The organism is Lacrimispora struthionigena (assembly GCF_048627165.1).
Classification (GTDB): domain Bacteria; phylum Bacillota; class Clostridia; order Lachnospirales; family Lachnospiraceae; genus Lacrimispora.
Genome location: NZ_JBMBWP010000002.1, coordinates 2,291,200 through 2,406,542 on the forward strand (window position 1 = coordinate 2,291,200; position 115,343 = coordinate 2,406,542).

The 115,343-nt window shown below is 42.9% G+C and carries 108 protein-coding genes, 3 tRNA genes and 2 riboswitches (1 of these 113 running past the window's edge); of the genes, 21 read left to right on the plus strand and 90 right to left on the minus strand.

The features are described 5' to 3' along the window. From ACOAOT_RS19680 to ACOAOT_RS19715, 8 genes are all read right to left on the minus strand, one after another. Nucleotides 1-1,540, minus strand: partial view of a BglG family transcription antiterminator gene (locus ACOAOT_RS19680; RefSeq protein ID WP_420218531.1) — the 5' portion only. It extends 566 nt beyond the left edge of the window; the window shows 1,540 of its 2,106 coding nt (coding positions 1-1,540); its start codon is at nucleotides 1,538-1,540; its stop codon lies beyond the left edge, outside the window. A gap of 1 nt (nucleotide 1,541) precedes the next feature. Further along, nucleotides 1,542-2,870, minus strand: a complete 1,329-nt coding sequence (locus tag ACOAOT_RS19685) for a PTS sugar transporter subunit IIBC family protein (RefSeq protein ID WP_420218532.1) — start codon at nucleotides 2,868-2,870, stop codon at nucleotides 1,542-1,544. 92 nt (nucleotides 2,871-2,962) lie between these two features. Then, a complete protein-coding gene (locus ACOAOT_RS19690) occupies nucleotides 2,963-4,348 on the minus strand; it encodes a PTS mannitol transporter subunit IIBC (protein WP_420218533.1) in 1,386 nt (461 codons plus the stop codon). Nucleotides 4,349-4,601: 253 nt separating this feature from the next. Then, the gene (gene metK, locus ACOAOT_RS19695; RefSeq protein WP_420218534.1) at nucleotides 4,602-5,789 is read right to left on the minus strand and encodes a methionine adenosyltransferase; all 1,188 of its coding nucleotides are present in this window, start codon (nucleotides 5,787-5,789) and stop codon (nucleotides 4,602-4,604) included. 89 nt (nucleotides 5,790-5,878) lie between these two features. Further along, nucleotides 5,879-6,006: riboswitch (SAM riboswitch) on the minus strand. Nucleotides 6,007-6,116: 110 nt separating this feature from the next. Beyond that, on the minus strand, nucleotides 6,117-7,040 hold the full coding sequence (locus tag ACOAOT_RS19700) for a nucleotidyltransferase family protein (RefSeq protein WP_420219456.1): 924 nt from the start codon (nucleotides 7,038-7,040) through the stop codon (nucleotides 6,117-6,119). A 49-nt stretch (nucleotides 7,041-7,089) separates the two neighbouring features. Continuing rightward, nucleotides 7,090-8,382, minus strand: coding sequence for a UDP-N-acetylglucosamine 1-carboxyvinyltransferase (murA, locus tag ACOAOT_RS19705; RefSeq protein WP_420218535.1), 1,293 nt, complete (start codon nucleotides 8,380-8,382; stop codon nucleotides 7,090-7,092). A 107-nt stretch (nucleotides 8,383-8,489) separates the two neighbouring features. Then, nucleotides 8,490-10,964 (minus strand): hypothetical protein, encoded by a 2,475-nt coding sequence (locus ACOAOT_RS19710; RefSeq protein ID WP_420218536.1) that lies wholly within the window; start codon nucleotides 10,962-10,964, stop codon nucleotides 8,490-8,492. Nucleotides 10,965-11,105: 141 nt separating this feature from the next. Further along, nucleotides 11,106-11,681, minus strand: a complete 576-nt coding sequence (locus tag ACOAOT_RS19715) for a TetR/AcrR family transcriptional regulator (RefSeq protein WP_420218537.1) — start codon at nucleotides 11,679-11,681, stop codon at nucleotides 11,106-11,108. Between the two features lie 188 nt (nucleotides 11,682-11,869). On the opposite strand from ACOAOT_RS19715, the gene ACOAOT_RS19720 reads away from it, so the two are divergent. Beyond that, nucleotides 11,870-13,867, plus strand: a complete 1,998-nt coding sequence (locus tag ACOAOT_RS19720) for an oxidoreductase (protein ID WP_420218538.1) — start codon at nucleotides 11,870-11,872, stop codon at nucleotides 13,865-13,867. Nucleotides 13,868-13,972: 105 nt separating this feature from the next. Here ACOAOT_RS19720 and ACOAOT_RS19725 read toward each other — a convergent pair whose 3' ends face one another. The 7 genes from ACOAOT_RS19725 to ACOAOT_RS19755 form a co-directional block, all read right to left on the minus strand. Beyond that, nucleotides 13,973-14,746 carry a hypothetical protein gene (locus tag ACOAOT_RS19725; protein WP_420218539.1) on the minus strand — a complete coding sequence of 258 codons (774 nt, stop codon included), beginning with the start codon at nucleotides 14,744-14,746 and terminating at the stop codon, nucleotides 13,973-13,975. Between the two features lie 78 nt (nucleotides 14,747-14,824). Further along, nucleotides 14,825-15,745, minus strand: a complete 921-nt coding sequence (locus tag ACOAOT_RS19730) for a sugar phosphate nucleotidyltransferase (RefSeq protein WP_420218540.1) — start codon at nucleotides 15,743-15,745, stop codon at nucleotides 14,825-14,827. Nucleotides 15,746-15,880: 135 nt separating this feature from the next. Beyond that, on the minus strand, nucleotides 15,881-18,091 hold the full coding sequence (gene bglX, locus ACOAOT_RS19735; protein ID WP_420218541.1) for a beta-glucosidase BglX: 2,211 nt from the start codon (nucleotides 18,089-18,091) through the stop codon (nucleotides 15,881-15,883). A gap of 11 nt (nucleotides 18,092-18,102) precedes the next feature. Further along, entirely contained in the window at nucleotides 18,103-19,134 is a 1,032-nt protein-coding gene (locus ACOAOT_RS19740) for a LacI family DNA-binding transcriptional regulator (RefSeq protein WP_420218543.1), read from the minus strand. An 82-nt stretch (nucleotides 19,135-19,216) separates the two neighbouring features. Further along, nucleotides 19,217-20,746, minus strand: coding sequence for an extracellular solute-binding protein (locus ACOAOT_RS19745; RefSeq protein ID WP_420218545.1), 1,530 nt, complete (start codon nucleotides 20,744-20,746; stop codon nucleotides 19,217-19,219). Between the two features lie 39 nt (nucleotides 20,747-20,785). Continuing rightward, entirely contained in the window at nucleotides 20,786-21,679 is an 894-nt protein-coding gene (locus tag ACOAOT_RS19750; protein WP_420218546.1) for a carbohydrate ABC transporter permease, read from the minus strand. Between the two features lie 23 nt (nucleotides 21,680-21,702). Beyond that, the gene (locus ACOAOT_RS19755; RefSeq protein ID WP_420218547.1) at nucleotides 21,703-22,638 is read right to left on the minus strand and encodes an ABC transporter permease; all 936 of its coding nucleotides are present in this window, start codon (nucleotides 22,636-22,638) and stop codon (nucleotides 21,703-21,705) included. Between the two features lie 340 nt (nucleotides 22,639-22,978). On the opposite strand from ACOAOT_RS19755, the gene ACOAOT_RS19760 reads away from it, so the two are divergent. Further along, on the plus strand, nucleotides 22,979-26,299 hold the full coding sequence (locus ACOAOT_RS19760; protein ID WP_420218548.1) for a GH36-type glycosyl hydrolase domain-containing protein: 3,321 nt from the start codon (nucleotides 22,979-22,981) through the stop codon (nucleotides 26,297-26,299). Between the two features lie 55 nt (nucleotides 26,300-26,354). Here the strand turns inward: ACOAOT_RS19760 and atpC are convergent, their stop codons facing one another. The 37 genes from atpC to ACOAOT_RS19945 form a co-directional block, all read right to left on the minus strand. Further along, nucleotides 26,355-26,753, minus strand: a complete 399-nt coding sequence (atpC, locus tag ACOAOT_RS19765) for an ATP synthase F1 subunit epsilon (protein ID WP_420218549.1) — start codon at nucleotides 26,751-26,753, stop codon at nucleotides 26,355-26,357. 11 nt (nucleotides 26,754-26,764) lie between these two features. After that, nucleotides 26,765-28,159 (minus strand): F0F1 ATP synthase subunit beta, encoded by a 1,395-nt coding sequence (gene atpD / locus ACOAOT_RS19770; protein ID WP_420218550.1) that lies wholly within the window; start codon nucleotides 28,157-28,159, stop codon nucleotides 26,765-26,767. A gap of 68 nt (nucleotides 28,160-28,227) precedes the next feature. Further along, nucleotides 28,228-29,082 carry an ATP synthase F1 subunit gamma gene (gene atpG, locus ACOAOT_RS19775; protein ID WP_349668017.1) on the minus strand — a complete coding sequence of 285 codons (855 nt, stop codon included), beginning with the start codon at nucleotides 29,080-29,082 and terminating at the stop codon, nucleotides 28,228-28,230. Between the two features lie 15 nt (nucleotides 29,083-29,097). After that, nucleotides 29,098-30,600 carry a F0F1 ATP synthase subunit alpha gene (gene atpA / locus ACOAOT_RS19780; RefSeq protein WP_349671955.1) on the minus strand — a complete coding sequence of 501 codons (1,503 nt, stop codon included), beginning with the start codon at nucleotides 30,598-30,600 and terminating at the stop codon, nucleotides 29,098-29,100. 33 nt (nucleotides 30,601-30,633) lie between these two features. Next, nucleotides 30,634-31,182 carry an ATP synthase F1 subunit delta gene (gene atpH, locus ACOAOT_RS19785; RefSeq protein ID WP_420218551.1) on the minus strand — a complete coding sequence of 183 codons (549 nt, stop codon included), beginning with the start codon at nucleotides 31,180-31,182 and terminating at the stop codon, nucleotides 30,634-30,636. Then, complete coding sequence (atpF, locus tag ACOAOT_RS19790; RefSeq protein WP_420218552.1) at nucleotides 31,170-31,685, minus strand: F0F1 ATP synthase subunit B; 516 nt, start codon at nucleotides 31,683-31,685, stop codon at nucleotides 31,170-31,172. The genes atpH and atpF overlap by 13 nt, the downstream gene beginning before the upstream one ends. Before the next feature lie 48 nt (nucleotides 31,686-31,733). Beyond that, a complete protein-coding gene (gene atpE / locus ACOAOT_RS19795; RefSeq protein ID WP_104433759.1) occupies nucleotides 31,734-31,991 on the minus strand; it encodes an ATP synthase F0 subunit C in 258 nt (85 codons plus the stop codon). Between the two features lie 43 nt (nucleotides 31,992-32,034). After that, the gene (gene atpB, locus ACOAOT_RS19800; protein ID WP_420218553.1) at nucleotides 32,035-32,736 is read right to left on the minus strand and encodes a F0F1 ATP synthase subunit A; all 702 of its coding nucleotides are present in this window, start codon (nucleotides 32,734-32,736) and stop codon (nucleotides 32,035-32,037) included. A 47-nt stretch (nucleotides 32,737-32,783) separates the two neighbouring features. After that, nucleotides 32,784-33,185, minus strand: a complete 402-nt coding sequence (locus ACOAOT_RS19805) for an ATP synthase subunit I (RefSeq protein ID WP_420218554.1) — start codon at nucleotides 33,183-33,185, stop codon at nucleotides 32,784-32,786. Between the two features lie 15 nt (nucleotides 33,186-33,200). Continuing rightward, nucleotides 33,201-33,536 (minus strand): AtpZ/AtpI family protein, encoded by a 336-nt coding sequence (locus ACOAOT_RS19810; protein ID WP_420218555.1) that lies wholly within the window; start codon nucleotides 33,534-33,536, stop codon nucleotides 33,201-33,203. 269 nt (nucleotides 33,537-33,805) lie between these two features. After that, nucleotides 33,806-34,090 carry an ethanolamine utilization microcompartment protein EutM gene (gene eutM / locus ACOAOT_RS19815; protein ID WP_097003140.1) on the minus strand — a complete coding sequence of 95 codons (285 nt, stop codon included), beginning with the start codon at nucleotides 34,088-34,090 and terminating at the stop codon, nucleotides 33,806-33,808. 44 nt (nucleotides 34,091-34,134) lie between these two features. Continuing rightward, nucleotides 34,135-34,770: a phosphate propanoyltransferase gene (locus ACOAOT_RS19820; RefSeq protein WP_349668022.1), complete on the minus strand. Its 636-nt coding sequence runs from the start codon at nucleotides 34,768-34,770 to the stop codon at nucleotides 34,135-34,137. A gap of 25 nt (nucleotides 34,771-34,795) precedes the next feature. Beyond that, nucleotides 34,796-36,346, minus strand: coding sequence for an acetaldehyde dehydrogenase (acetylating) (locus ACOAOT_RS19825; RefSeq protein ID WP_420218556.1), 1,551 nt, complete (start codon nucleotides 36,344-36,346; stop codon nucleotides 34,796-34,798). A 26-nt stretch (nucleotides 36,347-36,372) separates the two neighbouring features. After that, nucleotides 36,373-36,999 (minus strand): BMC domain-containing protein, encoded by a 627-nt coding sequence (locus ACOAOT_RS19830; RefSeq protein ID WP_420218557.1) that lies wholly within the window; start codon nucleotides 36,997-36,999, stop codon nucleotides 36,373-36,375. 8 nt (nucleotides 37,000-37,007) lie between these two features. Beyond that, entirely contained in the window at nucleotides 37,008-37,637 is a 630-nt protein-coding gene (locus tag ACOAOT_RS19835) for a cupin domain-containing protein (protein ID WP_420218558.1), read from the minus strand. A 15-nt stretch (nucleotides 37,638-37,652) separates the two neighbouring features. Further along, entirely contained in the window at nucleotides 37,653-37,916 is a 264-nt protein-coding gene (locus ACOAOT_RS19840; RefSeq protein ID WP_097003135.1) for a EutN/CcmL family microcompartment protein, read from the minus strand. Next, nucleotides 37,910-38,215 carry a BMC domain-containing protein gene (locus tag ACOAOT_RS19845; RefSeq protein WP_097003134.1) on the minus strand — a complete coding sequence of 102 codons (306 nt, stop codon included), beginning with the start codon at nucleotides 38,213-38,215 and terminating at the stop codon, nucleotides 37,910-37,912. Before ACOAOT_RS19845 ends, ACOAOT_RS19840 begins: the two co-directional genes overlap by 7 nt. A gap of 14 nt (nucleotides 38,216-38,229) precedes the next feature. Continuing rightward, on the minus strand, nucleotides 38,230-39,075 hold the full coding sequence (gene eutJ, locus ACOAOT_RS19850; RefSeq protein ID WP_277409521.1) for an ethanolamine utilization protein EutJ: 846 nt from the start codon (nucleotides 39,073-39,075) through the stop codon (nucleotides 38,230-38,232). Then, nucleotides 39,057-39,686 (minus strand): hypothetical protein, encoded by a 630-nt coding sequence (locus ACOAOT_RS19855; protein ID WP_420218559.1) that lies wholly within the window; start codon nucleotides 39,684-39,686, stop codon nucleotides 39,057-39,059. Before ACOAOT_RS19855 ends, eutJ begins: the two co-directional genes overlap by 19 nt. Continuing rightward, nucleotides 39,686-40,822 (minus strand): 1-propanol dehydrogenase PduQ, encoded by a 1,137-nt coding sequence (locus ACOAOT_RS19860; RefSeq protein WP_420218560.1) that lies wholly within the window; start codon nucleotides 40,820-40,822, stop codon nucleotides 39,686-39,688. Before ACOAOT_RS19860 ends, ACOAOT_RS19855 begins: the two co-directional genes overlap by 1 nt. Nucleotide 40,823: 1 nt before the next feature. Further along, nucleotides 40,824-41,297, minus strand: coding sequence for a EutP/PduV family microcompartment system protein (locus ACOAOT_RS19865; RefSeq protein ID WP_420218561.1), 474 nt, complete (start codon nucleotides 41,295-41,297; stop codon nucleotides 40,824-40,826). After that, on the minus strand, nucleotides 41,294-41,632 hold the full coding sequence (locus ACOAOT_RS19870; RefSeq protein ID WP_104433731.1) for a BMC domain-containing protein: 339 nt from the start codon (nucleotides 41,630-41,632) through the stop codon (nucleotides 41,294-41,296). Before ACOAOT_RS19870 ends, ACOAOT_RS19865 begins: the two co-directional genes overlap by 4 nt. Nucleotides 41,633-41,647: 15 nt before the next feature. Then, nucleotides 41,648-42,601, minus strand: a complete 954-nt coding sequence (gene cutD, locus ACOAOT_RS19875; RefSeq protein ID WP_349671969.1) for a choline TMA-lyase-activating enzyme — start codon at nucleotides 42,599-42,601, stop codon at nucleotides 41,648-41,650. Nucleotides 42,602-42,623: 22 nt separating this feature from the next. Next, a complete protein-coding gene (gene cutC, locus ACOAOT_RS19880) occupies nucleotides 42,624-45,170 on the minus strand; it encodes a choline trimethylamine-lyase (protein WP_420218562.1) in 2,547 nt (848 codons plus the stop codon). A gap of 30 nt (nucleotides 45,171-45,200) precedes the next feature. After that, nucleotides 45,201-46,685, minus strand: coding sequence for an aldehyde dehydrogenase family protein (locus tag ACOAOT_RS19885; protein ID WP_420218563.1), 1,485 nt, complete (start codon nucleotides 46,683-46,685; stop codon nucleotides 45,201-45,203). Nucleotides 46,686-46,716: 31 nt separating this feature from the next. Beyond that, nucleotides 46,717-47,022, minus strand: a complete 306-nt coding sequence (locus ACOAOT_RS19890) for a BMC domain-containing protein (RefSeq protein WP_420218564.1) — start codon at nucleotides 47,020-47,022, stop codon at nucleotides 46,717-46,719. A gap of 17 nt (nucleotides 47,023-47,039) precedes the next feature. Continuing rightward, complete coding sequence (locus tag ACOAOT_RS19895; RefSeq protein WP_349668033.1) at nucleotides 47,040-47,336, minus strand: BMC domain-containing protein; 297 nt, start codon at nucleotides 47,334-47,336, stop codon at nucleotides 47,040-47,042. A gap of 20 nt (nucleotides 47,337-47,356) precedes the next feature. Next, nucleotides 47,357-47,638 (minus strand): hypothetical protein, encoded by a 282-nt coding sequence (locus ACOAOT_RS19900; RefSeq protein ID WP_349668034.1) that lies wholly within the window; start codon nucleotides 47,636-47,638, stop codon nucleotides 47,357-47,359. Nucleotides 47,639-47,642: 4 nt separating this feature from the next. Continuing rightward, nucleotides 47,643-48,641 (minus strand): DMT family transporter, encoded by a 999-nt coding sequence (locus ACOAOT_RS19905; RefSeq protein WP_420218565.1) that lies wholly within the window; start codon nucleotides 48,639-48,641, stop codon nucleotides 47,643-47,645. Beyond that, entirely contained in the window at nucleotides 48,641-48,931 is a 291-nt protein-coding gene (gene eutM / locus ACOAOT_RS19910; RefSeq protein ID WP_097003123.1) for an ethanolamine utilization microcompartment protein EutM, read from the minus strand. Before eutM (ACOAOT_RS19910) ends, ACOAOT_RS19905 begins: the two co-directional genes overlap by 1 nt. 3 nt (nucleotides 48,932-48,934) lie before the next feature. Beyond that, entirely contained in the window at nucleotides 48,935-49,894 is a 960-nt protein-coding gene (locus ACOAOT_RS19915) for a DMT family transporter (RefSeq protein WP_420218566.1), read from the minus strand. A gap of 344 nt (nucleotides 49,895-50,238) precedes the next feature. Further along, on the minus strand, nucleotides 50,239-51,072 hold the full coding sequence (locus ACOAOT_RS19920; protein ID WP_420218567.1) for a MerR family transcriptional regulator: 834 nt from the start codon (nucleotides 51,070-51,072) through the stop codon (nucleotides 50,239-50,241). Nucleotides 51,073-51,273: 201 nt separating this feature from the next. Further along, nucleotides 51,274-51,594: a thioredoxin gene (gene trxA / locus ACOAOT_RS19925; protein WP_097003120.1), complete on the minus strand. Its 321-nt coding sequence runs from the start codon at nucleotides 51,592-51,594 to the stop codon at nucleotides 51,274-51,276. Nucleotides 51,595-51,779: 185 nt separating this feature from the next. Next, a complete protein-coding gene (locus ACOAOT_RS19930; protein ID WP_420218568.1) occupies nucleotides 51,780-52,937 on the minus strand; it encodes a hypothetical protein in 1,158 nt (385 codons plus the stop codon). Next, nucleotides 52,894-55,092 (minus strand): YhgE/Pip domain-containing protein, encoded by a 2,199-nt coding sequence (locus tag ACOAOT_RS19935; protein ID WP_420218569.1) that lies wholly within the window; start codon nucleotides 55,090-55,092, stop codon nucleotides 52,894-52,896. The genes ACOAOT_RS19930 and ACOAOT_RS19935 overlap by 44 nt, the downstream gene beginning before the upstream one ends. A gap of 207 nt (nucleotides 55,093-55,299) precedes the next feature. Then, nucleotides 55,300-56,076 carry a class I SAM-dependent methyltransferase gene (locus ACOAOT_RS19940; protein ID WP_420218570.1) on the minus strand — a complete coding sequence of 259 codons (777 nt, stop codon included), beginning with the start codon at nucleotides 56,074-56,076 and terminating at the stop codon, nucleotides 55,300-55,302. 17 nt (nucleotides 56,077-56,093) lie between these two features. Continuing rightward, nucleotides 56,094-56,696, minus strand: coding sequence for a type 1 glutamine amidotransferase family protein (locus ACOAOT_RS19945; RefSeq protein ID WP_420219457.1), 603 nt, complete (start codon nucleotides 56,694-56,696; stop codon nucleotides 56,094-56,096). A gap of 428 nt (nucleotides 56,697-57,124) precedes the next feature. On the opposite strand from ACOAOT_RS19945, the gene ACOAOT_RS19950 reads away from it, so the two are divergent. Beyond that, nucleotides 57,125-57,520 (plus strand): hypothetical protein, encoded by a 396-nt coding sequence (locus ACOAOT_RS19950; RefSeq protein ID WP_420218571.1) that lies wholly within the window; start codon nucleotides 57,125-57,127, stop codon nucleotides 57,518-57,520. Nucleotides 57,521-57,633: 113 nt separating this feature from the next. Here the strand turns inward: ACOAOT_RS19950 and ACOAOT_RS19955 are convergent, their stop codons facing one another. The 6 genes from ACOAOT_RS19955 to ACOAOT_RS19980 all read right to left on the minus strand — a co-directional run bounded on the left by ACOAOT_RS19955 (nucleotide 57,634) and on the right by ACOAOT_RS19980 (nucleotide 66,063). Next, nucleotides 57,634-58,563, minus strand: coding sequence for a hypothetical protein (locus ACOAOT_RS19955; RefSeq protein WP_420218572.1), 930 nt, complete (start codon nucleotides 58,561-58,563; stop codon nucleotides 57,634-57,636). Between the two features lie 105 nt (nucleotides 58,564-58,668). Next, nucleotides 58,669-60,921 (minus strand): alpha-xylosidase, encoded by a 2,253-nt coding sequence (yicI, locus tag ACOAOT_RS19960; RefSeq protein ID WP_420219458.1) that lies wholly within the window; start codon nucleotides 60,919-60,921, stop codon nucleotides 58,669-58,671. Nucleotides 60,922-60,969: 48 nt separating this feature from the next. Next, on the minus strand, nucleotides 60,970-63,006 hold the full coding sequence (locus tag ACOAOT_RS19965) for a beta-glucosidase family protein (RefSeq protein ID WP_420218573.1): 2,037 nt from the start codon (nucleotides 63,004-63,006) through the stop codon (nucleotides 60,970-60,972). 16 nt (nucleotides 63,007-63,022) lie between these two features. Beyond that, on the minus strand, nucleotides 63,023-63,844 hold the full coding sequence (locus tag ACOAOT_RS19970) for a carbohydrate ABC transporter permease (RefSeq protein WP_420218574.1): 822 nt from the start codon (nucleotides 63,842-63,844) through the stop codon (nucleotides 63,023-63,025). Then, on the minus strand, nucleotides 63,841-64,719 hold the full coding sequence (locus ACOAOT_RS19975) for a carbohydrate ABC transporter permease (RefSeq protein WP_104433665.1): 879 nt from the start codon (nucleotides 64,717-64,719) through the stop codon (nucleotides 63,841-63,843). The genes ACOAOT_RS19970 and ACOAOT_RS19975 overlap by 4 nt, the downstream gene beginning before the upstream one ends. Before the next feature lie 12 nt (nucleotides 64,720-64,731). Next, a complete protein-coding gene (locus tag ACOAOT_RS19980; protein WP_420218575.1) occupies nucleotides 64,732-66,063 on the minus strand; it encodes an ABC transporter substrate-binding protein in 1,332 nt (443 codons plus the stop codon). A gap of 189 nt (nucleotides 66,064-66,252) precedes the next feature. On the opposite strand from ACOAOT_RS19980, the gene ACOAOT_RS19985 reads away from it, so the two are divergent. Together ACOAOT_RS19985 and ACOAOT_RS19990 are read left to right on the plus strand one after the other, a co-directional pair. After that, nucleotides 66,253-68,130 (plus strand): cache domain-containing sensor histidine kinase, encoded by a 1,878-nt coding sequence (locus ACOAOT_RS19985; protein WP_420218576.1) that lies wholly within the window; start codon nucleotides 66,253-66,255, stop codon nucleotides 68,128-68,130. Beyond that, entirely contained in the window at nucleotides 68,108-68,866 is a 759-nt protein-coding gene (locus tag ACOAOT_RS19990) for a response regulator (protein WP_420218577.1), read from the plus strand. Before ACOAOT_RS19985 ends, ACOAOT_RS19990 begins: the two co-directional genes overlap by 23 nt. A 17-nt stretch (nucleotides 68,867-68,883) precedes the next feature. Here ACOAOT_RS19990 and ACOAOT_RS19995 read toward each other — a convergent pair whose 3' ends face one another. The 4 genes from ACOAOT_RS19995 to ACOAOT_RS20010 all read right to left on the minus strand — a co-directional run bounded on the left by ACOAOT_RS19995 (nucleotide 68,884) and on the right by ACOAOT_RS20010 (nucleotide 71,276). Further along, nucleotides 68,884-69,420, minus strand: coding sequence for an HXXEE domain-containing protein (locus tag ACOAOT_RS19995; protein ID WP_420218578.1), 537 nt, complete (start codon nucleotides 69,418-69,420; stop codon nucleotides 68,884-68,886). A gap of 33 nt (nucleotides 69,421-69,453) precedes the next feature. Beyond that, entirely contained in the window at nucleotides 69,454-70,086 is a 633-nt protein-coding gene (locus tag ACOAOT_RS20000) for a GyrI-like domain-containing protein (protein ID WP_420218579.1), read from the minus strand. A gap of 105 nt (nucleotides 70,087-70,191) precedes the next feature. Further along, nucleotides 70,192-70,725: a cysteine hydrolase family protein gene (locus ACOAOT_RS20005; RefSeq protein WP_420218580.1), complete on the minus strand. Its 534-nt coding sequence runs from the start codon at nucleotides 70,723-70,725 to the stop codon at nucleotides 70,192-70,194. Between the two features lie 29 nt (nucleotides 70,726-70,754). Continuing rightward, nucleotides 70,755-71,276: a DUF6886 family protein gene (locus tag ACOAOT_RS20010; protein ID WP_420218581.1), complete on the minus strand. Its 522-nt coding sequence runs from the start codon at nucleotides 71,274-71,276 to the stop codon at nucleotides 70,755-70,757. Nucleotides 71,277-71,532: 256 nt separating this feature from the next. Between ACOAOT_RS20010 and ACOAOT_RS20015 the strand changes: the two genes are divergently transcribed. Further along, nucleotides 71,533-72,393 carry a substrate-binding domain-containing protein gene (locus ACOAOT_RS20015; protein ID WP_420218582.1) on the plus strand — a complete coding sequence of 287 codons (861 nt, stop codon included), beginning with the start codon at nucleotides 71,533-71,535 and terminating at the stop codon, nucleotides 72,391-72,393. A gap of 53 nt (nucleotides 72,394-72,446) precedes the next feature. Here the strand turns inward: ACOAOT_RS20015 and ACOAOT_RS20020 are convergent, their stop codons facing one another. Both ACOAOT_RS20020 and ACOAOT_RS20025 read right to left on the minus strand, forming a co-directional pair. Then, a complete protein-coding gene (locus ACOAOT_RS20020) occupies nucleotides 72,447-72,854 on the minus strand; it encodes a VOC family protein (protein ID WP_420218583.1) in 408 nt (135 codons plus the stop codon). A 181-nt stretch (nucleotides 72,855-73,035) separates the two neighbouring features. Next, nucleotides 73,036-73,108: transfer RNA gene (locus ACOAOT_RS20025), tRNA-Gly, on the minus strand. Nucleotides 73,109-73,443: 335 nt separating this feature from the next. On the opposite strand from ACOAOT_RS20025, the gene ACOAOT_RS20030 reads away from it, so the two are divergent. From ACOAOT_RS20030 to ACOAOT_RS20050, 5 genes are all read left to right on the plus strand, one after another. Further along, nucleotides 73,444-74,064, plus strand: a complete 621-nt coding sequence (locus ACOAOT_RS20030; RefSeq protein WP_420218584.1) for a TetR/AcrR family transcriptional regulator — start codon at nucleotides 73,444-73,446, stop codon at nucleotides 74,062-74,064. A gap of 9 nt (nucleotides 74,065-74,073) precedes the next feature. After that, entirely contained in the window at nucleotides 74,074-75,588 is a 1,515-nt protein-coding gene (locus tag ACOAOT_RS20035; RefSeq protein WP_420218585.1) for an ABC transporter ATP-binding protein, read from the plus strand. A 3-nt stretch (nucleotides 75,589-75,591) separates the two neighbouring features. Continuing rightward, complete coding sequence (locus ACOAOT_RS20040; RefSeq protein WP_420218586.1) at nucleotides 75,592-76,653, plus strand: ABC transporter permease; 1,062 nt, start codon at nucleotides 75,592-75,594, stop codon at nucleotides 76,651-76,653. Beyond that, the gene (locus ACOAOT_RS20045) at nucleotides 76,653-77,594 is read left to right on the plus strand and encodes an ABC transporter permease (RefSeq protein ID WP_420218587.1); all 942 of its coding nucleotides are present in this window, start codon (nucleotides 76,653-76,655) and stop codon (nucleotides 77,592-77,594) included. The genes ACOAOT_RS20040 and ACOAOT_RS20045 overlap by 1 nt, the downstream gene beginning before the upstream one ends. A gap of 61 nt (nucleotides 77,595-77,655) precedes the next feature. After that, nucleotides 77,656-78,729, plus strand: a complete 1,074-nt coding sequence (locus tag ACOAOT_RS20050) for a BMP family protein (RefSeq protein ID WP_420218588.1) — start codon at nucleotides 77,656-77,658, stop codon at nucleotides 78,727-78,729. 134 nt (nucleotides 78,730-78,863) lie between these two features. Here the strand turns inward: ACOAOT_RS20050 and ACOAOT_RS20055 are convergent, their stop codons facing one another. After that, nucleotides 78,864-79,466 carry a hypothetical protein gene (locus tag ACOAOT_RS20055; protein ID WP_420218589.1) on the minus strand — a complete coding sequence of 201 codons (603 nt, stop codon included), beginning with the start codon at nucleotides 79,464-79,466 and terminating at the stop codon, nucleotides 78,864-78,866. A 216-nt stretch (nucleotides 79,467-79,682) separates the two neighbouring features. Between ACOAOT_RS20055 and ACOAOT_RS20060 the strand changes: the two genes are divergently transcribed. From ACOAOT_RS20060 to ACOAOT_RS20075, 4 genes are read left to right on the plus strand one after another with little or no spacing between them, the layout of a single operon-like run. Continuing rightward, nucleotides 79,683-80,480: a GntR family transcriptional regulator gene (locus ACOAOT_RS20060; protein ID WP_420218590.1), complete on the plus strand. Its 798-nt coding sequence runs from the start codon at nucleotides 79,683-79,685 to the stop codon at nucleotides 80,478-80,480. Continuing rightward, nucleotides 80,473-81,255, plus strand: coding sequence for an SDR family NAD(P)-dependent oxidoreductase (locus ACOAOT_RS20065; protein WP_420218591.1), 783 nt, complete (start codon nucleotides 80,473-80,475; stop codon nucleotides 81,253-81,255). Before ACOAOT_RS20060 ends, ACOAOT_RS20065 begins: the two co-directional genes overlap by 8 nt. 44 nt (nucleotides 81,256-81,299) lie before the next feature. Continuing rightward, on the plus strand, nucleotides 81,300-81,815 hold the full coding sequence (locus ACOAOT_RS20070) for a NanQ anomerase/TabA/YiaL family protein (protein WP_420218592.1): 516 nt from the start codon (nucleotides 81,300-81,302) through the stop codon (nucleotides 81,813-81,815). A gap of 14 nt (nucleotides 81,816-81,829) precedes the next feature. Further along, nucleotides 81,830-82,657 carry a M28 family peptidase gene (locus ACOAOT_RS20075; protein WP_420218593.1) on the plus strand — a complete coding sequence of 276 codons (828 nt, stop codon included), beginning with the start codon at nucleotides 81,830-81,832 and terminating at the stop codon, nucleotides 82,655-82,657. Nucleotides 82,658-82,698: 41 nt separating this feature from the next. On the opposite strand, the gene ACOAOT_RS20080 is transcribed toward ACOAOT_RS20075, so the two are convergent. The 4 genes from ACOAOT_RS20080 to ACOAOT_RS20095 form a co-directional block, all read right to left on the minus strand. After that, on the minus strand, nucleotides 82,699-83,721 hold the full coding sequence (locus tag ACOAOT_RS20080) for an alcohol dehydrogenase catalytic domain-containing protein (protein WP_420218594.1): 1,023 nt from the start codon (nucleotides 83,719-83,721) through the stop codon (nucleotides 82,699-82,701). A 21-nt stretch (nucleotides 83,722-83,742) separates the two neighbouring features. After that, the gene (locus tag ACOAOT_RS20085; protein WP_420218595.1) at nucleotides 83,743-84,618 is read right to left on the minus strand and encodes a dihydrodipicolinate synthase family protein; all 876 of its coding nucleotides are present in this window, start codon (nucleotides 84,616-84,618) and stop codon (nucleotides 83,743-83,745) included. Between the two features lie 150 nt (nucleotides 84,619-84,768). Next, complete coding sequence (locus ACOAOT_RS20090; RefSeq protein WP_420218596.1) at nucleotides 84,769-85,683, minus strand: ketopantoate reductase family protein; 915 nt, start codon at nucleotides 85,681-85,683, stop codon at nucleotides 84,769-84,771. Nucleotides 85,684-85,699: 16 nt separating this feature from the next. After that, a complete protein-coding gene (locus tag ACOAOT_RS20095; RefSeq protein ID WP_420218597.1) occupies nucleotides 85,700-86,389 on the minus strand; it encodes a cyclase family protein in 690 nt (229 codons plus the stop codon). 144 nt (nucleotides 86,390-86,533) lie between these two features. Between ACOAOT_RS20095 and ACOAOT_RS20100 the strand changes: the two genes are divergently transcribed. Further along, entirely contained in the window at nucleotides 86,534-87,181 is a 648-nt protein-coding gene (locus tag ACOAOT_RS20100; RefSeq protein WP_420218598.1) for a GntR family transcriptional regulator, read from the plus strand. A 13-nt stretch (nucleotides 87,182-87,194) separates the two neighbouring features. On the opposite strand, the gene ACOAOT_RS20105 is transcribed toward ACOAOT_RS20100, so the two are convergent. From ACOAOT_RS20105 to ACOAOT_RS20195, 19 genes are all read right to left on the minus strand, one after another. Continuing rightward, on the minus strand, nucleotides 87,195-87,647 hold the full coding sequence (locus ACOAOT_RS20105) for a NanQ anomerase/TabA/YiaL family protein (RefSeq protein ID WP_104433616.1): 453 nt from the start codon (nucleotides 87,645-87,647) through the stop codon (nucleotides 87,195-87,197). A gap of 34 nt (nucleotides 87,648-87,681) precedes the next feature. Then, the gene (gene yiaK / locus ACOAOT_RS20110; protein WP_420218599.1) at nucleotides 87,682-88,731 is read right to left on the minus strand and encodes a 3-dehydro-L-gulonate 2-dehydrogenase; all 1,050 of its coding nucleotides are present in this window, start codon (nucleotides 88,729-88,731) and stop codon (nucleotides 87,682-87,684) included. Nucleotides 88,732-88,757: 26 nt separating this feature from the next. Continuing rightward, nucleotides 88,758-89,570 carry a hypothetical protein gene (locus ACOAOT_RS20115; protein WP_420218600.1) on the minus strand — a complete coding sequence of 271 codons (813 nt, stop codon included), beginning with the start codon at nucleotides 89,568-89,570 and terminating at the stop codon, nucleotides 88,758-88,760. A 5-nt stretch (nucleotides 89,571-89,575) separates the two neighbouring features. After that, nucleotides 89,576-91,714, minus strand: a complete 2,139-nt coding sequence (locus ACOAOT_RS20120; RefSeq protein WP_420218601.1) for a hydantoinase/oxoprolinase family protein — start codon at nucleotides 91,712-91,714, stop codon at nucleotides 89,576-89,578. 168 nt (nucleotides 91,715-91,882) lie between these two features. Further along, the gene (locus ACOAOT_RS20125; protein WP_420218602.1) at nucleotides 91,883-93,274 is read right to left on the minus strand and encodes a citrate transporter; all 1,392 of its coding nucleotides are present in this window, start codon (nucleotides 93,272-93,274) and stop codon (nucleotides 91,883-91,885) included. A gap of 142 nt (nucleotides 93,275-93,416) precedes the next feature. Further along, nucleotides 93,417-94,130: a GntR family transcriptional regulator gene (locus ACOAOT_RS20130; protein WP_420218603.1), complete on the minus strand. Its 714-nt coding sequence runs from the start codon at nucleotides 94,128-94,130 to the stop codon at nucleotides 93,417-93,419. Between the two features lie 420 nt (nucleotides 94,131-94,550). Then, complete coding sequence (locus ACOAOT_RS20135; protein ID WP_420218604.1) at nucleotides 94,551-96,218, minus strand: helix-turn-helix domain-containing protein; 1,668 nt, start codon at nucleotides 96,216-96,218, stop codon at nucleotides 94,551-94,553. A 108-nt stretch (nucleotides 96,219-96,326) separates the two neighbouring features. Beyond that, the gene (locus ACOAOT_RS20140) at nucleotides 96,327-96,812 is read right to left on the minus strand and encodes an L-2-amino-thiazoline-4-carboxylic acid hydrolase (protein ID WP_277409584.1); all 486 of its coding nucleotides are present in this window, start codon (nucleotides 96,810-96,812) and stop codon (nucleotides 96,327-96,329) included. A 12-nt stretch (nucleotides 96,813-96,824) separates the two neighbouring features. Further along, nucleotides 96,825-97,475: a dihydroxyacetone kinase subunit DhaL gene (gene dhaL / locus ACOAOT_RS20145; protein WP_420218605.1), complete on the minus strand. Its 651-nt coding sequence runs from the start codon at nucleotides 97,473-97,475 to the stop codon at nucleotides 96,825-96,827. A 12-nt stretch (nucleotides 97,476-97,487) separates the two neighbouring features. After that, nucleotides 97,488-98,474: a dihydroxyacetone kinase subunit DhaK gene (dhaK, locus tag ACOAOT_RS20150; RefSeq protein WP_420218606.1), complete on the minus strand. Its 987-nt coding sequence runs from the start codon at nucleotides 98,472-98,474 to the stop codon at nucleotides 97,488-97,490. Nucleotides 98,475-98,484: 10 nt separating this feature from the next. Further along, nucleotides 98,485-99,192: an ABC transporter ATP-binding protein gene (locus ACOAOT_RS20155; protein ID WP_420218607.1), complete on the minus strand. Its 708-nt coding sequence runs from the start codon at nucleotides 99,190-99,192 to the stop codon at nucleotides 98,485-98,487. Next, complete coding sequence (locus tag ACOAOT_RS20160; RefSeq protein ID WP_420218608.1) at nucleotides 99,176-99,964, minus strand: ABC transporter ATP-binding protein; 789 nt, start codon at nucleotides 99,962-99,964, stop codon at nucleotides 99,176-99,178. The genes ACOAOT_RS20155 and ACOAOT_RS20160 overlap by 17 nt, the downstream gene beginning before the upstream one ends. Then, nucleotides 99,957-101,006: a branched-chain amino acid ABC transporter permease gene (locus ACOAOT_RS20165; RefSeq protein WP_420218609.1), complete on the minus strand. Its 1,050-nt coding sequence runs from the start codon at nucleotides 101,004-101,006 to the stop codon at nucleotides 99,957-99,959. Before ACOAOT_RS20165 ends, ACOAOT_RS20160 begins: the two co-directional genes overlap by 8 nt. Before the next feature lie 3 nt (nucleotides 101,007-101,009). Beyond that, entirely contained in the window at nucleotides 101,010-101,885 is an 876-nt protein-coding gene (locus ACOAOT_RS20170) for a branched-chain amino acid ABC transporter permease (protein WP_170821485.1), read from the minus strand. A 49-nt stretch (nucleotides 101,886-101,934) separates the two neighbouring features. Continuing rightward, the gene (locus ACOAOT_RS20175) at nucleotides 101,935-103,131 is read right to left on the minus strand and encodes an ABC transporter substrate-binding protein (protein ID WP_420218610.1); all 1,197 of its coding nucleotides are present in this window, start codon (nucleotides 103,129-103,131) and stop codon (nucleotides 101,935-101,937) included. A 39-nt stretch (nucleotides 103,132-103,170) separates the two neighbouring features. Beyond that, nucleotides 103,171-104,436, minus strand: coding sequence for an L-cysteine desulfidase family protein (locus ACOAOT_RS20180; RefSeq protein WP_420218611.1), 1,266 nt, complete (start codon nucleotides 104,434-104,436; stop codon nucleotides 103,171-103,173). Between the two features lie 393 nt (nucleotides 104,437-104,829). Further along, on the minus strand, nucleotides 104,830-106,317 hold the full coding sequence (locus ACOAOT_RS20185) for an aldehyde dehydrogenase family protein (RefSeq protein WP_420218612.1): 1,488 nt from the start codon (nucleotides 106,315-106,317) through the stop codon (nucleotides 104,830-104,832). 456 nt (nucleotides 106,318-106,773) lie between these two features. After that, a tRNA-Gly gene (locus ACOAOT_RS20190) sits at nucleotides 106,774-106,844 on the minus strand. A 43-nt stretch (nucleotides 106,845-106,887) separates the two neighbouring features. Continuing rightward, nucleotides 106,888-106,960 (minus strand) — tRNA-Phe (locus ACOAOT_RS20195). 161 nt (nucleotides 106,961-107,121) lie between these two features. On the opposite strand from ACOAOT_RS20195, the gene ACOAOT_RS20200 reads away from it, so the two are divergent. The 3 genes from ACOAOT_RS20200 to ACOAOT_RS20210 all read left to right on the plus strand — a co-directional run bounded on the left by ACOAOT_RS20200 (nucleotide 107,122) and on the right by ACOAOT_RS20210 (nucleotide 110,630). Next, a complete protein-coding gene (locus ACOAOT_RS20200; protein WP_420218613.1) occupies nucleotides 107,122-107,670 on the plus strand; it encodes a PadR family transcriptional regulator in 549 nt (182 codons plus the stop codon). Then, nucleotides 107,667-109,292, plus strand: coding sequence for an NAD(P)H-dependent oxidoreductase (locus tag ACOAOT_RS20205; RefSeq protein ID WP_420218614.1), 1,626 nt, complete (start codon nucleotides 107,667-107,669; stop codon nucleotides 109,290-109,292). The genes ACOAOT_RS20200 and ACOAOT_RS20205 overlap by 4 nt, the downstream gene beginning before the upstream one ends. 29 nt (nucleotides 109,293-109,321) lie before the next feature. Further along, nucleotides 109,322-109,396, plus strand: a riboswitch (Fluoride riboswitch). A 52-nt stretch (nucleotides 109,397-109,448) separates the two neighbouring features. Further along, nucleotides 109,449-110,630, plus strand: a complete 1,182-nt coding sequence (locus ACOAOT_RS20210; protein ID WP_420218615.1) for a cation:proton antiporter — start codon at nucleotides 109,449-109,451, stop codon at nucleotides 110,628-110,630. A gap of 69 nt (nucleotides 110,631-110,699) precedes the next feature. Here the strand turns inward: ACOAOT_RS20210 and ACOAOT_RS20215 are convergent, their stop codons facing one another. Further along, nucleotides 110,700-111,131 (minus strand): hypothetical protein, encoded by a 432-nt coding sequence (locus ACOAOT_RS20215; protein ID WP_420218616.1) that lies wholly within the window; start codon nucleotides 111,129-111,131, stop codon nucleotides 110,700-110,702. A 67-nt stretch (nucleotides 111,132-111,198) separates the two neighbouring features. On the opposite strand from ACOAOT_RS20215, the gene ACOAOT_RS20220 reads away from it, so the two are divergent. Together ACOAOT_RS20220 and ACOAOT_RS20225 are read left to right on the plus strand one after the other, a co-directional pair. Then, nucleotides 111,199-111,591, plus strand: coding sequence for a desulfoferrodoxin family protein (locus ACOAOT_RS20220; RefSeq protein ID WP_420218617.1), 393 nt, complete (start codon nucleotides 111,199-111,201; stop codon nucleotides 111,589-111,591). Nucleotides 111,592-111,874: 283 nt separating this feature from the next. Then, complete coding sequence (locus tag ACOAOT_RS20225) at nucleotides 111,875-113,326, plus strand: hypothetical protein (protein ID WP_420218618.1); 1,452 nt, start codon at nucleotides 111,875-111,877, stop codon at nucleotides 113,324-113,326. 27 nt (nucleotides 113,327-113,353) lie between these two features. On the opposite strand, the gene ACOAOT_RS20230 is transcribed toward ACOAOT_RS20225, so the two are convergent. After that, complete coding sequence (locus ACOAOT_RS20230; protein ID WP_420218619.1) at nucleotides 113,354-115,321, minus strand: methyl-accepting chemotaxis protein; 1,968 nt, start codon at nucleotides 115,319-115,321, stop codon at nucleotides 113,354-113,356. Nucleotides 115,322-115,343 lie beyond the last annotated feature (22 nt).

Below are 115,343 nucleotides of genomic sequence, written 5' to 3' on the forward strand. Positions count from 1 at the left end.
CCTTCCCCGCAATCCGTTCCATTTCTTCCACGGAAAGGAGAGGACTCACATACAGAATGTCTGCCTCTTCTTTCAGTGGTACCGTAGATACAAAGAAATCTGTCTTGTTTAACACATAGGGCGACAAGTCCGTCATACCATAAACAGACAGCTCCACTCTGTCTGAAAAATCTCTGGCAATTCTGGAAGACATAAGTCTGGAGATCCCGATTCCACTGGCGCAGACGATCCCTATATTCACCTTCCTCCGGCTTTCCTTTCTGCTTTCCATACGGACTTCAGCCGCGCCAAAATGCACGGCAAGAAACCCGATCTCCGGCTCCGGCACCTCATATCCGTATCGGTCTTCAATTACCCTGGCAACGGTTCTGCAACGATCAAATATGGCCGGATAATCCCGTTTGATCTGCTCCAGCAAAGGATTCTGGATCTTCATACCATTGGCAAGGCGAACCAGAGTGGGTTTTAAATGGGCAATCAGTCCCTGGATTACAAATTCTTCATCCTGCTTCAGTAAATATGCCATGCCGTCGTTATAGCAGTCAATCATTTCATTGACCACCTCCCACAGCTCCCTGGATTCCTCTATTTCACTTTTTGACTTTTCATCAATATTCAGCTGCTGGATCTTAGAGCCTTTGATGTGCAGGCAGATATAGGCACACTCAATTTCCGGAATCTGAATCAGGAATTCTTCTTCCAGGGATTTGGTTATGGTTTTTGCAAGATCATAGTCCTGGTCTTTCTGCAGAAAATCTGACATAATGGGATTCTCTTCAATAATCTCCTGTCGGCGGATCCGGTTTACGGCAATTGCCACATGGATCACCAGACCAAGATAGGAATCCTGGGTCAGATTCAGTATTCGCTTATCTCTTATCCTTAAGATACAGGCAGTCACCCGCTTTACAATATCATCATCCAGGATTCTGTAAATGTTTCTCTCACTCTTATTTTGAATTACATTTAAAACGGTCTGGTTTCTGTCTTCATACATCCCCTGTATCATCTCTGTATGAATGTTTTCATCGATAAAAACCCGGAGAGCCCTGCGAAAATCCCGTTCACTGCCCTCAATAAACACACCGTATCCCGGTTTTCTCTTTATCTCCAGATGATATCTGTGAAACCACTCTTTCACCGCTTCTAAATCCGAGCTGACAGTTGCCTCGCTTACCCCAAATATGTCACTGTAATAATACAGCTTCTTTAACGTCTTATCCTTGAGAATTTCCAGGATCAGTCGCTTCTGGCGTTCGATGCGGTCCGAAACATCAAGGGCATCATCCGCTTCAAGTTCGTCCTTTAAGGCTTCAATCTGAGTCCTGTCTCCTTCCAGCCAGATGCCAGTCCCGGTTTTGGAGCAAAAAGTCAGCCCGTATTTTTTTAATGCCCTTGGAATGTACTCCAGCTCCCTTTGCACGGTTCTTTTGCTGATACGGATCTGGTCTGCAAGCTGCTTTACAGGAACAGGCCCCTGTTCTTTAATCAAAGCCAGAACGATTTGCTGCATTCTGGGCGTAAAATCATTGCCTCCCATCTTATCCACCTCCCATTAACCAGTTCAGGAGTTCCTTATAACCAGACATATCTGTTAAATTGTCCACCGTAAAGCACGGAATATGAATCTGCGGCAAGGTCCGGGCAAAATCCTTCTGGCAGACAACCGCGTCTGCGTCAGCAGGAATCCGGTCAGCGGATACATGGAATACCTCTATACCCATTAAGCCTTCCAGTTTCAGTCTCTTCTTAAAAAGAGCACTGGCCATGGCACTGGATCCCATTCCTACATCGCAGACAAAATATATTTTTGCATGTTCCATTCTCATTGGCATCACTTCATCCTTTTGTTCCTTTTCTGTATCAGCAGAAGAATTCCCCCTGTTTCCCAGCAGAATCAGGCAGGATACAAGGCAGGCCACAGCCGCGGAAATAAAAATTCCCATAACAATCCCCACCCAATGCTTTTTATCCGCCATAATCAGTATGGTAATTATGCTTCCTGGGGAAGCCGGTCCCAGAAGTCCGCTGCCTGTCATCATAAAACAGTAATTCCCCGCGATGCTTCCGGCTATGGCACCGGCCAATAACCGGATATCTGACAGGATATAGGGGAAATAAACCTCATGAATGCCGCCCAGGGATTGTATAATAAGACTGGAGATCATTGTTTTTTTCATATTGGGGTGAACCAGGGCATAAGCAAGAAGAATACCAAATCCCGGTCCGGGATTGGTCTCCAAAAGAAACAATATAGAACTCTCCTGGGTTTTTAACTGTTCCAACCCCAGCGGCAGAAAAAAGCCATGATTGATCCAGTTATTGAAAAAAACAATTTTTAACGGCTCTACTATGAAACTGATAAAAGGGATGATTCCCCTGTCTATCATAAATGATAAACCATTTCCTAAAAATCCCAACAGCCATTCAGCCTCCGGTATCACGAAAAGATAGGCGGCACCTCCCGCAAGCAGTCCTAAAGATGCTAAATATAAGTTGCTAAAGAGCATCTCAAAGCCGGATGGGATCCAATTTTTGATCCGGTCCAATCCATTCCTGCATAGAAACCCGGCCATACTGCCTACCATGACTGACAGAATCATGGAAGAGGCAGGCTCTGCCATAACAACAACAGAAGCGGCAAGGGTGCCGGCTAACCCGCCGACCTCCCCGCCGCACACAGTGCCTGCTTTATATCCCATAAACACCGGAATCACCAAAGATGATAAAATTTTGGACATTTCATACAGGTGTTCATTCTGGAATATGCCTGCCGAAAAGGCTGACAGCAATCCTGCTGTCACAAAAAGAGGTATGCATTCAGCTATCACCCTGCTGTAATACTTCAGTACTTTCCCCGCTAATTTCATCTGTGAAATTCCCCTTTTAAACCCATTATATATTTTGTAAGTATTATAACATGGTTTACAATCAGATGAAAGGCAGTAGTTTCACTATGAATTTATCTATTATCTTTTAATGATTCCACCAGCTGGTCATATTCCGGGGCTGCCATAAAATTTGTTATCAGAACCAGCTGTGCATCCGGATTGCTGTGAGCCGCACGCTCTTTTAATTCCTTATGAGTTACTACGATCTGTGCATCCTGAGGAATGGAGGATACCGGTGAGTGAACCACGGAGATATCTCCAAATCCTGCTGCTGCCAGCTTTTTTTTCAAAACAGTAGCTCCCATTGCACTGGAACCCATGCCTGCATCACAGGCAAATACAATTTTTTTAACACTGCTGCCAGATAATGTATTCATTTCTACCGTCTGATTTCCTTTAGACTCCTGTTTCATCTTCTTAACTTTATCCTTCGATTCCTCTAAATCTCCACCTTTCCCTGTAAACCGAAGCAAAGGAAGAGCCACAAGGAAGGAAACTGCGGCAGCTACCGTAACACCTGCCAGAGTACCAAAGTATCCACCTCTTGGAGTCATTGCCAGAATAGCCAGAATACTTCCGGGAGATGCCGGTGAGATCAATCCCACACCCAGGATCTGGAAAACAAAAATACCACTGGCCCCTCCTGCAATAACCGCCAGAAGTAAAAGAGGATTCATCAGGATATAAGGAAAATAAATCTCATGGATTCCTCCTAAAAAGTGAATGATGATTGCGCCGGGTGCTGAGCTCTTGGCAGATCCTTTACCCGCGATACAATATGCCAGTAAAATGCCAAGTCCCGGTCCCGGGTTTGCCTCCAGAAGAAAGAATATGGATTTCCCCACTTCCTCTACCTGCTGGATTCCCATAGGAGAAAGAATACCGTGGTTTACGGCATTGTTTAAAAACAGAACCTTTGCAGGTTCAATAAATACGCTTGCCAGAGGCAGCAGTTTATGATCCACAAAGAACCCGACCCCTGATTCCATCACCCGGTTCAAAACCTCTACAACAGGTGCGACTCCCTTTAAGGCAATTGCAGTTAAGATAGCACCGATAATGCCCAGGGAAAAGTTATTAATCAACATCTCAAAGCCGGCAGGGATCTTTTTCTCTATTTTCCGGTCAAACTGCTTAAGTACCCAGGCACTGACCGGACCTACGATCATTGCCCCCATAAACATTGGAATACTGGATCCAACGATCACTCCCATCGCTGTGATTGCTCCGATTACGCCGCCTCTCTGGCCATAAACGACTGTACCCCCTGTATAGGCGATTAAAAGTGGCAGAAGCATGCTGGCCATAGGAGAAACCAGTGCTCCGATGGCTTCATTGGGATACCAGCCCGTTGGGATAAACAATGCCGTAATCAGTCCCCATGCAATAAATGCACCGATGTTCGGCATTACCATACCGCTTAAAAAGCGGCCAAATACTTGTACCTTCTCTTTCATTTTACATACCCTCACTTTATGATATAGAATTTACTGTGTGATCCGTGGAAGGTATGATTGGCCAATCAATTCCTTTTCATAGCCCTATTATAATCAATGTGAGGTTTAAATTTCAACACGAAGTAACTGGGATTTGGCGCTAGTTTTAGCGCCAAATATTAAAAACCATAATCAGTGGTCTGTTGATCCATAAAAAAAGATGCCGCTTCCAGCTGTAAATCAGCTGTCTGGCGGCATCTTTCTCATGTTATAATTATAAATATGCTTTTAAAAGGGAAACCTTATCAAGCTTCTCCCATGGCAGATCTAAATCGTTTCTTCCAAAATGACCATAAGCAGCAGTCTGCTTATAAATCGGACGGCGTAAATCCAGCATCTTAATAATTCCAGCCGGACGTAAGTCAAAGTTTTCCCGGACAATCTCAACCAGCTTTTCATTGCTTAGTTTACCGGTTCCAAAGGTGTCAACCATGATGGAGGTAGGGTGAGCAACTCCGATGGCATAGGACAGCTGAATCTCGCACTTATCGGCAAGGCCTGCTGCCACAATGTTCTTTGCAACGTAACGGGCTGCATAAGCGGCTGAGCGGTCAACCTTGGTGCAGTCCTTTCCTGAGAATGCTCCGCCGCCGTGACGTGCATAACCGCCGTAGGTGTCAACAATAATCTTACGACCAGTAAGACCGCTGTCTCCATGAGGTCCGCCGATTACGAAACGTCCGGTAGGGTTAATGAAAAATTTAGTATGATCATCCACCAGCTCAGCAGGAAGGATCTCATCAAATACATATTTTTTAATGTCTTTGTGAATCTGCTCCTGGCTGACATCCTCATCATGCTGGGTAGATAATACTACAGCATCAAGGCGAAGTGGCTTGCCGTTCTCATCGTATTCTACTGTCACCTGGGTTTTTCCATCAGGACGAAGATACGTTAACGTTCCGTTCTTACGAACTTTTGTCAGCTGAAGTGCAAGCTTATGAGCCAGTGCAATGGGATATGGCATATATTCTTCTGTCTCGTTGCTTGCGTAACCGAACATCATACCCTGGTCTCCGGCTCCGATTGCATCGATTTCTTTGTCTGACATCTTGTTTTCTTTTGCTTCAAGGGCACGGTCTACACCCATAGCGATATCCTGGGACTGCTCATCAAGAGCAACAATCACACCGCAGGTGTCACAGTCAAAACCATACTTTGCACGGTCATAACCAATTTCTCTTACTGTTTCACGCACTACTTTCTGAATGTCTACATATGCCTGGGTTGTGATCTCACCCATAACCATAACAAGACCGGTGGTAGTACAGGTCTCACAGGCTACCCTGCTCATGGGGTCCTGTTTTAACATCTCGTCAAGAATTGCATCTGAAATCTGGTCACACATTTTATCCGGATGTCCTTCAGTAACGGATTCTGATGTAAATAATAATTTTTCCATGTTGTCATTTCCTCCTCTGCTTTACATGGGGGAATAACAAAAAGAAAAGTCCGCAGCAACGCGGACTTGATTCATATTTGTATCAAATCCTCTTATTGCTCGATTTCTCGCTCAGGTTGGCACCTTCCGGACGTTTTTTATGGTTAGTAACCACAAAACCGACTGGGGTTGCCGTGACTTCACAGATCCTTTGTATCTCCATCACTCTGAATAAGGGATATTACGACTTTTCATTTGTTATTCAATTTTTAGCAGTTACAATACCTACTTTTTCATTTTACTTCAATAACGGGCATATGTCAATAGTCCAGTATTTTTTCTGTCAGGTCAGTCCCAGAGCTTTTCCGGGTATAGACCAGCGGCTTTAAAACCTGCAATTGCGTCCACTACCGTCTTTTTATCTTCCTGATAAGTGACACCATACCAGCGGTCTGTACTTTTTAAAACAGTTACTTCTGCTTTTTCTTCTTTTAGCAGTTCATCTACCACAAAGGGAAGAAAGTATTCGCATTTAAGAGGATTTTCTTTTAACTCTTTGTTTAAAAAGACGGGGAATCGTTCTTTCAGCTCCGTTAATATACTTCTGGTAAATCCCCATAAATTCATGGATACAAGAGTATCTTCGGAAAGACCGGTCCAGGTTGCACCATCATCTTCCGTAAATTCCGCCTTCTCTCCATGTTTTTCTATTCTGGTCCTCTCACAGATATCGGTGAGCAGTCCATGTTCCGAAACCGTACATACACCTCTTGCAACATGGCCGTTCTCTGTCAGTGTGTTATAGAGCTTATAGCCAACCATGGAAAACTGGTATTTATTCCCGTCCTGAACCTGGGATAAGAAGTTGAAAACAGATTGAAAAGCACTTTTTCCATAATAATCATCAGCATTAATCACGGCAAAAGGACCATCAATCACTTCCTCACAGCAAAGGATTGCATGACCCGTTCCCCAGGGTTTTACCCGTCCGTCAGGCACCTCAAATCCGTCAGGCAGCTTAAAAAGCTCCTGATAGACATATTCCACCTTTACGTGAGCTGCCATACGGTCACCGATATGTTCTTTAAACTCTTTTTCAATGGCTTTCTTAATGATGAAAACCACCTTTTCAAAGCCTGCCTCTACTGCATCGTAAATAGAAAAATCAATAATCTTGTTTCCATGGGCATCCACCGGATCAATTTGTTTTAATCCGCCATACCGGCTGCCCATCCCCGCTGCCATAATAACAAGCACCGGTTTCTTCTTCATTTCCATAGCCCCATCCTCCTGTCAAGCAAAACGGCGGGGAAGCCCCCGCCTATCCTACTTTTAATTTAAATTTCTGAGCTTCTTTTTCTGAGTCCACTTTTTCAATCATGGCTCCCAGACCCTGAAGCTTATCTTCAAAGCATTCATAACCTCTTTGTATATAACCAATTTCATCTACTACCGTATATCCGTCTGCTGCAAGACCGGCAATCACCAGCGCTGCCCCTGCACGTAAATCAGGCGCGTTCACAAATGCTCCGGTTAAACCGGTTACGCCGTCAATGACTGCTACGTTTCCTTCCACCTTTACGTTGGCACCCATGCGGGAAAGCTCATCCACATAGCGGAAGCGGTTCTCAAATATACTCTCAGTTACCACACTGGTACCGCCTGCCAGAGCAAGTGTTACTGCCATCTGAGGCTGCATATCAGTTGGGAATCCCGGATAGGGAAGTGTTTTAATATCCGTATGCTTCTGATTGGTTTTACCTACTACACGGACTGCGTCGTCGAATTCCACTACTTCACAACCCATCTCCAGAAGCTTGGCCGAAATGGCTTCCAGGTGCTTTGGAATTACATTCTTCACCATGACATCTCCCCGGGTAATCGCTGCTGCACACATAAATGTACCCGCCTCAATCTGATCAGGAATAATGGAATATTCTGTCCCGTGAAGTCTGGAAACGCCTTTGATTCGGATGGTGTCGGTTCCTGCTCCCTTAATATTGGCGCCCATACTGTTTAAAAAGTTAGCCACGTCAACGACGTGAGGTTCCTTCGCCACGTTCTCTAAAATGGTCTGTCCTTCTGCAAGAGTTGCCGCCATCATAATGTTGATGGTTGCGCCTACGCTTACCACATCAAGATAGATATGGCTGGCTACCAGATCGATGGCATGAGCGATTACTGCTCCCCGTTCAATCTTTATGTCCGCACCCAGCGCACGAAAGCCCTTTAAATGCTGGTCAATTGGTCTGCTTCCAATGTTACAGCCTCCCGGAAGAGGAACCTGTGCACTTTTGTATTTGCCAAGCATGGCTCCGATAAAATAGTACGAAGCTCTGATTCTGCGGATATATTCATCATCAACCGATACTTCACGGATTGTCTGTCCATTAATGCGGACCGTATGTCTGTCTATCCGCTCTACTGTGGCTCCGATTTCCTCGATTGCTTCCAGTAATACGTTAATATCTCTTACATCAGGCAGATTATCAATCAGCACATCCTCATCTGTCATGATAGCTGCTGCAAGAATTCCCAAAGCGGCATTCTTGGCTCCTCCAATGGTCACTTCGCCGACCAGGGGATTACCGCCTTTCATAATATACTGCTCCATTTCACACCTCTGACTATCCTTTTATCTATTACAATTCTCTTAATTTTTAACATTCGCCTTTCATGATTATAACATATCTTACGGATTTGTAAAGAGAACGCATTTTCTTATTCCATTATTACTCCGCAGATAAAATCATTTCCAAGGCCCGAGAAGTAAGCAGAGGCATCATTTAGACCCATTTTCTGACTATCCTTCGTTTCCGGATTATATAGTGTGACATTATACTGGTCATAGCCTGAGATAAGAACATACCCTCCCTGACCTGTGTAGGCTGCAACCGGACACCCCTGGCCGATAAAATAAAGAATCTGATTTAAGGTGGCGCCTCTGGCATCAATCATAAAGACTCCATCCATTAATCCATCATCTTCAAATGCTGACAGATTCCGGTTAAAAGCTGCGCCTTTCTTTAATGGATCTTTCATGGTTTTAACAGGAGGCCGGTTCACCCGGTTCCACAGAATCTGCTGATTCTGGTCAGTTACAATCCCCATTTTATCATAGGCAAGCTCAAGCGCCTTAATAAAACTTCTGCTGCTTCCCAGATAATGACCTCCTGCATAGGCCAGATATCTGTTGTCCTGATTCTTAGGACGGCTCTTTAATTCAACCACCTCGGTTGTTTCATAGGCTACCTTCTTTGGCACTGCAATGGTTACATCCCGGCTGGATGCTTCCTGATCCAGCTGTACAAAATAAATCTTTTTGCGGTCCTCGGAAGCGTACCAGCCGATTCCCTTTAATTCTTCATTGGAAATCTCCTGGTTACAGACAATGGTATCCTGCCTGGAGACCGAGTAGGACTGGCTGTCGTTTTTAAGTACCTGGGTTAAGTGAATCCGGCTTCCATCTACCGTCACATCTGCAATATAAGTCTGATCCTGCTCATATTTCTTAACAATTGAACCGCTTTGATCCATAATCTCAATCCGGTACATGGGAGCATCAAGAACCCTGCCGTTTTGAGTCCAGATATCGCCGTTTTTCGCAATTCCATATATGAAATCATCGCCTACAAAGCCCAAAGGACGAAAACGATTGTCCTCTCCTCCGCTGATTTCTCTTTTAATTCCGGTATCCAGATCCATCAGATGAATCACGCTGGCACCGAAAACGTCATTTCCTTCCTGCCATGCAAAATGGCGCTCTGTACTGCTGACCGCATAGCCTCCCTCAGAAACAGAATCTGCCAGTACCATATATTCGTTGCTGTTTAAATCAATACCATAAACAGACCTGCCAGCCATAAGATAGAGCATTCCATTGGTTCCTAAATGAGAAAGCTGACCCACTTCTTCTTTCAGCATCTCAAAGGATGAGGTAACCGGTGTAAAGAACCGCTCCCCTATGGCATTCTCACCACTGCTATACCTGTAGAGAGCAATACCCATACTCCCTTCATGTATCCCCCGGTTCATATATCCGTAGACAAGAAAATCCACATCGCCGTTGTCACTTACGGAAAGAACCTTGATGTCATGCTGGTTGTAACCACTGCGAAGGCCATCATCGGTTCCGCTTCTGAATGAAAACACCTTCACTGCATGACCCTGTTTCTGATCGTATGTCCATAAATCCCGATTGATACCATAAGCAATACAATTTCCGCCAGGGCTTTTCTTTGTCTGTACTTCATCTGCATTGGTGATCCCAAGTGTGATCCGTTTTCCAGAAAACAGTTCCTTCTGTCCGGAAAATATCTGATTGGTATTCCGTTCAAAGTCCATCAGATAAATGCGGCGGCTGTCCCATTTCATCGTGTAGGTATCTTCCACCTCATACAGCTCTGAATCTACTCCTTCACCAGCCCTCTCAGCCTGGTACTCCAGACTGACACTGCACATCACACCATCCAGATCTTTCAGAGTGGTTCGGATTTCTCCAACTGGTTTCATAGTCATTCCGCCCCAGGTGAGCTGGGAAAAACTGGACCGTATGGAAACATGACCCAGAGAACTGTTATCTTCCGTATTACTGGTCTCCAGATAAGTAGTCAGATCTCTCGCCTGATCATAGTTAAATGTCTTGGTTGTAAAATCAACTGCAAAATCAATCATATCCTTCGCATTGGTACTGTCTGTCCACATGATCCGGGTGTAATAATAAAGTGTTCCGTTATCTGAAGTGTCCAGTGTAAGAACCAGTATATATTCCTTATCTTTTGTCAGAAGGTTCTGTATGGGAAGAGATGCCTTTACGACGCCTTCTTCCTGATCCCATTTGCTTAGGCTGGTGCGCTCCACAAGGCGGCTTAAATCAAGACTTCGCACTTCATACTGTATCCCGGTTATGGTGCCGTTATAATCTGCAATCCCAAGGCTTAAATTCCGGTCCTGGGGAAGTACGGTAAGGGCCTCCCTTGATACAGTCTGTGCCATATCCTGAACATATCCATGAAGAAGATTCATCTTTCTGCCGTACATGTCCGCATACACAACAGGAATGGCTGCCTCATCCATGGAGGTATATACCATTACATCATTTTTTTCTGTATTTCTCTGATTCCACATAAAATAAACTGCGATAGCCATTACGAATACCACAGATAAAATTCCAATCTTTTTAGCCAAACGATTCATATAAAACATCCTTTATTTTCCCAGTTTTGATCTTCTTTATTGTAAACAATAATGAACAAAACTACAATGAAAACTTTCTTAAACATTCGTTAAATGGTAAATTTCAAGCCATCATACACCCCCTGATTCAGGACTCATTGTTTATTTATATATTTGATAGAAATATTTTTGGGCCGCTTCTACCAGGTCATACTGTCCTCCTGTTGAACTCCAGTTTACAGCAAGACCTAAGAATGCAGAAGCAAAACAATATGATAATTCTTCAGCTGAAGCATTGGGATCAATCTCCCCTGCCTCCTGTGCTTTATGTGTATATTCGATAACCATATAACGCAATCTGGTCAAATTAGGGTCAAAATTATTTAACTTAAAGCTGAACATTTGGTTTTGCTGTTCTATATCTATTTTAATCAGATTTTTTAGTATATCAGTATTTAAATTTGCAATCCCTCTTACAAAAATTTCTTTGACTTTCCAACATTTTTCCAGCCATGTTGTTTCCTCATCCATTTCCTTTAGTGAAGTTTCTATGTTCTCATCTACTAAAGAGAAGTAATCCAGAAGCAGAGTATTCTTAGACTGATAATGATAATAAAATGTCCTCTTCGTAATTTTGCAGGCTTCACAAATTTCATTGATAGTCACATTATCAAAACCATTTTTCATAAAAAGTTTAATTGCATTATTTAAAATTGTATGTTTTATATTTTCTATCAAATTTATCCCTCCGGTATATATAAACCTTTGCAGCAATCTATTTCTTACGCAAAGCATTATATCACACTTTTAATGATAAATAAAATTATCTTTGACAAAATATTGACACATAGTATACCGCGGTATACAATAGAGGTATACCGCGGTAACAAAATTAATTACTGCTTATTAAGAGAGAGGTGTTTTTTATGAAAGGTGACATGAATGTATTATTTCAGCCTATGAAAATAGGCACTATGGAAGTGAAAAACAGAATAGCAATGGCACCAATGGGTTTACATTCAAAAAATCCAGACGGAAGTTTTAATCAGGATGCTATTGATTTATACGTTGCACGTGCAAAGGGAGGAGTCGGACTAATTGTAACAACAGGTATTGCCTGTCAGAACAAACTGGATGCAATGCGTGCTACATTAGCTACAGCTGGTGACTCTTATATTGAATCCAACAAAAGGCTAACCGACGAAGTACATAAGTATGGCGCTAAAATTGTACTTCAGATAGCAAACGGCGCAGGCAGAAATCGTAAAGACGGTTTTTTTATGGATAATGATCCTATTTCCTCATCAGAAAATCCCAATGTATGGCATCCCGAAATTATGCACCGTGCATTAACAACAGAGGAAGTTCAATTTCTAATACAATCTTATGCCGATGGTGCTTATGTTGCAAAACAGGCAGGCTTTGACGGGGTGGAAGTTCATGCGCTTCATGAAGGTTACTTAATGGATCAGTTTTCTATGGAATGTACCAATTACCGTACAGACCAATATGGCGGAAGCTTAGAAAACAGGCTTCGCTATGCTACAGAAACAGTACAGGCTATAAAGGAAAAATGCGGAAAAGATTTCCCTGTTTTAATAAGATACAGTGTTAAGAGCTATATGAAAGGATTTGGCATTGATAAAGGTGCTCTTCCCGGGGAGGACTATGTAGAGTTTGGACGTGATTTAGAAGAGAGTGCTAAAATAGCAAAGATGCTTCAGGATGCTGGTTATGATGCTTTAGATTCAGACAATGGAACATATGAATCCTGGTATTTTGCACATCCTCCAGTATATATGCCAAAAGCCTGTAACCTGGCTGATGCTCAGTATATAAAGAAATTTGTTACTATTCCTGTAATATGTGCAGGTAAAATGGATGATCCTGAAATATCAGCGGAAGCGGTTGCCAGTGGGAGTATTGATGCTATTTCCATTGGTCGGGCACTTCTTGCTGACTCGGAATGGGCAAATAAAGTACAAGCCCAACATTTTGATGATATAAGACCCTGCATCGGATGTCATGCGGGCTGTCTGGAGAGATTTTTCTCTGGTAAAAATACGTCATGCGCAATTAATCCACAGGTTGGGCAGGAAAGAAAATATGAAATTAAACCTGCTGATATGAAAAAGAATATCATGGTCATCGGCGGCGGTATAAGCGGTATGGAAGCTGCAAGAATCAGCGCACTCAGAGGCCACAAAGTGGATTTATATGAACGCACAGATAGTCTAGGCGGTGTTTTCATTCCTGCCTCTTCTATGAGTTTTAAAGAAGAGGATAAAAAGTTAATACAATGGTATGTGAAACAGCTGGAAGATACTGGTGTAACGGTTCATATGAACACAGAAGTGGATGAAAACACGATTCAGGCTTGTAATCCAGATTCCATTTTTGTTGCAACCGGTTCTACTGCTAGAAACTTAAATGTAGAAGGAGCAAATTCAGAAAAAGTTATCACTGCAGTGGAAGCATTATTAGAGACGAAACCCATTGGTGATAAAGTGGTTGTTATAGGCGGAGGACTTACTGGCGTTGAAATTGCCTATAGTCTGACAAAAGATAAAGGAAAACAAGTGGAAATACTGGAGATGTTACCTGAAATTCTAAAAGTACCGGGCTTAAATGCTGCTAATAAATCCATGCTCCTAAATCTTGTATCAACTTATGATATTGGTGTTCATACCAATGCAAAAGTTATTGGGGTTACATCAAAAGGTGTTCAGTTTGAAGAAAACGGAAGTGTTCTTGAATTGGAAGCCGACACAATTATCACAAGTATCGGATACATCAGTGATAAATTATTATACGAAGCAATAAAAGATTGTGGCACAGATGTACATCTAATTGGAGATTCATCAAAAGTATCGAATTTGATGGGAGCTGTTTGGGATGCATATGAAATTGCCCAGTCAATTTAAAAATTATAGTTTTGTTGAAAAAGTAAGGTGAATTTGTTCATAAAAAAAGAACGTGCTGCAAAACTGCTTATAAAAACAGTTTTGCAACACGCTCTTTTTTATTACCTATCTACACCGTCCGGAGTTACATCTTCTTCGGTGCATTTCATTCAGAAGCAGTACTGACACAATATCTCCCAGCAGACCATTGCCCTGAGGTGGTCCGGGATTTGCTCCCCAATATGGTGGCTTCGGGCCTGGGCCTGGTCCCCAGTAAGGTGGTTTCGGGCCTGGGCCCGGTCCCCAGTAGGGTGGTTTCGGACCTGGGCCTGGTCCCCAGTAAGGTGGTCTCGGGCCTGGGCCCCAGTAAGGTGGTCTCGGGCCGGGCGGGCCCCAGTAAGGCGGTCTTGGTCCGGGCGGCGGTCTCCAGCCAGGAGGTTTTGGTCCGGGTGGACCCCAACCGGGAGGTCCCCATGTGGAGTACCTGTCATTAAGTTCCGCCTTTTCTAACTCCTCATCTTCCCAATCCGCAGGCTCTTGCTGCATCTGCGCTGCTGTCTCAGTCTTTTCATTGTTCCCCATCAGCAATTCGTCCGTTATGGTTCCTTCTTCACGAATCTTTGCGCAAATGGAATCACAAACCTGATGAATCAGCAGACGATCGGGGAATTCATCGTACATTGGGCTGTCTTTATAATCCAGGTGATCACATGCGGAAACGACGTATTCCTGCAGACGTTTCATATGTCCCGGGTACATTCCCTGTAAATATTCCAGATCCTTTGCAATGATATCCTTCGGCTCCAGAGAACTTTCCCTGATGCTCCTGTCACCATAAAGCATGTATGGGGGCAGGCTCTCATTATCCTCTCCATAAGTATAGTCCGGGTTGCCTGGCACGGTTGTTATCACTCCCTGCTTTTAGCTTATACAACACCATTCTATGCTAAGAAGTATAAAAAAGTTCGGTTATTGCCATTAAAAAAGGCGTTCCGGATAAATTCCTTTTGAAACCAGATCTTTGATTGCCGCAGAAACAGCTGGTTTATCTTCTTTATAAGTTACTCCAAACCATTTATCTCTTGTCTCCAGTACGTGAACTCTGGCTTTATCCTGGCTGATCAGCCGGTCAATGATCTTTGGAAGAAGATACTCGGATTTGATGTCCCCTTCCTTCAGATTCTCTAAAAATGTGGGAAATCCATGCTCCAGTTCCATTAAAAATGCAGGTGAAAGTCCCCACATATTCATGGATACATTCTGATTTAAGGAGACCTTCACCGGATTACCCGCCTCATCTCTTCCGCAGGCTTCCCCACCATCCATAATGAGCTCATAAGTCTCCGTAACTTTCTCTAGGACACCGTCAGACCCCACCTGACATACTCCTCTGGTCACGCCTCCATTTTCGCTTAAGGTGTTGCCCAGAATAAACCCGCTCATGCACAGATCAAATGGTCTGACATCCGGATCCATCTGATTGACCAGATAATCATGAATCTTTACAAACCCTTCTTTGCCATAATAATCATCTGCATTGATTACCGCAAACGGCTCCTGTATCACATCTTTTGCACACAGAATTGCCTGTCCTGTTCCCCAGGGTTTGGTTCTTTCTTCCGGTTTATGAAAGCCCGCCGGCAGATCATCAAGTTCCTGGAACGCATACTCCACCGGTGCAATCTTTTCAATCCGGTTGCCAATAATCTCTTTAAAATCCTGTTCCAGATCTTTACGAATGATAAATACAATTTTGTTAAAGCCTGCATTCAAAGCATCATAAATGGAATAGTCCATTATGATCTCACCACTGGGCCCAACCGGTTCCAGCTGTTTGATTCCGCCGCCAAACCGGCTCCCGATTCCGGCTGCCATAATAACTAATGATGTTTCTTTCATAATACATTCTCCCTGTTTCGTTTTATCTGTTCCATAGTATAGCATAATTTTGGCAGATAATCCACAATCAGGGGACCTGAAGGCAGCAAAAATCCCCAGAACGATCTGTCCTGAGGATTTGAATATACTTGTTTATTATTCTACTGTAAAGGAAACATGATTTTCAGTTGCAGAATCTGCTCCGATAAAAAGTCTGAAAGAACCAGGTTCACAGACATACTGCATGGTATTATCATAGAATTTCAGCATGGAAGTATTAATATCAAAAACAACCTCTGCCTCTTCTCCCGGCTTTAAATAAACTTTTTTAAATCCCTTAAGTTCCCGGTTCGGCCGAGAAACACTTCCCACTTCGTCCTTAATGTACAGCTGAATAACCTGTGCCCCCGCCCGGTGTCCGGTATTTCTCACACAAACAGATGCCTGAATTGATCCAGCCCCACTAAGAATTTTGTGGCTTAAGGTTATAGGCGAAATTTCAAACTCTGTATAAGACAAGCCGTATCCAAATGGAAGTAAGGATTCATTGGGACAGTCAATATATTGGGAAAGATATTTTTCTTTTTTACCCAGCACCGGTCTACCCGTTGGGAAGTCGTTATAATATATGGGAATCTGCCCCTCTGTCCTTGGAAAACTCATGGATAGTTTTCCAGAAGGGGTCACATCGCCAAATAAAATATCCGCAATTGCATTGCCTCCTTCTGTTCCCGGAAGCCACGCCTCCAGAACTGCCTTAGAATCTGCAAGTACCTCTTCTATAATAAGAGGTCTTCCATTCAGTAGTACCGTAACGATGTTTGAGTTTATTTTCTTCACCTGACGGAGCAGTTCCAGCTGCAGCGGATCCAGATGCAGATTGGTTCTGGACGCAGCCTCTCCTGACTGGGTAGGATGTTCTCCCAGCGCCAGGACAACAATATCTGAATCCTGAGCAGCAAGCAGTGCCTCTTTTAACAGATCTTTGGCAGCTTTCATATCCGCCTCGATCTGCTCCCTTACTTCAGATTGCAGTTCCAGCTTTGCAAGGTCAGATACAACTGGAGCCCCTCGGTAAAAGGAAGCATCCCTCACGCCAGCCCGCTTTACTCCCTCTTTTATTGTTATCACGTCTTCCATTCTGCCAAAGATTGACCACACTCCCATCAGATACGGACAGTCTGCATGAGGACCGATAAATGTTATTTTTTGTCCTTCCTTTTTTAGGGGCAGTATCTGATCTTCATTTTTAAGCAGCACCATGGTCTGCGCAGCTGCATGTCTGGCCAGTTCCCTATGCTCTTTTGAAAGAATCACGTCTTCTTCCCACTGGCTGTTTGCATCTTTAAAGGGATTTTCAAATAATCCAAGCCTGTTTTTCAAGGCCAGAACCCGATACACTGCTTCATCAAGCAATGCTGAATTGATTTTATTCTCCTCCAGCAATTCTTTGATATTTCTGCAATAACAGGTTGTCATCATATCAATATCCACGCCTGCTTCCAGAGCCAGCTGCGCCGCCTGCTTTTTGCCCTCTGCAACACCGTGATGAATAATTTCTTCAATTGCAGCCCAGTCAGAAATTAATACTCCTTCAAAACCCATATGTGTTCTTAAAATATCCCGCATCAGCCACTTATTTGCTGTTGACGGAATTCTGTCTAATGTATTAAAGGAAGTCATGGCGGTTGCGCAGCCAGCATCGATGGCTGCCTGATAGGCCGGAAGATAACTGTCAAATAATGTGCGGTTGGACAATTCCACCGTATTGTATTCTCTGCCAGCCATGGGGGCTCCATATCCTGCAAAATGCTTTACACACGCTGCAATTTTATAGGGCTCACTCAATTCCCCATCGCCCTGATAACCTCTGACCATAGCCCGTGCAAATTCACTGTTTAAATAGGGATCTTCTCCTGTGGACTCCATTACTCTTCCCCACCTTGGGTCTCTGACCAGATCGACCATGGGGGAAAATGTCAGATGCAGTCCTGATACTGCCGACTCTTTAGCGGCAACCTCTGCTCCTGTCTTAGCAATATCCGGATCAAAGCTGCACCCCTGCGCCAGTGGTATGGGAAAAATAGTGCGAAATCCATTGATGATATCCGCCATAAACAGTAACGGTATCTGATGGGGCTGTTTTTCCATGTATTTTTTCTGTATACCAATCAGTTTATCCGCACCTGCAATACCAAGTACAGAACCGGCAAGATCAACCTCCTGCTGCATGAAGCCTGCCTGGTTATTGGGACCTGTCACGACTCCCTCTTCTTCAAAATAATAGCCCGTCACCTGTAACAGCTGGTCTATTTTTTCTTCTATTGACATATCACTCAGTAATTCTTTTAATTTTCGTTCTTCCATCTTTCTTTCCTTTACGAATGGCTTGTAAGTCCAATACAGGACCCCCGTTTAAGCAGAACTGCTTCATATACTATGTGACTGGTTTTTTCTCCCTGCATCATTGCAAACAATGCGTCAATGGCACTGACTGCCATCTGCTCCGCCGGCTGAGAGATCGTATCCAGTGCAGGGCTGTAATACTCTGCCACTTCAATTCCGTCAAAACCAATGACGGAAATATCCTCTGGTATGCGTAAGCCTTCCGATAAAATCGCCTTAGCCGCTCCTACCGCCATGATATCCGCCATGGCAACAACAGCTGTCATATCTTTATTTCTCATCATCAGGTTTTTCATCATATTAAACCCGAATTCATAACCGGACTGGGAGGTATTAAAACTGGATACCAGCATTGGATCAAATGGGATTCCATTTTCCAGAAGAGCCCTTTTGTATCCTTCAAACCGGAGGGTGTTAGGCGTCTTAAGCTGACCATATGCATTATAGATACAGCCAATTCTTCTATGACCTAATTTAATCAGGTAATCGGTCGCTTTAAAATTCTCAGCCTCATCGTCAATGATCACACTGGAATACAGGTCTTTATTTACCTTATCATCCGCTGATACAGTCAGCAGCACACAAGGCACACCTAAATGCTTAAAGTCCTCTTCTGTGTATTCAAATCCTCCTCCCATTAAAATGATTCCGCATAGATTTTTATCCATAACTTCCTGCTGGGCAATCAGCATTTCCTGCCCGTTGGAGTTAACATTGCGAAGTTCCAGGCTGTAACCCCGCAGCATGGTTTTTTGCTCTATGGTATGAATCATTTTCTGAAAAAAGGGATTTGTTATACTTTTTACCAGTACTGCAATTGTCTTCGTCTGGGTCCTTTTTAAATTTCTCGCATTATTATTGGGTATATAATTCAGCTCATGCACAGCCGCCATAACTTTCTGCTTTGTCACCGGACTGGCGAAACCGCTTCCATTTAACACCCGTGATACTGTGGAAATACCAACTCCCGATAATTTTGCAATATCCTTAATTGTTACACTCATGTGCTGCATCCTTTCCTGCCTGTCTTAACCCTGAAACCATACTATCACTATTTTAACATTTCCCCTTGTGAAAATCTACAAATCATTTCTTCTCTGCCGATGTATATTCCGTTAACTGATCATTGACAGCTTTGATTACATCGTTAATTCCCGCTGCCTCCAGTTGTTTTCTGTATTCTGCCACAGCTTCTTTGGGATCCTGCTTTGTCAGACCCAGCATAATCTGTATTCCAAGCTGAGAATCTACATTAGAAATTGCAGACAGCTGTGAAGATACAGAAGAACTGTCAAAACTGAAACCTGCGTACGGATTGTCAATTGCAGACTTGCCCCATTTTTCGTTTAATGTATAACGACGCGGATCCTCTGTTGCCTGTGGTATATTTAATGAATCAGTCCGTAACCCCCAGCCGGCAAATCCAAAACCGTCTTTATCCGAATTAAAGGTATCTGGCTGCTTAATCATACCATCGGTTACTTCATATTCTCTTCCAAGAATTCCATACTGGAACAGATCATAACATTCTTTATCTGTCATCAGCTTTTCAATCACTTTTAAACAGCGATCCGGATATTTTGAATTTGTACTGATTCCTGTGGCATTTTCTACTCCCATTTTCCGTTCTATTTTATTTGCAGCTTCTGCAAAAGCGTAAAACTGCGTCTCAACATCGGGTAATTTCTTTTTTTGTGTTCCATAGGAACCTGTCCAGTCTGGCTGATGGCTGATGTAGGATGCTGATAATCCATTATAAAAATTATCCTTGTCATCCTGGGCAGAAGATAAAACATCTTTTCCCCAATATCCTTTTTCCGCCCATTCATGCATTTTAACCGCAAATGCTTCAAATTCACTGGTAAATGCAGGGTGAAATACTTTGTTCGTATTCTTCAGGGAAGAAGTCAGATACATTTCTGTATTTGGCACTCCCGGAGCATCAATCCAGTCGCTGGTTGTTCCAACAAACATTCGGTATAAATCCATAGACAGGTTGGCACTCCCGTTTAAAGGTGCCCAGCCATTTTCTTTTGCTGCATCCATATAGCGTTCCATATCTTCTACTGAATTTACGTTATCTATCCCAGCCTTCTCCAATAAATCTTTCCGTGTAACAAAGCCATATGCGGTATACTCACTATAGGTACTGGGGACACCATAAATTCTATCGTTTACCTTCATACTCTTCCAGTAATCGTCACCAATGGCAGACTTTAAAGCCGGCGCTTCACTGGTCAGCAGATCTGTAATGTCTGCAAGCGTTCCCTGTTTTGCCAGTGTTGCATATGGTACCGGAGCGGTTCCTGATACATATGCCATATCAAATTTTTCTCCAGATGCCCAAAGCAGAGGATACTTTGTTGCTACATCATTCCAGTCAATATATTTAATTTCCAGAGTCGTATTAATACTGGCTTTCAGTTTTTCATTTAATGCGGACAGTACATCTTTATTTGCCACCCCTTCTGTGCCATATAAATACATAACAAGATTTACCTCATCGCTGGCCTTTGCTTTTGCTTCCCCTGCATTCGTGTTTTTACTTGCACAGCCTGTGACAAGCCCTGCAGCTACAGTAAACGCCAGAATTGTTGAAACCAGTTTTTTTATCATTTTCTTTTCCTCCTGTTGTAAAATTTTGCCGGGTATGGGCTAGCCCTTTACGGCTCCTATGGTAAGTCCGCTTACAAAATATTTCTGAACAAACGGATAAAGCAGAACAATGGGACCGGTTGCAATTACTGCAGTCGCCATTTTAATTGATTCAGACGGTAAATCTCCGGTGTTTATTGTCAGGCCCTGCTGAATCAGCAATTGTATATTGGCCTGACTTACAATTCTCTGTAGAAAATACTGCAGTGGAAACTTTGCCGGTGTCTGTATGTAGAGCATTGCATTATACCACTCATTCCAGTATCCCAGAATCTGGAACAGCCCAATTGTTGCAAGGGAAGCTTTTGCCAGGGGCATGTAGATCTGCCAGTAGATTCTGAAATCATTTGCTCCATCTATATTTGCCGATTCATACAGGGAATCCGGAATGGATTTCATAAAATTTTTCATTAGAAAAATGGACCACGGACTCATAAGACTGGGTAAAATCATAGACCAGATGCTATCCTTTAACCCCAGGCCATTCACATACAGCATATACGTTGGAATCAGTCCGCCGCTAAATAGTGTGGTAAAATAAATAAAAAATGAAATCTGATTTCTATAGCGGAAATCTTTACGGCACAAAACATATCCAGCCATAGACATAAAAAACAGTCCAAAGACAGTTCCTGTAACAGCAATAAAAATAGTTACCCTGTAAGCATTAAATAAATTAGTGAAATTGCGGAACAGGAACCTGTAAGCACTGAGGGATACCGTTTCAGGAATCAGCTTATATCCCTCACTTACAATTTCCTTCTCACCCATAAATGAAGATGTAACCATTAACAAAAAGGGAAAGAGACAGGACAACGCAAAAATTGTAATGATTGTATAAAAGCATATCTTCATGATTTTTTCACTGCGTCCTGCAATGTTTTTCTTTTCCATATATATCCTCCTGATCTAATAGACTAAAACAATGCACTGTCCGGCTCGATCTTTTTTACTATGGCATTTACCGTCAGAACCAGTAACAGGCCGAATACCGATTGGTAAAATCCAACAGCCGCTCCCTGAGAGAAATTAAACTGCCCCACCAGACTGCGGAAAACAAAGGTGTCAATTATATCTGTCTGTGGATAAAGCACGGAATTTGTCCCGATTAAATTGTAAAACAAATCAAATGTACCTTTTAAAATTCCACCAAGACCAAAAAGAATCAACAATATCATTGTTGGTTTCAGCATGGGGAATGTGATATACCGGATTTTCTGCATGGGAGACGCCCCATCTAAAGATGCCGCTTCATAAATATCCTGTTCAATTCCGGCAATGGATGCCAGATAAATAATCATTCCATATCCAGTTCCAGACCAGATTTTAAAAAATACAATAATATACTTCCATATCCCCTGATCGGAATAAAATTCATGTTTGGGGAATCCCAGACCAGCCAATATAGTATTAATGAAACCATAATCATAATTAAACAGATTGTAGGAAAAAAATCCGACAATTACCATGGAGATAAAATAAGGCAATAATATAATGGACTGGGATATTTTCTTAAACCACTTATTCCCTACTTCTGAAATCATAACAGCAAACATAATCTGGAATACATTACCCAAAATAAGAAATACAAGATTATATAGAATTGTATTTTTAGTAATGCGTAGCAGATCTCCGGTACGAAACAGAAACTCAAAGTTTTTAAGCCCGACAAAGGCACTTCCAAAAATACCCTTCCCAATGTTATAATCAACAAATGCAATATATGCACCCGGCATAGGTATGTAAGCAAATACAAAAAAATAAATTAAGACCGGTAAAATCATAAGAAACAAAATATATTTCTTTTTCACTTCATGGACGAAATGATTCAGGTGTAGCTTTAAACTCTTCAAATTATTCTCTTCCTTTCTGCAGCACAGTTTCATTACAACCTGGGATCAGCCCCATTAACTGTAAATTTATTCGTTTTTCACATGGAAACGTTTTCATATGCTTTTCATTTTGTGTTTTATGCACTGATTATATTATTCATCTCATGCTTTGTCAAACACTTTTTTGTCATTTTTTATTCTAAAATAAGGTATTTTTATACTTGTTTTAATTAAATTATTGACTTTCATATTTTTTTCTTCTATACTCTGCATTAAGTTTTACTTTTTTCACATTTTTATGGAAACGTTTTCACACAGGCATAATTTATTACAAGATTTGATTACAGAAAGGATACTCATTATGAAACAACCCCATGATTTACTCTCCCTGCACTCGGACATGCTTGATTTTCTGCTGGTTCCAACAGGAGACATATTTGAAATGAGTTCAGGCTCAGTCCTCATCAATCAATTTCGTGGAAATGCAAAGGACGGTTCAGCCAATAATATCTTTTTAAGAATATATGAAAACAATAAAGTAAGATCAGTCCATCCTCTCTTAGGACAGCAATCCGCCTGCCGCGTAAGCCGTCAGGAAAACTGTATCCGGTACGAAGGGTGCTGCGACGGAATCGACTATATCACAGATCTTTTTCTAATTGAAAACTCCTGGTTTTACGAAATTACGCTGAACAGCAAAGACGAGATAACGGTCGACTTGCTATACGGACAAGATATTGGTTTATCAGGCAAAGAAAATGTTCTCACCAACGAGCTTTATACATCTCAATATCTGGGACACAGTGTTTTTGAGGGAGAATACGGATATACCATCTGTTCCAGACAAAATATGCCGGACAATGATTGTAATCCATATCTGCAGCAAGGATCTCTGACACACAAAATCATACACTACTCAACTGACGGTCTGGATTTTTTTGGTCTGGAATACAAAAAGACCAATACACCATCAGCATTGCGAAATGGACTTACCGACCGAAATCTTCAGTATGAGTTTGCATACAGCTCACTTCTGACAGAGCTCTTCACATTTTCAGGAAGTAATACATCAGTTTTCTACGGTCATTTTCTAAAACACCACAAAGATAAAGTGACTCATGCAGATTTTCTAACCGTCATAAAAGAGCAGTATAAACAGAAGTCCTCCAAAGAAGGCACATTCAGCCCGGTTCAAACTTACCGGATAAAGGAAATGTATGGAGCGCCCTTAAACTCCCTTGAAATGAGCAGTGATGAGATAAGAAAGCTGTTTCCACAACAACTTTTAGTGGAAACAATAGACTCACAGATTTTTTCTTTCTTTACACCGGATCATAGCCATGTTGTGACGGCGCAAAAGGAATTACAGGTAATCCGCCCTCATGGAACCATTATTATTACGCCCCCTGATGGAAGTACCATCTCCAATGATCTTATATCCTCTACTCATTATATGTACGGGGTTTTTAACAGCCATGTTGTTTTAGGAAATACCAACCTGCATAAATTGATATCCACTCCCAGAGGCTTTTTAAATATACTTAAAAACAGCGGGCAGCGTATCTATGTTCGAAAAGGCAGACAGTTTCACCTGCTTTCTCTTCCTGGCCTTTATGAGATGGGCATGAACTACTCTCGTTGGTACTACAAAACCGAAGATGACCTTATTCTTGTTACCGCCTATTGCAGCAGCAAAAAGCCAGTTCATGATAAAGCTCTGCCTCAGGCTTTACAGGTGCATCTGGAAGTGTTAAGTGTTAATGGCTGTAAATATGACTTCATTGTTACCAATCAGTTATCCATGGGTACCAATGAATTCACTCATGACATATCAGGTACAATTACAGAAAACAAAATACACTTACCGTTTCGGACAGATAAATACGAGAATCTTTCTTATGATATTATCTCACATGAATCATGCCTTATTTCTGACGACCGTATTTTCTATGTAGAAGAGCGTCCTTTTGATGAGACCTTTGTTACGCTCTCCTATACAAATACTGATACCCTCCATCTGACAATAGGAGGCAGCTTTGATTTCAACTCTTCCATCTCCAGTATGGCTGATTTCGGGAAAGAAAAAGCATATGCATTGGAACAGTATGCTTCCATCATGAAACATTTTCATTTATATGCCCCGGAGGGAAATGAACGTTTTTCTATTTTAAACGAGACCGCGTGGTGGTACACACACAATGCCATGATTCATTTTTTGATGCCCCACGGACTGGAGCAGCCCGGAGGTGCAGCATGGGGAACAAGAGATATCTGTCAGGGACCTTTTGAATATTTCCTGTCTACCGGTAATTATGGAATCATACGGGAAATATTATTAAACATATTTTCCCATCAGGAGAGTACAACCAGCGAGTGGCCACAATGGTTCATGTTTGACCGCTATGAAATGAATGCCGGCGAATGCCACGGAGATGTGATCTTCTGGCCTTTAAAAAGCCTTGCAGATTATCTTACTGCCAGCCAGGACTACACCATTTTGCAGGAAGTTCTGCCATATGCGGATCATTGGGAGAAAAAAGAATCTCTATTCGCCCATGTTCAGGCTGCAGTATCCCAGATTCAGAAAAACCGTTTTATTCCTGGCACAGGGCTGATCACTTATGCAGGCGGGGACTGGGATGATACGTTACAGCCGGAAAATCCGGAAATGAAGGAAAAACTGGTCAGCACCTGGACCCAGGCTTTGGCATGTCAGACTTTTACCATGCTGGGAGAAGCCCTTTCCGATTATGATGAGGCTTTCTCACGCCTCCTCCTGGATTTAGGGGATTATACCAAAAAAGCATTTTTAGAGTATGCTGTGAGGGATCATATTATAGCAGGATTTTTAGAGTGGAATTCAACCCCTAAACACTTATTGCATCCATCAGACAATCAGACTAATATTCATTACCGGCTGCTTCCTCAAACCAGAAGTATCATAGCAGAGCTGGCGGATCGGAATCAGGCTGCCAGAAACATTGAAATTATCCATCAGTATCTGGAATGCCCGGATGGAGTCAGGCTGATGGATGCCCCGGCATCTTACGACGGCGGCGTAAGCCATCTGTTCAAACGAGCGGAACAGGCAGCAAACGTAGGAAGGGAAATCAGTCTCCAATACACCCATGCTCATATTCGGTACATTGAAGCAATGGCAAAATACGGCAACGCAGAGAAAGCATGGGAAGGATTGTTCCGGATTAATCCCGTTCTCATTCAAAAAACAGTTCCAAATGCCTGCCTCCGTCAAAGCAACATGTATTTTAGCAGCTCAGACGGAGATTATAAGGACCGTTACGAGTACCAGCAGGATTTCCACCTGCTGCGCAGCGGCAATGTTCCTGTAAAAGGCGGCTGGCGCCTTTATTCCTCTGGCCCAGGCATCTATATTCACCAGTTAATCAGTCATATTCTGGGAATCCGTTTTCAGGCAGATGCCATTATTATTGATCCTGTTCTTCCCGATCAACTGGGGGATTTTGAGCTTTGTCTGGAATGTTTTGGAACGGTATGCACCTTTCATTATCGCAAAAGTGAATCAGGTTGTGTTCAGCTTCTTAACAATGAAACCAGTCTCAATCACACATACTGTGAAAACCCCTATCGCAATGGCGGAATCAAAATTGATAAAAATACATTTTTAAGTGTTCAGGCAAAAGAGTTTACTGTTACATATTAATCCAGTTATAATAGCAAAAAGGGATTTAAACCATAACGGTTTAAATCCCTTTTTGTTATTTGGTAAGCGAAATTCTTACCAGTGCCTTTTTCAGCGCTGTTTCCGCTCTTACTATATCGATCTCTCCGCTCTGCTCTTTCAAGCGGCGTTCTGCACGGACCTTTGCCTCTTGTGCACGGTTTATATCGATCTCCTCCGGCCACTCTGCCACTTCAGCCATAATAACAATTTTCTCCGGTAAAATCTCAAGAAATCCAGACATCAGAGCAGCTTCTTTTATGCCGCCAGCTTCGTGAATTTTTAAGACTCCCGGTGCTACAATCGCTGTCATTGGAATATGTCCCCGGTATACACCGATTTCACCTTCCGTAGTAGTAAGTTCTACCATAGAGGCTTCTCCCTCATAAAACTTTCGTTCGGGAGTTATGATCTGCAGTTTGAATAAATCAGCCATCTTCCCACCCCCTATTTTTTCACGCGGGCAAGAACGTCATCGATGCTACCTGCATTTAAGAAATAGCTTTCTGGTATATCATCGTGCTTTCCTTCCAGAATCTCCTTAAAGCCCTGAATGGTATCAGCAAGAGGTACATAACGTCCCTCCAGACCGGTAAACTGGCCTGCAACGAAGAAAGGCTGGGATAAGAATCTCTGAATCTTTCTTGCACGGGCTACAGTCAGCTTATCTTCCTCAGAAAGCTCATCCATACCAAGCATTGCGATGATATCCTGAAGCTCTTTGTACTTCTGAAGAACTTCCTGCACACCACGGGCAACACGGTAATGCTCTTCACCCACAATACGGGGATCGAGAATTCTGGATGTAGATCCAAGAGGATCAACGGCCGGATAGATACCAAGCTCTACGATGGAACGGTCAAGAACCGTAGTCGCATCAAGATGAGCGAAGGTATTAGCCGGAGCCGGGTCAGTTAAGTCATCTGCAGGCACGTAAACTGCCTGAACAGAGGTAATAGAACCGTTCTTTGTTGATGTGATACGCTCCTGAAGTGCACCCATCTCTGTCTGAAGAGTCGGCTGATAACCAACGGCTGAAGGCATACGTCCAAGAAGGGCGGATACCTCAGAACCGGCCTGGGTAAAACGGAAGATGTTGTCGATAAATAAAAGAACATCCTTACCGCCCTGGTCACGGAAATATTCTGCCATGGTAAGTCCTGTCAGACCCACTCTCATACGCGCGCCCGGCGGTTCGTTCATCTGGCCAAATACCATGGTTGTTTTATTAATAACGCCTGATTCCTGCATTTCGTGATATAAGTCATTTCCTTCACGGGTTCTCTCGCCAACTCCCGTAAATACAGAATATCCGCCGTGCTCTGTGGCAATGTTACGGATTAATTCCTGAATTAATACGGTTTTTCCAACTCCGGCACCGCCAAACAGTCCGATCTTACCGCCCTTCTGATAAGGACAGAGAAGATCAACGACTTTGATTCCGGTCTCCAGAATTTCCGTTTCCGTCGACTGCTCCTCAAAGGTAGGAGCAGATCTGTGAATCGGAAAATGCTCTTTTACTTCCGGTGCTGGTTTCTTATCGATTGGATCACCCAGAACGTTAAAGATACGTCCCAGAGTTTCTTCTCCAACCGGCACGGTAATAGGAGCGCCTGTTGATGCGGCTTCCATACCACGTACCAGTCCATCGGTTGTGCCCATGGCGATACATCTTACGGTATCATCGCCAAGATGCTGGGATACTTCTACAACCAGTCTGCCGCCGTCTTTTGTGGTAATATCAATGGCTTCATTGATGTCCGGCAGCTTGCCCTGGCTGAACTTGATATCCAGTACGGCACCGATGATCTGGGTGATCTTACCAATATTTTGTTCTGCCATCTTGTTTCTCCTTTATTTATATTTCATTATTTATTAAGGAAGTTCGGCTTTTTTCAATTACCGAACAGTTATGATATTGCATTGGCACCGGCTATAATTTCGGTAAGTTCCTGGGTAATGGAACCCTGTCTTGCCCTGTTATAAATCAGCCCAAGCTCTTCTATCATATCTTCCGCATTATTGGTCGCAGAATCCATGGCAGTCATTCTGGCTCCGTTCTCACTGGCTACAGCCTCTAATAAAGCGCCGTAAATCAGACTGCTCATATATTTGGGAATAATGGAATCCAGAACCTCATCTTCATTCGGCTCATAGTTCATAAGCGCCAGATCCGTTTTTTCGCTTCCCTCTGCCATCTCAACAGGAAGAAGTTTTTTTAAGGTGGGGATCTGTGTCACTGTATTTTTAAATGAAGTATAAACCAGATAGATCTCTCCGATCCGGTTTTGTCCGAATGCATCCAAAAGCTCCATGGTTATGTCAGCAGCATCGCGGTAAATGGGTTCATTAATTACTTCGGAATAATCCTGAGCAATGTGATAGCCCTTTTTACCAAGTGATTCCTTGCCTTTTCGTCCGATGGCATAGATATCCGTAAGCTCCGGTTCTAACCGTTCATCCTGAAGGACAAGCTTTGCAATGTTGCTGTTGTATCCGCCGGCAAGACCCCTGTTGGAAGTAATCACGATCACTGCCTTCCGTTTGGAATCACCTGCCTTTAAATACTTATGCTCAATTGATCCTGACTTTCTAAGCATGGAGTTTATGGTATCGTACATCATATCATAATACGGCTTGGAAGCTTCCGCTTTTGCTCTGGATTTCTGCAGTTTAACGGTAGATATGAGTTTCATGGCTTTGGTAATCTGTTCGGTACTTTGAATACTATCTCTTCTTCGTTTGATATCCCTTATGGATGCCATGATTTTCACCTGCCTTTAAAAAACACCTGCTTTGCACTCATTGATTGCTTTCACCAACAGTTCTTCTGTCTCAGGTGTAATCTGTTTTGTTTCACGGATACTTGCAGGAATCTCAGAATATTTGCTGTCAATAAAGCTTCTTAAAGCCTTCTCAAAGTCCAGGATTTTCGCTGTTGGAATATCCAAAAGCAGTTTTCTCGTGGCTGCAAAGATAATGATGATCTGATATTCAACCGGAATTGGCTGATACTGACCCTGCTTTAATACTTCCCTGATTCTCTCACCCTGTGCCAGCTGCTCGGTTGTCTCCTTGTCAAGCTCAGAACCAAACTGGGCAAAGCTTGCAAGCTCTCTGTACTGTGCCAGTTCCACACGAATCGGAGCCGCGATCTTTTTCATCGCCTTAATCTGAGCAGATCCACCAACTCGGGATACAGAAAGACCTGCGTTGATAGCAGGACGGAATCCTGAGTTAAACATCTCTGTCTCCAGATAGATCTGACCGTCTGTGATGGAAATAACATTGGTCGGAATGTAAGCCGATACATCGCCTGCCTGAGTCTCAATAATCGGGAGTGCGGTTAAGGAACCTCCGCCTAACTCGTCAGAAAGTCTGGAAGCACGTTCCAGAAGTCTGGAATGAAGATAGAATACATCTCCAGGGTAAGCTTCACGGCCCGGCGGTCTCTTAAGAAGAAGTGACAGGGTACGGTAAGCTGCCGCATGTTTACTTAAATCATCATAGATAACAAGCACATCTCCACCATTCTCCATCCACTCTTCTCCGATTGCACATCCGGAGTAAGGAGCGATATACTGAAGAGGAGCTAAATCGGAAGCAGTGGATACCACGATGGTGGTGTAATCCATAGCACCGTACTCTTCCAATGTTTTAACAATAGTCGCAACGGTAGATGATTTCTGACCGATGGCTACATAGATACAGTGCACGCCCTGTCCCTTCTGGTTAATGATGGTATCAAGAGCAATGGCTGTCTTTCCTGTCTGGCGGTCTCCGATAATCAGCTCTCTTTGGCCTCTTCCGATGGGGATCATGGCATCAATTGCCTTAATACCGGTCTGAAGCGGGGTGTCTACTGATTTTCTGTCGATAACGCCATGAGCAACACGCTCAATTTTTCGGAACTTGTCTGTCTGAATCGGTCCTTTTCCATCGATCGGCTGACCAAGGGCATTGACTACACGCCCGGTCAGAGCATCTCCTACCGGAACCTCTACCACTCGTCCGGTAGTTTTTACTGTATCGCCTTCACTGATGGCGCCGGCACCAAGTAAAACTGCACCAACGTTGTCTTCCTCCAGGTTGAGAACCATGCCGTAGATTTCTCCTGGAAATTCCAGAAGCTCTCCCTGCATTGCATTCTCAAGACCGTGAATACGGGCAATACCGTCCGCTACCTGAATGACTGTACCGACATCAGAGACTTCCAGCTTCGTTGAATATCTTTGAATCTGTTCCTTGATGACGGAACTGATCTCTTCTGGTCTTAAATTCATTAAGGTCTGCACCTTCTTTCTGCAAAGTTTCTGTTACGATATCTGCAGCTTTGACAAGCTGCGGCGCAGCTCATAAATCTGCGTCTTAATACTGGAATCCACTACCCGGTCACCGATCCGGATCACCAGACCTCCGATAATGGAAGGATCAACCTGATAAACCATCTCAAACTCCTGATAGCTGGTTGTGCCAAGCAGTTTCCCCAGAAGCTGGGCTTTCTGTTCCTCTTTTAATTCCACAGCACTGGTCACATAGGCCACGCCGATTTTTTTATATTCCTTGACAGTGTTTATAAAGTACTCACAGATTGCATTGATTTCCTTTTGTCTGCCTTTTTCGACAATGACTGTTAAAAACCCCATGAGAGTTTCCGATACCCGTCCGCCGAATACTTCCTGAATAATTCCTTTTTTTTCTTCCTTGCTTATCTTCGGATTATCAAGAAGTCCTGCAAGATCCTGATTGTTAACAAAGACTGCCTGCAGGCCTTTTACTTCTTCGAACAAAGCGTCCACTTCCTGTCTTTCCAGGGCTTCCTCAAACAATGCATCACCGTATACTTTTGATACTAGCTTTGCCATGTGCTCTCACCCATCTCTTTCAAGGTTTCATCAATAAGAGAATCCTGTATGGAAGTATCGATGGATGCTGCCACAACTTTACCAGCCATGACAGATGCGATGGATATGATCTGTTCTTTCATATCATCAAGCGCTTTCTTTCTCTCCAGTTCCACTTCACGATTTCCTCTCATAACAATGCGGTTCGCTTCTTCCCTGGCTTCTGATAAAATCTCTGCCTCACGCTGCTTTGCTCTTTTTCTTGCATCCTCCAGAATCTCTTCCGCCTCTTTTCTGACTTCTGAAAGTCTGGCCTCGTATTCTTCCTTCATTACATGAGCTGCTTCTTTATCTTCTGCAGCGCTTTTCAACTCTCCTGCAATTTTTAACTTTCTTTTCTCCAGAGCATCACGCACCGGATTAAAAAGCTTATAGGATAAAGCAAAAAACAGAAGGAATACGTTAATGCCAGTGATAAACGCATCGAAAAGCAGCTGTGGGTCAAATCCCAATAATCTGTCCAAGGTTTCGCCTCCTCTCGCTCTTTCTTTTTATTCCTGCCAGACCTCTGTTTAGCTGAATGGCTTTAAGAACATAAGAATAGCGGCAACTGCGAAACCATAAAGACCGGTTGTCTCGGCAACAGCCTGTCCTAAAAGCATGGTAGATGTAATATCAGACTTTGCGCCTGGATTACGTCCTACTGCTGCAGCTGCGTGTCCAGCTGCGATACCCTGTCCAACACCAGGTCCGATACCTGCGATCATGGCAATACCTGCACCGATTGCTGAGCAACCGTAGATAAAATCCTGTCCTGAAATTCCGTTCATAGATAAAATCCTCCTGAATTAAAATAATTAGTAATTTGTTTGATTAATCCAACTTATCATTTACATATACCATGGTCAGCATACAGAACACATAAGTCTGTATACAGCCTGAGAATAAATCACAGTATACATGTAAGAATGATGGGATACCGATCTTGACGAAGATTGGCATCATCCCATACCACAATCCCATGATTACAACTCCTGACATCATGTTACCAAACAAACGGAGCGCCTGGGATAATGGGTTTGTAATCTCTCCGATTAAGTTAATCGGAAATAAAACCACAAACGGCTGTGCCAGACTTGTAAGATGCCCGATTCCGTGGTTCTTGATTCCCTGGTACTGAACGATGCAGAATGTGAATACACCGAGCATAAATGTGACACCAAAGTCTCCGGTGGGGGTTCTAAGCCCAAATAAACCGCTGATATTACAGAATAAAATGAAGAGAAAGATTGTTCCGATATAATTGACAAACTTCTTCGCATTATGTCCCATGGTTTCCTTTACAAGTTTATCCAGTGATTCCACCAGCAATTCCATAATATTCTGAAATGTGCCCGGTACCTCTGTCGCCCGTTTCATCTTCCGGTCCGTAACAAATGCTAGAATCAATATCGTGATTGTTATAATGCTAAGACCGATTTCTGTTGTCGTTACCCATAGATCCTGCCCGAACGCGTGAAACTTTGTAACACCTTTGATCATAAAGTCCACATTACTGGCATTCGCAATGACCATACGCTATAGCCTCCTTTCTTTAAAAATAATACACAAGACCGCAGAAATTACCTGTTGTTATCCTTGCGGGATGCAATCCTGTGAATGACAGGCTGCAAGAATGCTCCTGCTTTGAGTCCAAGGACTCCGATTACTACTGCTACCGGATTAAACCGATCTGAAAACCAATTAATGACTATTACCAATATGGCAATAAGCAGCAGATAACGAATGGCTGCACTGACTATTCCCCGTTTCTGAACGGTTCTGGGATCCTGGGATTTCATCGATCGGTCAAGCACCAGTGCCATGGAAAGAAACATTGCAAGAGCAAGTACCATTCCCAGAAGCAGACCTGCAAATACGGAGGCTCTGGGGTATAAAAAAAATGACCCCAGCAAAAGCACCGCAGTAAAAATCACAATCCCTGCTGAAACCTCAACAATCAAATTCTTTGTTGCCTTTTCCATTACAAGTCCTCCTGCTTATTTAAGCTTCTCGTCATTACCCTTTTTTATACGGCTTGGCTGCTTTGGTTTACTCACCATGGTCTTTGTTTCTCTTTGTCTTTCCATCCGTGCTTTCCGATCTTCTTCCTTTTCTTCCCTCTCGTTCATGGCAAGTGTGGCTTTCGCAATCTTATATGCATTCCGACCGCCCGCCAGAAAGCCAGCAACAAGGAATAACAGCAACAGTTTCGTTCCTGCATACCGGTCGAAATAGTAACCGGCAAGAATACAAACGAATACAGGCACCATCACACTTAACCCCAGCTGGGTTACCATCAAAAGACTTCTCATTACACTTTTGTTATGACGCATGAATTCACCTGCCTTCTGCCTCCTGCACATATAATAGATATTATACCTAATAATTTTTGCTTTGTCTATTATATACGGAAATTTAGGTCGTTTTTTATTAAACATGTATAATAAATCAGTAATTGTACATGAATATAGTATGGTTATCCTTTAATATTTGTAACCAACAAAAAACATTATTATTCTACATATTATTTCTGAAAACTACAAAAACACCTGGTTCTCGTCTGGGCGAACCCAGAGAGAGCCAGGTGTTTACATAAAGACAATTAGATTTCTTTTGCTGCAGGAAGAATTGTTTCAACTTCTGCATGTGGACGAGGAATTACATGTACGGAAACCAGTTCGCCTACACGCTGAGCTGCTGCTGCACCTGCATCAGTTGCTGCCTTAACAGCTCCTACATCGCCTCTTACCATAACAGTTACAAGACCGCCGCCTACGAATTCTTTACCAATTAAAGTTACGTTAGCTGCCTTAACCATAGCATCTGCTGCCTCGATGGATCCAATTAAACCTTTAGTCTCGATCATTCCTAATGCATCATATTTCATTTTTAAATCCTCCTGGGTTTTTATAATTAATTTTTAATAGTTCCCTATTTAACAATTGTTACCTTAGATGAACCGGAAAGGCCCATAGCATTGGCTTCTTCCGTGTCTAAGTGACATTCTAACGCTGAAGTCTCTGTTACGCGGATTGCCACGTTATTAAAGATTCCTCCACGGATGCCCTCTGTTTCAATTTTAACTGTCTCACCATCGTGTACGCCGAATTTTAAAGCGTCAGCCGGTGACATGTGAATATGTCTCTGGGCAATGATTAAGCCCTCTTTTGTCTCTACGGTGCCTTTTGGTCCTACCAGAGTGATTCCTGGTGTTCCTGCCAGTTCGCCGGACATTTTAGGTGTTGTATTTCTGCCAAGTTTAAAGCAGTCGGCAGCCAGGATTTCTACCTGGGTCTGCTTTCTTACAGGTCCTAAAATGCGGACTTTCTCAATAGCTCCCTTGGGACCGCATACTGTTACCATTTCCTTGCATGCATACTGTCCAGGCTGGGATAACTCTTTCATGTTGGTTAGCTGATAGCCCTTTCCAAACAGAGTATCTAAATCTTCCTGAGACAAATGCACATGGCGGTTGGAAACGCCTACCGGAATCGTCAGCTCATCACTGCCGGATTCTGATTTAACCGCATCCATTAAAAGCTTAATTACCGCTTCATACTTATCCATTGCTGTTCTCCTTTTTCAGTTCTGATTACTGGCCTTTCATAGCCAGAACGATTTCCTTTACAAGAGCCGCAAGCTTGTCATTGTCTTCACAGCCGCTCTGGCAGGAAGCTGCCGGAGCGCTTTCCTTTTTTTCAAAGGAAGCAACAAGCTCAGCAGGGCTAAAGGAAGAGGAAGCCTGTGATTTTTCTTTCCACATGAAAGTTGGGTCATCATCTACAATGGTTGCGCAGTCTTTTAAGCCGAATGCTACTGTCTTAACGTTCAGTAAATGTTTCGGGCTTACATTTTCAGAAACAGAGCTTCCGCCGCAGGTTCCGCAGCCTAATGTGAAGGCAATTGGAAGACCTGTGCTGATTCCGGTTCCGCCCTGGCTTCCGCCTGTGTTTACAAGAATTCTGGAAGCTGGTTTTGCTGCAAATTTTAATACCATATCTCTGTCCTGAGTATGAATGCTCATGGTATGTCCGATACCGTTCTGTAACAGACGGTAGCTTAAACCACATGCTTCTTCCCAGTCCTTAACGGTATAGAAACCAAGAACAGTTGTCAGCTTTTCATAGGATAACGGATATCCTTCGCCTACGCCTTCCTGTTTACCGATTAACACTTTTGTGCCTTCCGGAATAGTGATACCTGCAGCTGCAGCGATCACTTCAGGAGAACGTCCTACAAACTTCGCGTTCATGTTATGTCCGTTTTTGAATAACAGATTGCAAACCTTGTCGGTCTCTTCTTTAGTCATGAAGTAGCCGCCCTGGCTCTTTAATTCTGCTACAACTTCTGCGTGATTGCTCTCTTCGCAGATAATGGACTGCTCAGAAGCACAGATAGTACCGTAGTCAAATGTCTTGCTGGCCATAATGGTTCTTACTGCATGTTTTACGTCAGCTGTCTTCTCGATGTATGCCGGAGAGTTTCCTGCGCCTACGCCGATTGCAGGTTTTCCTGCGCTGTAAGCAGCTTTAACCATTCCAGGACCACCTGTTGCGATGATTAAGGAAACTTCCTTACATTTCATCAGCTCATTGGTTGATCCCATGGAAGGCATGGTCACGCAGCCGATGATTCCTTCTGGCGCTCCAGCTGCAATGGCAGCTTCACGCATAACCTCTGCTGCCTTCTGAGTACATTTTGCTGCAGATGGATGCGGGGAAAATACGATTGCATTTCCTGATTTAATTGCGATCATGGATTTGAAGAATACAGTAGAGGTTGGGTTTGTGGAAGGTACGATACCCATTACAAGACCTACCGGCTCTGCTACTTCAAAGGTCTGCTTTGTGGTATCTTCACAAAGAATTCCTCTTGTCTTCATGTCCTTGATCTCTTCATATAAAAGTGTGGAAGCTGCATGGTTCTTATAAGCCTTATCCATCACTTTACCGAATCCTGTTTCTTCAACTGCCATCTGAGCCAGACACAGGGAGTGCTCCTCGCCTGCCTTTGCCATACTTCTTAAGATGACATCAATCTGCTCTGCTGTATATCCTGCGATTTTCTTTGCTGCCGCTTCGCCGTTTCTGGCTAAATCCCTTGCTTCCTGGATGGAACGCAAATCATAATCAAAATTTTCCATGTTCCGTATCTCCTCTTCTAAAAATCTTAATCATTTTGTCCGTAATACTTCCTGAATTCTTCCAGCAGCAGGGTTTTATTTGCCTTTGAAATCTCTCTTCCAGCTATGCTGAATTCGGGATATTCACGGGCAAGCGTCCTAAGCTCTGTTACCTTCATATCTTCAAGTATCTTCATGGTCTCAGTAAGACCGTCCTGGTGCATCCACAGATCAATGGTCTCTCTCTTTATGGTATCCACCAGCTCTGTCTCTGAGTTTGGTTCTTCGTCTGTTATCTGAGCAGATGTTTCAACTGTCTCTTCGACTGGTACGGCTGCCTCTTCTTCCGGTTCAATTGTAATCTCCGGTACTGGTGCCTTCTCCGGTTCATCTGGAGTGTTGCCGCCGATGACAGCTGCAAGTTCCTCATGAGGCCTTGGAATCACATGGCGTGTGATTAATGCGGCACTGTTAATTCGCTCCACTGCCGCCGCTCCGGCCTCAACCGCTGCCTTCACTGCCGCCACATCGCCGGTCACCGTAACAGTAATGAGACCTCCGCCAACTTTGGTTTTCTCTACCAGAGACACATCCGCTGCCTTTAACATGGCATCGGCAGCTTCAATTGCCACCAGCACACCTTTTGTTTCTATAAAGCCAAGTGCCTGCATCATTTACCTCCTTAAACCAAGTCAGCCCAGTTAGCCGGATAGGTTGAGTAGAATACTCTTGCCTTGTCCGGAGAACCCCAGATTACCTTTGATCCTGACGGTACAAAGAGCACATCTCCGGCTTTTGCCGTATAGGTCTTTCCGTCAATGGTCACAGTTAAGGTTCCTTCGATTACATAGTCGATTTCTTCATAGGTCAGTTCCCACTCAAATTCAGAATGGTCAATCACCAGGAAACCAGCGCTCATTTTTGACTCTTCTTTGCTTACAAGCTCCTGATAATAAGCTTTTACATTTGGATCACCTGTATCGAATACATCCATCTTTACAGAGCTACCGCGAACAACCTTTAAACCGTTGCCATGGCTTTCTGACTCATATGGTTTTAAAATGTCATTTAACATTCCCTTCTCCATAAGAGCCTTCAGTACCATATAAATTTTCTCGCTGTCAATATCCATTCCTGCAAACGCTCCTTTCGCTTCTGCCTTCTCTTCTGCTTTGTCGCAGAAGGTGATTCCGTAAGCATCTGCTGCATCCTTTGCTGACGGTGTGATAATGCTTCCGCTCTCTACGTGAAATACACTCTTGCCTTCTGCATGCAATGTTTCCACGTCTTTTGCGCATATCAACTGCTTCATATGATCACTTCCCTTCTATATAAACTGGCAGTCTTCATCAATAATCCCAATTACTACGGCATCAACGGGAATCTCATCGTTTCCCAGCATGCGTCTGGCTGAAGAGCCGGTGGAAATGATCACGCGGTCACCGATTCCGGCGCTGATAATGTCTGCTACAATCAGCCGTTCACCTTCCCGTGTACCACCAATGATCTCGGCAAGCATAAACTTATAACCGTTTAAAGACTCTGCCTTTCTGGTCGCCCAGATATTGTCAATCAGTCTTGCTGCTACCATTCTATCCCGCCTCTCTTCTCTCTTAGCCTGATTTCTTCCATCGCTGCCTCTACCGATGCCGTATCTCCAAAAATCGCTAGCATGATCATGTTCTGTGGGCAGCTACCCTTGATATCTTCTACTGTAACACCCACGGCCTTTTCTGCCACATCGGCGGCACATACCATTTCGATAATCCGTCCCTGAACGAGACCGATGGCATCCACCTTTCCGATGGGAGTGGAAGCTCCTGAGCCTTTTCTGCGGTTTAAAATATCAATGGTTCCAGGTGACGGCGATTTAATAATCCGATATTCCATACGTCCACTTCCTTTTAATCCATTTCCTCCTGAGTACAGGAGAATGCGATTCCCAGAGGAGTTACAAACATGGGGTTGTCCGGTTTTCGTGTATGGATCCCAGTCTGCTTCTCAATAATTGTTTCGATTCCTGCTAAGCAGCAGGTACCGCCTACTAAGTAAATCTCATCTACGTCATATCCTTTGATGTGGCGGTTAATAATGGAGGCTACCTTTTCAATTACCGGCTTTAATACCGGAAGCAGCTCTTTGTGGTTTTCTTCTTTTCGCTTATAAAGCTCTGCTTCTGAAAAAGAGAGGTTATAAGCTCCGGATACAACCAGGGAAAAATGAGTTCCTCCCGTGGGTTCATCAGCTACGTAAACTACTTTTCCATCTTTTAAGATAGAAATTCCAGTGGTTCCGCCGCCGATATCCACCACTGCGCCGTTTTGTATCTTTAGTACTGCGTTTGCTGCCGTTGGTTCATCAAGAAGGGCGGTGATTTCAAATCCGGCTCCCTGTACCACATTCTTGATTGCGCCTCCGTCCAGTGAATCGGTTCCCGGAGGAATGGCTGCAGCTGCATAAAGCAGTTCCGTATCCAGCTTTTCCTCCAGTTCTGCCTTTAACTCACGAACGATCCGGATGGCGCCGATGTAATCAACTACCATTCCGTCACGGACCACATCCGCATACCGGTAAGCGCCAGCCACTGGCCTGAAATTCTCATCAAGTACAGCCACTACCACGCACGCTGTTCCTAAATCCACCCCCGTATAATAAACGGAGGAACGTTCCCTGACAGGATTTTTTACCACTGCTTCAAACTGGCTTACCAGTTCGTTGCAGCTATCAAATGTTATTTCTTTCTTTGACATGCATTTCCTCCATACAACAGGCAGATCATCTGGGATAAGCGGTTAATAACCGGGTTAAAATTTTTTTCTCCTGCTTCTGCTGCAAGTTCCCGAACGCAGCAGCGCAGACGGTGTAACAGGACAATTTCTCTTCCTTTTTCGGATTGGGCATGAAAGCCGGTAATCTCAAAACAGTCAGAGTATGGTTCGTTTTGGTTTTCCTTATTAAATCCGGTGCAGGACTCAAATGGATTTATGTCGCCCGAAGCACCTTTCCCCACGAAAGATAACTTCCGCTCTAAATCAAATACCTGCTCTGCTAACAGCACGTCCCTGTCTAATAAGGAAATTCCGGCTTCCAGAAACTGTGCCTTTAAGGTTTCCAGTTTTAATAAGAAACGGTCCGGCGCAGGCTCTGTAACTGTGACTGTAACTGGTGTCTCTGCGATCACTTCTGCAGGTTTTGTTTGTTTGCGTTTTGCCGTCATGGGATCATCGCAAAATGATATCTTTTTGTCCAACAGGAACTGACGCGCTCCTGGTGTAAGCTTTGCCTGTGCAGGAAGATCATAAGAGGCAAAGGGTTCTCTTCTGAATAAAATCCTCAAATCTTCTTCGGTGATGAATTTCATTAATAGCCCCCCTTACAAAGCTTACGGTAAATTGTTTCGATCTCTTCTACCGTAGGCACTCTTGGGTTGGTCAATGTGCAGTTATCCTTTAGTGCTTTCTCTGCCATTTCCCGTACAGCCTGTTCGAATTCGTCTTTGTCCACGTTTAAATCGGTGATCTGCTGCGGTATTTTAATCTTACTCATAAGATTTTTAATGTGACGCACCAGGCCGTGTACCGTGGCTTTCTCTGTTCCTGCTGCAATGCCAAGCATGTTGGCAATGGCAACATATCTGCTGCATGCTGCAAAATCTCCGGCTTCCTCTAAACCAGCGTTATAGCTGATGACATGATGAAGCAGAATCGCATTGCTTCTTCCATGCGGAATGTGGAAACGGGCTCCCAGTGCATGTGCCATACTATGGCAAAGTCCTAAAGATGCACCGTTAAAAGCAACTCCTGCCAGACAGGAAGCATTGTGCATGTGAGTTCTTGCCTCCATGTCGCTTCCTTCTTCCACAGTACGTGCCAGATAGCTCCATACCAGTCTGACTGCCTTTTCCGCACATGCATCAGTAAAATCACCTGCATTGGTTGAAACATAGGCTTCTAACGCATGGGTTAAAACATCCATACCGGTATCTGCCGTAATATGAGGCGGTACTGACACTGTAAATCGAGGATCAAGGAATGCCGCATCCGGTACCATACTGTCGGAGCGCAGAGGATATTTCGCCTGAGCTTCCGGATCAGAGATAACGGAAAAATTAGTTACTTCGCTTCCGGTTCCGCTGGTGGTTGGAACTGCAATTAAATTCAGCTTGTCATTTCCCATCTGTGTGTAAATGTGGCTGGCTGCCTTTGCGGTATCGATGGCAGAACCTCCGCCTAAAGCGATGATCGTATCTGGTCCAAAGCCTTTCATTCCACCGATTGCCTTTGATACAACGGCGATCGTAGGATCAGGCACTACTTCTGAGAAAACTTCAAAGCCGCTTCCTTTTTCTGTCAGCAGGTCTGTAATTAAATTCACCTTACCGGACTGAGCCATAAAGGGATCACAGATGATATAAGCTTTTTCTATAGAAAGTTCCTTGATTTTTTCCAGACAGGAAGATCCCATATATACCTTTGTGTTCATTACAAATTGCTCCACGTTACATTTCCCTCCTTTCTTTAGATTTGCCCATGTTCTTTGGGCTTTTTATAACTTCCATCAACTCATCAATTCCCGTACGGTCCGATAAGTTGATGTGAATGCAGGGGGTTGAAATCCCTGCTTTCTTTAACTGACGGATACACCAGCCGTCATTCTCCGGCTTTTTTCCGCTTCCTGTAATAACTCCGATTACCGGCACCCGGAATGCTTTTGCAAATCCCGGGGGATAACTTTCCCGGCATGAGGACTGGTCTACCAGCATCAGTACATGGGAGGCGTCCTGAGCTGCCGCGATGATGTGTTTGTGCATCCAGGGACTTTCTAAATAAACTCCCGGTACATCTAAGGTTTTCTCCCCATATACCATGTTCTGTGTCCGTTTGACAGGACCGTCTAAACCATTGATTGCGGCTGCAAGGGCAGTTTTTCCGCTGCCGCCCGGTCCGATGATCATGATTCTCTTTTTTCTCATGTTTTGGTTATATCCGGCACGGTAAATCCAAGTACGCGCCGTAAGGTTTCACACACTGCCCGAAGGCCTGTCTCCACACTGTCCACGTCTCCTGCGATGATGACGGAGCCGGTGAAGCGGTCTAAAAATCCAACCTGAACACTGGCTGCCTTTGCCGCAATATCAGCAGCAATGATGGAGGTTTCAAAAGGGGACAGGGTTAAAATTCCGATGGCTCCAAGCTCATCGATACCCAGACACTCATATACCTCCGGTATTGGCGAAGCGATTACATGAGCGATGGTAACCTGCTTGCCGGGAACGGATTCTTCTATGACTCGCTGTATCTCTGACATGGCGCTCTCCCCTTTCTAGTGTTTCACCACAGTAACCGGGAACTGATACTCATTCATCCAGCCTTCGATACGGTCTAAATCCTCTGCACTTAAGCTTGGATCTCCATCGATTGGATATTCCATATCCAGCTGATTGTATTTGTTTACTCCCAGCTTGTGATAAGGAAGTAAGTCAATTCCCTTAAAGTTTTTGTAATCACGGAACGGCATTAAGAATTGAATGACTGCATCGATTTCTTCCCGGCTGTCATTGATTCCCTTTAACATTGGCATACGAACCTTTACGTTGTAACGACGGTGAAGCAGCTCTTTTAAATTGATTAAGATCTGTTCATTGTTTACACCCGCCAGTTCATTGTGGCGAACCGGATCCATATGCTTGATGTCATAAAGGAATAAATCCACATATTCTGCGATCTGTAAAATCGTTTCGGTTTTTGTGTAACCACAGGTTTCAATGGCTGTGTTAATGCCTTCCCTCTTGCATGCCATCAAAAGATTTAAGGCTGCCTCGGGCTGAGCAGTCACTTCACCGCCGCCTAATGTCACACCGCCGCCGGATATATCATAAAATGCGGCATCTTCCTCTACGATTTTTAACAGCTCGGAAATTGTCTTTACCTCTCCGGCAATGGAAAGCGCTGAATTGGGGCAGACATTCTTACATTTCATGCAGCCGATACAATCCTTATCCCGTCTGATTTCATGTTTTCCGGTCTCTTTGGACATCACATGGATTCCTACGGGGCAAACGCTTTCGCATGCCCCGCAGTCTGTACAGGAATTCTGCTTAAACATCACCTGGAATTTCCGTACCAGTCCTTCCGGATTGGCACACCATTTACACCGGAGCGGGCAGCCTTTAAAGAATACCAGGGTTCTGATTCCCGGTCCGTCATACATGTTGTACTTCTGTACGTTAAAGATCAGCGCCTTACGTTCAATATCTCCTGTATTTCCATGGTCCATTGTGATTGTTCTCCGTTTTCTTTTAGAAATGTGTCAACATGGTTCTGCTGATGATCTCATCCTGTACATCCTTGCACAACTCTACGAAGAATGCGCTGTATCCAGCTACGCGGACGATTAAGTCACGGTAAAGTTCCGGATGCTTCTGAGCCTCGATCAGTGTGTTGTTATCTAAGTAGTTAAACTGCATCTCGCCGTTTCCAAACATACATGCGGTACGAAGAAGAGTAATTAAGCTTTCTTCTCCTTCCGGTGTGTCAAGAAGTCCGGCCATGATCTTAAAGTTGTGTACCATACCGATGTTCATGGTGTCGTTTGCCATCTTGGATACAGACTTGATGATCGCTGTCGGTCCCTTGAAGTCAGCGCCCTGGGTTGGGCTGATACCATCGGATAATGGCAGCCATGCATGACGTCCGTTAGCGGTTGCGCCTGTTAACTGACCGAATGGTGTATTGTTGGAAATAGATAATGTTCCGTGGCTTAATACAGAGTATAAGGTCTTATACTTTCTGTGCTCATGCTCGGTAAAGTCAACTAAATCTGCAGCAATTAAATCTGCGTAATCATCGTCATTTCCGTATTTTGGTGCATTAAGGCAATCGGTGCGGATCTGGTCATAGCCCACAAAGTCAGCCTTTAATGCTTCATTTAACTGTGCAAGTGTGTATTTCTTCTCATCGAATACCAGCTTTTTAATAGCTGCCATGGAATCTGCATAGGTTGCAAGTCCTGACCATACAACACCAGGTCCGAAGTTATACATAGCTCCGCCTGCAGATACGTCTTTTGCTTTTTCCATACATCCTTCATACATGATGGACATTAATGGCTTTGGAGCAAGCTCTCTGTGAACGCGCTGGGAGATAACGGTTGCAACAGAAGACCATTTTGTAATGTACTTAATTTCTTCCTTAACAGCTGCTTCAAACTCTTCATAAGTCTTAAAGCTGTTGATGTCGCCCATATCAGGACAAACCTGTTTGCCATACCATAACGGTACACCTTTGTTAAGTACAAGCTCGATACAGATTGGCCACTGTGTATAAGCAGTTGAAGTCCACTGATACAGACGTCCTGATTTCTGAGGCTCTACACAACCCATCAGACAGTAGTCACGTGCATCTTCAATAGAAACGCCCTTTGCAAGCATCATCTTGATGTGTGCGTCGTCAAAGTGACAGGCTGGGAATCCCATACCGGAACGAACAACATCTACGATTTTCTTTAAATACTTCTTCGGGGACTTATTGTGAATACGGCATGCAAGAGATGGCTGATAAATCTTTACATGACGGACAGCATCCATGAGAAGGTATGTTAAGTCATTGGTTGCATCCATTCCGCTTCTTGTTACACCACCTACGCACATATTAACGAATGGCTGGTAACCTGCGAAGAATTTAGAACCGCCTTCACTGGTGATCCACATCATCTCAGACATCTTAATAAGCATACAGCCTGAAAGCTCAAATGCCTGGAAATCATTCATACGGCCAGCTTCGATATCAGCTTTGTAGTAAGGGTACATATACTGGTCTACACGTCCGATGGACATACCAGTCTGGTTCTCTTCTACTACAAGCAGAGACTCGATGGTCCATACAGACTGAATTGCTTCCCAGTAAGTTCTTGGCTTGTGAGCTGGAACGTATGCATTTACTTCAGCAATCTTTAAAAGCTCATCTTTACGCTTTGGATTGGTTTCCTTAGCAGCAAGTTCTTTTGCATACTCAGAAAGTCTCTTAGCGTAGATCATAACGCCTTCTGTTGTATCAATGATGGACTTGTAGAAGTAGATCTTCTCAATGTCATCTGGATTTTCGTATTTTAACTCTTTTAAATGATCCTTAGCTTCCTGCTGGATATCAAGCATACCCTTGTTCATTAAGATTACGTCATAACCAGGGTTGGAGTCACCGCCGCCGTTTACTGCATGATAGGAGCAGTCAGAAACGAAGGATTCACCGGATAATTCCCAAACACCAGCTTCACGATACTGATCTTCGCAGTACTCATCAACGGATTTGCCCTCCCAGTATGGGAAAAGCTCTTCTCTCATGATCTTCTTGTCTTCATCAGAGATATAGAATGGATCCTGAGGACGGCTTCCGATGGTATCGATTTCATCCTTCATCCATCTCCATGCAATATCAGGAGAGAAAGCACCTGCACGAGGAGCGCCGTTTGGAGCACCTACAATCAGCTCGTTATCCTGAATTACAAGGGGAGCTGTTTCGCAGCAGTAACGGAAACATTTTGCACGAAGCATGATCTTTGGCATACCTGGATTTTCTGCAGCAATCTTTGTGATCGCGCGGGCACGGTATGTTGTGATGGTTGGCTTGTGTGTTAAGTAGTTCTCTTTTAATTTCTGAAGTCTTGTTGTAATACCGTCAGGAATGGTTGTGCCCTCCTCGGCATATACTGCAGCTGCTGCCTTTGCAGGCTCATTTTTATTGATTTCGTCAGAAACAGTTTCAAACATCTTCATCAGGGAAGCTCTTTCTTCTGGTGTCATGTTTTTTGTTGCTTCTACAAATTTATTAGAAAATTCACGAATATCCAATCTGTTTACCCTCTCTTTCAATTATTTCTCTTACAGTTCCTTTGATAATGCTTCTAATATCTGCTTTAAAAGTTCTTTTGCATCTCCTTGCTGACTGGCAGGTGCCGCAGCCTGAGTGCAGGAACACAATTCTGTTTTTGCATTTTCCAGATATTCATCGGCTTTTCTCACTCCATATCCCACTTTCCGGATATAGATGAAATTCATGGGGGAAACATTATCCGATGTAATACCGGCTCCGGCTGTGATACTTCCCAGTGTCATTGCAGGAAATAAATTCGTGGTCATTCCCATGCTGCCTAATGTGGCAGGGGTATTGACAAGCACTCTTCCAACCGGTTTTTTCAAAGCGAACTGGCGGATTACTTCTTCGTCTCTGGAATGGATTACCAGAGTGTGGCCATGGCTTTCATTTACCAGAAGACTCATACATTTCTCGCAGGCATGCATCCAGTCGTTTTCGATGTAGTAGGCAAGTACGGGACAGAGAAGCTCTTTTGCAAATGGGTTTCTGTCAGAAATATATTTCTGCTGGGAAACCAGAACACTTGTGTTTTCCGGTACTGTAAAACCTGCACGTCTGGCAAGTTCTATGGCCGGTCTTCCCATAATCTCCGTATCTGCATTTCCATGCTCCAGGTTGAGAAGATCAATTAACTGCTTTTCCTCTTCCCCGTTCATGAAATACGCACCGTTTTTCAACATTTCTGCTTTTACTTCTGCTGCAATTAAGCTGTCCACTACCACATACTGTTCTGCCGCAGATACGATTCCGTAATCAAAGGTACGGCTAATGATAATATCTTCAACCGCCTGTTTCAAATCAGCTGTCCGCTCTATAAATACAGGACCGTTTCCGGTGCCTCCGTAGATGTAGGGCTTTCCGCTTTGTGCTGCCTCACGGTTTAATTCCGGCACTCCGGTATTGACCACCATGGCTGCTGCCGGGTGATGAATCAATTCCAAAGCTCCTGCCTTCGTTACCGTCTTTAAATATCCGATGGCTCCTTCCGGTAGTCCGTAGCGAAGACCGGCTTCCTTCATACAGTCAAGAAGTCTGCCTGTCACCTTCACCGCCCGCTCATGAGGAGCGATGACGATGGGGTTTCCGGACTTCACTGCAATCAGTACGTTATAAATCGCAGTGGAGACCGGGCTTACAGAAGGAGTAAGAGCAGCGATGACTCCCACCGGAACGCCTACGTCCATGGTTTTACGTACAGGGTCCTCATTTAAGACGCCCACACATTTCATATCCCGTAAGTGCTTCGGTAAGAATTCGCAGACAAAGGTGTCTTTTACAAGCTTATCTTTTGCGCGTCCGTAGCCTGTTTCTTCTGCGGACATCACAGCCAGTTCTTCTGCCAGATCCTTTGCTGCATTCGCAAGACCTTCGACGATGGTATCAAGCTTTTCCTGGGGGAAGGTGAGCATGGTCTTACCGGCGTCTCTTGCGCTTTCCATTAAAATCCTTGCCTCCTGAATGGAGAGAAGGTCTTTATCTACAAAATTCATTTCTCTGTTCTCCCTTCAACCGGGATACGTTCTATTCCTGCTCCGGCGCAGCGATTGCATATCTCTTGATGATCTTTACAAGATCCGGATGAGGTCTTGGGATTACAACACAGCTGTAAATCTCAGCGCCCATATCGCTTACTGCTTTCACTCCTGCATCAACTGCAGTCTTGCAGGCTCCTACATCTCCGCGTACCAGAACGGAAATATATCCGGAAGCTACGTTCTCATAACCAACAAGTTCAACATCTGCAGCTTTACACATTGCATCAGCTGCTTCTAATGCGAATACCAAACCAAATGTTTCAATTGAGCCGATGGCTTCATATCTTTCCATATACTGTTTTCCTCTCTTTACGCGTCAATATCATGTACTGATACAATGTCGCCGACTTCTTTGATGGGTCTTGGCATTACATTATGTGCAGTCAGTTTGCCGATGGCTGCTGCTGCTTCTGCGCCTGCATCAACGGCGGCACGTACGGCTGCCACATCACCCTTTACCATAATGGTTACCAGGGTTGAGCCTACGTTCTCATAGGAAATTAATTCTACATCTGCTGCTTTTAACATCTTATCTGCTGCTTCCAGAGCCGGAGTTAATCCGAGAGTCTCTACCAGCCCTAATGCTTCATCTCCGTAATATCTCACCTTCGTAAACCTCCTGAAATTTATTTGCGGTATTTCTTGTCTACGTACTTGTCTACGGTTGCCTTGCCATCGTCGTTAATTGCATAACGCATGCGCAGATCACCCTTCTCATCTAAATCATAGCTCTGTAAGCTAACCAGTCCGTTTGCCTCTAAGGACATAACGTGATCCATATAACGATCTTTTGTAAACTGACGTTCACTGCCGTACTCTGACTTTAAAGCTCCCATAATCTGAGCGATGTCAGCACTTTCTACTCCGTATAAATAATTTAAAACCGCTGTTCTTGCAGGTAATAACATGTTTTTATTCCCCTTTCCTGAATAAATCCAGTGGATTCATGGTAACTACAATCGCACCTAATACGATTACGATAGAGCCGATTACAATCGTAGGGGTAACTGCCTGTCCCAGAAACAGGATACAGAAGAAAACGCCCCAGAACGCATATGTTACATTTAAGGACATACCAATCGCACAGCCAACCGTAGAGTTGCTCTTATACCAGCAAAGGAAAGATACTGCTGCGCTTAAGCCTGCAACTGCAAGCCAGATAACTGGAATTCCTGCTGTTAAAGTTCCGCCTAAAAGTCCTAAGCCTCCAACGATAGGAAGAATTACGAATAAGTCTATAATACCGGAGATGAGCTGACGTAAGTTTACAGCAACATCAGTGTCAATCATAGCTCCGCCGTAGGTAGAGAATACACCTTCCAGCGCCCAGCAGATTGCTGCGATGAAGGAGAAGATAATTCCCAGAGTGAAGTTATCACTGCCTTCCGGCTTGGCCCAGTTGATAATAATGGCACCAGCCACACATACAACCATACCAACCATAACTCTTTTTGTAATTTTCTGTTTTAAGAAGATCCAGGCAAAAATTGCACCAAACAAACTGCATAATGCGGAGATCGGGATTGCGTAAGCTCCTGCCATGGCAAGACCAACCAGATAAGCGCCGTTTGCAATAGGTCCTCCAAGAATGGATCCGATTACAATCATTTTTCCAGGGAATGTATTAAGACTTCTGCCCATCTCACGGAGACGGCCGCTCTTTGCATTGTATGCAGTCAGCCAGATTCCTGCGAAAAGGTCATTTAAGCCGGATAATACGTATGGTCCTGCTAAAAGGCCTGCTGCGCTGGCAAGAGGTTCATAGTAACCGGCTACCAGTACAAGAACTGTATAAATTCCGTAGGTAAGTCCGGAGAATGCACCGGTTGCCATTCCAGTTGTCCTGAATTTTTTGTTAATAGCTGCCATTTTCGCATCCGCAGATGCTGATGTCATTCCTTGGTTACCCATTACTTAATCTCCTTTTTATCCTTCGGAAGAATTGTCTCAACTTCTGCATGTGGACGTGGAATCACGTGTACAGATACCAGTTCTCCAACTCTCTGTGCTGCTGCTGCGCCTGCGTCAGTAGCTGCTTTTACTGCACCTACATCACCTCTTACCATAACAGTAACAAGTCCGCCGCCTACAAATTCTTTACCAACAAGTGTTACATTTGCTGCTTTTACCATAGCGTCTGCAGCTTCGATTGAGCCGATTAAACCTTTTGTTTCGATCATTCCTAATGCATCATATTTCATTGTTTAGTCCTCCTTTTTATTTAGCAATTCAAATGGGTCAACGGATACCAGTACAGCTCCGATGATAATGATAATAGAACCAATGATAATGGTCGGGGTTACTGGCTGTTTGATAAACAGGATACAAAACAGCACGCCCCAGAACGCGTAGGTGATGTTCAGTGACATTCCCATGGCACAGCCTACCGTGCTGTTTGACTTATACCAGCAGAGATAGGAGATTGCCGCACAGAGACCGGAAACGATCAGCCATGCAATGGGAGGCAGGGAAAAGAGTGTGCCTTTTAAAAGTCCCATACCGCCTACGATAGGCAGAATTACAATTAAATCTACAATTCCGGATAAAAGCTGACGGATATTGATTACTACATCTGTGTCAAGCATTGCACTTCCGTAAGCTGCAAATACGCCTTCCAGCGCCCAGCCAATTGCTGCTACAAAGGCACAAATGATACCAAGAGTAAAATTGGAGCTTCCTTCTGGTTTTACCCAGTTAATAACGATTGCTCCAACAACACAGATAAACATACCAAGACCAACTCTGGGTACAATTTTCTGTTTTAAGAAGATCCGTGCAAATAATGCTCCGAAAAGAATGTACATGGCAGAAATCGGGATTGCATAAGCTCCTGCCATTGCCAGGCCCATTAAGTATGCACCGCTGGCAATTGGTCCTCCTACAAGGGAACCAAGTAAAATGATTTTGCCTGGAAACAGTTTTAAGCTTCTTCCGATCTCACGTATTCTTCCGGTCTTTATGTTGTACACAGTAAGCCAGATCCCGGCAAATAAGTCATTGAGACCAGATGTTACGTAGGGAGCAGCAAAAAGCCCCACTGCCCCGGCAAGTGGTTTGTAGTATCCGGCGATCAGTACAAAGGTGGTGTATAACCCGTACATGAGACCGGATATCAAACCGGTTGTAACGCCAATTCGTTTAAATTTCTTTCGCGCTTCCGTCATTTAAGTTTCCTTCCCCATCTGAATAGTGCACAAAATTTAAGTTGTCCTGTTGCTTTTTCTTTCACGTTCAGCTGAAAACGTTTAGAAAATGCACGACGCCTGTTAATGTTACTAATTTTCTAGTGGCTGCCTGCATTTTTCTATGCATTTAGTATAGGACTTCCCCCTATGGGGAATGTCAACTGATTTTTTTTTATTTTTACACCAGTTTAAATGGTAATTTTTACCCTGATGCTCCACACATAAAAAAGGCTCTCCTGAAACAGAAATTTTTACTCATTTCTGTTCCAAAAGAACCTGTTAGATTACCTTTTTAATCCGTTGGGTCTGCGGTTCATGCTCCCCTACTGGCGGTAAACCGGGACAATCACTTCTGTTACGAACTCTTCCGGGTTCCTGGTCGTCCAGTAATCCACCACATAACGCTCGAAGCTTTCTTTCCCGCACTGATATCCCCGCTTGGCTGCCCAGCTTACAATCCGTTCGTATTCTTCGTCTATGGTCTCATGTTTTCCAATATGATAGACGGAAGCGACCATGATACCTCCATAAGTCTGACGGTTTAAGCATTCCTTGCAGGGGTGAATGGCTTTCTGCATAATGGTTGCAGTATTGCAATTGCCTTTCATCTTATCCTCGAAGGAGTCAAACTTAAGAATTACAGGGCCTGTAATCTCATTCTCAGCCTTTTCAAGGTGATTGGTCCATTCTATATTAATAATGGATTCCATATAATTGTATCCAAAACTCTGTGTCAGGCTGCAAAACGTGGACTCCGGAAGGAATCTCACAGATACCTCATGTACATTGTTCTGGAGCACCATTTTGGCTTCCTGAATCAGCTCGTACCAATCCTTAACAGCTACATAGCTGTTGTGAATCTGTTGCTCCTGAAGGCAGAGCTGGTCGATTTTGTTGCGGAAATTCTGTTCCAGATAATAGTAGGTATTGCCCTCGACAAGCCCCTGCATCTCTTCCAGCTTAAATCCCATTTGCTTATAATACTTTACAACTGGTACGGTCATAAGTGTTTCTTTGTTGTAATAGCGGTAGCTGTTCTCCTTACATATCATATCTGGTGATATGATTCCGATCTTGTCGTAAAAACGCAGAGCCTTTGTTGAAATGTTGCAGATCTTACTCACTTCCCCTATTGAGTACAGTTTTTTTTCTTCCATGTAAACCCCCATAAGCACTGGCATTGTCTATGTGTTCCGTGTTCGATTTACTCATTTTATCATTCGTACTATATACATATAGAACCAGTATAATCCTTCCCGTATAGGGGAATGTCAATACCTACTTATTTGTTATTTCTTTTCAAAAAAAACCACAGGTTCCTCCTTTCACCGGATTGACCTGTGGTTTTATGAGTCTGATTATTTTACCTGCTCTACCATCTGCAGAATGTCTTTCTTGGATTTTACTCCTACAGAAGTTGCCGCCAGCTTACCGCCCTTGAAAATTCCTACCGTAGGAATGCTCATAACCTTAAACTGTCCGGCAAGATCCGGCTCATTGTCCACATCAACCTTACCAATCTTTAAACCGGAATGATTCTCAGATGCAATCTCATCAAGAACCGGTGCAAACATCTTACATGGACCACACCAGGTTGCCCAGAAATCCACCAGCACTACATCGTCAGTTTTTAAAACCTCTTCATCAAAGTTCTGCTTTGTTAATGTTACGATTGACATATGTTACTCCTCCTTCATTCTATCTCATATTTCAGGGAAATTGCTTTATTCCATTAGTCTTATCATTATTTCATGGATTATGCCCTGTTATGTACAGGACTGTATATCCTCTGAATTTCTCTTACTTTGTTTTGTTACTGTTATTATAAAAGTTACAGTTGTATTTGTCAATAGAATTTTGCAATTTATTCTACATCCAATCCCAATATTTTTATCATTGCCAGGAACTTATCCTTTATTTCTGACAGACTGACAGTCTCTTCCCCTTCTGCAGTAAGTTTTTCCGGCTCCAGTACTCCGGCTGAAATTCTTCCGCCCTGGTATCCACCGCTAAGCTTAAGTCTGAGATTTAAGTCCTTCTTATTGTATATAATATTCAATTCTTTTATCTGAAAGGCACGTTTTTTATCATCACCATTTCCAAAATACACCGTGGTGTCAAAACTGATTTCACCATCCGTTCCAGTTATCTGACCGGATAAAAGTGCTCCCTGATTTTCTACTCTTTGAAATCCAACATAGGCCAGATCCGGTATAATGACCTGTGAAATGGAGAGATCTTTGCGTATGGAAAAGAGAACTTCCTGATTTTCCCCTTCTGTCCTTCGTTCTTTCAACAGTTTCGCCCAGTTTTTTGGCTCACTTCCGGGAACTTCCTCCATCAGCTCACCTGTCTCCTGCAAAATGGATTCAAACTGTTTTGCCGGAACCAGCGCCCGAATGGTAACACCGTTTTTGTCTCTTCCTGTAAACTCAACCCGGCTCTTACCTACCACATCAATGATGTGGTCTTCCAGCTGCTTTAAGCTATTTTCCATCTTTTCCTTCTTCTGAGGGATGGGGGATACTCCAATCTGATCCTTAACATCAGCCTGTGTTGTTTTAACCAGCGCTGCAGAGATCTGGGGCACATGTATTACCACCCTGTCAGGATCTGCCCAATATTGTGCTCCCTCCCGAATCGCTCCGAGAAAGTATACATCTACTTTACCCTGGGCAAATGTATTCTCAGAATTTCGCTGTTCTGTGACGGAAATACCAAGCCCCCCGGGAAGAATCAGTACCGACTTACCATTTAGGTAAGCTTCGTCTGCAACCAGTTTGAAGGAATCCTCATACGCGTTTCCATCTCCCTTTTCACTTCCCCAAAGCTCCTTTAGCATACCCTGTGTCTGTAGTGCAGAGCGGCCAAGATAAAACCTGGCATAATAGATAGGAAGATAATGCCAGCCTGCTGCTGCAAGAATAATAACCGCCACTGTGATCCCTGCTGCCCACATGATGGGTTTCTTCTTATTATTACATGATGCCGGTTTGGCTGAGTTTTTCTTCAAAAAATTCATTAAGTTCAAGCACCTTCTTCCTTAATACGATTCCCACCAACAGGGAGAGCGGAATATACACCAAAACATTTCTGATGTCAATCCAGTAAGCATTTTTATAAAGTCCTGCCACACATTCCCTCATGGCGTTAATCAAGTGAGTGAAAGGAAGCAGGGGATTTACCATCTGGAAGAATTTTGGTGTTACCTGAATGGGGAATGTACCGCCAGATCCAGCTACCTGTATAACCATAAATACAACAACGATGGCTTTTCCTACGTCTCCAAAAGACACCGTCATGGAATACGTTATATTTGTAAAAATAATACTTGCAATCACCGCAGCCAGCACAAATTTACCCGGTTCTAAGCACTGGATTTTCAGCATATAGAGATCGCCCAGGGAAACAACCAGTGCCTGTAAAATTCCAAGAAGCATAAACGTAAGGTATCTGCCGAAATATGTTTCATACAGCTTCAGTCCCTCTGCCCGTGAAGGCTCCACTTTTGTTTTCAATAATGCCACCAGGATCAGGCCTCCGACCCAAATAGCAAGTATGGTATAAAATGGTGCCATGGCTGAACCATAATTTTCTACCGGATATATTTTATTTGTCTGCATATCCGTAGGCTTCATCATAAAGTCACTGAACCGTTCCGGATCATTCTTCATGATGTCCATTATTTTGTTCAGCTGCTTATTATCTGCAATTTTATTCACATCTTCGATCATATCATCAACACGTTCCTGGCTCTTATTAATCAGATTCAGGGAACTGTCCAAAGCTTCAATGAGGCTTTGAGATGAAGTATTGACGCTGGTAAGCGTGGTATCAATCTGTCCTACCAGATTTCCAATGCTTCCAAGTGCTCCTGCAGTAGTACCAAGAGCTTCATAGGTTTTATCCAGACTGTCTTTTAAAGGTACCTCAACCTTACCCTTATAGAAATTATTAATATCAGAGATTGTGTTATATGCCAGAGACAGACTATCCCCAATATCATCTTTCATATCACTTGGTAATCTTCTGGTCTCTTTAACCGTTTTTTCCGCTGACTGAAGTTTTACCAAAAGATCCTGCTGCTGTTTTACTGCAGTACCTAAATCCTGCTGGATCTGAGTCACATCTGTTAATTTAACAGGAAGCTTGGTATTGATATCAGTTAAAAGCTTGCCGAAACTGTTTAACTGGGTGATCATGGCGGAAGTCATGCTTTCCATGGCTTTTAAGGTATTGATTGCTGCATCGGCTGATGTATCTGATATATTACCAAGCACATTAAATGTTTCATATACCGTTTCTTCTGTCTTGGTAATCTGATCCAGGGTATCATCCACTCCTTGCGTAACGATATCTGACATCCCTCTTGTGGAATCAACCAGTGTCCTGGCGCTTTGGGCGGTGTCTTCTCCTGAAGTTATCATCTTGTTTACGTCTGGCAGGGTACCTTTCACTCCGTCATTTAAGCTGTTTACTGTACGAAGAGTTCCTTTTAGTACCCCAATGGTATCCGTAAGCTGATTAAGACTGTCTTTGATCTCATTCAGGGAGGTGATGGCATCCCCTCTGTCTGTGTCTTTCTTGGTGCTCCAGTCATCGGAATATCCATTTATCAGTTTTCCCATCACTTTGGATGCAGAACTGATAAATGTTTCATTGATCTGCTGCTGTACGCTGGCTACGCCCTTATCCGTGATCTTAGTTGCAACAGCATTCTTTTTTTCATTTACATAATATTGTAAAACCGGCCGTTCAATATGGGAAGTCAGAACGCTTGATATCTTCGTACTGAAGTCTTCCGGTACAATCACTGCAGCATAGTATTTCCCGGACTCCACCCCATCCATGGCATCGTCCTTATCCACAAACTGCCAGCCGATTTTATCATTTTTTCTAAGTTCATCAAGAATCATCTCACCAATATTGATGGATGAATCATCAATATCAGAATCAAAAATGCTGTCAATGGAGGCGCCTTCATCCAAATTGACAACTGCAACCTTTAATCCCTTGGTATTTGCATAGGGATCCCAGCTTGCAGCTATATTAAACCAGGCATATAATGCAGGTAACAGGGTGAGCCCAAAGGCAATCAGCATTGCTACCGGGTTGGAAAATATATGCTTTAAGTCTCCCACGAATATTTTAAGTATGTTTTTTACATGATTTATCATGCTTACCTCCCTTGTAATGGATTCATAAATATGAAGTGAATAGCTATGTATTATAATATTTTATTGCACTAAATGCAATGTCTTATTCTGTTAAAGAAATTTCTTAATTATTATTAACCAGAATACCAATATTATTAAATAGAGCATTTTCTATACCAGTGACAAAAAAACTCGGACTTCCCAAAAGGAAATCCGAGTCTTTATTTATTATAATGAAACGGTATCAGGATCAGGCTTCTTAGTCATATATAATGCGATTGTGTCAATTATTTTTATCTGGTTTCCAGCATTCATAACAGCTTCCCTGATCCCTTCATAAAATCTGGTTTTATAGGGTTCTTCTAATGTTATATGCTCCACCTGGGTTCCTGCTAAGTATTCCACATACTCGTCAGCATTTAAAAATCTTTCTTTTTTCCATTCGTAATAGTTTAAGTCAGTAAATCCATAATTGAGAACATGTTCGTAGTCCAGTTTGCACGTATACTTTGTTTCAACATAAAAATGCTTTCTGTATACTTCCTCCATCTGTTCATACAACTCTTCATTCCCACTTTTGTAATCAGAGTATGTCATGAACATAGCCAGGATCCCACCTGGTTTTAAAAGGTCGAAAATTTTGGGAAATCCAATGTTCTCCGGAATCCACTGTATAGTTGCAGCGGAGTATATGAGGTCAAATTTTCGGTCTTCAAAATTGTGGGTCTCAAAGTCATCATTTACAATATGGAAATTATCATATGTACCAAATTTGTTTGTCATGAACTCCGCAAAATTTTCCCCCAGTTCAATCGCCAGATAGTCACATCCTGTCTTTAGGAAAGGCTCCGTGGCCTGCCCTGTCCCCGGTCCGATTTCCAGAGCTGATTTGTGGGGTCCCAGATCTGTTTTGGTGATTATTTCGGAATAAAGCTCCTCACAATACCTTGGTCTCCATTTATCAAATTGTTCCGGGATTGTGTCAAACGTTTTTCTGAAATCCATATCTTCTCCTTTATGGTCTAAATCTGCCGTACTGCCCCATTCTTAAAATTATCATACCACTGACTCATTTCCTCATCATTGTCAACTTTAAGGATTTTAAAAATCTCATAGGCGAATTCAACGGCAGCCGTTTCATTGGCAGTCATGATCCCTCCATCTACTACGACCTGAGCGGGGATATAGAGGTCTTCCCCTTTGTAATTTTTTACGCCCTTGAAATACTCCAAAGAATCTCCGGTATGCTTAACATGATCAAGGAATCCGTGCTTACACAGGAAATAGGTTGCACCACAGATTGCTGCTACTGGAATATTCCTATCGATGAGCTGTTTGACAAATTCTTTTATTTCTATATAATCGTTTTCTTCCCAGGAAAGACCTCCCGGCATAATTACCATGGCAAGATCGTCATAGGAATGGTAATCTTCAATGGTATAATCAATGCTGGCTTTGATACCGCCCATTGAGGTTTTAGGATGATTATCGATTGCTATGGTTTTTACTGTATAATCGGAAAATGAATTAATTACGGCAATTGCGTAACTTCCTTCCCAGTCGCACCATTGGTGAGTTAATAGAATTAGGACTTCTTTTTTTATAATATTGGTTCCTCCCCCCAGGCTGCATTTAAAGTTTTAAACCTGTATTATAATTATATTATCTAATAAACTCTCAATTTTCAAGAGTAAGCTTTGTACCTCAATAAATATTTGGAGATTTGAGGCAATAAGATTATGGAAATACTTTTTACTTACCATGATAAACGGTCATAGGAATGTTGAGAGTACTGGTAGATTATGGTATGATGTTAGTTGCAGGGGGAAGACACCCATAATAAAAAACGAAATGCAGGGGGAAGGCACCCATAACAAAAAACGGTAAAAGAGGTGATATTATATCAAAGCAAATTAATGTAGTGGATTGCAGTGATATTCCTTTAGAACCAACCTATCCGAAACGTGCACTACAGCTGGTCAAAAATCAGCGGGCAGATTGGATCTCAGAAGATACTATCCGCATGAAGCTGCAATATGTGGAGGGAAATTTAATGACTGTAGAAAATACCGTAACAGAATCTATTGATTCTTCAACACATGAATGTTCAGAAGAAATAAAGGGCATACAAACTCCAGATGATGTAACCATCATGGAAATTGCAAAACGAAGACTTGCTATAAAGAGAAATCTTTTTTACCAAATGCTTGACTATATGCTTATTCTAATGTGTTTTGCTTTTTTAGTTTTAGTCTGGGATAGGGAAACAAAAGCTTTGGTTTCTTTTATTTTTAGTTTGTTCTGGGGAATACGGCTGATGTACCGGATTTATAAATTTGCAAAGCCCTCTTTTCAGAATGGGATCGGAGCTTATATAAAGAAGAGAAATGATTATCAGTTGGAATCGGAATTTAATCGGTTGAAGAAAGAATATTTGAATAATCATTGAGACAAATATTAAATTCCTCTTAATGCGTACATAATAATTATAAGCTGTAATGACAAAATCCCCCAGCCTTAACACCAGGATGGGGGATTTTATAACTATTTATAATGCAATCATCATTCCACCCACGCCCCATCACTACCTACTTTATATCCATCAGGGGTCGTTGTATTGGTGTACATGGCACCATCATTACCACAGTAATACCACTTTGATTTCCAATTGATCCAACCGGTAACCATGGTTCCCGATTCATTCATAAAATACCACTTATCATTCTTATATTGCCAACGGCTTCCAGGACCTTCCAGGCCCTTCTTCGATTTGCCGAAACTGATTCTTGAAGCATCTTCGGAAGTGACCTGGAAAGCATCTGACTTACACCATGTTCCCTTGAGGGAGGAATCCGTTACTGCACGGACCTGATAGGAGTACTTACCCTCTTTTGTTATATAGGCAGACAAATCATAATTGGGGTCTTTCGTAATAAAAGAGCTTATCAATCCACTGCCACGGTACAGTCTTAACTGATATTCATCGGCTTCACTTACCTTATCCCATCTCACCAGACCGTTTGTCTTATCCCATTTCATCCCATTTACATTAAGATCAATCACGTTCAGACTATGGTTGCTGTTATTGTCATTTAAAGCATCAAATATGATATATATTTTCATATCTGTTTCATTCATCAGGCCGCCGATTACAGTTCCTTTGGTTCCGGTAATTTTTATATTTTTCACAGCTCGATTAGAGAAAGTATAATTGCCATCAGTCCTGAGCCGAACCACAAGCGTTGGCCGGTCAATATCCTTAAAATCACCATCCGGCTCATCTATATCGTATACTTTATCTAAGTGATACATATTAGAATCGGTTGAAACCACCACATCTAAATCACCGCCTCCGCTTGCCGATCCTCCAGCTGATAGGATATCCACCGAAACATCATTAATTGTACTGGAAGCCGCCATAGAAGTAAACGGAGCTGCCAGAATAAAGAAAGCTGTACCTAAAGTAATCAAAGTCTTACTGCCACAAAACATATCATTCCCTCCTGCATACATTGATTCTGCACCAACAATTAACATCTACAACCGTAAATTATATTAAAAGTCTACGTCTGTAGATGTTAAAAGTCAAGAGATTCATTAAATTGTAAGAACTTCTACATTCTGCGCTCCCAAAACCTTATAACTCCAGTTACCGTCCCCGCCTTCCACAGAAAGCCGGATCACATCTGCTTCCCGAACTGCCTTTACGTTCATCACAACTTTGCCGCTTAAATCAGTAACCGATGTTTCACAGATTCCCCCATCTTCAAATACAGACAGCCAGAATTCTACCCCGTCACCAAAGTCATAATCAGTCCTGCTGTCACAATTGCCAACCGCTATAATGCTGTTTTCTCTCACTAAAACCGGCAGACTGAAATAATCAAATGTTTCCTTCTTCCAGCTTCCTCCTTCTATCACCTTTTCACTCAGCAAATTCACCCATTTCCCATCCGGCAGATAATACTCCACATCTCCTGATTCTTTAAAAACAGGAGCTACGAGAAGACTGTCCCCCAGCATAAACTGTCTGTCAAGAACCTCACATCCCCGATCCTCAGGAAATTCCATAAACATGGGGCGCATGACTGGAATCCCATTTTCATGGGCTGCCACTGCCTGCCTGTATAAATAGGGCATTAACCTGCATTTCAGTTTGACAAATTTCCGGAGTACATCACAGGCCTCCTCGTCAAACAGCCAGGGAACCCGGTAGGAAGATGATCCATGAAGACGGCTGTGTGAACTTAAGAGACCAAACTGGCACCAGCGTTTATACACATCAGCGGTTGCAGTGCTCTCAAAACCACCAATATCATGGCTCCAGAATCCAAACCCGGAACAGGCCAGAGACAAACCGCTTCGAAGGATCTCAGCCATGGACGGATAAGAAGCAGAGCAGTCTCCTCCCCAATGAACCGGAAACTTCTGACTGCCTGCCGCAGCAGAACGGGCAAATAAAACTGCCTCGCCTTCTCCCCGCTCTCTCTCAAGCATTTCAAAGACAGCTTTGTTATATAAATATGTATAGTAATTATGCATCCGTACCGGATCAGACCCATCGTGATATACAATATCTTTTACAGGTATTCTTTCACCAAAATCCGTCTTAAAGCAGTCAACGCCCATAGTAAGAAGGGTTTTTAACTTTTCCTGATACCAGAAAGCTGCATCAGGATTGGTAAAATCCACCACCCCCATACCTGCCTGCCACATATCAGTCTGCCATACAGAACCATCTCTCTTCTTAATGAAATAGCCATTTTCCATTCCCTCCTGAAACAGAGGAGACTTCTGGGCTATATATGGATTGATCCAAACACAGATTTTAAGCCCTTTTTCATGGTAACGTTTGAGCATTCCCACTGGATCTGGAAATGTCTTAGAATCCCAGGTAAAATTACACCACTCATATGCTTCCATCCAAAAACAGTCAAAATGAAAAACCTGCAGAGGGATATCACGCTTTGCCATACCATCGATAAAACCTGAGGTGGTATCCTCATCATAGTCCGTAGTAAACGATGTGGTCAGCCATAGTCCAAAGGACCATGCAGGAGGAAGTGAGGGTTTTCCGGTTAGATCCGTGTATTTTTTCATGGTGCCTTTGGGTGTGCCGCCATTAATTATATAATAGTCCAGACGTTCGCCTTCCAAAGAAAACTGGATACGCTCCACCTTTTCACTGGCAACCTCATAGGACACATCGCCAGGATTACTGACTAAAACCCCATATCCCTTATTGGTAAGATAAAACGGGATGTTTTTATAGGCAATTTCACTGGCAGTTCCTCCATCTTCATTCCACATTTCCACGATCTGCCCATTTTTAACAAACGGTGTAAACCGCTCACCCATCCCATAAACATATTCTCCCACATCAAGTGCCAGCTGCTCCACCATATAGCATTTTCCATTGTCCCGGTTTTTCATATAGGCCATATTTTTTAAGCCGGTACTGGTAAGCTCCCTGTCTCCATCTAAAAATCGAATCCCCCAGGAATCAGGCCGTTTGTCAACAACTGCTTTCGTGCTGCCTGTCTGGAAAATGATATTTTCTTCTGATTCAACAATGTTTACCCTCGGGTCACACTCTTCAATTGCTGTAAAAGGCCCAGGGTCTGCTGCTCCTTCAAAATGAGAGACGGAGATTTTCAATACATCTTCCATGGGACTGGTAATGCGTATTGTCAGCATCCCAAGATTCAGAATGTCTCCTCTGCTTCTTATTTGTTTTCCAGGAGCATAAATGGTTAATTCTCTCCCATTGATCCGTCTGCCTCCATATTCAACTGCATAGAGGGGGGTAATTTCCTCTCTTATTTTCCAAAAACCATTGGTGAATTTCATATCTTTCTCCTTACCTGAATGAATCAGTTTCTGTCCCATTTAATTTCTTCACTCCAGAACGCATTCATCAACCTCAATCCGCTTCCTTAAACGTATATCCGAAACAGAACTTCCGACACAGATATCATATTCATCCTCTGGTACAGCAAAACATTTTAACTCTTCATTATAATAAGAAAAATCTTTCTTAGTTAAGCAGAACTCCAGCGTCCTTTTTTCTCCAGGCTCTAATAAAACTTTATCAAACCCCCGCAGCTCCATGACAGGCCGCTTTATAGTCTCTCCTGCTGCCCTGACGTAAACCTGAACGGTTTCAAGACCAGCTCGGTTTCCACAGTTCTCCACGTCTGCTTTTACCAAGTAACCACGACTGGTCTTCTCAACTCTAAGATTCTCATATCCAAACTTAGTATAAGATAATCCATGACCAAAGCAATATCTTACCGGAACCTGTTCTGATTCAAAGTATCGGTATCCCACAAATATACCTTCCCTGTAAACAACTATCTCATCCCCCGGAAATTCTCCCAGTTTATGTGCCGGACAGTCTTTCAGGCACCTTGGAAACGTAAACGGCAGCTTTCCGGAAGGATTTACATTGCCCAGAAGAACTCTGGCAAGCGCCCGTCCCCCCTCCATTCCATTGTAACTGGTATAAACAATGGCTTTGGCACGGTCTGCGAAGGCTTCTAATTCCACCGGTGATCCCCCCAGAACAACAATAACAGCATTTTCATTGACATTTAATATTGCCGAAATTAATTCCTCCTGACCAACAGGAAGTTTCATATCTTTCCGATCCTGCCCTTCCACATCTGATTGATGATTTAAACCGGTAAAGACAATGACATCTTCACATTCTGCTACCAGAATCTCAGCCTTTTTAAGTCCCTCTGGTCCCACTCCGGGTTCATAATCCACCCCAATGTTACCACCAGCCTCAATCTTAAGCCCCATGAGAGGCGAAATCTCATACAATGCTTTGATTTCGGCACTTCCACCTCCCTGGGCATGGAGTGCGGCGGCATTTTCACCAATAATTGCCAGACGCTTTTTTCCTTCCAGCATTAAGGGGAGCCGATCTTCTTCATTTTTTAACAGAACCACCGCCTCTTCTCCACAGGAACGGATTGCTTCCTGATGAGCGGAAATATTAAACACACCTGGATTTCTGTTTTTTCTATCCTCTCCAAGCATGGACAGGCGATTCATTAAATTAAGAATATGTCTGACCTTCTCATTTATAACTTCCTCAGCCACTTCTTTTTCCAACACCTTTTGGTAAAGTGGATCTGCCATATAATAATCATTAAAATCATTGGTAACTGACATTTCAATATCAAGCCCGCCTAAAGCAACTTCTGCTGTTTTATGGACAGCGCCCCAGTCAGAAATGACGACTCCGTCAAAATTCCATTCCTTACGGAGTATCTCCCGAAGAAGATACTGGTTGTGGCAGCAAAATTCTCCCCGCAGCTTATTATAGGCACCCATAATAGTCATGGACTTCCCCTCTTTTACTGCTGCTTCAAAACCTGGCAGGTAGATTTCCCGCAGCGCCCGTTCACTGACCTCCACACTGACAGTAAGCCGGTTTGTTTCCTGATTGTTTACCGCAAAATGTTTTACGCATGCAGCTGTATCATTTTCCTGAATTCCTTTTATCAGAGGAACTGCCAGCTGGGCAGTCAGATATGGATCTTCACTCATATATTCAAAGTTACGGCCACATAGAGGGGTGCGGATTATATTGATTCCCGGAGCCAGGATTACATCTTTCCCTCTTCCCCTTGCCTCTGCTCCCAAAACATGCCCCATCTGTTCTGCCTGTCTGCGGCTCCACGTGCATGCGAGAGCTGTATGGGACGGTAAATAGGAAACAAAATCATCTGTAGTGCCGCTGGGATTCCAGTTATCATCTTCAAACTCTCTTCTCACCCCCATTGGCCCATCGGACATCCAGAGCGGAGGAATATCAAACCGCATTACTCCGCCCGTATGAAAAATCCCCTGACCATGTATCATCCCTATCTTTTCTTCCAATGTCATTTCTTTTATTAATTTCTCTATCTCTTGCCTTTCCATGAAAACCTCCTGTTGCTTATCCCTTAACCGAACCAGCGGATACTCCTCCTACAATATACTTCTGGCCCAGTATAAATACGATCAGAACCGGTGCCAGAGTTAATATAATATCGGCTGCTACCAGATTCCACGAATTCTCAAATGCTCCGAAAAAGCTATAAACAGCAAGAGTCATAGGCCATTTTCTCGAATTATTCAAGTAATACAGGGGCATGGTAAAATCGTTCCACACCGTCATAAATTCCAATACGAATACCGTTGACATAATGGGCTTGATTAACGGCACAATCACTCTTAGAAACAGCTGTCTGGGACTACACCCGTCAATCACCGCCGCTTCATCAATCTCCCTGGGAATCGTCGCAATAAATCCAAAGGATAGAAAAAGACTTAAAGGAATATTAATTGCGGCGTATAAAAGAATAATACCAATCCGCGTATTAACCAGATGCAGAACCTGTAGAACCTTCATCAGCGCAACATTGTTAATCGGGACTGCAATGCCTGAAATAATAAAATAATACAAAAAGCGGTTAATCCCTTTCTGATTCCTGGAGATTACAAAAGCAGCTGCGGACACAAGAATAACAATTATCACAACGCTGCAGGAAGCATATAGAATTCCGTTTAAGAAAGACGAAAACAATTTCCCCTTCTCAACCACTGTAACATAATTTTCAACCACCCATTTTTCCGGAAGAGAAAGGGTCATCCGGTTGGCTTCCGCTGAGGTCTTAAAAGAATTGATAAATAAGACTGCCAGCGGAAGTAATACAATCAGGCTGATTACAAATGAAACCAGATTACCCACCATGGATACAATGCTCTTCTTCATCATACTTCCACCTCCTTGTTTTCCATGGACCAGATAATGAAATACAAAAGGGATAGAACTACAAGGAATAATATACTGGAAAGAGTGGTTCCCATGGCCAGATTGCCTTTGGAAAATTCTTTATACACTGCTGTATTAATCACTCCGGTTGCATTACCCGGCCCGCCGTTTGTCAGGGAATAGATCATATCAAAGACCCGCAGACCGTAAGTCACATTTAAAACGGTTACATTTACAAGAACCGGTTTTAAAAGGGGCAGAGTAATACAGGTGAACTTCTTAAAAAAGCTGGCTCCGTCAATGCTGGCAGCCTCGTAGTATTCCGGGGCTACAGAAAGCAGCCCCGCAATGACGATCACCATAATATATCCCATACCCTTCCAGGTATCAACTAAGATTACAGTTGGAAAAACAAACTTTAAATCAGTCAGCCAGTTCTTTGCCAGCCCTCCGAAACCAATTCCTCTTAAGAAATTATTTAAAAAGCCTGTGGTTGGATGTAGCATGCTGCGAAAAACCAGACCTACCACCAGATAGGACATGACCTGGGGTGAAAATATGATCATACGGTGGAGATTTTTTCCCTTAATAAAGGTCTGGGTTAATAGAAGCCCCAGTGCCAGACCCACAACCGTTTTTAAAACCGTTGTTGCAACTGTAAACCAAAGGGTATTCACTATGTATTTCATATATTCCGAATTTCCATGAAAAACCGTCTTATAGTTTGCCAGCCCAACAAAATGAATCTCATCGCTGAAATTATTCCAGTCTGTAAAGGAATAGGCAATTCCAAGCACTCCCGGAAGAAAACACAGGAGAAAGAAGAGAATGGCTGCGCCGGCAGCATAGTACCATGGGTATATTTTTTTTCTGTTCATTTCATCGTTCCTTTATTTTACCCAACCCGGATCTTTTTGGAGCGTTGCCTGCTCCGTACGCCGTTTCATAATCGAGTCGAGCACATCCTTTGGAGTCATTGCGCCGGTATACATGGATTCCAAATCTTTTCCTACATCCATCCACTGACTGTCTATGTAATTAACTGAGGTCTGAACCACGTTTGCCTTTTTTAAGGAATCCAGAAACTTCTGATCCTCTTCCGAATACTTGCTCTTAATCTCAGACCAGCATAAATTGCTAAGTTCCGGCTGTCCATCAAGACGTTTCTGTAGGTTTTCCGGTCTTGAGAGAAATTCAAAAAACTGCTTTGCTTCCTCTACATATTTACCGTCCTTGTTAATAAAATAAGCATTGCTTGCAGGGTTCACTCCAACGGTTTGATTGTCGCCCCATGGCATTACAAAAGCACCCAATTTTTCTGAAGCTTTAAAGTCAGGATAATCCGCGTCAATCTGCCCCCGGTAACCCAGTTCCGCAATTGTCATGGCACATCTGCCGGATGCCATTGCTTCTTTTCCATTTTCCCATGCATTGCTTAAATAATCGTCTCCAAAATATCCTGCTCTGGCGCATTCATCTAACTGGCCGATAATGGTAGAGAGTGCGGGAATCTGATCCAGATCAATTTTATTGTCATTTAATTTCTGATAAATATCCGGATCCTGTGCCAGCCATAATCCGCCTGTTTCAAACAATGGCAGTACCTGATGCCAGCCATTGGTGGTGGCTTCATAAATTGGTGTGGTACCGGAATCCTTAATCTTCTGGCAGACGTCTTTAAACTCTGCATAGGTAGTGGGAACCTTCAGCCCCAGTTTGTTGAAAATGTCCTTGTTATAGAGGTAAAAATACATCTTTGCTCCTGGAAAAGTGATCCCATATACTTTACCATCAACAGAAACTGCCGATTTTGCACTTGCATCCATCCGGTTTACCCAGTCCTGATCTGACAGTTCTGCACAGTACCGATCCATGTGAATACTGGAGACGAGGCTGATTGGTGTGTCTACACAGATAATATCAGGTGCCTCCCCTGAATCCAGCTTCACTTTAATTAAATCTCTCCACTGGGCATCCGGGGAAATCTGGAAATCAATCTTGATCCCAGTCTCTCCTTCAAACTCTTTGGCAAGTTCCTGAACAATACCGGAAGTAGGAAGTCCGCTTTGGTGACTGCCAAATGTCAGCGTAACATTCTTTTTCGCACCGTCGTTGTCACCACTTTTTGTGCTGCTGGTTCCCGTACTGCAGCCCGCTGTCATCCCTGCTGCCAGAATTGCTGCCAAAGTCAGACTGATTAATTTCTTTCCGCTTCTTCTCATGACCTTCTCCTTTACTCTCCACACTTAGACTTGTTACTTTTCTTAAATATACTGCTGAATAAAAATAATCATTTGTTATAATTTCATAATACCACAAGGGCGCAAAGGGCAGAATAGACAATTCCAAACTGTCATTTGCATTTTTTTGAACTACATTGTATAATATTGCACGAAGGGAGGTGCTTTTCTATGAAACGGCAAGGAAAACAATATTCCCAAAAATGGTATCTCTTTATTATATATGGTCTTCTGATCCTGATACTGCTGGTTATATTCTTTGTCTTTACTTATAGCCATTACCGCAAAAATGCATTAAAAGATGCTTCCAAGGATCTGGAAAACATGTGCGCTTCAGTAGAAAGCTCCGTAAGAACCCAGTTAGACAACCTCTCATCGATTTCCATGAATATCGTATATTCCAATGCGATTAAAATGAATTTCAGGGAATTCTCCACCTCATACCAAAAATATGCTTCGGCGCCCACATATCTGGCCACCTCCCGGGAAAAGGCGATGGCAATCCATGATATCGTCACAGCTATGATCGGAGCATATCAAAGTGCCTCCGAAATCAACTTATATACCATGGACGGTTCCTGCGTTGAGGCCGGTTACTGGCTTAGAACCACCTCTGTAGATTTAGAGCGTCTGCCCTGGTACTCCCAGACTCTTGCATTAAACGGACATAAATACATAACTGCACCAGTGGTAAACAAAGAGCTGCCTGCAAAAGGCGAAAATCAGAAATCACAAAAATTCATCTCCCTGGTACGTCTTTTTCTGGACTTTGACGGCACACCGGAGGGAATTGTTGAAGTTGTCCAGGATTGTGACAGGATTTTTTCCCTTTCTTCCCAGCTCGAGCATCAGAACCCGGACAGCCATGTTTTTATCTACAATGACAGGCAGGAGCTGGTATATCCTTATGCCTCCAATTCTTCCTACCCGGACTATTACTCCATAATAACCCAGGCTTCTGTACCGGAAAGCCAGGCGGGAGTCATAAGTACCGGAAGCAGCGGAAAGTTTCTTTATTCCTTCCAGACTATCGAAGGCTACGACTGGACGGTCATCCTGGTCAGGCCCCAATCTGCATTTTATAAGTCACTATCCCTTTTCCGTACAACATTTTTTCTGATCGGAGCATTTTCCATCCTTGTTACCCTGTTTCTTTGTTTTTTTATTTCCAAGCGTCTGACCGTTCCTCTGGAAAAGCTCACGGCAGCTACTGGGAAAATAACCATCAACCGGGTACTTGATGAAAAAAAGGTCAATTTAACCTCCGCCGACAGCAGTATAAAGGAACTTTCCCTTCTCTGTGAATCCATCCGCAGTATGTACGAGAAACTGCGTTCCACTTCACAGGAAGTTTTATTATCAAAATCCGAAGAAACCCGCGCCAAATTTCAGGCGGCCCAGTCACTGATCAATCCTCATTTTCTTTATAACTGCCTGACAAATATCTCTGTTATGGCAGAAGAAAATATGAATGAGGACATCGTAAGAATGTGTAGCTACCTATGTGATTACTTCCGCTACATTTCATCCTCAAGGGAAATGATTGTCCCCCTGAAAGAAGAAGTTCTTTATACGGAATGTTACTTAAACTGCATGCAGATGCGTTATAACGAAGGTTTTACCTATACCATGAACATAGAAGAGGGAACCGAAGAATTCTATATCCCCAAACTCATTATCCAGCCAATTGTAGAAAATACCTTCAAGCACGGATTCCAGATTGCCCCGCCATGGAAGTTGTCCATTGCATCTTATACAAAAAATGAACGGTGGTATTTAAAAGTTGAGGATAATGGAGGACTTCTAAGTGAAGATAAGAAAGAAGAACTGTTAAGGATCTATGAGAACCTGGATATGAATAAAGAATGGAATTCTTTGCAAATAGGAAATATGGGACTAAAAAATGTCTGCCTGCGTCTAAGACTTCTTTACGGCACTGAAGCAGTTTTTCAAATTGACTGTTCCAGTCCCTGCAAAACCAGTTTTATAGTGGGAGGCCCTATCTATCAAACAAGGGAGGAATATTATGAGCACCATCCAGAGTTATAGTTATCTTGTGGCGGAAGATGAAAGCCTCATTCGAAAAAACCTGATCAAGAAAATCACTTCCTTAAATCTGCCTCTTAAGCTGGCTGGAGAAGCCGCCAATGGACTGGAAGCCATAGAAATAACAGAAACAAACTGTCCCGATCTCATCATTACCGATATCCGTATGCCCCAGTGTGACGGAATTGAACTGGCAAGCTATCTAAAGAAAAATCATCCCAGTGTTAAGGTGATTATCATAAGCGGTTATAATGATTTTTCCTACGCCCAGTCCGCTATCCGATATGGGGTCGTGGATTATTTATTAAAACCGGTCACTGCAGAAAGCCTTTTTGAGTCACTTCAAAAGCTTCTGATTACCATGAAATCCGAAACTAATGCACTGGAGTCTTATTGTACTGTGACTGAAAGGCTGAGTCAGGAGTCCATCTGCGGACTTATGGAAAAATATCTTCAGGAGCATTATAAGCAGGAAGTCTTTTTTCAGGAAATGAGTGAACGGTTCGGATTTACACCGGAATACCTTGGAAAGATATTTAAGAAGAGAACTGGAGAAACGCCTTCCAAGTACCTGACCAGACTGCGGATCAATGAGGCAAAACGGCTGCTGCTTCATAATCCGGATATGGAGGTTCAGAAGGTAGGGGAATTATCCGGTTATCCGGACAGCGCTTATTTCAGCAGAGTTTTTAAATCCTGTGTGGGTATCCAGCCAAGTGAATACAGGAATAAGACTTAAAAATTTGGCTGCTGCATTTATTGATGTTGCCGTTCATATTGTGCTGACCATTTGCTGAAAACCTCCATAGCTTTGTGGATCAGAATCAAATTAACGGCCATAAGCGCAAAAGTCAAAACAGAGAACAAGATAACATCGTTCAGGGGAAACAGCTTCATCCCATTGCTAATTATATAAATACAGATTGGCAGGCAGATGATACTAGTAATAACTGCCGGGACATATTTTCTTATAACCAGTGCCTGAATACAGTGAATTACCAAATGCAAAGCAAACGTTATAAATAATCCTGTCCACAGAATATACCAGTTGGTCACATAAGAAACAACTGTAATAATACTGATTATGACAAATTCCTCTGCCACGCCAAGGGCAAAGGCAGAGGTTGTTATCTGATCAAAATGAGAGGATAATTTTTTTGATAATGCAGGAAATCTATGGGTTAAATAATTTCTGTTCTTACTGATCCAAGATTGCATAAAAATTATTTCTTCAAAATCATGAAACATAAAGAGGATTGGAAACAACCACACCATTACCTTAATATCATTCATTTTTTATCTCCCAAAAATTATTTGCGGTTAAATTCAGGTCTTTCTAACAGGATGCCGTATAACTGTCTTCCATTTTGAGGGTTGCACCTTACGGATATCTGAAAGATAAATTTCATGATGAAGACGTTTATCTGTCATATCATTCATATACCCGTTTTCAGCCAGATACTCATTCATAATGGCAACAGTCGCAGGTTCATCATCAAATGGTCCTATGTGCAGGGTCTGTACGCATAGCCCTTCATCTACCGTTAAGAACTCGGCCGGCGAACAATCCATTTTTTTCTTTTTACCGGCTTCTGTCACAGCCCAGTCAAAGTCCTTTTTGGTCACAAATTCCGGCAATCGAATTACTGAAATCCAATTAAATGTGTCCTTATGTGCGTAGTCCACCCCCTTAACATCATCCTGCCACCAGAAACCTTCCAGAGGAGGAACCACATACTCAAAAAAGCCTTCTATTTTATGTGAACTTTTATAACTCATCTTGATGGTATAAGCAACAGAATATAAGATCCCCAATGCGTTCTGATATGTTCCGGCTTCCTGATTCGGGTTCCCTTTTCCTCTAACTGCAATATAATTGGCGACTGGAACTGTCACTATCTCTGGTTTATTCCCTGGCATATAAAATTCTTTATACTCTTTTTTAAAATCAAAAGCCATCTTTTGCCTCCTCTTCTCAATTGCTATTAAGAGTAAGTATAAACCCTCTCATTGTGTGAGAGTCAAGAAATTGTTTGAACAATGTAAATCTTATAGCCGATACAATTAGCCTTCAATTAATTTTAAAACCTGCTCCATGCTTATAACCTTTGCATAGCGGTTGTTCCAAATTTTGTTTTCATAATATTCTGCTAAATCTTTCCCGCTTGCAAATGCATTGTCAAATGTAGTTGTTGTTGACTGAGGTATGGTTACCTCATATTCGTATTCAAACGCCACTTTACAGGTAACATCCAAACAGTACTCCGTCTGCATTCCACATAAAATAATATTTTTTACACCTGTCTCCTGAAGATATTCATGAAGCCCGGTTTTTCTAAATGCACTGTTATACTCTTTCTCAAATATTTTTTCATCTGGCATGGGAGCTATGTCTTTGTATATCGTCCAGCCGATGCTGCCATGCTCCAATTCATCTCCAGTTCCGCCATCGTGTTGAATGTAGATAATGGGGAGCTCTTTTTTTCTGCAGGTATCCAATAATGCCTTTATATTTTCTATCACGCCCACCCTGTTGTAGGGCTCAGTTTCTACCAAAGCTGTTTGCATGTCCACAATTATTAATGCATCATAATTCATAATAAATTCTCCTGGTTTCTTTTATTTTTTCATAATCTTGGCTGCGCATATCCCATACGGCATATTGACCAATTTAATGTTGTAGTTTTAATTCTATCAGAAATCTCCCATAAATTCTTAATAATTCGAAGTTCCACATTTCTTTTTAACAGTGCCTCAAATAAATCATTAACAATATATTTTTCAATGGGTTTTTGGGCCTCTCTGGAAATATAATACCCTGCTGTCTCATCCTGTACTTCAAAGCCTTCCGGATCAAATTCATAAAGATATAAATGAGTATTTTTCATAGTTTCAAACCATTTACTTTCGATAATAACAACGTGCTGAGTTTCGGGCGAAGTAAAAAACATCTCTTTATCATGCTTCGAAGTATGTTCACCTACGTGGTAAGTTACTCTTGGGCAATCTCTTGGAGTCAAAAAATTAGGCAAATGCTTTTCATCTATAGCCCATACTAATCCAACACTTTTATCTAAGTCCTCTCTTTCCGGAATTCTGGGATTAAAAATATCAATATTACTCTCCTCGCTTACATGGAACAGCCGCATACCAAATGCACCCTTTCGCAGTTAATCATATCAATTAATGGTAATTTCATTTCTAATATCTTAAATCTGTACATGATAAAATGCAACAAGTAAATAAAAACACTGTATTACAAGGCTTCATAGAAGTGGTAACCTCAGTTCTCAAGTAATGATCCCCACCCCCCTCGCATATAATTGAGTATCCATGTATTCTTCCAAAGCTTAAATATTCCGGCTATAGGAAAAATTGATTATTAATATAGGGGATGATGCAGATTTGAGCCAAATAGTATATATGAATTATAAAATTTATTTAGTAACTATGGATAAAAGTGATCAATTTTGGAGTTTTATGAATAATGGTGCCAGAGAAATGGCTTCTATGTTAGGTGTAACATATGTATGGGATGCCCCTATAACAAGAGATGTAAATAAACAAATCGAGATCCTTAACAATGCCGTAGCAGCGGGAGCAGATGCTATCATGTTGGCGGCCAGTGATCCTTTAAAGATTTCAAGTTCAGTTGAAGAAGCGATATCAAAGGGTGTCAAAATCATTTATGTTGATGCACCCGCATTTGAACAAGCCATCGTAACCTTAGCTACAGATAATTTTATAGCTGGTAAGATAGCCGGAGAAAATATGTATTACGAATTAGATGAGGCTGGACTCACTAGTGGTTCAATAGGAGTCATTGGGGTAACGCCTGAAAACAGAACGACTGTAAATCGGGATTTAGGATTCCGCGATTATTTTAATCTGTTTAGCCAATATCAAATATTAGATACGATCTACACCAATGGTGACCCGGAATTAGCAAAACAGGCAACGAAAAAATATATAAGAGACAATCCCAATCTTGTTGGTATCTTTTCAACCAATGAAGGTACTACGTTAGGAATGGGAAATGCTTTGAAAGAAAATAATACAAATATTATCGGGATTGGATTTGATATCACAGAGACCATTCAGGAAATGATCAGAAATAATATTATAAAAGCTGTATTGGTACAAAGCCCATTTACAATGGGCTATTTGGGTTTGGCTGAGGCAATTGCTGCATTAAGGGGATTAGATACTGGTTCACAATTTATTAATACCGGAGTGACTGTAGTTAATAGGTATACGCCAGTTTAAGACATGGCAACGTTTTAAGAAACCGCGTTTCCTTCCACCCCCCAAAAAATATGTCAGCACCCCAATTTATTTCTAAATTCAATAATTGTACCTTCCGGAGCCTTCAATTTAAATAATTTACCACCATTTACTTCATAAATATCATTTGCGCCATGTTTAATAAATGAATAGGCTCCTTTTTCACCGAGTTCATAATATAATTGATTTATATCATCTACCCAAAGACAAATATGAGAGACACCGGTATGTTCATCATCTATTTGATCAAACTGTTGTTCATTTTTGGGTGTCTGTAATTCAATACAAAGGCTGTCATTTTTAATCCATGTATTATACTCTCTTCCATGGAAATTAGGTGTTTCCTCTATTATTTCCATATCAAGCATCTTACAATAAAATTTCAACGACTGCTCATAGTCGTTAGTTTGTATACAAATATGGTGAAGAAAACTTTTACTCATTTTATATATTTATCTCCTCTTCAAAACTAATTTTTTCAATTAAGAATACACCTATTATTTCCCCGACTTTCTTACATTGTATCAAACCAGTTCTTAATCCTAATGTTGCCAAGCTTTACTGACAGACACTCAAAAATAGCGGAAACCCTGATAAAACCTAGGCTTCCGCTACAAATAAAAAAGCGCGAGACGGGACTCGAACCCGCGACCCCGACCTTGGCAAGGTCGTACTCCACCAACTGAGCCACTCGCGCATGAAATATTTATTTCACAACACAGGCATTATATCATATACAGTGGAAATTTGCAATATATTTGTAAATTTTTTTTATAACAGAAATAATAGAAAACAAAGGTTTATTTCAGAAAAACAGGAAACTTTATCCAATCAATTTTCTTAATTAAACGCTGGAAATTTCACCCATTACCCCTTATTATTTTCCTAGTTTTATTAATTTTCAAGCGTCATTCTTTTATATTCTTAATCCAATGCTTAATATAACCAATTATTCTGATTTTTCATTGACACCATACTAAGGGTTCCGTATAATGCAAGAAATTGGTCACCTGACCAAAAGGGAGGCGTGATATGGGTCAAATTTTATCAATAGAGGAACAACCCTGCAGCACTTCAACAGAGGACAGAATTCTGGATGCGGCCCTTACCATCATTCAGGAAAAAACCATCAGCGGTTTGAGAATCCGTCAGGTGGCAGAAAAAGCAAATTTGTTTCAATCCAACATTCATTATTATTACAACAGTAAGAAAGAGCTTCTCCTTGCTGTTCAGAAAAAAGTCTTAAACCGTTACCGCGAAATCCGCCAGCAATCCATTCATCAATCAGGTATTGGTCCGGAAGCGACTTTGGAAGATCGCCTGGACATTTTTATAAAACAAAAGCTTTACACCATTTTAATAGATAATAAATACGATGTGGCGGAGCTAGATTTTTGGAACCAGTCCCGCCTGGATCCTGATATGCATCAGGAATTCTGTCTTTCCTATCAGAACTGGAGAACGGAAATCCGGGAAATCGCAGAAACATTTGCACCAGATATGCCTTTTGCAAAGCAGAATCTGATTGCCGGAATTGCGGTTTCTCTGCTGGAGGGGGCCGCTGTTCAGTTTCTGGTTGATAACGAGGCATTTGACTTAGATTCTTATTTTGCTTATTGCAAATCAATCCTGATCAGAGAGATCAGAGGCTAGGAGGAACCAATGAAGGAATTGCTGAAAATGGAGCAGATTACCAAGCAGTTTGGGGATGTATATGCCAATCGCAACATCAATCTCTCTATAAGGGAGGGCGAAGTACATACTCTGTTAGGAGAAAACGGCGCGGGAAAAAGCACCCTGATGAATATTTTAATCGGCTTATACCAGCCTACTGCCGGAGCCATTTATCTGCGCGGAGAAAAAGTGAAAATTGACTCACCAAAGGCTGCGGTGAAAATGGGCATTGGCATGGTACATCAGCATTTTATGCTTGTAGAGGCCATGACTGTATTGGAAAATATTATTCTTGGAAGCCGGAAGGATTCCTCTGTCTTTATCAAGAAGGATCGGGTAAGAAAGGAAATCATGGCTCTTTCAGAAAAGTACGGTCTTGACGTGGAATTGGACAAGCAGATTACTGAAATCTCCGTAGGAGCGCAACAGCGGGTGGAAATATTAAAAGCCCTTTACCGGGGAGCGGAACTTCTTATTCTTGATGAGCCTACTGCTGCGCTCACCGACATTGAGGCAGAAGGACTTTTTTCCATAATCCGCAAACTGACTGGAGAACAGAAATCCGTGATATTTATTTCCCATAAGATGAGAGAGGTTCTTTCCATCAGCGACAGAATCACCATTTTGCGGGCAGGCGAGACCGTCACCACTTTAAATAAAGAGGACACTGATGGCACTCAGCTGGCGAATTTAATGATCGGAAGGGAAATGGTGCCCAGTAATTATAAGAAAGTTACCTCTGACGGAGATGAAGTGTTAAGCTTTCAAAATATCAGCTATCATAAGCAGCACAAGCACAGCGGCTTAAATCAAATAAGCCTTTCCGTACGAAAGGGAGAAATTCTTGGCATAGCAGGAGTTGACGGGAATGGTCAGTCACAGCTTGCACAGCTTGCAGCCGGAATTATTGCACCTGAAGAGGGAGAGGTCTTATTAAAAGCCTCCCGTGTATCCCGCTTTGCACCAAACGGCTTTATCCTCTCCCACGTTTCCCATGTTCCGGAAGACCGTAATAAGATGGGACTGATCGGCAATATGACAGTCAGGGAAAATCTGGTTTTAAAAGCCACAGAGGAAGCCCGTTTTTCCTACGGACACGGAGCACTCTTAAAGAACAAAGCCATAACTAAATTTGCACTTGAAATGAAAGAAAAAAATGATATCCGCTGCGCTTCCATTGAGCAGGAGGTTCGAAACTTATCCGGAGGAAACCAGCAGAAAATTATACTTGCAAGAGAAATGGAAAATGAACCGGAACTTCTGATTGCAGTTCATCCAACCAGAGGCTTGGACATCGGAGCCGCCCGTTATGTTCATGATACCATGGCCGCTGCCAGGGATCGTGGCTGTGCGATTCTGTTAATCAGTGCTGATTTTGATGAAATACTCAATTTATCAGACCGGATTCTGGTTATGTTCGAGGGTCAGGTCATGGGAACCTACTCAGGAGTTAACCCGCCCATTGAACAAATCTCACTTGCAATGGCAGGAAAGGGGAATTAGGACATGAAGCAGAGAGAAAATTTAATGAAGGTCATCGTGCCCGTGTTATCCATTCTGGTGGCATTTATTATCGGAGGGATCATTATGATCTGCCTGGGTAAAAATCCCTTTCAGGCATATGGATTTCTGTTTTCCGGCGCTTTTGGAAGCAGCAGAAAGATTGCCCAGACCCTTGTAATTGCCTGTCCTTTGATATTTACCGGACTGACTGCAGCGTTTTCCTATAAATGCGGTGTTTTTAACCTTGGAGGCGAAGGCCAGTTTGTTATGGGTGCCGTTGCCAGCATCTTTTTTGTAACCAGGTCCGGGATCGGAGGAATTGCAGGAATACTGCTCAGTCTTCTCATCGGCGCTGTTGCAGGAGCTGTATGGGGTGCAATTCCAGGGATATTAAAGATTACAAGAGGCTTAAATGAAATGATTGTCAGCATCATGCTGAATTACGTGGCAACCCTTTTTATGGGTTACGTTTATACTACCCTTTTGCGAGACGGAAGTGTTCCCCAGACTTTTGCAATCCCCGACAGCACCAAACTGGCAGTTGTATCAAAAAGCTTTCCCGTCCACTGGGGTGTATGGGTTGCTTTATTTCTGGCATTTGCAGGGTATTACTTTTTATTCTATACCTCTAAGGGATTTAAGCTGAGGGCAGTGGGCTTAAATTCAACTGCCGCATTTTTCAATGGTTTTCCCGTAAACCGGTATGTGCTTTTCTCCTTTATTGCCTCAGGAGCGGTTGCCGGGCTGGGCGGAAGTGTAGAGCTTCATGGAAAACAATTAAGACTGATGGGGGGATTTGGTCAGGGCTTCGGCTTTGATGGAGTGGCAATCGCACTGATTGCCCAGCTTAATCCCATCGGAACTGCTGCAGTTGCATTTATCTTTGCCGTACTGAGAAAAGGGGCAAGTACCTTACAGACTGGTATGCAGATTCCTACCGCTGTGGTTGATATCATTCAGGCATTGGTAATTATATTTGCAGTGGCTGGCACAGCGCTGTTAAAGCTTCCCGCTATCAGACAATACATAAACAGCCACATGGGGAAAAAGGAGGTTACCAACTGATGGATGCATTTTTCAACATGAATTTTCTCACTGAGCTGCTTCTCTCTACCATACGAATGGCAACTCCCATTTTGTTTGTTGCACTGGCTGAAACTTACTCCGAACGGGCGGGACTGGTCAATATCGGTCTTGACGGAATCATGTCCTTTGGTGCATTAATTGGTTTCTTGATCGGTTATAAAACCGGGAGCCCAACAACCGGTATTCTGGCTGGTGCCCTGTCCGGTGTCGCCATTAATATGATTTATGCGTTCTGCACCATCCGTTTATGTGCTCCCCAGATTGTTTATGGTATGGCAATTAATATTTTTGCACCGGCACTGGCTTCCTTTATCTACCGCCTTTCCTTTTCCGATACCTCAACACTGATCCAGGGCGTATCCATGAAGGCAATGCCCATTCCGGTTCTTAGCAGTATTCCGTTACTTGGACCTTTGTTTTTCAACCATATTCCTCTGGTGTACGTGGCATATCTGCTGGTACCTGTCACTGCAGTGTTCTTTAACAGGACAAAAGCAGGACTTAATTTTAAAGCGGTAGGGGAATTTCCCAAGGCAGCAGAAACACTGGGAATCAATGTTGTGCTTCAAAAATACATTGCCTGCATCATCTGCGGCGCACTTGCGGGAATCGGCGGAGCGTATTTAACCATCTGCTACACCAGTACCTACTCCGAGGGAATTGTGGCAGGCCGTGGATTTATTGCCCTTTCAGCTGTTATATTCGGGCGTTGGATGCCTTCCGGTGTATTGTTAGCCTGCCTGCTTTTTGGATTCTGTGATGCACTGCAGATCCGGCTCCAGCTGTTAAGTCCGTCCACTCCCTACCAGCTTCTCCAGATGATCCCCTATCTTTGTACCCTGTTTGTTCTTGCGTTTTTCGGGATACGAAAAAGCGGTCCAAAAGCCAACGGACAGCCCTATTACAGAGAAGAACGATGATGATAATTCCAGGACAGCCCTGCGATTATATATTTTTTCAAACATAAAAGGAGGATTTATTATGAAAAAGACTATGAAAACAGCATCTCTTATTATGGCCGCAGTCCTTACTGCCATGAGTCTTGCTGCTTGTGGCAGCGCGTCTGCACCAACAAAAGCGGCAGGCTCTACAGCAGAAACTTCTGCAGCGGAGACCACAAAGGCAGAAACCACAAAAGCAGAGGAGACAAAGGCGGCTGACTCTTCAAAAGCATCCGGCTATAAAGTGGCCATGGTCCTTGACTCTTCTGTTTCAGACGGAGGCTGGGGCGCAAGCTGCTATCAGGCTATGGTAAATGCGGCAAAAGACAGCGGCTGGGAAACGGTGTATACGGACAATGTAGCGACTGCTGATTTTGCCACGGTTATGACCGATTACGCAGAACTGGGCTACAACCTAATCTTCGCACCAGGCAATCAGTATACCGATGCAGTAAAGCAGGTAGCAGAAGAATATCCGGATATCAAGTTTGCTCTGTTAAATGGTACTGTTGAAACAGAAAACATCACCTCCATTCTTCCTGATGCAAAGCAGATCGGTTACATGGCAGGTGCTCTGGCAGGTCTTATGAGCAAGACAAACAACATTGGATTTATCGGCGGTATGGAGCTGGATACCACAAAGGCAAAGCTGGAATGCTATGAAAAGGCAGCCAAAAAAGTAAATCCTGATATTAAAGTTTCCTCTGCTTATGCAGGCTCTTTCAGTGATACTGCCAAGGGTAAGGAAATCGCTTCCTCCATGGTTTCCACCTATGATGTTGATGTAATGTTTGGTGATGCCTCAGCAGTTGATACCGGAGCACGGGAAGCACTGGCTGGATCAGAGGGCAGATATGATATCGGTCAGCCAGGTGATTTAGGTTCTGCTGATCACAAAATAATCATCTGCTCTGTTGTGACCGACAACGCGGCTTTGTTAAAAGCCTGTATGAAGGATGTGGAAGCAGATACCTTTGGCGGCAAAACCATCTACGGTGATTTAAGCAACGGCTGCTTAAGCATCGGAACATTTTCCAGTTTAGTTCCACAGGATATTCAGACACAGTACAAAGATATCGTTGATCAGATTAAGGCAGGAACTTTTATTCAGTAATTAAAAATCCCCGTGAAAGCTAGTATGAAAATACTACTTTCACGGGGATTTTCCTGTCTTTTTAAACGGGAATCTTTCTAACAATACATAGTGAACAGAATTGGGGAATCCTGATATTCGGTTACTTCAACTTATTATTTCAGTGCAAAGGAATTAAAGAAAGTGTCAATTTCCGGTGTTCTTTCTCCTGATTCAGACACTGCCTGAAGCTGATAAACATGATCTCCGGCAATATATACTCTGTGATAGAAGACAATGGTATCAGATCCCAGCGGCGCACTGTATTTTAATTCTTTACCCTGGTATTCGCCAAGGGTAATATCCTTGCTGTCTTCAATGGTATAGGGAATATTGGCAACTGCGCCTTCTAACATAGCTGAAGGTTCTGCTGCTGTACCCTCAGGTATAGCACTGTACATAACATTGTAAAGCGCATCTTCCTGCTCAAGCATATAAGAATACAGATCAATTGCAGTTCCTTCAGAGGAAACTGACTGCTTCATCTCTTTGGGTGTTCCTGGATAGCTGGCTGTAAATAATCCGTTCGGATCTTCAAATGCTGTGAAAGCGTCTGCGCCTGCTTCTGTACTGGCTTCAGCTGCTTTGCTTTCCTCAGTTGTTTCCTGTGATTGTGCAACAGTTGTTTCTGTTGCAACGGCTTCTGCCTTTTTACCGCAGCCTGCAAGTGCTGCAATCAATAAACAGGCCAGTAAAATAGAATAAATTCTCTTTTTCATAATTTCTCCTCGTCAATTGGTATTGGCAATCCCCCTGCTAATATATGTAAAATCGAAAGCAGTAAGATTATAGCATAAATCCCCAGTGGTAACAACTTATTATTTTTTAATTATTAATTAAGATTTTTGTAACAATTATTTGCATTCCATGAATGTCATGATTTTATATAAGGGTTTACCAAACAACAAAATTCATGCTATAATATAGGAAGAAATATGCCGTTTCAATACGGCAGAACGGAGTTTTACATGTCACTCATACCGTTTCAAAAATTACCGCCCAGAAGGCATACAGAAGATGCCAGACAGTATGCGTACCGGATCATACGGCATTTTATTTTAAATCTCCATCTACCTCCCGGAAGAAAGATGAATGAAGTAGAACTGGCAGATGCATTAAACATCAGCCGGACTCCTGTCCACGATACACTGTACAAGCTTTCCAGAAAGAATCTGATCGATATTATTCCTCAGAAAGGTGCGTTTGTTTCAAAAATCGATACTGCGCGAATCGAGCAGACCTTATGGATTCATAAGCAGCTTGGGACAGCCATGATCCAGAATATTTTTATCCGGAATGTTAAGGGCACTCAGTTTGATATCCTCTATCACCATTTGCGGGAGCTGGAGGACTATTTAGCTCAGGGGGATTTATCCCATTCTGTCCGGTTAATTACTGATTATTATCATCTTCTTTATGAATTGGGAGGAAAGATGAATCATATATGGGAAGCTGTGCAGAAAGCCGGCATGGATCTTCAGAGACTTTTATATCTGGCTGCGTCGGATTCTTCAGTAACAGAAGATTTTATAAAGGATCTTACGTCTCTTACCGATGCACTGGCTGCAAGAAACACCGATCGTGCATGCACCATCTACCGTCATCATTTATCCCGGATACAGCTTCTGATTCCACCTTTGAAGGAGTGTTATCCGGATTATTTTCTTGAAAGCCAGCCGGGTTATGATACGGCGGCTTCCTACGATCAGAAAGGAATCAGCTACGATGAATGATTGTATCCAAACCAGATTTTCCCTGACCGGAAAAAAGGCTCTGATTGCCGGAGGCACTGGTGGGCTTGGAAGCTCCATTGCAAAAGCATTTCTTCAAAGCGGAGCCGATGTTGCCGTCTGCGGAGGGCATCCGGAAAAGGCCGGTTTTTTAAGAGAAACAGCTGACAGGGAAGGAAGGCGACTTCTCACTCTCGGTTGTAATATTACAGATCCCCATAAGGTAGAAGGAATGATGGACGAGATTAGCCGGGAATTCGGTAATCTTGATATCTTAGTGAACAGCGCGGGTATGAACCGGCTGATTCCAGCCGAAGATTACGAAGAAGAAGTGTTTGCACAGGTTATGGATTTAAATGTGCTTGGAATTCATACAGTGACCCGGGCTGTGGGAAAACGTTTCATGATCCCAGCTGGATACGGACGGATTTTAAATCTGTCATCGGTAAAAGGCCTCATTGGAACCGGACAGGATTATCTGGCTTACTGTACCAGCAAAGGGGCTGTGAATATGTATACCAAACAGCTTGCCTGTGAATGGGGCAAATACGGAGTCACATGTAACGCCATTGCCCCAACCTTTGTCCGGACTCCCATTAACGCTTTTCAGCTGGATGATCCTGAGTTTTACCAGACCTTAACGAAGCGGATTCCTTTGGGACGAATTGGTCAGGAAGAAGATATTGCAGCAGCTGCGGTATTTTTATGCAGCGACGCCTCTTCCTTTATAACAGGACAGATTCTTGGTGTAGACGGCGGTTTAACCGCAATGCAGTAAAGGTAACATAAATCAGAATATAAGAATTGACGGAGGAATCGATTATGATTTTCGGAAATATTTATAGTTCCATGTTAAAAGAACAGCTTGCCATTCTGCCCGCTCCTCTTAGCTGCGCGATCCGTTATCTGACTGAGCATGATATGGCAGCCCATGAACCAGGGGTGTTTACTATAGATTTAGATGGTATCCCGGTAATTCTTCAGGTACTTGATTTAAAGACCGGTGACCGGAGCGGACTTCGCCCTGAGATTCACAGAAAGAATATCGATGTACAGTTTCTGGCCTGGGGTGGTCCGGAAGAGGCCGGCTTTTACACAGATGACGGCAACGGACAGGTTGAGGAGAATCTTCTTGATACTCCAAGAGATATTCTTTTTTATAAAAATGATCCCGCCGCTGGGGAAGGTCGGATTCATATGATACCGGGAACCTTTGCCATTTATTTCCCCTGGGATGTGCATATTCCTGCAATTCAGGCAGGTGATACCCCATCTTCCATCAGAAAGATTGTAATTAAAGTACCGTTAGATAGCTGCCTTCCGGACAGCACCCGTTAGGAGGGGCACCAAATATGGAATTAAACCATTATCTGGAGGCTCTTTCTTTGAAAGATCCGGATCAAAGACGCAATGCACTCAGGGAAGTTCTTGTAAAGGAGCATCTGGATTTTGATCTTCAGGAGGAAGCGCCTTCCCAAAAGGCTCCAAGAGGGATTTATAACTATATTCTGGCACCATGGAATAGTGAGCCCGGTCCTCTTTTTTGTGCACATTATGATGCAGTGCCCGGCAGCTTTGGCGCCAATGATAATGCTGCTGCTTTGTGCATTCTCATCGCTCTTGCAGGGAAACTGAAAGAAGAGAATTTTCCTGCCCGATTTGCATTTTTTGATGGGGAAGAAACCGGCAATACCGGGAGCAGGCTCTATGCTGCTTTCATGAATCATGAGGAGATAACAGGAGTTATTAATCTGGATGTGTGCGGCTATGGGGATACCATTGCAGTTAACAGCCGGGGATACGAACGAAAGCCGGGAGTGGAAGCATTTTGCAAAAAAGAAGTCCTGGCAGACCATAACGGTGTTCTTGTAAAATATCTTCCGGGAAGTGATGAAGCTTCCTTTTCCGGCAGCCGTACTCCGGCAATCAGTATTGCCAGCGTCCCAAGATGGGATATCCAGTATCTAAATGCTCTTTCCAAGATGGGCAGCGGATTATTAGGCAGACCCCCGGAATTTCATATGATTCTGGATCAGATGGAGATTTCCACTACCATGCATGGTGGATACCGGGATACTCCGGAATGGGTTGAATTAGAATCCATGAAACGGATATACGATTATTTAACCGATGCACTTCACAGGTCTATTGATAAAAAGAAAAGGTTCCTTCTGTTTTAATAAGCAGAAGGAACCTCTTCTTTTAGAGAGAGAGTGGGGTTTTAAAAATCAAATGTAAGAATAATCTTGCGGATAGACAGATCATGACTATCCACAAAATCAAAGGCCTCCTGAGCCTTAGTAAGCGGGAATGTGTGGGAAACAGAACCGGTCAGATCCAGTTTTCCCTCTTGAATCATATCAATAGCTTTTCCAAACATTTTATTCTGAAGTCTGGAGCCTCTCACATCAAGCTCCTTGGCTGTTATGGCAAACTGATTGATCTCTGTGGGAGCAGTTGAAAATCCCATGGTGATAACCTTTCCGGCGTTTCCGGTAGCATTTAAAAGGCGGATCAGGGAATCCTTGTTGCAGACCGCATCGATGGATACGGTTGCTCCATGCATATGGGTGTATTCTTTTACTTTCTCCACAAGATCCTCATTTAATACGTTAATCGTGTATTTTGCTCCATTGGCTTTCGCCGTCTCAAGCTTATCATCCTGAATATCAGCGACTATAATGTGATCGCAGATTTGACTGGCAATCTTTAAAATAGAGCTTCCAAGAGCACCGGAACCGTAAATGAGAAGCATATCGTCTTTTTCCAGTTCTGCTCTGGTGCAGGACTGTATGGCAATGGTGGTTGGCTCAATCATAACTGCATCCCGGTCTGATATGGAATCAGGCAGAATATAGCAGTCAGCTTCCGGCACCGCGATAAACTCCCGATAGCCTCCGTCAATATGAACGCCCCTTACCTTTAAATGATCACAGACATTGCCTCTTCCTTTCCTGCATGGATAGCAGTGTCCGCAGCTGGTAACCTGGTTAACGATTACACGGTCACCCACTTTTAATTTTTGAGCAGAGGCACCGGTCTCTGCCACTACACCTACCATCTCATGCCCGATAATTCTTGGATATGTTGCTGCTGCGTTGGTTCCGTGGTAGATACCAACGTCTGAACCGCAGATTCCGGCAGCTGTCATTTTTACAATCACATTGTTTACTTCATCAAGAACAGGTTTTTCTATATCAATTACCTTTAATTCTCCCGGTTTTACAATCTGTACCGCTTTCATATGATTCATCTCCTTTATGTCTTAGCGTACCTCCAGATATTTGGAAAGAATCTCATCCATTTCTTCTTTCCGGCTTTCTGTTAATGGCAGCATGGGCTTTCTTACTTCACCGGCTGGAATCCCCTGATTGGAAACGATGTACTTTAAGTTTGCACAGAGACCGTTCTTCAAAAGCACATCCAGAATGTTATTGGATTTGGTCTGAAGAGCTCTGGCTTCTTCCTCTTTTCCTTCCAGGTATAATTCCATGATCCGTTTGAACTGGGGCAGCATGAAGTTAAAGCTGCTTCCAATAAAACCATCACAGCCAAACGCAAGAAATGCCACCATAGAGCTTTCAAAACCTCCGTAACAGATGATATCGGAATTTATGTTTTTGATCCGTTCCATCTGCAGAAGATTTAAATTGGTGTGCTTGATTGCTCCAATTGCTCCGGATTTTATAAGTTCTCTGGTTTCCGGATTATTTAGATCCAGCTCCCTGTGAGTGCTTGATGGGATATTATAGTAGAGGACGGATTCCCCCACTGCCTGGGCAATATCGTAATAGTATCCTGCAATTTCCTTCTCCGAAAATCCAAAATACAAAGGCGGTGTTGCCGCAATGCCGCGAATTCCAAGTTCCTTTGCTTTCTTTGCGTAAAAAACGGCTTCCTCAGTGCTGATGGCACCTACATGCGCATAGAGATCACAGCGGTCTTTCAACTCCGATGCCAGTTCAAAGGAACGAACCCGTTCTTCTCTGTTTAACAGAAAGCACTCACCGGAGCTTCCCCCGATAAAGAAGCCATCTGCACCTTCTGTAAGGTTTCTTTCCCAAAGCTGTCTGGCTGAAGATTCGTTGATTTTACCCTGTCTGTCAAATGGTGTAATTGAAGCAACAATTAATTTTTTCATGTTAGTATGTCCCCCTGACATTTAAATGAACCCCATATTGTCCCGGTCTGATTCCGGAATGAAATAAAAATTGGGTGTCTCAAAAAGCAGATAGCATGCTGTATTCATTCACACTGACTCTTTGGGACACCCTCCCTTCTCTTGAGCAAATTACCTTTTTTTTCCTTCCAAAGCATGTACCATTTCCACTACAAACTCGTGGGTCGGAACAGGTATCCCGCATTTGCCAGCTGCTCTTACAACGGAACCGCTGATCATATCCACCTCAGTTTTCCGTCCATTCTGTATATCAGCACGAATTGAGGTACATCCATTTGGTGACATTTCAGATGTCTTTTTTACTTTTTCTATAATTTCTTCTGCATCAGCTTCCAGACCCAGACCATGAGCCACAGCTACCGCTTCGCGGATCAGTCGGACCGTCATATTCCAGGCATGGTCATTGGCAGCAATGTATCCCATGTCTACCTGCAAAATACCCGTAACTGCACTTAAGGAAACATTGGTAAACAGTTTGTTCCAGATCAGCTGCTGGATATTGGAATGAATCTTCACGGAAAAACCGCAGCATTCAAATTCCTCTTTTAACCTGGGGAGAAATCCATAATTATCTTCTGTGAGCATTCCCACATTGGTATTTCCAGTTCCGCCTCTCCTGATCAATCCAGGGCCCAGAACTGCTCCGTTGTCTTCTGTCGTGCCAATAATAATGTGATCCGTGGGAGCAAATTCTTCCAGAATGTCTTCATGACCGGAGCCATTCTGCAGCGTCATTAGATAGGTATCTTTCCCGATCAGGTTCTTACCAGATACAAGTGCATCTCTGGAATACAGGGATTTCACAAAAAGAAGTACCAGATCCATGACTGGAAGGCCTTCTGCAGAAGTAACTGCATTGGGTTTGTATACGTTTTCTTCCCCATTCTCCTGAAGTCTGATTCCTTCCTTCTGGATATGTTCTACGATGGCAGGGGAAGTATCGATCAGATAAACTTCATGCTTTTGGGACAGATGACCGCCATAGATGGAACCCATGGCTCCAGCTCCGATTACTGCAATTTTCATATCCATTCACCTTCCGTTATCTGGAAAACTCTGCAATACCCTCAATGGCATAAGCACGAATCGGGCAGGAATCAAGACCTTTGATGGGGATTGGTGTATAGGACATAAAGAAGGTGTCGGTTGTCAGTTCCTCTAAATTCTTAAGCACTTCTAAGAACACCACATCAACCTCCATTAAAACATCATGGAATGCAGAAACATCGGTGTTGTTGCTTTCAATGGAAACACCATCGCCAAATCCCACACATTTCACTTTCTTCTCTTTCAGCCACTCAGCTGTTTCACGGCAGATAAAAAGTCTCTTATCTTCCTCTGTGTTGGAAGCTGGAGTAAATGGAGGCAGCTTATACTGGGAATCAAGAATTACGATATCGCATTCTTTAATCCGGTCGCCGCAGGCTTTCTCTAAATCTTCTGCCTTAATTTTTCCGTTGGGCTCCATATGGGTAATGCTTACGTAAATAGCACGTCCCATAAATGTGCTGATTGGAAGGCCCTGAACATCAGTCCAGTTGTCGTTGTGATGATACGGACATTCTACATGGGTTCCTAAATGGCTGGTTAAATCCATGATGGTATGGAAATCCGGAATTGGGCCGCCTGTGTTAAAACGGAATAAATGGCACCGTCTTGATTCGGTAGCCGGATCCAGCTGCTTTGTTAAATCAATTACTCTTAAACCATTTCCTAATTGTGATACGCTCATTTGATTTTCCTCCTGCGAGATAAAATATTATTTTTCTTACTGCTACTATTATACCTGTATACCGGTATACCGGTCAATGATTTTTTGTTGACTTGTGAAATTTTCTAGGGTATGATAGGCTAAAACCCATGAAAGGAGTTTTTCATGTACGATAGCGGTTCCCTGCAGTCACAGGCTTATAATACCATCAAAGAACAGATTTTATCCAAATCACTGGACTCCGATCTTTTATATTCAGAGACCAGACTTGCAAAAGAACTTGGAATTTCACGGACTCCCCTTCGGGAAGCTCTTCAGTGCCTTTCCCAGGATGGCTACATCACCATCATTCCAAGCCGGGGATTTAAGATTCGCCGTCTTGATAAAGAAACCATGCGTGAATCCATCGAAGTCCGCTGTGCCATTGAAGGTTTCTGCGTTCATCTCGCTGCTTCATTAAGAGGAGATGAACGGTTTACAACTCTTCTTAAGGATATGGAAGAATCTCTTAAGAGACAAAAGGCTGCACTGACTTCAGACAACTTCCCGGCCTCATTTACGGAGGAGGACCATAAATTTCATATGCTTCTGGTCCATTTCGCCAGTAACAGTGAATTTGACCACTTATTCCAGCGCCTCCTTTATATGATCCATCTGACCACAGCCAATGCCCTTACTGTTACAGGACGGACACAGGCGACGTTAGAGGAGCACGAAAATTTTTATCAGCAATTAAAGGACGGAAATACCGATCAGGCTTATCAGGTTCTGATTGCTCATTTAATGATGCCTCTTGGCATGAATTTAATCTGATAAAAGCCAGCTGCTACAGAGCCACCTTTACTACTACTTTTTTGACCTGGCAGGGAACTCCTGCCACGCAGCGGGGCTTATGAGCATCCTCAGGTGCAACGATGATTAAGTCTCCCTCTTCCAGAAGTACACTGCCACTCAGTCCCGGCTCTTCATAAAAGATTAAGTCGTTTTCTTCCCGGCGTTCCTTAACAGTGAGTCCTTCCCGTTTGCATACACCAAACTGCTCCCTGCCGGAAACTACGTACTGGATATCGAAGAACTTTTCATGAGTTTCAAATGACGCCTCATCTGGAGAAATTGTGGTGTACTCCTGAACATTTGCCACAACCTGGTCACCAGCGATGGGATAGCTTCCCGGCTGAAGGGATGCGATATCCGTTGATCTCAGCCATTCATAGGCCTTTGTAAATTTTTCTTCCAGATAATTATATTTTTCTGCAACTGTGATATTAGAAAACAGCATAATCTTCTCCTCTTTCTGCTTAACAGGGCTGTGTTTATTTGCTTGCGATATCCTTAGTTTCTAAGTTTCCCTCAGAGATGGCAACAATCTGATTCCAGATCAGTTCATCCACATTGACTCCGTTTTCCATACTTTGCTTTCTTGTTTCTATTGTACGCTCGCCTGGACAGGTAACTTTCCCGCCCTCTTTTTCCGGATGGCTGGCATCTGCAGCTGCTACTCTCTTGTTTAACATTTCCTGAATTTCTTCCTTAGTGCCGAACAGATAAGGATCATAGGCAATGAAGATCTGACAGCAACCGGTACAGCTTCCTCGTCCTTCTTCATCCAGATTCAGACCGCTTTTACCGTTAGCCATAAGAGCAGCCGCCAGATCCAGAGCAATGGCCATGGAACTTCCCTTCCAGTAACCGGTAGGAAGAATTCGTTTGCTTTCCTCAATTGCTCCCGGATCATCGGTTAAATTGCCTTCTTTATCAAAACCGCCGGGGAAAGGCAGCTTTTTGCCTGCAAGGCGGTATACTCCAAGCTTTCCATACGCATACTGGCTCATAGCCATATCAAGAACGATGGGACCTTCCTCTCTTGGAACAGCGATGCAGAACGGGTTATTTCCTACGCCCGGTTCATCGCTTCCCCAAAGCGGCATACAGCTTTCCGTATTAATCCAGCTCATTCCCATGAATCCTGCTTCTGCCATTCTCCATGCATAAGTGCCACCACGCATCCAGTGAGTGGTGTTTTTTAATGCAACACAGCCGATTCCGTGAACTTTGGCAAGCTCCATAGCGCGGTCTGCACAGAAAAGAGCATTGGTAATACCGATTCCCAGATGTCCGTCATAATTTTCTACTGCACCCTTACCACCGATTAATTCCGGCTCACCTTCCGGATCTACCAGACCGCCTAATACATACTCCACAAAACGGGGAACACGGTTTAAACCGTGGCTTTCCACACCGTCTGCACTGGACTGTGCGTGGATTTTAGCACAGATTTCCGCTTTTTCTTTGGAAAGCCCTGCCTGCAAAAGCGCTTTCTCTACGGTTTCTTTTACTTTTTCATAAGGAACTTTTATACTCATATCTTCTCCTTTTCTCCTGCCTTTTTCTATACTGTCATTTCTTCACTGACTGACGGTTCCTGGGGGGCGGGTCTTGGTTCTCTCTTTGCAGCCTGCATCATCTCTTCATACAATCCGCTTGCCTCCTCCGGAGAATAGCCGTAAACCAGAAACACATCCATCAGATACGGAGAATAACTGATCTTCATAATTTCCTGGGCAAATCCCATTGCTGCAATTTCACTAAACGCAATTACATTGGAATCGTTATGAATGAATCCCAGAGACCAAAGTCTTATCTTCTCCGTTTTAGTAAAAATTTCATGCTTATATCGTTCTTCTACAAAATGAAAGAGTTCATGGGCCAATAAAAGTCTGCTTACATCAAGCCCTTCTGTCAAAACCTGAGTTACCTCCGGTTTCAAAAACAGTCTGGCAGCCTTGTTAACTGCATCCATATAAATACTGATCTTGTCAGGCACCCTGAATTCTGCAAACAGCACACGGTCCGTCTTTTCCGGAAATTCCGGATAAGAAACGTTCATACCCATGGCTTTTGCCAGTTCCTTTGGATCCTGGGTTCCATATTCTCTGCATACAATACCGGCATACTCTTTTCCGCATGCAAGGCTCTTTTCCATCCATTCCCTGCGCTGGTCATCATTAAATTTTCCGTTCAGGGGCTCTCTGGAAAATGCATAGCCATACCATTCCCATGGTTCAATTTCTGCAAGGTCAGTAAGCATGTCCCCAATGGGACGGATTGGAAAATGGGGGCGTTCATATCTTTGCTGGCTTGGTCTGCCTAAAAGCCCCGCCCCAATGGGTTTTAAGGCTTCCCTGAATTCTTCTTTTGTCATAATTTTTAACTTTCTCTAACGGAGGCGATAATCAGAACTTCCTCTTCCGGCTCCCGATCACCCAGATCCAGACTCATTAACAGCATAACCTGTTCCAGATCCACAGCACTGTAATCACTGACTCTTGGACCTACGCAGACATAAAAGTCCGGGCGCAGTACGGTATCTGTTTTAAAGACTGCATTTTCATTCCAGATTTTTTCAACGGTTTCCTCATAATTCTTAATATGACATTTCTCAACTACACCATCGGAACACTGTACCTTGATGAATCCCTTCTTATCCACAATTCTAAGGGGTGATTTTCCTTCTCTGCTGCCCTGGTATACAAAGAATTTATCAGTCTTATCTGCCAGTCTGATATCGGTAACTTTTGGTCCAAAATCTTCTTCTGCCAGTTTGCGGGCTTCCGCTTCGTCGCATTCTTTTAACAGATCGGTAGTTTTTACTTCTGTGGAACCGGTAGCAATTGCGGTTACTTTACCTGTCTGATTGTCAATTTCAATATGAATTTCTACTGTATCTGGAGAAGCACCGGAACTAACTGCAAGGTCTGCCGCTTCTTTCTTTAAATCCCTGATGTCTTCCTGGCTTGGATTTGGAATCACACGTTCTACCACATCACGAACCATGGATAAGGCTACACCAATGGAGGAAATTACTTCCGCATTCTCCGGAATGCTGTACTGAAGTCCCATCTTCTCTGCACAGTAAGGTACTAAGGAAGCAGCTCCGCCTCCGCAGCCAACCAGTCTCATGCTGTCATGATCCAGCTTATATTTATCTGCCAGAGCGTTGATACAGGCACTTACCTTTTCGTAATCCTTATCAAGTATCTGAGTAGCAAGCTCTTCCACTGTAATGCCAAGCTTGTCTGCCACCGGCTTCATCGCCTTACGGGCAGATGCCGCATTGCCGTGTGCAAAATACTTTTCGTCAATCAGTCCAAGAACATTGGCTGCATCTGTGTTTGTAAAACAGATTTTCTTTCCATTTTTTAAACGGAGGGTTACATAGTCAGCAGGATCTCCCGGCTTTGGACTTACCAGTTCAATCTGGGGATCTTCAATTTCTTCTTCCGGTAAAAAGCATGCATATTCGCAGCCTGCAATATGAGCAGAACGAGGGCCTACGTCCACAACAGCCTTGTCACCGATACGAACCATGGATCCGCCTGCACAGCCTAAAATTCTTACATCCAGGGAGTTAATGTACGTATCATGACCACCGATTTTCGCATAATCCACACCTGGACGCCCGTTCTTAATCACACCGATGTTGGTAGTGGTTCCTCCTACCTCGAAGTAGATGGCATTGGAAGCACGAAGATACATCAATGATCCCATAACAGAAGCAGCCGGACCGGAAAGAGCAGTAAGAATGGGACGTTTCCGCATCTCATTGATTTCCATAACGCCGCCGTCACCTCTCATGATCATTAACGGAACTGTAATTCCTGCCGCACGAACCGAACTTTCTGTGGCATTTGCAGTAGACATCATCTTTGGAAGTATGGATGCATTAATTGCAGCCGTACGGGTACGGCGGGTCAGACCATACAATTTTGTAATATCAGAAGCCATTGTTACCGGCACATTTTTCTTCTTTGCACAGTCGTGGATTCGAAGTTCCTCCTCCATGCTGTCTACACCAAATGCCATAGAAGCCACGACTACCTTGGCTCCCTGGTCCAGGAGTTCGCTGATATTCTGATTAATGACATCCTCAGTCAGCATTTTTTTCTTAATAAACGTATTGTAAACCTTAATCATACGTCCTACTTTTTCATCCAGCACAATATCTTTCAGCGCCAGCTGACGCTTTGCCAGAAATCCTTCCAGACCGCCTCCGGCAACGCCTACCACACCGACTGAAGCAACGTCGCCTTCGATAAAAGCATTGGTCGCCTGAGTGGTTGAATGAGCTACGAAAACTACATCTTCCGGTGAAATATTACTTTCCCGCATACAGTTTCTAAAGCTCTGTACAACACCGGCAGCAACGCCATCTTTATCATCATGTGTGGTCTTCACTTCATTTTTCCCAATAATCTCATGGGTTTCATTGTCCATGGCTACGCATTTGGTATAAGTTCCGCCTACGTCAATGCCCATTCGGACTGCTCTGTGTTCACGCTCTGCCATTGTATTCCATTCCTTTCCAGATAGATAAGTCAAATTTTACTAACAAAATTTTCATGTACTGCTCCTCAATTGCAATTGTTGAAAAGCGTCCGGGTGCGCAGGGGGCGCGCCCGGACAGGGGTTATCTTTTGGGGTTTTGAGAGTTTGTCTCCTTGTCCGAGACTGTTATTAAGACAGGAACCAAGCAGCGCCAAGTCCACCTAACATGATGAATGTAGCCACATACTGCAGTATTCCGGCAAAATATGCATTGGGTATGGAGAGCTTTAAGAAGTCTCGTGATTCAACCTTCGAATAAGCAAGTCCCCATGCAACCCAAGACTGAGTAATACAGCTTCCGATATTAACGGTAATAGTCGGAATTGCAAATACCGCATAGAGGAATGGAACTGAGAAAGATGCAACGTTGGAAAGCACACCAAGTGTTGCTGCACCGCAGCCTACTAAGGTCATAGGTCCACGGAACAGACCCATGCATAGAAGTACTGCAAATACAATACAAACAACGATCTCGCTTCTTGGCATTACATTTCCAAGAATCACCTTGAAGTAAGGAGAAGCAAGAGCTGCAACTGAGTTAAACATAGGAAGGGTAAGAAGGAATCCTACCAGCGGAGCGGTATCTACCACACCGTCATAATAAAGCTTGTTTACAAGCTGACAGTTCTCTTTGAAGCTTCCTTTCATTCTTCCGCAAAGGAAAAGTGCAAGGAAACCAGCAATTACGAAACCTCCGATTACGGAGAAGTCCAGCCAGATTTTTAATACAACCGGTACTACCGGAAGAATCAAGGTATAAAATGGTGCATTTTTCTGTTCGGAAGCAGCGCCTCTTGTCTGAGCAGCCCATGCATGAACTGTTTTTGCGCGCTTTAAATAGAAAGCAGCCAGAACAGTAGTAATAACCAGCATGATAATAAGAGCAGCATAGCCCCAGTGAGCAGCATACCAGCCCAGTGTGAATTCAGGCATCTGGTCGGGTTTTAAGAAAAACGCACGATACTGTGTGAAGTTAACCGGATTGATATAAATACCTGCTGCAACCGATCCCATAAATGTAAACAGAGCAACAGATTTTGGAATTCCCAGAGACATAAGAATCGGAAGTACGATAACACCGATTGCAATTACCGGGCCTGCACCTGTCATGGCAGTAAAAATAAGAGCAGTTACTACATTTAAAAGAGCTACTGTTACAAATGGCTTGTCTCCGCCTAACTCAACAGTTTTACGGATCAGGGTTGATGCAATTCCGGTATCCATAAGTACACGTCCAAACCATGCACCCCAGCATACGTTTACCAGAGTTGTTCCCCAGCCTTCTGGTGCTGACTGATAAATCTTATTTAAGGCAGCAATCAGAGTATTGTCTTTTCCAAACTGCAGAATCGGATTGGAAGCAAGAAATGACTCGCTTACAAACAGTGTTCCTCCAAGCGGAAGAATGGTCCAAAGAAGAGTAATCAGCAAGAAGCCGATCATCAGGTTATGGCCTTTGATACAGTAATACGCCAAACCAAAGAATGAAATTAATAAAATAATACCAATAATGTACTCCACAATAATACCTCCTATAACTTTTTATTCCCCATACTGCTGATAATAGTTAACCGGTCTGCCAATAAGCAGCCTATTCTCAAAACCTGGATTCCCCGCTCCTTTCCTCTCATATGGTATTTCTATTTCTAACCGGTCCGGCTTCCTATGCCTGTCCGGAAAAGAACTGTGGGTAAATATCCCGAAGTGTGCCTGCATTCCATAATATAGTGTTAAAATGATTGGCACAGATCAGGCTGGCTGCTTCCGCATCCCTTCTCCTTAAATTATCAAGGAGAAGCCGTCCTTCTACCTGAACATGTTCCCAGCTGGTCAGGGAAGACATATCAATGCGGTAGTTGAATGTAGTAAATTGAAGATAGTTTAATCGCAGCAGATCTGAGTCAATGGTTCTAAATACCTCCCAGGTATATTCCCGTCCGCTAAAAGTGGAAAGAAGATAATGTACCTGCTGCTCTATCACCAGAAATTCCAGGGGATTTTCTTTATTTATCTCCAATTTCTGTCGATTTAAAACCTCTTCCAGCTGTTCAAATTGATTATCAGTTAATCCTTTGCGGCAAATCTCCTCAATCATGGCCTGTTCCAATACAGTATGTGAAAAAACCACCTGTCTGATCCGTTCTAAATCAAGTAAAGTTACTTCCGTACCTCGCTGCGGATAGACTACAATGTATCCTTCTTCAACCAGCTTTGAAAGTGCATCTCTAACCATGGTCCGGCTGGCATTCATCTGACTTGATAATGTATTTTCACTCAGTCGTTCTCCCGGTTTGATCGTCAGATTCAGTATCTGCATTCTCAGTTGATTATAAATATCATTTCTCTGGTTTCCTTTTTCAGCTTCCAATTCTGGCATTTTTATTCTCCTTACTATCAACGGATATGAAATGCATACAAGTATTTCATTCTGTTAAGATTGCATATCAGTATCCCGCCAAATGCATATCAGTTAGCATTTGCCACTTTGCATCGGTCTTCCTTTTTGTAAAATATAACACATCTATTTTTGAAAATCAACTATATTTTTCATGTTTTAGACAGTGTTCGATAGTTTATCTTCAATATCGACGTGTTTTTGCACAACATTTTTTAAAAATCTTTCCATTTTTGCCTTATTCAAGATTGCATACAAGTTGATTTTTGCTAATTTTCACGCACAGCAAGCTAATTACGAATAAAAAACAGACCTTGACATTATACTGAAACTGCCAAAGTCTGTTTCTCATAACTTATTTCGGGTTGTCCTTTTCGTCTTTCCCATTAAATGATATACATGTTATGCTTCTTCTATTTCTCTGATTTTTCGATATAAGGTAGATCTGGAAATCCCCAGAATATCCGCAATATCGGTTTTTGAATACCCCCGCTCCAGCATGGTTTTTATCTGTTCCTTTGACATTTCCTCCAGTCCGCTGTAGCCAGGATCATTTTCAGGAAGAAGATTCTTTTCTCTTAATTCTTCCACGGTCACTCTGCCAGAAAGCTCTGCCGCAATCCGTTCAAGAATAATCTCCATACTGTGTTTTCCAATCTCAGTAAAATGATTTCTTAAATATGTAAGCAGTTCTGCAGACAGTTCCACGCCTTTATTATCATAAAGTCTCCTGTAATAATTAAGACCAGACGTTACATAACCGCGGAATTTTACCATATCTTTTTCCATTCCTTCAAAGCTGATCTTATAGCGGGCAATAAGGCGGTATAACTCAGAGGAAAACAGCTGTTGTTCCACCAGAGATTCCAGTTCCCTGTCGACGCAGAATAAAAACCTGACATTAGAACGTACCGATTTGTCATGGGTTTTAAATTTACCAGTCTTCATAAAATCAGCAATATAATGCTGAATATACAAAGGCATTTTTTCCGGCTGAACAATTACCACCGTACATCCATCCGCATTTTTCAAGACTCCATACTCATCCATCATATAGATTTCAAATAAATCCCTGTAAAGATTATCCGAATAAACCACATACAGATCATGAAGATTTCGTTCCGACGTGTTAAATACCGCTTTGGCAAGAAGAAGGTTTAACTCATTATCCGAACTCTGAATAAGTAAATTATGGTTTGTTTTTGCCATTTCCCTTGCCATTTGAAGTTCCTGGGCAGAGAAGTACTTTTTCAGCCAGTCAAACGTCACCAGAGAGCCCTGTTCCGATATGTTAATTCGTTTCACAAAATCACTCTGGGGTTTAAAATAAAACAGAGTACCGAATTCCGTATCGCTTAAATAAATCTTTTTGCTGGAAACCACGCCATGAAACAGATGGCCTTTCCTCTCAAAAGTCAGCCGTTCATTGCTGATATCCTCGTGGTTCTTAAAATAATCCTCTATTAGTTGAAACGGAAACAGTTCCTTCATGTTACTTCCCAGCATGTCCTTTTCCAGATGTATTACATCGCAGAAACGCTTGTTAACATGAATGATATTTCCGAAATAGTCAGTGTAAATAACCGCCTCAAACATCTTGTCTATAATGGCCTCGATCTCTTTTAAGCGGTTTTCCAATCGTATGGTTCTTGTTTCATTTTCTATTTTTCCGGAAATAAGCTCCGAAAAATTCTCCAGAAATGAAACAGTTGAATCCAGACTTTCAAATAAAAACTTAGCTCTGTGCCTGGTTAATATAAGAGCGAGGGCACCCACTGCCTGATTATCAACCCTTATGGGCACTCCTACGAAACTGCTCATCTTGCATTCCCGGTACTGGTCGCATTTGCGGCAGCCGGCAAGACGTGATTTGTCTTCCACAATCACATTTCTGTTCTCAATTAATATGGTGGATATGATGGTGCCGATCCTGATATCGGTATAAAGGTTTAAGTACTTAAAGGAACTTCCCACTATGTTCATATTGGTATCTATAATCAGTATGTCTGTATCCAGCGTATCCGAAATAATTCTTGCCAAATGATTGGTATAACCTCCTATTAAACCCAACAGGCTTTTCTCCATCCCCGCACCTCACAAATATTCTTTTATAAACGCCAAACAGGGATGCTGTATTCGTACAACAACCCTTTTGGTGAAACAGTCTGATTCTGTTTATTAATCCTGATTCTTATTAAAAGTTACCTCACAGATGGAGTCACCCTTTGCAATGGTTTTTCCCAGATGGAAGGTAAAATCCTCAAACTGGGAGCAGATTCCCCGATCTCCATCCATGGCAATTTCACACATCTCTGCAATCAGTTCCTCATCATCGGTCAGCTTTCTCCAAGCAGCTACAAGCGGGCAGTGGTGAAAGGTGATTTCCAGCTTGTCATCGGTACATTCTGTATCCATCTCAAAGATGTTTCTTACATTGTCACTGACAAATTCCTTCTCAAAAGCCTTTAAGTCACTGGTCTTTGTATATTTGTTCTGACCATGGAAGCAGCCGCATTTCTTAATGGCATCATGGGCAAATTCACTGTCTAACCCTCTTTTCTTAGCCTCCGTGAACATATAGTAGAACCATGTGGCTCTATGCTCGATTCCGTCCCGTAAATCCTTGATGTGCTGACCTCTGTCTTCCGGTGTGTTGCTGTACATAACTGTTCCTCCTTAGAAATTAATTTTTTCTTTTATGCAATTCATTAACGTTCCGATTTGATACGACATGGTAACTGCTCCCGGATCCAGGTGTCCAAGCCCTTTATTGGCCTGGTAAGTTGCTCTTCCTTTTACCGCTTCCATGTTTTTTGTATTCTCGGCACCGTCAACGGCTGCCTGTTTCACGACATCGCAGATTTCCAACTCACTTATCCCATCAGAAATCCCCTTCTTATAAGCCATGACTGCCGGTGCAAGACTGTCAATCATGGTTTTAAATCCTTCCTTTGCCTGCCCTCTGGACATAATTGCCTCCAGCATGGCTTCCAGGCTGTCACAAACTCCCTGGCAGTCCAATGTCTCTCTGCCCTTTACCGCTTTGGCTGCCGCCAGGTACGCAGATCCGTAAAGCACTCCGGAGGAACCTCCGATTACCGCCATCATGGTCTTGCCAATCTCCTTAAATTCCTCACTGATAGGAAGCTGCCCCAGTTCCTCAGACTTCTCAACCAGTTTTTCAAACCCCATATTAATATTGGACCAGTGATCCCCGTCTCCAGTAGCCAGATCAAGCTCTGTCACATAGTCTCCGTTTTCATGAATCAGCTCATATGCTTTCTTTATGTAATCCGCATAATCCCTACCTGTTATTTCAAATCCCATCTTTTCACCACCTTATCTGATTTTTAAAGCCGGAGTATTACAGGGAGCGTCAAGAAGCTCCTTTAACTCGTCATCCAGCTTCATAAGGGTTAAAGAACAGCCAGTCATATCCAGTGCGGTCATATAATTTCCCACAAGTGTTTTATAAGCCCTGATATTCTTTTCTTCCAACAGCTTCTGAACTTCCATATTCAGGATATAGAGTTCCATCAGAGGAGTACCGCCAAGGCCATTTACCAGCACTGCCACTTCACTTCCGGTATAATCATAGTCCCCAAGAATCTTCTCAAGCAGAATTTTGGCAGTCTCTTTTGCTGTTTTAACCTGGGTTCTTTCTACTCCCGGCTCTCCATGGATTCCCATTCCAATCTCAATCTCGTCGTCTTCCAGAACGAATCCGGGTTTTCCAACTGCCGGAAGAACGCAGGGGCTCATGGCCATTCCCATGCTTCTGATATTGGCAACAGCCTTTTCGGCTGCTGCTTTCACCTCTTTTAAATTACCGCCAAGCTCAGCCTTTGCCCCCGCAATCTTATGGACAAATACGGTGCCTGCGATGCCCCTTCTTCCTGTGGAATAGGTACTGTCAGGAACAGCCACATCATCCTTAACAACTACGCTTTCCACCTGAATATCCTCTGCCTCTGCAAGATCAGAGGCAAGTCCAAAGTTCATAATGTCTCCGGAATAATTCTTAATAATTAAAAGAACTCCTTTTCCGGAATTCATCCGGTTTATGGCATCACCAATCCGGTCAGGACTGGGGGAGGAAAATACGTTTCCCGATACAGCCGCATCGAGCATGCCTTTTCCCACATAACCTGCGTGAGCCGGTTCATGTCCTGCCCCGCCTCCGGAGATAACCGCCACTTTATCTGCTTTCACCTTCCGGGATATGACTTCATATCCCGGAGTATACAAAAGTTCCGGATGGGCAAGTTCCATTCCGCGAAGCGCTTCCCCTACTACATCCATGGGTTTGTTGATAATCTTTTTCATGGTACCTCCTTTAACCTAAGCCTAAATATGCTTTTTTAATTCTGGGATCATTTGCAATTTCTTTGGCATCACCTGACATGGTGACTTTCCCATTTTCCAGTACATATGCTCTGTTCGAAGCACTTAAAGCCATGTTGGCGTTCTGTTCAATGAGAAGAATCGTTACTCCCTGCCTGTTAATCTCTTTTATCAGATCAAAAATCAGCAGCACAAAGTTTGGTGCCAGGCCAAGCGACGGCTCATCTAACAGCAATAGCTCAGGTCCGCACATTAATGCCCTTCCAATTGCAAGCATCTGCTGCTCCCCTCCGGACAGAGTACCTGCCGACTGTCTGATTCGTTCCTTCAGCCTGGGAAATATCTGATATACCCGCTCGTAGCCGTCAGCAATCTTTTTCTTATCGTTTACCGTATAAGCGCCAAGGCGAAGATTTTCCTCAACTGTAAGGGCAGGAAATACCTCTCTGCCTTCCGGCGAAATACTGATTCCCAGCTTAGTCATTGTATGAGGCGGGCTGTTGGTAATCTCCTTGCCCATAAATTCAACCCTGCCTCCGGATGATCTTGCAATTCCTACAATGGTATTCAACAGGGTGGACTTCCCGGCTCCGTTGCTGCCGATTAAAGAGACGACTTCCCCTTTGCCAATCTCCATATCCACGCCTTTGAGAGCATGTATGGGACCGTAATGAGTATTTAAATCAGTTATCTTCAGCATCCTTATGCACCCCTCCCAAATAAGCCTCAATGACTCGTTCATTGTTTGCAATTTCCACAGGAAGCCCCTGGGCAATTGGTTTGCCGTGATCAATAACATAAATCCGGTCTGAGATGTTCATAACCACACTCATATCATGTTCGATGAGGAGTACGGTATATCCCTTCTGCTTTAAGGACCGGATAAAAAGCATCAGCTCCTCTGATTCTTTTGGATTCATTCCCGCTGCAGGTTCATCTAACAGAAGCAGCCCTGCACCAGTAGCAATTGCCCTGGCAATTTCCAGCTTTCTCTGGTCTCCATAAGGCAGATTGGAGGCATAGTCATCTTTTCTGTGTTCCAGTCCCACAAATTTAAGAAGTTCAATGGCCTGCAACACCTTTTCATCCTCTTCCTTGCGGTATCTCGCCGTACGGAAGGTGGAATCAAGAAAACTGTAAGAAGTCTTTATATGTGCCCCGATCAGTACGTTTTCGATTACCCTCATATCCTGAAACAGCCGGATATTCTGGAAGGTCCGGGACATCCCTGCCATAACAATATGTTTGGGTTTTTTATTCTGTATCTCTTCTCCGTTAAATACAATGGTTCCTTCGTCAACCTGGTACACACCCGTCAGCATATTAAAAACTGTGGTTTTTCCTGCACCGTTGGGGCCGATAATCGAAACTACTTCCCCTTTATTTATCTCAAAGCTTACCTGCTCCACCGCAACAATACCGCCGAATCTTTTGGTAATTCCTTTCACGGATAAATATGCATTGTCAGCCATTGTCTCCCGCCTCCTCTGTCTCCGCCATTTTAAGCCGTTCTATGACCTGCCTGGATAATTTATATGGAAGCTGGGATTTCCAGCCAAGAATTCCCTGAGGTCTGAATCGCATCATTACCACCAGAATCACGCCGTATAAAACAAAACGATAAACCATTAAAAACCTGGACGCCTCCGGAAGAGCAATTAAAATGGCTGCTCCCAGAAACATTCCCCGTATTGTTCCCATTCCGCCCAGAATCACAATGGAAAGAATCAGCGTGGATACGTCAAAGTTAAAGGTATTAGGATCTACATATCCGATGAGAGTGGCATACAGAGCACCAGCAGCGGCGCAAATGCAGGCTGACAGTACAAATGCCAGGATTTTATAGTAGGTAACATTAATTCCCATCATTACACTGGCAAGCTCGTCTCCCTTTATTGCCTGCAGCGCCCTACCTGTTTTTGATTTAACAAGAACCAGGCAGAAGACAGTGCAGACCACCAGAATGATTATAACCAGATAGTACAGACCGTGATTTGCAATGGTAAGCTTCATGCCGAAAACAGCAGGCTTTGGAATATTTTTCACACCCAGTGTTCCGTTGGTTACAGGAGACCAGTTCATCGCAATCATTTTTATAATTTCACCAAACCCCAATGTAACAATGGAAAGATAGGTTCCAGTAAGCCGGAGAGTCGGAAGTCCCAGTATAATTCCCACAAGTCCTGCCGCTACCATACCAAGGAGCATGGAAGGAAAGAAGCTTAAGCCAAGTTTGACTGCACAAAGTGAAGCCGTATAGGCTCCAATTGCAACAAACCCTGCATGTCCCAGGGATACCAGACCGGTATAGCCGGTAAGTATATTAAGTCCAAGACCGAACATGGCATAGACTGCCATCTTTACAATAACTGTCAGAAAATACTGGTTGTTTACGCCTTTTGGCAGCAGACAGAGAAATGCGGCCAGCAAAATAAGAAACAGCTTTTGATTCTTGCTTATAAAGCTTTCAAACTGATATAAAAAGCTGTGTTTTTCCATTCTTGTATTTGTCATACTTTATACCTTCGTGATCCCTTTCTTTCCGAACAACCCATTGGGTCTGACGATCAGAACAATAATTAATATGATAAATGCCATGGAATCCCGATAGGTGGATCCTAAAACAGTGGCTGCCATAGACTCAGACACGCCCACTATCAGCCCGCCGATAATTGCACCGGGCAGACTTCCAATACCGCCAAGCACAGCCGCAGCAAATGCTTTTAAGCCTGCCATAAATCCCATATTCGGGTAAACAATCTGATAATAGCTGCCTACCAGAGAACCTGCGATGGATGCGGATATTCCGCTTAAGAAAAAAGTAAATGAGATAACAAAGTTAACGTTAATTCCCATTAAGTTTGCTGCTTTGGGATTCTGTTCCGCTGCTCTCATTGCCAGCCCTATTTTTGTATAAAATACAATTCCAACCAGAAGCAGCATGAGAATCAGGGATACCACAAACATGCCAATCTGTGTGGAGGAAACTACAATTTTCCCAATCTGGAGAGTTCCGAAATCAAACAGGGGCGGGAACGCCCGTTTTTCACTTCCAAATGCTACAATCAGAAGATTTGTTACAATATTGGAGATTCCAATGGTTGTAATTAAAGATGCAATGGGTATAGATTTCTTTTTTCTTAAAGGCTCCAGAGCAAGCTTATCAATTGCTACTCCAAGGACGCCCGTAAGAACCATACTGGCGATTAAGCCAGGAATTACGCCAAACCGGAGACCAATGAAAACCATTGCCATCTGAGCCCCGAAAGCATAGACGGAACCGTGAGAAAAATTGACCAGCCGGAGTATACCAAACACCAGGGAATATCCTACCGCAATCAGGGCATATCCCATTCCCAAAGCCAGTCCGTTAAATATCTGTTGTGCAATCATGGCTTCACCTTTCTGCGGGAACAGCGCCTGGCCATTCCCGCCGCTTAATCTAGTTCATCTTGACAAATTTCCCATCTTTAATTGTAACTTTGTTAAACTGCTTATCAACATCACCCTGTTCATCGAACTTAATGTTTCCGGTTACTCCTTTGTAGGTGATCTCATTTAACTTGTCTCTCACTTTTTCCGAATCCGTGGTACCTGCTTCCTTCATGGCAGTGAGAAGAATTCCCACAGAATCATAGGCCTGCGAGGTCAGGGCAGAGGGTGAATTTCCATAGACTTTTTTATACTCATCAACATAAGCCTTTACATCTGTATCATCCGATTCTGAGAAGAAAATAACCGGAAAACATACACCTTCCACTGCTTGCCCTCCCAGCTGAATCAGCTGCTGGCTGTAAGCGTTGGAAAATCCAACAATGGAAATATCCGGATTAATATTTTTATACTGTTTGGCAACCGGCGCTACCAGATTATACATTCCACAGCAGATTACCACATCCGCCCCTGCTTCATTCAGCTTTGTAATTGCCGGTGTATAATCATCAGATCCTTCCATTACTTCCTCATGGGCTACCACTTTTACATTGGGATCATTTAATCCGGTAATCAGATCTTTGATAATTCCGGATGTATTGGTTCCCCAGTCAGTCATAATGGATATAATACCGATATTTTTCTTTTTCAAATCATGAACAGCAATATCCACAGAAGCCGCACCTTCTTTTGATATGACTGTATTATTTCTGAAAATATAATTACCGATCTTAGAATAATCCGGGTGAGAAGCAGACGGTGAAATCTCAATAATCTTATTTTCCTGGTAAATAGGCGCTGCAGTCATACATACTCCGGATGAGAAATGGCCGATTACGCCGCTGATATCTCCATCAGATACAATTTTCTGCGCGATGGTGGTTGCTTCCTCTGATGTATTCTTATCATCATAAGGTACGATTTCAATCTGTTTGCCCAAAACCCCTCCCTGAGCGTTCCACTGATCCGCCATTAATTTGGCTGCATTGGTAAAGCCAATTCCATATTCTGAATTATCTCCAGTCATCGGACCGGCTACTGCAATCTTGACCGTTCCTTCTCCGCCTGCCTGGCTGGTCCCTTCCGTTTTAGCCCCGGAAGTATTATTTGCTCCTTCTGAACTCTGTCCATTCCCCTGTGCACAGCCTGAAAGTAACCCCGCAAGTGCCATCATTGCCAATGAATACCTGATAAACCCCTTTTTCATAACTGAAACTACCTTCCTTTCCTTATCTGAGTTATTGTCTTAACTCTGAACCATAATGTTTAAAATGACCTCGTCTGTCTCCTTCATCCCTTCCCTTGCCAGTGTTATTACCCCATCCACTGTCTTTTGGATATCTTCCTTTACAATCCCGTCTCCCGGCAGAAAAACGTGACCATTCATAGATAAATAGCTGCCCATAATTGCTGCATCTACACTGGAAGCAATCTTTGCTGCACAGGAAGCGCTTGCACCATCACATACAATTCCAGATGTGTTGGCCAGAGTATTGATAATGGTGTTTTCAATCTGTTCCCTCTGACCTCCCATTAAGTAAGTAATTCCGGCACCTGCACCCGCTGCCGCACTTACCGCTCCGCAATAAGCAGACAGTCTGCCCATACGGTATTTCTGATAAATAGCAATCAGATTGCTGAGCACCAGCGCCCGGTACAGTTCGTCTTCTTTGCTTCTCAGTGTTTTTGCATACTCAATCACCGGAAGGGATACTGTCATACCCTGATTACCGCTGCCGGAATTAATGACTACCGGAAGCTCGCAGCCGTTCATTCGGGCATCCGAACCGGCCGCAGCCACTGCTTTTGCCCTGATTTTTACATCATCCCCATAAACGGATAAAAGTGTTTTTCCAATCTCTGCTCCATAGCTGCTTGACAGCCCCGCCTGAGCAATGTTGGTATTACATTCAATTTGTTCAGCAATCAGCCTCCTCACTTTTATTAAGTCTACCTGTTCTGTAAATTCAAATATGGAATCCATATTCAGACAGCTGTAATCTACCTGTTCTTCTTCCCCGCCTTCCTTTTCTTCAAAAAGAACCTGCTTGTTTTTCTCAATTCCAGTTATCCCCAGATGTGTTTTTTTCAGTTCCACCTTAACCTCATTTGAGCCCTGTGTCATAATTACAATTAAGTGAAGCTTCTCCGTGGTATCTAACAATTCAACCCGGCATATTTTTTTCTGAAGCAGCCGGTTTGCAATCTGTAAATCCGCCTCCCTGACTGATGTCAATACTTCTAGTCCCTTATCCGGAGCTCCACCTGCTGCCCCCACTACTGCCGCTGCTTCAATTCCCTTCATGCCACCGGTCATGGGTACCACCACTGCTTTCGCATTCTTAATCATGTTCCCACTGCAGGAGACTGTTATTTTTTCAGGAATTGCTCCCAGATATTTCTTTGCCGTTGCACTTGCATATGCAATTGCGATAGGCTCTGTACACCCCAATGCTTTTACCAGCTCTGTCTCCAGGATATGTATCAGCTGGTTTTCTGTCGATTTCTGCATGTTCCTCCGATCTGCTGTGTTGCTGCCAATTGCTTCATCATTCAATTTTATGCTTATTTTGTTGTCGTTTTTTGTAGATTTATGTAGTTCTTTTATGAATTCAGTATATCATTTGCATACCTGCAATGCAATGGATTTTTGTGCACATTAACTAATTTTTATCATTTTCAGCGTTTTTATTGGTTATTTTACACATTTATTTTGGTTATTTTATTGGTTTTAGATAGAGTTACCAATTCAAATGTATCATTTTGGCACACTTTGTTTTATTAAGTCAAAAATCTCCCGATTCCTTTTCCATTTTTTTGTTTCATTCCTGATATACAGGCACAAAAAAATGCCGTGTACAGCAATAAAAAACTGTACACGGCATAACTGGTTTATTGAAAATTATTATTTAACGGGATAAAAGCCAGAAGGCGCTTCACTTAAATTAATCATAATATTCTTTGTCTGGGTATAATGCTCCAGCATTACTTTATGAGTTTCACGTCCGACACCGGAAGTCTTATATCCGCCGAATGGAGCTCCCTCCGGGATTGCATTGTAGGTATTCACCCACATACGTCCTGTTTCCACAGCTCTTGCCACGCGTATTGCACGGTTGATATCTCTGGTCCATACAGCTCCGCCCAGTCCGAATTCACTGTCATTGGCCATGGCAATTACTTCATCTTCCGTTTTAAATTTGATAATGCATGCAACCGGTCCGAAGATTTCTTCTTTAGCCACTCTCATATCATTGGTCACATCTCCAAGAAGAGTGGGACGGAGAAATGCACCGTTCTCAAGACCATCTTCTGTAAATGCCTCACCACCGCACAGTACCTTGGCACCTTCTTCTTTACCAATCTCAACGTACCCTAATATTTTTTGTAAATGCCCTTTATTGATCTGGCTGCCCATCTGGGTGTCTTCTTCCCATGGAAGTCCTACTTTCACTTTGTTAAACCGCTCCACAGCTTCCTTTACAAAACGGTCGTAAATATCCTCCTGTACAAAAACTCTGGAACCTGCGCAGCATACCTGACCCTGATTAAATAAGATCCCAAGCTGCACACCATCCATTGCCATCTCCCAGTCACAGTCATTAAAGAATATATTGGCTGACTTACCGCCCAGCTCCAGGGTTGCAGGAATCAGCTTTTCAGCCGCAGCCAGGGCTACATTTCTTCCCACATCGGTAGATCCTGTGAAAGCCAGTTTTCTGAAACCAGGATGCTCCAGCATATACTGTCCTGATCTGGAGCCGCCGCCTGAGATCACGTTAAAGACACCTGCCGGAATCACATCCTGAATCAGTCTTGCCAGCTCAAATACACTTAAAGGAGTTGTGCTGGAGGTCTTAAATACAGTACAGCAGCCGCTTGCAAGAACAGGTGCCAGCTTCCAGGCTGCCATTAAAAACGGGAAGTTCCAGGGAACAATCTGACCGACCACGCCAATGGGCTCTTTTAAAATAAGACTTAGCATATTATCTCCCAATATGCTGGCGCTTCCCTCCTCTGCCATAATACAGCCGGCAAAATAGCGGAAGTGCTGGGCAGCCAGGGGTATATCCACATTCAAAGTCTCTCTGATTGGTTTTCCATTGTCTAATGTTTCAACCATAGCCAGATGCTCTTTGTTCGCATCAATAATATCCGCAATTTTATTTAAGATAGCTGCTCTCTGGTTAACCGGAACATTCTTCCATGTTTCAAAAGCCTTCCAGGCAGCCTTTACCGCATCATCTACATCTTCCCTTGTCGCTTCTGCACACTGCGCCAGTACTCTGCCGTCTGCTGGACAGGTAACGGTAAATGTTTTTCCGTCGGAAGCAGACTTCCACTCTCCACCTATAAATAATTGATATGTATCCTGAAGTGTAACATCCTTCATATGCTTTTCCTCGCTTTCATTCTTATATCTTTATTTGGCCTGTTGTTGCCCATACTCATGTATAATCATTATAGGCTTAATTTTATAACTGTCAATTTAATTATTTTTTTCACATTTTATTGATATTTATTTATCTTTTAACGATTATTATTTAACAATACATATTAACTTGCTTGTTAAAACTTTTAAATATATTATCTGTCTTTTATATCTGAATCAATCAAATACCGCTATCTGCTTTGATTAAATTTTTTCTATTAAATTCAATTAAAAGGTAGAAAAATGAATACTTCGATATGTTCTTAACGATTATAAGGTTCTGAATTGACAGGAGTTAGAAAATAGATGGTAGGTTACGATATATTTTTAACTAATCTAAACTGATTTGATCATGGTCTGCTTTCAATAACGCAAAAACAGGAAACCTCAAATTGAAGTTTCCTGTTTTTTGTAAGAAGCGGGTGATGGGAATCGAACCCACGTATCTAGCTTGGAAGGCTAGTGTTCTACCATTGAACTACACCCGCAAGGATTTCAGAAATATATTTCAAATGTGCTTCAAAAGCACAGTGCCCAAAGCCGGAATCGAACCAGCGACACGAGGATTTTCAGTCCTCTGCTCTACCAACTGAGCTATCTGGGCTTATTCTCCTGCAACATCAGTAATTTTACAAGATTTTACTCCAATTGTCAAGACAAGTTTTTAAAATTTTTGGAAAAAAATAAAAAATATTAACAGCTTATATCTTGACTATATTCTAATATTATCATATTATAAAATTATAATATAAAAGGAGATACATTATGTCCCTAAGCCACAGCATATTAGGTTTTTTATCTTATCAAAGCATGACCGGATACGATCTGGCCAAGGCATTTGGTTCATCTGTCCGGTTTTTCTGGTATGCACAGACCAGCCAGATCTACTTGGAGCTTAATAAACTGGAAAAGAAGGAGTTTGTCTCCTGCGAAATCATAATCCAGACAGAAAAGCCCAGCAAGAAATTATATTCCATAACACCAAAAGGAAAAGATGAATTTTTACACTGGCTGTCCCAGGAGAATGACGAATTATCCAAGGGCAGCAAAAATGCTTTTTTAATGAAAATTTTCTTTTCCGGCTGCAGACCCCCAAAAGAATGCATTGATATGCTGTCTGATTTTATTAACGACTGCAGTCAATATCAAAGTGAAATGCAGCAAATTCCTGGCAGCATCGGACAGTATGGTAATCTTGTAGAACCGGAACAAAAACTATACTGGGAACTTTCTGCAGATTTTGGTTACTGCTATATTAAAATGTGTATAGACTGGGCCAAACGGTCCATAAAAAAACTGGAGGAACTGGAATGAATGTCCTGATTATCAATGGAAGTCCCAAAGGTGCTAAAAGCAATTCCCTGAAACTGACAGAAGCATTCCTTCAGGGAATGAAGGAAACATCAACGATACAGACTGAAACCCTGACAGTTTCAAAGCTGGATATCAAACCATGTATCGGCTGCTTTCAATGTTGGAAGAAGACCCCTGGAAAATGCTGCATTTCGGATGACATGACAGTCGTTATAGAAAAAATTCTATCTGCTGATGTTTTAATATACAGCTTTCCTCTTTATTACTTTGGACTTCCTTCCCAGTTAAAGGCGTTGCTGGACAGGCAGCTGCCTATGGTCTTACCTTTCATGAAAAATGGCAATCACAGCGGCGCCCACCCCTCCCGGTATGATATGTCAGATAAGCGTTATGTATTAATCTCAACCTGCGGTTTTTATACAGCAGAAGGCAATTACGATGCCATTGACGCGCAGTTTTCTCATCACCTGGGTAAAAGTAGTTATGAATCTATATACTGCGGCCAGGGAGAGCTTTTTAGTGTACCTGAATTAAAAAATCGTACAGAGGAGTATTTAGAGTATGTACGTGCCGCAGGCAGAGAGTTTGCAGAAGGCAGTATCACCAAAGAAACCCGAAATCTGCTTTCTCAGTTTCTTTTTCCAAGAGATGTATTTGAACGTATGGCAGATGCCAGCTGGGGAATCGATCCACCGGATCAGAACAGAGTACAGGAAAAATCCCATCCAGCCATTACGTTTACCAGACAGATGGCCGCACTCTACCGAAAGGATTCCTGGAACGGAAAAGACCTTGTTTTGGAAATGCATTATACCGATGAAGATAAAACAGCCCAGTTGATCATGGGAAAAGACGGCTGTAAGGTTTTAACCCAGGACTTTCAGCCTTTTACCACCAGAATATCAACTCCTCTTTCTGTATGGATGAGCATTGCAAAAGGCGAGATTGACGGCCAGGCTGCATTAATGAAACATCTCTATCAGGTTGATGGCGATTTTCAGCTGATGCTTCACTGGGATGATTATCTGGGTTCTTCATCAAAAACCGAGGTACAACAGGTTGTTCCAGAAAAGAAAAGCAACATGACTCTTATGCTGCTGCCATGGTTTCCTCTTTGGTTTATCGGTATTACACAACCAGTCCTGGGGGGAATTCTTTCTATTTTGATCAGCACAGCCATACCTATCTTCTTTTTCCGGTATCAGCCCACTGTATTTGAAGTATTTTCAGGATTTACGACGGCATTTCTTGGAGTACTGGCCATATCAGGTTTTTCTCCCGTGGCTTTAGTGCCCGTATCCTATCTCTTATTCGGGCTCATGTGGTTTGTAACTGTATTTTTAGAAATTCCCCTGACCGCATACTATTCCATGAATGAATATGGAGGAAAATCTGCTTTAAAGAATCCTCTTTTCATAAAAACCAACCGGATTTTAACGGCTTGCTGGGGGATCCTGTATCTGGTTACTCCTTTGTGGACTTATTTATTTCTTATTTCAGATCATATAGCATCTTTAAGTGTCATAAACACGGCACTTCCTTTCCTGCTGGGCTGCTTTACCAAATGGTTCCAGAAATGGTATCCTGCCCATTACGCAGCCAGTAAAAAAGTCAAAAATTAATTGTAAAATTAATCATATTGTAATATAATACGAAAGCAGGGAATGAAGTTCTCCCTAAGGTAAAACCTTAAACCGCTTAATAAGCTGATGACTTCTGTGATGAAAACTCGCAGACGCATCAGCTTTTTTATTCGACTGTACAGAAGGAGAAAATGTATGTTATTATCACTTGCACTTGTATTTCTTATAGGAATGACTCTTGGTTCTCTCTTTGAAAAGTTAAAACTTCCAAGTCTTCTGGGAATGATTTTGACTGGAATGATACTGGGTCCTTATGCCCTCCGGCTTCTGGATTCCTCTCTCTTAGGCATATCTACGGAGCTTCGCCAGGTTGCACTGATTATTATACTGACCAGAGCAGGTTTAAATCTGGATATGAAAGATTTGAAAAAAGTGGGCCGCCCTGCCGTTTTAATGTGTTTTATACCTGCAAGCTGCGAGATTGCGGCAATGATCATTTTAGCCCCTATGTTTCTCGGTATCACGAGGCTTGAAGCAGCTATCATGGGTACCGTAGTGGCTGCAGTTTCACCCGCAGTTGTTGTCCCTAGAATGCTAAAGCTGATAGAGACAGGTTACGGAACCACAAAAAGCATTCCACAGATTATTATGGCAGGCGCTTCCGTTGATGATGTTTACGTAATCGTATTATTCACCGCCTTTACCGGACTTGCTGGTGGGAAGGCCATCACTCCGTCCGATTTCCTTACCATTCCCACCTCGATTGTATTTGGTCTTATAAGCGGTGCCGCTGCCGGTATAATTCTGTCTTCATTCTTTACCCGTATTCACTTAAGAGACAGCGTAAAGGTCTTACTGATTCTATCCATCTCTTTCCTTCTTGTGGCGTCGGAGCATCATTTGAAGGGAAACATCGGATTCTCTGGTCTTCTTGCAGTTATGGCACTGGGTGCTGTACTCAGGCAGAAAAAATACGAGTTATCCAGGCGTCTTTCCCTGAAGTTCTCTAAGCTCTGGGTTGCTGCTGAGGTTCTTCTATTTGTTCTGGTTGGAGCGACCGTAAATATACAATATGCGCTTAAAGCTGGATTAATGGCCGTAATTCTGATCTTTTGTGTGATTGTATTTCGTATGGCCGGTGTATTTCTCTGCCTGATAAAAACACCGTTAAACAAAAAAGAGCGGATTTTTACTGCATTCGCATATATGCCAAAAGCAACTGTACAGGCTGCAATAGGCGGACTCCCTCTGGCCATGGGACTTTCCTGTGGAGATATTGTTTTAACTGTGGCGGTTTTATCAATTCTGGTCACTGCCCCACTTGGTGCCTTTCTCATTGACCGGTCTTATAAAGTTTTGCTTGCGAAAAACCAATAGATAACAAATGCTGCACATAAAAACCGGATTTCTTTCCGTGTTTTTATGTGCAGCATTTGTTATCACAGACTAAAGAGAAGCCTTCAGCTGTTCCACGTTATTCTCTTCAAATTTTAACAGCCGATTCATTAATTCCACTATCTCTTTTTCAGCTTCTCCCTCATACTGACGGATTCTCTTGATACAATCAATAATACCGCGAACACTGCCAAGTATCAGCATCTCAGCCATATGGGAAGCACTTTTGTCAGTCATGGTCTTCATATCAATGGCTAAATAGGTCATGATCTTTTGAATCTGCCCTATTTCTTTTTCCTGGCACCCATTTTTATTTAACAGCTCCTTTGCCTCTTCATGAATTCCGGTATATTCCTTTAATTGTGCATGAAGCTGCTTTTTAAAATCCTCATTATCCGTCATTGGTAAAAGTTGGTGTAATGTTTCCACTCCCATTTGGGAATTCTGATAAATGAAATTAAGTAATTCTGCATCAGCACTCATACCTGCACCTCTTTTCTTTTTTATTAGTATGAGGCAAAAAAGAAGATTTTATGACAGGAGGAATACAATGATACAAAAACCGTTATTTTTTACCGATAAGAATCGAAACGTCATACTGGAAGCAATTCTTGGAACACCCAATGCAGCCATTCCGGACAGTTTAAAACCCTTTGAGGTCTTAGAACCCAATACTTCCGATGGGGCTGCGGAAAAGCATGCACCTGTACTGGAGACAAATGGCCTTCACGTCACCATCTCAGTGGGAAGCGTGCTGCACCCTATGACAGCAGAACACAGCATTACCTGTATTATGCTTGAGACAAACGCTGGATGTATGATGAGAATTCATTTAACACCTGATTGCCAACCAATCGCCCACTTCACTTTGGAAGAAGGAGACTCTCCTAAAGCGGCATATGCGTTATGTAATCTTCACGGCTTCTGGAAGACAGAGGCATAGAGGAACCTATTTGACACAGACTGCAGCATAGTTTATAATTTACTATAAACTACGAGATATGGGTATATGAGAAAATGACGTTGTAACCAAAAGTTATGGTCTGGGGGGGCTATCATATCAATACCGTAAATTAAAATGTGTTAAAACTCTTTTTATATTATAAGTGAAGATAACTCCTTACCTTAGCTTTTGAATTGTTTCTATTAATAGTTCAAAAATTAAAGGTAGGGAGTTTTTTTATTATAAAACAAGATAACCATACAAAAGTAAAAAAGGGGGATATATGAGAATATCAGGCTTTTACAATGGAAACCAAATGCGTAAATTAGAAATTCCTTCCTATACGATTGCTGGTAGAGATGAATCTCTGAGCAGACTCATTTATGAAGCACCATCCGAGAAGGACTCTTACACCAAGGAAGACGCACTGCTTAAACAATATATGAAGCAATACCGCACGGATGTAAAGATCGTGGACGGAACCATAATCAACAATTCGGATACACCGATTCGTCTTGTTATAAGAGATGATGTAACTGCTGACGAATTGAAAAACTACGCCCAATTTCTGTCTAAAGCAGAAAAAACAAAGGATATAGACTGGTTTGGTTTAAAAAATGATTTAAGTAATATGGAAACCGGGCTGCACAACGCAGATAAACTAAATAACAAGGTGGATTACCTGACTTCAAGATATGCCTATTTAAAAGATTACATACAAAATTCCTTTACCGGAACTGAACAGGAACAAAATCTGGCTCAACTGGAAAATATCTATCAGAAATCAAAAGAAACACTTGCCAGCTCATACTCCGATGCTGTTGGCAGCTTTTATGAATCCTTTGGTTCCAGTGATGAAAAGGAAAAGATGTATCAAAGCATGCTGTCAGGAATTGACAAACGCGTTTCAGAGTATGAAGACATTTTAAAAAATGGCGGCGATTACTCTGATATTAAAAATCCGGACGAGGAATGGCTGAGAACAGATGATTCCTATATGGCTGCCAGACTCCGGGACTATGCTTCAACCCAAAACGTTGAATTAAGTACTCCAGACAATCCTCGTAACATAAACAGCACCTATTCTCTCCGTGATCTTGCTGTCGCAGGAATCTTTGCAGCAGAAAGTTCCCAGCAGTACAATTCTATTGAAATGAATCAGTTTCCGGATGACGAAATACGGATTGGCCTGGATCTGGCACTTCAGACAATGAAGACCGATTCCTTAATAAAAAAAACGGGTATTGGGACAGATATGTCAGCCCTTATAAAAAATACGGCTCATGTCTATATGAATCAATACTTAAACCGACTTAATGAGAACCTGGCCAACGCTGCCGCCAGTTACAACGTACCAGGTGCCAAGCGGTCATTGGATCTTGATGCTGTGAACAGCATCTATGGTTATACCCTGGATCAATATCAGGACAGCGACGATATAAAAGCGTCATTTCAAAAGGGGGCTGAACGGGCAAAAAGTGATTTTTACAGCCAATATAGCAATAAAGGAGGTTCTTATTCCGAGAAAATTCATTGGGACCAGTTTTTTAATGTTCCCCAATATGCAACCAATGCAAAAGAGCTTTCTTATTACGAAAAATATAATGTTCTTATTGACCGTTTTACAGACAGTTTAAAAACTGGAACTACCGGGAGTATTGAACTGCTTTTTGCTCCAGGGGGCAGAACTCTGACGGAACGGTTTTCTTATTCTGCAGTCGATCTCTATATTTAATAGAAAAAACAGATTGAATCAGACTTCTTACTGGTCTGATTCAATCTGTTTTTCTTTATCATTTACACGAAAATGAGACACCTCTGTCTGAAGAGCCTGCGCCTGGCCTGCCAGCCGTTCACTGGAGAGTGAGCTTTCCCTTGCTGTCTCCATATTGGATTGAACAACTTCTGACACGGTTAAAAGGCTCTGACTGATCTGTTCCATTACCTGTACCTGATCCATAGATGAGGCTTCTATCTCCCTGATTACTTCTTCTGTCATTCCTGCCTGTCCTGCAATTTCCTTTAAGATCCGGTCGGTATTTTCAGCCAGAAGTCTGCCTTTTGAAACTGCATTTACCGATTGTTCCACCAGCCCTTTGGTTTCCTTTGCCGCATCTGCTGATTTTGCAGCCAGGTTACGAACCTCGCCTGCAACGACTGCGAACCCTTTTCCTGCTGCCCCTGCACGCCCCGCTTCCACCGCAGCATTCAAAGCAAGTATATTGGTCTGGAACGCAATATCTTCAATCAGCTTTGTAATTCGGGTGATTTTTCTGGATGTCAGATCCACCTCTTCCATGGCCTGATTTAAATTGTGCATATGTAAATTACCTTCATCCACTTTTATTCCGGATTCAGTTACATAAGCGGAAGCCTTCTTTACATACTCCGCATTTTTAACCGATTGCCGGAAAACACCATCCATGGCAGTCTGCAGTTCCTCTATGGCACCTGCCTGTTCAGAGGACCGTTTTGCAAGTTCCTGCGCTCCATCCCAAACCTGACCTGCTCCCTCAGTCACCTCATCTGCTGACGCATTAATACGATTCATGGTCTCTCTCAGGCGAAAAGCAATCGTCTCCATGGATGTCCGTATTCCGTTAAATTCTCCGGGGTACTCGCAGCTGCTTTCTGCCTGCAAATTACCACAGGATAGTTCATGAAGAAACCGGGATATATCTGAGATAATGTCTTTATATTTTCCCGCCATCTCATTAACCTTCTGTACAATCTGTCCAATCTCGTCCCTTCGCTGCACAGACAATTCCAGGTTTAGATCGCCTCCTGACAAACGTTCAATTGCTTCTGCCGCCTGTCCAATGGGCTTTGTAATCCTGTTTGCAATATGCAGCATTGCAAGTCCTGCAAGCAGCATGGATACAATTCCAAGAATCAGGGAACCCAGCATGGAAACGGTAACCCCTGACATAAACTCCACTTCCTTTGCTGTCACATTAACAGACCAGCCGTTTGTATCTGCTATGGGAGTATATGCACCGATTTTTCTCTCTCCTTTTATCTTAAAAAAGCGAAAGCCTGCATCTCCTTTTATCATGGAACGCTCCAGACTGGCCGCTTCCCCATATGCTTTTGGATCCTTATTTGCATCTTCCATATCATTTTGCCCGGCTAAAACAAGGGAGAGATCTTCATGTGCCATTTTCCTACCTTCCCGGTTGATCATATAAGTACTTCCAGTATCACCAAGCTTGGTGTCTTTTATGATGCCATCGAATACCGAGTAAGGAAATTCAAGCACAACTACAATATCTCCATAAGGATAAATATATTCATACGAAACATTTCCTTCTTTTACAATTGGATCAGATAATGAACCTTTTTCATCTACCGCCTGCATAAATGCCGGATCCTCAGCATAAGAATCCCCGTTTACAATTGAAACTCCGTCCTTAGAAAGAATATCAATCTTATTGAGACCATACTGAGAACTTGACATGTTTAAAAACAAACCAATATTTCCACCCCGTGCTGCATTTCCTTTTTGATAAAGTGCAATAGATTCTGCAATGACTGAATACTCTTTTAACTGCTGGGTGATTTTTTCTGATACCAGCTCTGATGTCTCCTTCAGACACTTGTTTAAGGTTCTGCGGTTCAAATCGTAAGAAAGGTATACGGAACCTGCGGATAATATTAATACGATACAGATAATACAGCCCATGGTAAACAAGATCAACTCTCTATTTACTCCTGTCTGATGTCTTTTCATTCCTGCTGTCCTCCGTTATAAA

What these genes read in the sequence shown, in the direction of transcription:
- ACOAOT_RS19685 (WP_420218532.1), bottom strand. Translation starts at nt 2,870, where the DNA reads ATGAAATTAGCGGGGAAAGTACTGAAGTATTACAGCAGGGTGATAGCT.
- ACOAOT_RS19690 (WP_420218533.1), bottom strand. Translation starts at nt 4,348, where the DNA reads ATGAAAGAGAAGGTACAAGTATTTGGCCGCTTTTTAAGCGGTATGGTA.
- metK (WP_420218534.1), bottom strand. Translation starts at nt 5,789, where the DNA reads ATGGAAAAATTATTATTTACATCAGAATCCGTTACTGAAGGACATCCG.
- ACOAOT_RS19700 (WP_420219456.1), bottom strand. Translation starts at nt 7,040, where the DNA reads ATGAAGAAGAAACCGGTGCTTGTTATTATGGCAGCGGGGATGGGCAGC.
- murA (WP_420218535.1), bottom strand. Translation starts at nt 8,382, where the DNA reads ATGGAGCAGTATATTATGAAAGGCGGTAATCCCCTGGTCGGCGAAGTG.
- ACOAOT_RS19710 (WP_420218536.1), bottom strand. Translation starts at nt 10,964, where the DNA reads ATGAATCGTTTGGCTAAAAAGATTGGAATTTTATCTGTGGTATTCGTA.
- ACOAOT_RS19720 (WP_420218538.1), top strand. Translation starts at nt 11,870, where the DNA reads ATGAAAGGTGACATGAATGTATTATTTCAGCCTATGAAAATAGGCACT.
- ACOAOT_RS19730 (WP_420218540.1), bottom strand. Translation starts at nt 15,745, where the DNA reads ATGAAAGAAACATCATTAGTTATTATGGCAGCCGGAATCGGGAGCCGG.
- bglX (WP_420218541.1), bottom strand. Translation starts at nt 18,091, where the DNA reads ATGGAAGAACGAAAATTAAAAGAATTACTGAGTGATATGTCAATAGAA.
- ACOAOT_RS19740 (WP_420218543.1), bottom strand. Translation starts at nt 19,134, where the DNA reads ATGAGTGTAACAATTAAGGATATTGCAAAATTATCGGGAGTTGGTATT.
- ACOAOT_RS19745 (WP_420218545.1), bottom strand. Translation starts at nt 20,746, where the DNA reads ATGATAAAAAAACTGGTTTCAACAATTCTGGCGTTTACTGTAGCTGCA.
- ACOAOT_RS19750 (WP_420218546.1), bottom strand. Translation starts at nt 21,679, where the DNA reads ATGGAAAAGAAAAACATTGCAGGACGCAGTGAAAAAATCATGAAGATA.
- ACOAOT_RS19760 (WP_420218548.1), top strand. Translation starts at nt 22,979, where the DNA reads ATGAAACAACCCCATGATTTACTCTCCCTGCACTCGGACATGCTTGAT.
- atpC (WP_420218549.1), bottom strand. Translation starts at nt 26,753, where the DNA reads ATGGCTGATTTATTCAAACTGCAGATCATAACTCCCGAACGAAAGTTT.
- atpD (WP_420218550.1), bottom strand. Translation starts at nt 28,159, where the DNA reads ATGGCAGAACAAAATATTGGTAAGATCACCCAGATCATCGGTGCCGTA.
- atpG (WP_349668017.1), bottom strand. Translation starts at nt 29,082, where the DNA reads ATGGCATCCATAAGGGATATCAAACGAAGAAGAGATAGTATTCAAAGT.
- atpA (WP_349671955.1), bottom strand. Translation starts at nt 30,600, where the DNA reads ATGAATTTAAGACCAGAAGAGATCAGTTCCGTCATCAAGGAACAGATT.
- atpH (WP_420218551.1), bottom strand. Translation starts at nt 31,182, where the DNA reads ATGGCAAAGCTAGTATCAAAAGTATACGGTGATGCATTGTTTGAGGAA.
- atpE (WP_104433759.1), bottom strand. Translation starts at nt 31,991, where the DNA reads ATGAACGGAATTTCAGGACAGGATTTTATCTACGGTTGCTCAGCAATC.
- atpB (WP_420218553.1), bottom strand. Translation starts at nt 32,736, where the DNA reads ATGGTCATTGCGAATGCCAGTAATGTGGACTTTATGATCAAAGGTGTT.
- ACOAOT_RS19805 (WP_420218554.1), bottom strand. Translation starts at nt 33,185, where the DNA reads ATGGAAAAGGCAACAAAGAATTTGATTGTTGAGGTTTCAGCAGGGATT.
- ACOAOT_RS19810 (WP_420218555.1), bottom strand. Translation starts at nt 33,536, where the DNA reads ATGCGTCATAACAAAAGTGTAATGAGAAGTCTTTTGATGGTAACCCAG.
- eutM (WP_097003140.1), bottom strand. Translation starts at nt 34,090, where the DNA reads ATGAAATATGATGCATTAGGAATGATCGAGACTAAAGGTTTAATTGGA.
- ACOAOT_RS19820 (WP_349668022.1), bottom strand. Translation starts at nt 34,770, where the DNA reads ATGGATAAGTATGAAGCGGTAATTAAGCTTTTAATGGATGCGGTTAAA.
- ACOAOT_RS19825 (WP_420218556.1), bottom strand. Translation starts at nt 36,346, where the DNA reads ATGGAAAATTTTGATTATGATTTGCGTTCCATCCAGGAAGCAAGGGAT.
- ACOAOT_RS19830 (WP_420218557.1), bottom strand. Translation starts at nt 36,999, where the DNA reads ATGATGCAGGCACTTGGCTTTATAGAAACAAAAGGTGTGCTGGTGGCA.
- ACOAOT_RS19835 (WP_420218558.1), bottom strand. Translation starts at nt 37,637, where the DNA reads ATGAAGCAGTTGATATGCGCAAAAGACGTGGAAACATTGCATGCAGAA.
- ACOAOT_RS19840 (WP_097003135.1), bottom strand. Translation starts at nt 37,916, where the DNA reads ATGGTAGCAGCAAGACTGATTGACAATATCTGGGCGACCAGAAAGGCA.
- ACOAOT_RS19845 (WP_097003134.1), bottom strand. Translation starts at nt 38,215, where the DNA reads ATGGAATATCGGATTATTAAATCGCCGTCACCTGGAACCATTGATATT.
- eutJ (WP_277409521.1), bottom strand. Translation starts at nt 39,075, where the DNA reads ATGTCAAAGAAAGAAATAACATTTGATAGCTGCAACGAACTGGTAAGC.
- ACOAOT_RS19855 (WP_420218559.1), bottom strand. Translation starts at nt 39,686, where the DNA reads ATGAAATTCATCACCGAAGAAGATTTGAGGATTTTATTCAGAAGAGAA.
- ACOAOT_RS19865 (WP_420218561.1), bottom strand. Translation starts at nt 41,297, where the DNA reads ATGAGAAAAAAGAGAATCATGATCATCGGACCGGGCGGCAGCGGAAAA.
- ACOAOT_RS19870 (WP_104433731.1), bottom strand. Translation starts at nt 41,632, where the DNA reads ATGTCAGAGATACAGCGAGTCATAGAAGAATCCGTTCCCGGCAAGCAG.
- cutD (WP_349671969.1), bottom strand. Translation starts at nt 42,601, where the DNA reads ATGGACCATGGAAATACAGGAGATATTGAACGTAAGGCGCTGATCTTT.
- ACOAOT_RS19885 (WP_420218563.1), bottom strand. Translation starts at nt 46,685, where the DNA reads ATGAATTTTGTAGATAAAGACCTTCTCTCCATTCAGGAGGCAAGGATT.
- ACOAOT_RS19890 (WP_420218564.1), bottom strand. Translation starts at nt 47,022, where the DNA reads ATGGAAAGATATGAAGCCATCGGCTCAATTGAAACATTTGGTTTGGTA.
- ACOAOT_RS19900 (WP_349668034.1), bottom strand. Translation starts at nt 47,638, where the DNA reads ATGTTATTACCTGCAAGAACAGCGGTTTTAAATTATTTATACGGAGTA.
- ACOAOT_RS19905 (WP_420218565.1), bottom strand. Translation starts at nt 48,641, where the DNA reads ATGGGTAACCAAGGAATGACATCAGCATCTGCGGATGCGAAAATGGCA.
- eutM (WP_097003123.1), bottom strand. Translation starts at nt 48,931, where the DNA reads ATGAAATATGATGCATTAGGAATGATCGAAACAAAAGGTTTAATCGGC.
- ACOAOT_RS19915 (WP_420218566.1), bottom strand. Translation starts at nt 49,894, where the DNA reads ATGACGGAAGCGCGAAAGAAATTTAAACGAATTGGCGTTACAACCGGT.
- ACOAOT_RS19920 (WP_420218567.1), bottom strand. Translation starts at nt 51,072, where the DNA reads ATGGAAGAAAAAAAACTGTACTCAATAGGGGAAGTGAGTAAGATCTGC.
- trxA (WP_097003120.1), bottom strand. Translation starts at nt 51,594, where the DNA reads ATGTCAATCGTAACATTAACAAAGCAGAACTTTGATGAAGAGGTTTTA.
- ACOAOT_RS19930 (WP_420218568.1), bottom strand. Translation starts at nt 52,937, where the DNA reads ATGAATTTTTTGAAGAAAAACTCAGCCAAACCGGCATCATGTAATAAT.
- ACOAOT_RS19935 (WP_420218569.1), bottom strand. Translation starts at nt 55,092, where the DNA reads ATGATAAATCATGTAAAAAACATACTTAAAATATTCGTGGGAGACTTA.
- ACOAOT_RS19940 (WP_420218570.1), bottom strand. Translation starts at nt 56,076, where the DNA reads ATGGATTTCAGAAAAACGTTTGACACAATCCCGGAACAATTTGATAAA.
- ACOAOT_RS19950 (WP_420218571.1), top strand. Translation starts at nt 57,125, where the DNA reads ATGACTGTAGAAAATACCGTAACAGAATCTATTGATTCTTCAACACAT.
- ACOAOT_RS19955 (WP_420218572.1), bottom strand. Translation starts at nt 58,563, where the DNA reads ATGTTTTGTGGCAGTAAGACTTTGATTACTTTAGGTACAGCTTTCTTT.
- yicI (WP_420219458.1), bottom strand. Translation starts at nt 60,921, where the DNA reads ATGAAATTCACCAATGGTTTTTGGAAAATAAGAGAGGAAATTACCCCC.
- ACOAOT_RS19965 (WP_420218573.1), bottom strand. Translation starts at nt 63,006, where the DNA reads ATGGAAAGGCAAGAGATAGAGAAATTAATAAAAGAAATGACATTGGAA.
- ACOAOT_RS19970 (WP_420218574.1), bottom strand. Translation starts at nt 63,844, where the DNA reads ATGATGAAGAAGAGCATTGTATCCATGGTGGGTAATCTGGTTTCATTT.
- ACOAOT_RS19975 (WP_104433665.1), bottom strand. Translation starts at nt 64,719, where the DNA reads ATGAACAGAAAAAAAATATACCCATGGTACTATGCTGCCGGCGCAGCC.
- ACOAOT_RS19980 (WP_420218575.1), bottom strand. Translation starts at nt 66,063, where the DNA reads ATGAGAAGAAGCGGAAAGAAATTAATCAGTCTGACTTTGGCAGCAATT.
- ACOAOT_RS19985 (WP_420218576.1), top strand. Translation starts at nt 66,253, where the DNA reads ATGAAACGGCAAGGAAAACAATATTCCCAAAAATGGTATCTCTTTATT.
- ACOAOT_RS19990 (WP_420218577.1), top strand. Translation starts at nt 68,108, where the DNA reads ATGAGCACCATCCAGAGTTATAGTTATCTTGTGGCGGAAGATGAAAGC.
- ACOAOT_RS19995 (WP_420218578.1), bottom strand. Translation starts at nt 69,420, where the DNA reads ATGAATGATATTAAGGTAATGGTGTGGTTGTTTCCAATCCTCTTTATG.
- ACOAOT_RS20000 (WP_420218579.1), bottom strand. Translation starts at nt 70,086, where the DNA reads ATGGCTTTTGATTTTAAAAAAGAGTATAAAGAATTTTATATGCCAGGG.
- ACOAOT_RS20005 (WP_420218580.1), bottom strand. Translation starts at nt 70,725, where the DNA reads ATGAATTATGATGCATTAATAATTGTGGACATGCAAACAGCTTTGGTA.
- ACOAOT_RS20010 (WP_420218581.1), bottom strand. Translation starts at nt 71,276, where the DNA reads ATGCGGCTGTTCCATGTAAGCGAGGAGAGTAATATTGATATTTTTAAT.
- ACOAOT_RS20020 (WP_420218583.1), bottom strand. Translation starts at nt 72,854, where the DNA reads ATGAGTAAAAGTTTTCTTCACCATATTTGTATACAAACTAACGACTAT.
- ACOAOT_RS20030 (WP_420218584.1), top strand. Translation starts at nt 73,444, where the DNA reads ATGGGTCAAATTTTATCAATAGAGGAACAACCCTGCAGCACTTCAACA.
- ACOAOT_RS20035 (WP_420218585.1), top strand. Translation starts at nt 74,074, where the DNA reads ATGAAGGAATTGCTGAAAATGGAGCAGATTACCAAGCAGTTTGGGGAT.
- ACOAOT_RS20040 (WP_420218586.1), top strand. Translation starts at nt 75,592, where the DNA reads ATGAAGCAGAGAGAAAATTTAATGAAGGTCATCGTGCCCGTGTTATCC.
- ACOAOT_RS20045 (WP_420218587.1), top strand. Translation starts at nt 76,653, where the DNA reads ATGGATGCATTTTTCAACATGAATTTTCTCACTGAGCTGCTTCTCTCT.
- ACOAOT_RS20050 (WP_420218588.1), top strand. Translation starts at nt 77,656, where the DNA reads ATGAAAAAGACTATGAAAACAGCATCTCTTATTATGGCCGCAGTCCTT.
- ACOAOT_RS20055 (WP_420218589.1), bottom strand. Translation starts at nt 79,466, where the DNA reads ATGAAAAAGAGAATTTATTCTATTTTACTGGCCTGTTTATTGATTGCA.
- ACOAOT_RS20060 (WP_420218590.1), top strand. Translation starts at nt 79,683, where the DNA reads ATGCCGTTTCAATACGGCAGAACGGAGTTTTACATGTCACTCATACCG.
- ACOAOT_RS20065 (WP_420218591.1), top strand. Translation starts at nt 80,473, where the DNA reads ATGAATGATTGTATCCAAACCAGATTTTCCCTGACCGGAAAAAAGGCT.
- ACOAOT_RS20070 (WP_420218592.1), top strand. Translation starts at nt 81,300, where the DNA reads ATGATTTTCGGAAATATTTATAGTTCCATGTTAAAAGAACAGCTTGCC.
- ACOAOT_RS20075 (WP_420218593.1), top strand. Translation starts at nt 81,830, where the DNA reads ATGGAATTAAACCATTATCTGGAGGCTCTTTCTTTGAAAGATCCGGAT.
- ACOAOT_RS20080 (WP_420218594.1), bottom strand. Translation starts at nt 83,721, where the DNA reads ATGAAAGCGGTACAGATTGTAAAACCGGGAGAATTAAAGGTAATTGAT.
- ACOAOT_RS20085 (WP_420218595.1), bottom strand. Translation starts at nt 84,618, where the DNA reads ATGAAAAAATTAATTGTTGCTTCAATTACACCATTTGACAGACAGGGT.
- ACOAOT_RS20090 (WP_420218596.1), bottom strand. Translation starts at nt 85,683, where the DNA reads ATGAAAATTGCAGTAATCGGAGCTGGAGCCATGGGTTCCATCTATGGC.
- ACOAOT_RS20095 (WP_420218597.1), bottom strand. Translation starts at nt 86,389, where the DNA reads ATGAGCGTATCACAATTAGGAAATGGTTTAAGAGTAATTGATTTAACA.
- ACOAOT_RS20100 (WP_420218598.1), top strand. Translation starts at nt 86,534, where the DNA reads ATGTACGATAGCGGTTCCCTGCAGTCACAGGCTTATAATACCATCAAA.
- ACOAOT_RS20105 (WP_104433616.1), bottom strand. Translation starts at nt 87,647, where the DNA reads ATGCTGTTTTCTAATATCACAGTTGCAGAAAAATATAATTATCTGGAA.
- yiaK (WP_420218599.1), bottom strand. Translation starts at nt 88,731, where the DNA reads ATGAGTATAAAAGTTCCTTATGAAAAAGTAAAAGAAACCGTAGAGAAA.
- ACOAOT_RS20115 (WP_420218600.1), bottom strand. Translation starts at nt 89,570, where the DNA reads ATGACAAAAGAAGAATTCAGGGAAGCCTTAAAACCCATTGGGGCGGGG.
- ACOAOT_RS20120 (WP_420218601.1), bottom strand. Translation starts at nt 91,714, where the DNA reads ATGGCAGAGCGTGAACACAGAGCAGTCCGAATGGGCATTGACGTAGGC.
- ACOAOT_RS20130 (WP_420218603.1), bottom strand. Translation starts at nt 94,130, where the DNA reads ATGCCAGAATTGGAAGCTGAAAAAGGAAACCAGAGAAATGATATTTAT.
- ACOAOT_RS20140 (WP_277409584.1), bottom strand. Translation starts at nt 96,812, where the DNA reads ATGTACAGCAACACACCGGAAGACAGAGGTCAGCACATCAAGGATTTA.
- dhaL (WP_420218605.1), bottom strand. Translation starts at nt 97,475, where the DNA reads ATGGGATTTGAAATAACAGGTAGGGATTATGCGGATTACATAAAGAAA.
- dhaK (WP_420218606.1), bottom strand. Translation starts at nt 98,474, where the DNA reads ATGAAAAAGATTATCAACAAACCCATGGATGTAGTAGGGGAAGCGCTT.
- ACOAOT_RS20155 (WP_420218607.1), bottom strand. Translation starts at nt 99,192, where the DNA reads ATGCTGAAGATAACTGATTTAAATACTCATTACGGTCCCATACATGCT.
- ACOAOT_RS20160 (WP_420218608.1), bottom strand. Translation starts at nt 99,964, where the DNA reads ATGGCTGACAATGCATATTTATCCGTGAAAGGAATTACCAAAAGATTC.
- ACOAOT_RS20165 (WP_420218609.1), bottom strand. Translation starts at nt 101,006, where the DNA reads ATGACAAATACAAGAATGGAAAAACACAGCTTTTTATATCAGTTTGAA.
- ACOAOT_RS20170 (WP_170821485.1), bottom strand. Translation starts at nt 101,885, where the DNA reads ATGATTGCACAACAGATATTTAACGGACTGGCTTTGGGAATGGGATAT.
- ACOAOT_RS20175 (WP_420218610.1), bottom strand. Translation starts at nt 103,131, where the DNA reads ATGAAAAAGGGGTTTATCAGGTATTCATTGGCAATGATGGCACTTGCG.
- ACOAOT_RS20180 (WP_420218611.1), bottom strand. Translation starts at nt 104,436, where the DNA reads ATGCAGAAATCGACAGAAAACCAGCTGATACATATCCTGGAGACAGAG.
- ACOAOT_RS20185 (WP_420218612.1), bottom strand. Translation starts at nt 106,317, where the DNA reads ATGAAGGATGTTACACTTCAGGATACATATCAATTATTTATAGGTGGA.
- ACOAOT_RS20200 (WP_420218613.1), top strand. Translation starts at nt 107,122, where the DNA reads ATGTCCCTAAGCCACAGCATATTAGGTTTTTTATCTTATCAAAGCATG.
- ACOAOT_RS20205 (WP_420218614.1), top strand. Translation starts at nt 107,667, where the DNA reads ATGAATGTCCTGATTATCAATGGAAGTCCCAAAGGTGCTAAAAGCAAT.
- ACOAOT_RS20210 (WP_420218615.1), top strand. Translation starts at nt 109,449, where the DNA reads ATGTTATTATCACTTGCACTTGTATTTCTTATAGGAATGACTCTTGGT.
- ACOAOT_RS20215 (WP_420218616.1), bottom strand. Translation starts at nt 111,131, where the DNA reads ATGAGTGCTGATGCAGAATTACTTAATTTCATTTATCAGAATTCCCAA.
- ACOAOT_RS20220 (WP_420218617.1), top strand. Translation starts at nt 111,199, where the DNA reads ATGATACAAAAACCGTTATTTTTTACCGATAAGAATCGAAACGTCATA.
- ACOAOT_RS20225 (WP_420218618.1), top strand. Translation starts at nt 111,875, where the DNA reads ATGAGAATATCAGGCTTTTACAATGGAAACCAAATGCGTAAATTAGAA.
- ACOAOT_RS20230 (WP_420218619.1), bottom strand. Translation starts at nt 115,321, where the DNA reads ATGAAAAGACATCAGACAGGAGTAAATAGAGAGTTGATCTTGTTTACC.